Origin of the sequence: Shewanella sp. KX20019, from assembly GCF_016757755.1 — a bacterium.
GTDB lineage: Bacteria > Pseudomonadota > Gammaproteobacteria > Enterobacterales > Shewanellaceae > Shewanella.
On record NZ_CP068437.1, the window covers coordinates 346,030 to 461,372 of the forward strand.

General features: G+C 44.4%; 96 protein-coding genes and 3 pseudogenes (2 of these 99 only partly in view). 51 read left to right on the forward strand and 48 right to left on the reverse strand.

The annotated features are described in order from the left end of the window. Positions 1-124: the beginning of an AraC family transcriptional regulator gene (locus JK628_RS01545; protein ID WP_237524110.1), read on the reverse strand. 899 nt of this gene lie to the left of the window's left edge; 124 of the gene's 1,023 nt are visible here — the first part of the coding sequence; it begins with the start codon at positions 122-124; its stop codon lies beyond the left edge, outside the window. A 146-nt stretch (positions 125-270) separates the two neighbouring features. Here JK628_RS01545 and JK628_RS01550 point away from each other — a divergent pair, with 146 nt between their 5' ends. Both JK628_RS01550 and JK628_RS01555 read left to right on the forward strand, forming a co-directional pair. Next, on the forward strand, positions 271-603 hold the full coding sequence (locus JK628_RS01550) for an MFS transporter (RefSeq protein WP_202287539.1): 333 nt from the start codon (positions 271-273) through the stop codon (positions 601-603). 1 nt (position 604) lies between these two features. Further along, positions 605-1,828, forward strand: a complete 1,224-nt coding sequence (locus tag JK628_RS01555) for an HlyD family secretion protein (protein ID WP_202287540.1) — start codon at positions 605-607, stop codon at positions 1,826-1,828. Positions 1,829-1,925: 97 nt separating this feature from the next. On the opposite strand, the gene JK628_RS01560 is transcribed toward JK628_RS01555, so the two are convergent. After that, complete coding sequence (locus JK628_RS01560) at positions 1,926-3,119, reverse strand: GGDEF domain-containing protein (protein ID WP_202287541.1); 1,194 nt, start codon at positions 3,117-3,119, stop codon at positions 1,926-1,928. A 244-nt stretch (positions 3,120-3,363) separates the two neighbouring features. On the opposite strand from JK628_RS01560, the gene JK628_RS01565 reads away from it, so the two are divergent. Further along, positions 3,364-4,146, forward strand: a complete 783-nt coding sequence (locus JK628_RS01565) for a VOC family protein (protein ID WP_202287542.1) — start codon at positions 3,364-3,366, stop codon at positions 4,144-4,146. A 76-nt stretch (positions 4,147-4,222) separates the two neighbouring features. Here the strand turns inward: JK628_RS01565 and JK628_RS01570 are convergent, their stop codons facing one another. From JK628_RS01570 to JK628_RS01595, 6 genes are all read right to left on the reverse strand, one after another. Further along, on the reverse strand, positions 4,223-7,375 hold the full coding sequence (locus tag JK628_RS01570) for an efflux RND transporter permease subunit (RefSeq protein WP_202287543.1): 3,153 nt from the start codon (positions 7,373-7,375) through the stop codon (positions 4,223-4,225). A gap of 13 nt (positions 7,376-7,388) precedes the next feature. Continuing rightward, positions 7,389-9,173 (reverse strand): efflux RND transporter periplasmic adaptor subunit, encoded by a 1,785-nt coding sequence (locus tag JK628_RS01575; RefSeq protein WP_202287544.1) that lies wholly within the window; start codon positions 9,171-9,173, stop codon positions 7,389-7,391. A gap of 24 nt (positions 9,174-9,197) precedes the next feature. Next, a complete protein-coding gene (locus JK628_RS01580; RefSeq protein ID WP_202287545.1) occupies positions 9,198-9,740 on the reverse strand; it encodes a heavy metal-binding domain-containing protein in 543 nt (180 codons plus the stop codon). A gap of 126 nt (positions 9,741-9,866) precedes the next feature. Beyond that, a complete protein-coding gene (locus tag JK628_RS01585) occupies positions 9,867-10,283 on the reverse strand; it encodes a hypothetical protein (protein WP_202287546.1) in 417 nt (138 codons plus the stop codon). Between the two features lie 113 nt (positions 10,284-10,396). Continuing rightward, the gene (locus JK628_RS01590) at positions 10,397-10,813 is read right to left on the reverse strand and encodes a DUF2057 family protein (protein ID WP_202287547.1); all 417 of its coding nucleotides are present in this window, start codon (positions 10,811-10,813) and stop codon (positions 10,397-10,399) included. A gap of 104 nt (positions 10,814-10,917) precedes the next feature. Beyond that, entirely contained in the window at positions 10,918-11,343 is a 426-nt protein-coding gene (locus JK628_RS01595; RefSeq protein ID WP_202287548.1) for a hypothetical protein, read from the reverse strand. 383 nt (positions 11,344-11,726) lie between these two features. Here JK628_RS01595 and JK628_RS01600 point away from each other — a divergent pair, with 383 nt between their 5' ends. Continuing rightward, positions 11,727-12,320, forward strand: a complete 594-nt coding sequence (locus JK628_RS01600) for a NapC/NirT family cytochrome c (protein WP_202289672.1) — start codon at positions 11,727-11,729, stop codon at positions 12,318-12,320. Between the two features lie 310 nt (positions 12,321-12,630). On the opposite strand, the pseudogene JK628_RS01605 reads toward JK628_RS01600, so the two are convergent. Both JK628_RS01605 and rsmD read right to left on the reverse strand, forming a co-directional pair. Beyond that, positions 12,631-12,908 (reverse strand): annotated as a pseudogene (locus tag JK628_RS01605) (DUF1145 domain-containing protein). Continuing rightward, positions 12,909-13,524, reverse strand: a pseudogene (gene rsmD, locus JK628_RS01610) (16S rRNA (guanine(966)-N(2))-methyltransferase RsmD). Between the two features lie 353 nt (positions 13,525-13,877). On the opposite strand from rsmD, the gene JK628_RS23505 reads away from it, so the two are divergent. The 7 genes and pseudogenes from JK628_RS23505 to rpoH all read left to right on the forward strand — a co-directional run bounded on the left by JK628_RS23505 (position 13,878) and on the right by rpoH (position 18,206). Continuing rightward, positions 13,878-14,048 carry a hypothetical protein gene (locus tag JK628_RS23505; RefSeq protein ID WP_202287549.1) on the forward strand — a complete coding sequence of 57 codons (171 nt, stop codon included), beginning with the start codon at positions 13,878-13,880 and terminating at the stop codon, positions 14,046-14,048. After that, positions 14,015-14,305, forward strand: coding sequence for a hypothetical protein (locus JK628_RS23510; protein ID WP_337249439.1), 291 nt, complete (start codon positions 14,015-14,017; stop codon positions 14,303-14,305). Before JK628_RS23505 ends, JK628_RS23510 begins: the two co-directional genes overlap by 34 nt. Positions 14,306-14,376: 71 nt before the next feature. Beyond that, the gene (locus JK628_RS23515) at positions 14,377-14,835 is read left to right on the forward strand and encodes a signal recognition particle receptor subunit alpha (RefSeq protein ID WP_337249440.1); all 459 of its coding nucleotides are present in this window, start codon (positions 14,377-14,379) and stop codon (positions 14,833-14,835) included. Further along, positions 14,810-15,431: pseudogene (gene ftsY / locus JK628_RS23520) on the forward strand (signal recognition particle-docking protein FtsY). The gene JK628_RS23515 and the pseudogene ftsY overlap by 26 nt, the downstream one beginning before the upstream one ends. A gap of 43 nt (positions 15,432-15,474) precedes the next feature. Next, a complete protein-coding gene (gene ftsE, locus JK628_RS01625; protein WP_202287550.1) occupies positions 15,475-16,167 on the forward strand; it encodes a cell division ATP-binding protein FtsE in 693 nt (230 codons plus the stop codon). A gap of 8 nt (positions 16,168-16,175) precedes the next feature. Next, the gene (gene ftsX / locus JK628_RS01630; protein WP_202289674.1) at positions 16,176-17,141 is read left to right on the forward strand and encodes a permease-like cell division protein FtsX; all 966 of its coding nucleotides are present in this window, start codon (positions 16,176-16,178) and stop codon (positions 17,139-17,141) included. A 207-nt stretch (positions 17,142-17,348) separates the two neighbouring features. Next, entirely contained in the window at positions 17,349-18,206 is an 858-nt protein-coding gene (gene rpoH / locus JK628_RS01635; RefSeq protein WP_202287551.1) for an RNA polymerase sigma factor RpoH, read from the forward strand. A gap of 14 nt (positions 18,207-18,220) precedes the next feature. Here the strand turns inward: rpoH and JK628_RS01640 are convergent, their stop codons facing one another. The 6 genes from JK628_RS01640 to JK628_RS01665 form a co-directional block, all read right to left on the reverse strand. Further along, positions 18,221-18,502 carry a hypothetical protein gene (locus tag JK628_RS01640; protein WP_202287552.1) on the reverse strand — a complete coding sequence of 94 codons (282 nt, stop codon included), beginning with the start codon at positions 18,500-18,502 and terminating at the stop codon, positions 18,221-18,223. Between the two features lie 558 nt (positions 18,503-19,060). Next, entirely contained in the window at positions 19,061-20,539 is a 1,479-nt protein-coding gene (gene menE, locus JK628_RS01645) for an o-succinylbenzoate--CoA ligase (RefSeq protein WP_202287553.1), read from the reverse strand. A 6-nt stretch (positions 20,540-20,545) separates the two neighbouring features. Beyond that, on the reverse strand, positions 20,546-21,589 hold the full coding sequence (gene menC, locus JK628_RS01650; protein WP_202287554.1) for an o-succinylbenzoate synthase: 1,044 nt from the start codon (positions 21,587-21,589) through the stop codon (positions 20,546-20,548). Beyond that, a complete protein-coding gene (menH, locus tag JK628_RS01655; protein ID WP_202287555.1) occupies positions 21,589-22,398 on the reverse strand; it encodes a 2-succinyl-6-hydroxy-2,4-cyclohexadiene-1-carboxylate synthase in 810 nt (269 codons plus the stop codon). Before menH ends, menC begins: the two co-directional genes overlap by 1 nt. Beyond that, positions 22,398-24,107, reverse strand: coding sequence for a 2-succinyl-5-enolpyruvyl-6-hydroxy-3-cyclohexene-1-carboxylic-acid synthase (gene menD, locus JK628_RS01660; protein WP_202287556.1), 1,710 nt, complete (start codon positions 24,105-24,107; stop codon positions 22,398-22,400). Before menD ends, menH begins: the two co-directional genes overlap by 1 nt. A gap of 112 nt (positions 24,108-24,219) precedes the next feature. Next, positions 24,220-24,651: an Lrp/AsnC family transcriptional regulator gene (locus JK628_RS01665; protein ID WP_202287557.1), complete on the reverse strand. Its 432-nt coding sequence runs from the start codon at positions 24,649-24,651 to the stop codon at positions 24,220-24,222. Between the two features lie 144 nt (positions 24,652-24,795). Between JK628_RS01665 and yjeH the strand changes: the two genes are divergently transcribed. Continuing rightward, the gene (gene yjeH / locus JK628_RS01670; RefSeq protein ID WP_202287558.1) at positions 24,796-26,049 is read left to right on the forward strand and encodes an L-methionine/branched-chain amino acid transporter; all 1,254 of its coding nucleotides are present in this window, start codon (positions 24,796-24,798) and stop codon (positions 26,047-26,049) included. A gap of 29 nt (positions 26,050-26,078) precedes the next feature. Here the strand turns inward: yjeH and JK628_RS01675 are convergent, their stop codons facing one another. Both JK628_RS01675 and JK628_RS01680 read right to left on the reverse strand, forming a co-directional pair. Next, positions 26,079-26,528, reverse strand: coding sequence for a tellurite resistance TerB family protein (locus JK628_RS01675; RefSeq protein WP_202287559.1), 450 nt, complete (start codon positions 26,526-26,528; stop codon positions 26,079-26,081). 369 nt (positions 26,529-26,897) lie between these two features. Then, positions 26,898-27,434, reverse strand: coding sequence for a DUF2780 domain-containing protein (locus tag JK628_RS01680; RefSeq protein WP_202287560.1), 537 nt, complete (start codon positions 27,432-27,434; stop codon positions 26,898-26,900). A 185-nt stretch (positions 27,435-27,619) separates the two neighbouring features. Here JK628_RS01680 and JK628_RS01685 point away from each other — a divergent pair, with 185 nt between their 5' ends. From JK628_RS01685 to JK628_RS01695, 3 genes are all read left to right on the forward strand, one after another. Further along, entirely contained in the window at positions 27,620-28,348 is a 729-nt protein-coding gene (locus JK628_RS01685) for a hypothetical protein (protein WP_202287561.1), read from the forward strand. A 103-nt stretch (positions 28,349-28,451) separates the two neighbouring features. Continuing rightward, positions 28,452-29,861, forward strand: a complete 1,410-nt coding sequence (locus tag JK628_RS01690; protein ID WP_202287562.1) for a DUF4145 domain-containing protein — start codon at positions 28,452-28,454, stop codon at positions 29,859-29,861. Between the two features lie 338 nt (positions 29,862-30,199). Further along, positions 30,200-31,483 carry a hypothetical protein gene (locus JK628_RS01695; RefSeq protein ID WP_237524111.1) on the forward strand — a complete coding sequence of 428 codons (1,284 nt, stop codon included), beginning with the start codon at positions 30,200-30,202 and terminating at the stop codon, positions 31,481-31,483. On the opposite strand, the gene JK628_RS01700 is transcribed toward JK628_RS01695, so the two are convergent. Together JK628_RS01700 and JK628_RS01705 are read right to left on the reverse strand one after the other, a co-directional pair. Next, on the reverse strand, positions 31,473-31,805 hold the full coding sequence (locus tag JK628_RS01700; RefSeq protein ID WP_202287563.1) for a hypothetical protein: 333 nt from the start codon (positions 31,803-31,805) through the stop codon (positions 31,473-31,475). The two genes, JK628_RS01695 and JK628_RS01700, sit on opposite strands and share 11 nt — an antisense overlap. Before the next feature lie 118 nt (positions 31,806-31,923). Continuing rightward, positions 31,924-32,919 carry a LysR substrate-binding domain-containing protein gene (locus JK628_RS01705; RefSeq protein ID WP_202287564.1) on the reverse strand — a complete coding sequence of 332 codons (996 nt, stop codon included), beginning with the start codon at positions 32,917-32,919 and terminating at the stop codon, positions 31,924-31,926. A gap of 101 nt (positions 32,920-33,020) precedes the next feature. Here JK628_RS01705 and JK628_RS01710 point away from each other — a divergent pair, with 101 nt between their 5' ends. Continuing rightward, positions 33,021-34,223, forward strand: coding sequence for a multidrug effflux MFS transporter (locus JK628_RS01710; RefSeq protein WP_202287565.1), 1,203 nt, complete (start codon positions 33,021-33,023; stop codon positions 34,221-34,223). A 151-nt stretch (positions 34,224-34,374) separates the two neighbouring features. Then, entirely contained in the window at positions 34,375-34,977 is a 603-nt protein-coding gene (locus JK628_RS01715) for a tRNA-uridine aminocarboxypropyltransferase (RefSeq protein ID WP_202289677.1), read from the forward strand. A gap of 203 nt (positions 34,978-35,180) precedes the next feature. Here the strand turns inward: JK628_RS01715 and JK628_RS01720 are convergent, their stop codons facing one another. Beyond that, positions 35,181-37,292, reverse strand: a complete 2,112-nt coding sequence (locus tag JK628_RS01720; RefSeq protein WP_202289678.1) for an EAL domain-containing protein — start codon at positions 37,290-37,292, stop codon at positions 35,181-35,183. Between the two features lie 380 nt (positions 37,293-37,672). Here JK628_RS01720 and JK628_RS01725 point away from each other — a divergent pair, with 380 nt between their 5' ends. The 3 genes from JK628_RS01725 to JK628_RS01735 all read left to right on the forward strand — a co-directional run bounded on the left by JK628_RS01725 (position 37,673) and on the right by JK628_RS01735 (position 39,981). Further along, positions 37,673-38,032, forward strand: coding sequence for a hypothetical protein (locus tag JK628_RS01725; protein ID WP_237524112.1), 360 nt, complete (start codon positions 37,673-37,675; stop codon positions 38,030-38,032). A gap of 257 nt (positions 38,033-38,289) precedes the next feature. After that, complete coding sequence (locus tag JK628_RS01730) at positions 38,290-38,934, forward strand: class I SAM-dependent methyltransferase (protein ID WP_202287566.1); 645 nt, start codon at positions 38,290-38,292, stop codon at positions 38,932-38,934. A 69-nt stretch (positions 38,935-39,003) separates the two neighbouring features. Then, a complete protein-coding gene (locus JK628_RS01735; RefSeq protein ID WP_202287567.1) occupies positions 39,004-39,981 on the forward strand; it encodes a hypothetical protein in 978 nt (325 codons plus the stop codon). Positions 39,982-40,016: 35 nt separating this feature from the next. Here JK628_RS01735 and JK628_RS01740 read toward each other — a convergent pair whose 3' ends face one another. Continuing rightward, a complete protein-coding gene (locus JK628_RS01740) occupies positions 40,017-40,700 on the reverse strand; it encodes a PilZ domain-containing protein (protein ID WP_202287568.1) in 684 nt (227 codons plus the stop codon). A 368-nt stretch (positions 40,701-41,068) separates the two neighbouring features. Here JK628_RS01740 and JK628_RS01745 point away from each other — a divergent pair, with 368 nt between their 5' ends. Further along, positions 41,069-42,400 carry a M16 family metallopeptidase gene (locus JK628_RS01745; protein ID WP_202287569.1) on the forward strand — a complete coding sequence of 444 codons (1,332 nt, stop codon included), beginning with the start codon at positions 41,069-41,071 and terminating at the stop codon, positions 42,398-42,400. Positions 42,401-42,477: 77 nt separating this feature from the next. Continuing rightward, positions 42,478-43,875, forward strand: coding sequence for a M16 family metallopeptidase (locus tag JK628_RS01750; RefSeq protein WP_443020004.1), 1,398 nt, complete (start codon positions 42,478-42,480; stop codon positions 43,873-43,875). Positions 43,876-44,006: 131 nt separating this feature from the next. On the opposite strand, the gene mutT is transcribed toward JK628_RS01750, so the two are convergent. From mutT to pilB, 7 genes are all read right to left on the reverse strand, one after another. Beyond that, complete coding sequence (gene mutT, locus JK628_RS01755; protein ID WP_202287571.1) at positions 44,007-44,402, reverse strand: 8-oxo-dGTP diphosphatase MutT; 396 nt, start codon at positions 44,400-44,402, stop codon at positions 44,007-44,009. Further along, a complete protein-coding gene (yacG, locus tag JK628_RS01760) occupies positions 44,399-44,638 on the reverse strand; it encodes a DNA gyrase inhibitor YacG (RefSeq protein ID WP_202287572.1) in 240 nt (79 codons plus the stop codon). Before yacG ends, mutT begins: the two co-directional genes overlap by 4 nt. Before the next feature lie 48 nt (positions 44,639-44,686). After that, positions 44,687-45,421, reverse strand: a complete 735-nt coding sequence (zapD, locus tag JK628_RS01765; RefSeq protein ID WP_202287573.1) for a cell division protein ZapD — start codon at positions 45,419-45,421, stop codon at positions 44,687-44,689. An 8-nt stretch (positions 45,422-45,429) separates the two neighbouring features. Next, positions 45,430-46,035, reverse strand: coding sequence for a dephospho-CoA kinase (coaE, locus tag JK628_RS01770; protein WP_202287574.1), 606 nt, complete (start codon positions 46,033-46,035; stop codon positions 45,430-45,432). 597 nt (positions 46,036-46,632) lie between these two features. Then, a complete protein-coding gene (locus JK628_RS01775) occupies positions 46,633-47,544 on the reverse strand; it encodes a prepilin peptidase (protein ID WP_202287575.1) in 912 nt (303 codons plus the stop codon). A 77-nt stretch (positions 47,545-47,621) separates the two neighbouring features. Continuing rightward, complete coding sequence (locus JK628_RS01780; RefSeq protein WP_202287576.1) at positions 47,622-48,893, reverse strand: type II secretion system F family protein; 1,272 nt, start codon at positions 48,891-48,893, stop codon at positions 47,622-47,624. An 80-nt stretch (positions 48,894-48,973) separates the two neighbouring features. Then, complete coding sequence (gene pilB, locus JK628_RS01785; RefSeq protein WP_202287577.1) at positions 48,974-50,683, reverse strand: type IV-A pilus assembly ATPase PilB; 1,710 nt, start codon at positions 50,681-50,683, stop codon at positions 48,974-48,976. 394 nt (positions 50,684-51,077) lie between these two features. On the opposite strand from pilB, the gene JK628_RS01790 reads away from it, so the two are divergent. Next, entirely contained in the window at positions 51,078-52,436 is a 1,359-nt protein-coding gene (locus tag JK628_RS01790; protein WP_202287578.1) for an O-antigen ligase family protein, read from the forward strand. Between the two features lie 443 nt (positions 52,437-52,879). Here JK628_RS01790 and JK628_RS23410 read toward each other — a convergent pair whose 3' ends face one another. Beyond that, complete coding sequence (locus tag JK628_RS23410; protein ID WP_443019983.1) at positions 52,880-53,251, reverse strand: prepilin-type N-terminal cleavage/methylation domain-containing protein; 372 nt, start codon at positions 53,249-53,251, stop codon at positions 52,880-52,882. Between the two features lie 1,560 nt (positions 53,252-54,811). Next, complete coding sequence (gene nadC, locus JK628_RS01800; protein WP_202287579.1) at positions 54,812-55,696, reverse strand: carboxylating nicotinate-nucleotide diphosphorylase; 885 nt, start codon at positions 55,694-55,696, stop codon at positions 54,812-54,814. A gap of 218 nt (positions 55,697-55,914) precedes the next feature. On the opposite strand from nadC, the gene ampD reads away from it, so the two are divergent. From ampD to JK628_RS01850, 10 genes are all read left to right on the forward strand, one after another. After that, positions 55,915-56,457 (forward strand): 1,6-anhydro-N-acetylmuramyl-L-alanine amidase AmpD, encoded by a 543-nt coding sequence (ampD, locus tag JK628_RS01805; protein WP_202287580.1) that lies wholly within the window; start codon positions 55,915-55,917, stop codon positions 56,455-56,457. A 36-nt stretch (positions 56,458-56,493) separates the two neighbouring features. Beyond that, a complete protein-coding gene (ampE, locus tag JK628_RS01810; protein ID WP_202287581.1) occupies positions 56,494-57,345 on the forward strand; it encodes a beta-lactamase regulator AmpE in 852 nt (283 codons plus the stop codon). 273 nt (positions 57,346-57,618) lie between these two features. Beyond that, positions 57,619-58,371, forward strand: a complete 753-nt coding sequence (gene pdhR, locus JK628_RS01815; RefSeq protein ID WP_202287582.1) for a pyruvate dehydrogenase complex transcriptional repressor PdhR — start codon at positions 57,619-57,621, stop codon at positions 58,369-58,371. Positions 58,372-58,437: 66 nt separating this feature from the next. Then, positions 58,438-61,101 carry a pyruvate dehydrogenase (acetyl-transferring), homodimeric type gene (aceE, locus tag JK628_RS01820; protein WP_202287583.1) on the forward strand — a complete coding sequence of 888 codons (2,664 nt, stop codon included), beginning with the start codon at positions 58,438-58,440 and terminating at the stop codon, positions 61,099-61,101. 12 nt (positions 61,102-61,113) lie between these two features. Continuing rightward, positions 61,114-62,775: a dihydrolipoyllysine-residue acetyltransferase gene (gene aceF, locus JK628_RS01825; RefSeq protein WP_202287584.1), complete on the forward strand. Its 1,662-nt coding sequence runs from the start codon at positions 61,114-61,116 to the stop codon at positions 62,773-62,775. Positions 62,776-62,934: 159 nt separating this feature from the next. Further along, on the forward strand, positions 62,935-64,365 hold the full coding sequence (gene lpdA, locus JK628_RS01830) for a dihydrolipoyl dehydrogenase (RefSeq protein WP_202287585.1): 1,431 nt from the start codon (positions 62,935-62,937) through the stop codon (positions 64,363-64,365). 142 nt (positions 64,366-64,507) lie between these two features. After that, complete coding sequence (locus tag JK628_RS01835; RefSeq protein ID WP_202287586.1) at positions 64,508-68,980, forward strand: EAL domain-containing protein; 4,473 nt, start codon at positions 64,508-64,510, stop codon at positions 68,978-68,980. Positions 68,981-69,054: 74 nt separating this feature from the next. Next, entirely contained in the window at positions 69,055-71,271 is a 2,217-nt protein-coding gene (locus JK628_RS01840; RefSeq protein WP_202287587.1) for a patatin-like phospholipase family protein, read from the forward strand. Between the two features lie 484 nt (positions 71,272-71,755). Then, positions 71,756-73,813 carry a M13 family metallopeptidase gene (locus JK628_RS01845; RefSeq protein ID WP_202287588.1) on the forward strand — a complete coding sequence of 686 codons (2,058 nt, stop codon included), beginning with the start codon at positions 71,756-71,758 and terminating at the stop codon, positions 73,811-73,813. Positions 73,814-74,639: 826 nt separating this feature from the next. Then, positions 74,640-76,499: a winged helix-turn-helix domain-containing protein gene (locus JK628_RS01850; protein ID WP_202287589.1), complete on the forward strand. Its 1,860-nt coding sequence runs from the start codon at positions 74,640-74,642 to the stop codon at positions 76,497-76,499. Between the two features lie 43 nt (positions 76,500-76,542). Here the strand turns inward: JK628_RS01850 and JK628_RS01855 are convergent, their stop codons facing one another. Continuing rightward, on the reverse strand, positions 76,543-78,198 hold the full coding sequence (locus JK628_RS01855) for an SUMF1/EgtB/PvdO family nonheme iron enzyme (protein WP_202287590.1): 1,656 nt from the start codon (positions 78,196-78,198) through the stop codon (positions 76,543-76,545). Positions 78,199-78,967: 769 nt separating this feature from the next. Continuing rightward, positions 78,968-79,639 carry a hexitol phosphatase HxpB gene (gene hxpB / locus JK628_RS01860; protein WP_202287591.1) on the reverse strand — a complete coding sequence of 224 codons (672 nt, stop codon included), beginning with the start codon at positions 79,637-79,639 and terminating at the stop codon, positions 78,968-78,970. Positions 79,640-80,040: 401 nt separating this feature from the next. Here hxpB and acnB point away from each other — a divergent pair, with 401 nt between their 5' ends. Continuing rightward, positions 80,041-82,638, forward strand: coding sequence for a bifunctional aconitate hydratase 2/2-methylisocitrate dehydratase (gene acnB / locus JK628_RS01865; protein WP_202287592.1), 2,598 nt, complete (start codon positions 80,041-80,043; stop codon positions 82,636-82,638). 164 nt (positions 82,639-82,802) lie between these two features. Here the strand turns inward: acnB and rsd are convergent, their stop codons facing one another. Beyond that, positions 82,803-83,270, reverse strand: a complete 468-nt coding sequence (gene rsd / locus JK628_RS01870) for a sigma D regulator (RefSeq protein WP_202287593.1) — start codon at positions 83,268-83,270, stop codon at positions 82,803-82,805. A gap of 525 nt (positions 83,271-83,795) precedes the next feature. Here rsd and hemE point away from each other — a divergent pair. Next, positions 83,796-84,860 (forward strand): uroporphyrinogen decarboxylase, encoded by a 1,065-nt coding sequence (gene hemE, locus JK628_RS01875; protein WP_202287594.1) that lies wholly within the window; start codon positions 83,796-83,798, stop codon positions 84,858-84,860. 268 nt (positions 84,861-85,128) lie between these two features. On the opposite strand, the gene JK628_RS01880 is transcribed toward hemE, so the two are convergent. The 4 genes from JK628_RS01880 to JK628_RS01895 all read right to left on the reverse strand — a co-directional run bounded on the left by JK628_RS01880 (position 85,129) and on the right by JK628_RS01895 (position 89,011). After that, complete coding sequence (locus JK628_RS01880; protein WP_202287595.1) at positions 85,129-86,646, reverse strand: sensor histidine kinase; 1,518 nt, start codon at positions 86,644-86,646, stop codon at positions 85,129-85,131. Between the two features lie 93 nt (positions 86,647-86,739). Further along, positions 86,740-87,477 carry a response regulator transcription factor gene (locus JK628_RS01885; RefSeq protein ID WP_202287596.1) on the reverse strand — a complete coding sequence of 246 codons (738 nt, stop codon included), beginning with the start codon at positions 87,475-87,477 and terminating at the stop codon, positions 86,740-86,742. Positions 87,478-87,567: 90 nt separating this feature from the next. Continuing rightward, the gene (locus tag JK628_RS01890; RefSeq protein ID WP_202287597.1) at positions 87,568-88,299 is read right to left on the reverse strand and encodes a spondin domain-containing protein; all 732 of its coding nucleotides are present in this window, start codon (positions 88,297-88,299) and stop codon (positions 87,568-87,570) included. Between the two features lie 10 nt (positions 88,300-88,309). Continuing rightward, positions 88,310-89,011: a spondin domain-containing protein gene (locus tag JK628_RS01895; RefSeq protein ID WP_202287598.1), complete on the reverse strand. Its 702-nt coding sequence runs from the start codon at positions 89,009-89,011 to the stop codon at positions 88,310-88,312. A 307-nt stretch (positions 89,012-89,318) separates the two neighbouring features. Here JK628_RS01895 and JK628_RS01900 point away from each other — a divergent pair, with 307 nt between their 5' ends. Together JK628_RS01900 and JK628_RS01905 are read left to right on the forward strand one after the other, a co-directional pair. Beyond that, positions 89,319-91,883 (forward strand): putative bifunctional diguanylate cyclase/phosphodiesterase, encoded by a 2,565-nt coding sequence (locus JK628_RS01900; protein WP_202287599.1) that lies wholly within the window; start codon positions 89,319-89,321, stop codon positions 91,881-91,883. Positions 91,884-91,947: 64 nt separating this feature from the next. Then, on the forward strand, positions 91,948-92,751 hold the full coding sequence (locus tag JK628_RS01905) for an SDR family oxidoreductase (RefSeq protein WP_202287600.1): 804 nt from the start codon (positions 91,948-91,950) through the stop codon (positions 92,749-92,751). Positions 92,752-92,934: 183 nt separating this feature from the next. Here JK628_RS01905 and purD read toward each other — a convergent pair whose 3' ends face one another. Together purD and purH are read right to left on the reverse strand one after the other, a co-directional pair. Then, complete coding sequence (purD, locus tag JK628_RS01910; RefSeq protein ID WP_202287601.1) at positions 92,935-94,230, reverse strand: phosphoribosylamine--glycine ligase; 1,296 nt, start codon at positions 94,228-94,230, stop codon at positions 92,935-92,937. Positions 94,231-94,429: 199 nt separating this feature from the next. Further along, the gene (gene purH, locus JK628_RS01915) at positions 94,430-96,019 is read right to left on the reverse strand and encodes a bifunctional phosphoribosylaminoimidazolecarboxamide formyltransferase/IMP cyclohydrolase (RefSeq protein WP_202287602.1); all 1,590 of its coding nucleotides are present in this window, start codon (positions 96,017-96,019) and stop codon (positions 94,430-94,432) included. A 321-nt stretch (positions 96,020-96,340) separates the two neighbouring features. Between purH and zntR the strand changes: the two genes are divergently transcribed. The 4 genes from zntR to JK628_RS01935 all read left to right on the forward strand — a co-directional run bounded on the left by zntR (position 96,341) and on the right by JK628_RS01935 (position 99,416). Beyond that, positions 96,341-96,856: a Zn(2+)-responsive transcriptional regulator gene (gene zntR / locus JK628_RS01920; protein ID WP_202289681.1), complete on the forward strand. Its 516-nt coding sequence runs from the start codon at positions 96,341-96,343 to the stop codon at positions 96,854-96,856. Between the two features lie 2 nt (positions 96,857-96,858). Beyond that, the gene (locus tag JK628_RS01925) at positions 96,859-98,181 is read left to right on the forward strand and encodes an SO_0444 family Cu/Zn efflux transporter (RefSeq protein WP_202287603.1); all 1,323 of its coding nucleotides are present in this window, start codon (positions 96,859-96,861) and stop codon (positions 98,179-98,181) included. A 154-nt stretch (positions 98,182-98,335) separates the two neighbouring features. After that, positions 98,336-98,992, forward strand: coding sequence for a thiol:disulfide interchange protein DsbA/DsbL (locus tag JK628_RS01930; protein ID WP_202287604.1), 657 nt, complete (start codon positions 98,336-98,338; stop codon positions 98,990-98,992). 16 nt (positions 98,993-99,008) lie between these two features. Next, positions 99,009-99,416, forward strand: a complete 408-nt coding sequence (locus tag JK628_RS01935; RefSeq protein ID WP_237524113.1) for a thiol-disulfide oxidoreductase DCC family protein — start codon at positions 99,009-99,011, stop codon at positions 99,414-99,416. A gap of 72 nt (positions 99,417-99,488) precedes the next feature. Here the strand turns inward: JK628_RS01935 and JK628_RS01940 are convergent, their stop codons facing one another. Together JK628_RS01940 and JK628_RS01945 are read right to left on the reverse strand one after the other, a co-directional pair. Further along, positions 99,489-100,223, reverse strand: coding sequence for a YebC/PmpR family DNA-binding transcriptional regulator (locus JK628_RS01940; protein ID WP_202287605.1), 735 nt, complete (start codon positions 100,221-100,223; stop codon positions 99,489-99,491). Between the two features lie 135 nt (positions 100,224-100,358). After that, entirely contained in the window at positions 100,359-100,886 is a 528-nt protein-coding gene (locus JK628_RS01945; protein WP_202287606.1) for a carboxymuconolactone decarboxylase family protein, read from the reverse strand. Positions 100,887-101,428: 542 nt separating this feature from the next. Between JK628_RS01945 and JK628_RS01950 the strand changes: the two genes are divergently transcribed. Then, a complete protein-coding gene (locus JK628_RS01950; RefSeq protein ID WP_202287607.1) occupies positions 101,429-101,659 on the forward strand; it encodes a VOC family protein in 231 nt (76 codons plus the stop codon). Positions 101,660-101,679: 20 nt separating this feature from the next. On the opposite strand, the gene JK628_RS01955 is transcribed toward JK628_RS01950, so the two are convergent. Beyond that, the gene (locus JK628_RS01955) at positions 101,680-102,591 is read right to left on the reverse strand and encodes a LysR family transcriptional regulator (RefSeq protein ID WP_202287608.1); all 912 of its coding nucleotides are present in this window, start codon (positions 102,589-102,591) and stop codon (positions 101,680-101,682) included. Positions 102,592-102,711: 120 nt separating this feature from the next. Between JK628_RS01955 and JK628_RS01960 the strand changes: the two genes are divergently transcribed. Next, the gene (locus JK628_RS01960; protein ID WP_202287609.1) at positions 102,712-103,077 is read left to right on the forward strand and encodes a nuclear transport factor 2 family protein; all 366 of its coding nucleotides are present in this window, start codon (positions 102,712-102,714) and stop codon (positions 103,075-103,077) included. Positions 103,078-103,402: 325 nt separating this feature from the next. After that, positions 103,403-105,238 carry a multiheme c-type cytochrome gene (locus JK628_RS01965; protein WP_202287610.1) on the forward strand — a complete coding sequence of 612 codons (1,836 nt, stop codon included), beginning with the start codon at positions 103,403-103,405 and terminating at the stop codon, positions 105,236-105,238. Positions 105,239-105,320: 82 nt separating this feature from the next. On the opposite strand, the gene JK628_RS01970 is transcribed toward JK628_RS01965, so the two are convergent. Further along, on the reverse strand, positions 105,321-106,256 hold the full coding sequence (locus JK628_RS01970; RefSeq protein WP_202287611.1) for a LysR family transcriptional regulator: 936 nt from the start codon (positions 106,254-106,256) through the stop codon (positions 105,321-105,323). 126 nt (positions 106,257-106,382) lie between these two features. Here JK628_RS01970 and JK628_RS01975 point away from each other — a divergent pair, with 126 nt between their 5' ends. The 4 genes from JK628_RS01975 to JK628_RS01990 all read left to right on the forward strand — a co-directional run bounded on the left by JK628_RS01975 (position 106,383) and on the right by JK628_RS01990 (position 110,629). Next, positions 106,383-107,456: an HlyD family secretion protein gene (locus JK628_RS01975; protein WP_202287612.1), complete on the forward strand. Its 1,074-nt coding sequence runs from the start codon at positions 106,383-106,385 to the stop codon at positions 107,454-107,456. Next, entirely contained in the window at positions 107,456-109,042 is a 1,587-nt protein-coding gene (locus JK628_RS01980; RefSeq protein ID WP_202287613.1) for a DHA2 family efflux MFS transporter permease subunit, read from the forward strand. Before JK628_RS01975 ends, JK628_RS01980 begins: the two co-directional genes overlap by 1 nt. 90 nt (positions 109,043-109,132) lie before the next feature. Further along, complete coding sequence (locus tag JK628_RS01985; RefSeq protein ID WP_202287614.1) at positions 109,133-109,588, forward strand: GNAT family N-acetyltransferase; 456 nt, start codon at positions 109,133-109,135, stop codon at positions 109,586-109,588. A 156-nt stretch (positions 109,589-109,744) separates the two neighbouring features. After that, the gene (locus JK628_RS01990) at positions 109,745-110,629 is read left to right on the forward strand and encodes a radical SAM protein (RefSeq protein ID WP_202287615.1); all 885 of its coding nucleotides are present in this window, start codon (positions 109,745-109,747) and stop codon (positions 110,627-110,629) included. Positions 110,630-110,690: 61 nt separating this feature from the next. On the opposite strand, the gene JK628_RS01995 is transcribed toward JK628_RS01990, so the two are convergent. Beyond that, positions 110,691-111,527, reverse strand: coding sequence for a mechanosensitive ion channel family protein (locus JK628_RS01995; protein WP_202287616.1), 837 nt, complete (start codon positions 111,525-111,527; stop codon positions 110,691-110,693). Between the two features lie 211 nt (positions 111,528-111,738). Between JK628_RS01995 and JK628_RS02000 the strand changes: the two genes are divergently transcribed. Continuing rightward, entirely contained in the window at positions 111,739-112,197 is a 459-nt protein-coding gene (locus tag JK628_RS02000) for a hypothetical protein (RefSeq protein ID WP_202287617.1), read from the forward strand. A gap of 39 nt (positions 112,198-112,236) precedes the next feature. On the opposite strand, the gene JK628_RS02005 is transcribed toward JK628_RS02000, so the two are convergent. Then, on the reverse strand, positions 112,237-112,452 hold the full coding sequence (locus JK628_RS02005) for a YdcH family protein (protein WP_202287618.1): 216 nt from the start codon (positions 112,450-112,452) through the stop codon (positions 112,237-112,239). A gap of 376 nt (positions 112,453-112,828) precedes the next feature. Between JK628_RS02005 and udp the strand changes: the two genes are divergently transcribed. Then, positions 112,829-113,587: a uridine phosphorylase gene (gene udp, locus JK628_RS02010; protein ID WP_202287619.1), complete on the forward strand. Its 759-nt coding sequence runs from the start codon at positions 112,829-112,831 to the stop codon at positions 113,585-113,587. 96 nt (positions 113,588-113,683) lie between these two features. Here udp and JK628_RS02015 read toward each other — a convergent pair whose 3' ends face one another. Next, on the reverse strand, positions 113,684-114,436 hold the full coding sequence (locus tag JK628_RS02015) for an ion channel protein Tsx (RefSeq protein WP_202287620.1): 753 nt from the start codon (positions 114,434-114,436) through the stop codon (positions 113,684-113,686). 149 nt (positions 114,437-114,585) lie between these two features. Then, positions 114,586-114,645 (reverse strand): hypothetical protein, encoded by a 60-nt coding sequence (locus JK628_RS23530; protein WP_428847785.1) that lies wholly within the window; start codon positions 114,643-114,645, stop codon positions 114,586-114,588. A gap of 230 nt (positions 114,646-114,875) precedes the next feature. On the opposite strand from JK628_RS23530, the gene JK628_RS02020 reads away from it, so the two are divergent. After that, positions 114,876-115,343, forward strand: partial view of an NfeD family protein gene (locus JK628_RS02020; RefSeq protein ID WP_202287621.1) — the 5' portion only. It continues 9 nt past the right edge of the window; the window shows 468 of its 477 coding nt (coding positions 1-468); it begins with the start codon at positions 114,876-114,878; its stop codon lies beyond the right edge, outside the window.

The window sequence follows — 115,343 nt, forward strand, 5'->3', positions numbered from 1 at the left end:
GTGCCATCTGCTCTTCAAATAGTGCCGCAGGGATCGACAAGTCATTTAAACCAATTCCATAGTGAGCCTTAACACCCCTAAAAACCGCTGCAATATAGCTAGAGCGAATAAATGCAGTATCCATTGTGATGGTCACTTTTATGCTGTTTTTTGATACCTTATTGAATCATAAATAGGTGTTTAATGATATACAGAGGTATTCTAGCTTGTTCTAATTTATAGAAAGGGCAATATAGCTCTTTGAATCAATGGTTTTTAAGGTCTAGTTTTATGAGTTTATTCAGTATGCCGTTTGTCGATACCGGCGTAGATAGCGCCTTACATGGCGTTGCAGGTGTTGTGATGGTGCTGACGATTGCCGCAGCCGCTTTTGGCTTCTGGAAGATCCATGAAATGCCCATTAACCAAGCGCATAAAAAACAGCACCAACAGATAGGACTCATTACCGCACTCACCTGGATAGGTTTTGTCTGGCATTGGGTGTGGGTTCTTGCCGTGATTGTTGCATTTGTTGATAGCGAAAAAGCATTGCGTCGTGTGCGAGATATATGGCGAGAAAAAGAAACGGCTGACTCTCAGCTTGCTGTGAAAGAGGAGCTGTAACATGCTTGAAGGTTTAGCTGTATGGGCACTGCTTATTTACCTACTACGTTTAGTGGGTATGCCGTGGAACATCTATAGTAAGAGTTTTGCCTATTTAGGCGGTACTGGCTGGTTAATGTTTGTTTGGGTTGGCCTGCTTAATTACACCCCAATGGACATGTCTGGCGGTTCTTTAGTGCAATCTCCTCATATTCAATTACGTCCCGCTAACACGCAAATCAAAGGCAAGGTAGACAATATATATGTCTCCCCTAATCAAGAGGTGACAGCAGGGCAGCTGATTTACGATCTTGATGATGAGCCTTTTCAGATAGAGTTAAATAAGGCGTTGGTTGCCAAGCAAAGCACAGTGGTTGGTTTGTCGTTGGCCAATGAAGATGTCAAGTTGGCGATAAAGCAGCATGAGATCGCCATTGCAGATGTGAGTATTGCAGAGAACCAATTGCATGGGGCATCGAAAGACCTCAACTGGAAACAAAAGACACTCGCCCGCTATGTGGAGCAGAATAGGGTAGTACCCGACACGGTGACTAAAAGCCTGTTAGATGAACAACAAACGGCGGTAGATTTAGCGATAGCGCAACAGAGTAGCTATCGTACACAAGTTGAAAAATCGACTAGTGCAGAGCAAGCGGCGTTACTCAACATTGATAAATCCAAATTGGCAGTTAAAAGCCGCCAAGCTGATCTGAATAGTGAGATTGAAAATGTTGCCCAGGCGCAGTGGAAGTTGGATAACACCAAGGTGTACGCACCTGCTGATGGTTATGTGACAAACTTCATTCTGCGTGAAGGACAGTATGTTGGTGCGATAGCCAGAATGCAGATGTACACCACTGAAAAGTACGTGTTAATGCGTGTCAATCATCAAGCTATTCGCAATGTTAAAGTGGGTCAGCTGGCGGAGTTTTCAACGGCAGTCTACCCAGGTAAAGTCTTTAGCGCGGAGGTCGAGGGCATTGTTGAAGCGACGGGTGAATCACAAGGCCGACTGCTCGCACTTGACGATAACGTCCGCCAAACTACGGGGAAAAATGTTACTAATAAGCACCATTTTGTCAGGCTAAAATTGCTCGAAACTGGAGATTATGACATTCCTGTTGGTGCGGTAGGTTTAGCGTGGATAAGTGGTACCAAACCGATTGCATTTTTACAATTCTTGGACGTTATTCGCGGCATAGTGATCCGCATGAAATCGCAGATTTACTACTTCTATTCGATCTGATTTAAGCGATATTGCCATGTTAGCAGTTACTGCTAGCATGGCGTATATACCCATCCTACTTAATCCTGCATCTTCAGGTAGGATGGAAATAAACGGATTATGCATGAACTCGATTACGACCATTCTTTTTGGCAATGTATAGCGCCTTATCTGCCAGTTTAATGGTTTGATCGAATGTAGATTCACCATGATGTTCAGCGACACCTATTGAGATGGTGACGTTAACGGTCTTACTCTTGTTAGCGGCACTATCTTTTCGATTTGACTTGCTGCTTGTTTTTCGCTGCTCGTGTCTAAGTACAATGTTGTAATGAGATACTTCGCTCCTAAGATTTTCCAACAGGGGCAGTATTGATTCAGCATCTTTATTTGGGAATACGATTGTGAACTCCTCACCGCCATAGCGGTATACCTTGCCGCCTCCTTTAACCAGACTTAGCTTGCCCGCGACTAACCGTAATACTTGATCACCAACATCATGGCCATAGGTGTCATTGAATTTCTTAAAGTGATCAATATCGACCATCGCCACACTGTAATGACTATTTAAAGATAACGCCATGGTATTGAGTGCTCGTCGCGAAGAGAGCCCTGTTAAATCATCTCGATAAGCCAAATGATATGATTGGGTCAAAATAGCAAATAAATAAGTAACGGCGAGCATTGATATTAACAGTGCTAGTGGTAGTTCACCTGGTTGGTAGTAATTGAAAAGCCAAATAAAGAGTGTGACAGCAATGGTTGAGTCGATACCACTGGCTCGCCAGATAGCATAAATACAGGTAACAGCACTGGCTATGCCAACTGGAACATATATCGGCGTGAGTAAACTGATGGATGCAAGCTGTTGGTTATCTGTCAGCAGACTGGCCTTGGTTATTAACATCGTCCACGTAAAGCCGATGATAAAACACAATATGATACTGGCTAATGTTTTTGCTGTATGAACTGACAATAACGCCCTATCCTTGCTAATCGCAAGGAAGGTTATCAGTAAAGTACCCGATAGAAATATTGGTTCCGCTAGGTCTCGGGGCTGCAGATGCTCGAGAATGAGCCCCTGCTCATACACTATGTATACCAGCAGTAGTGTTGCTAGAAAACTGAGTCGACTGCAGTTAAACTGCAGTGCCAAAATAGCTGAAATTGGCAGCAAGTAAAAAGGAAGTTTACGAACTACTGGCATCCAATCGCGCCATATATCTATAAAATACTGGCTTGCCACAATGAAGACTATAGTCATCAGTGCTGGGATGAAAAGGTAATAAAAACTACGAGATATTACAGCCACAATCCCCCCCTCTTAATGATAATAGAAAATAAATATAATCGTCCATAGTGTCCAAGTATACATAAGTTGTAGTGATGACAATTCTAATACTCTATATATTAGCGGCAATTTGAAAGAAAACTGTAATTTACAGGCAAAGTGAAATTGCCAGTTGCCGACAACCATTTAGGTCCCCCGGTTGGACATGGACTCAATATGGGTCTTAACTCAACTCATTAGGAATCTTTGATGAGTGGAACGGATTATGAAAGTGAATCAATATTTGCAAGGACAGCCTTGTTGGGTTGAGTTGGCATCGCGAGACATCACCGTCAGCAAGCCTTTTTATCGCGGTTTGTTTGGTTGGGGTATTGTTGACCTGCCAGTTCCACAAGGTACCTATAGTATGTTCAACCTTGAAGGTGATGACTTAGGTGCTATGTACCAGTTGCCTGATGAGATGGTCAAAGCGGGTGATTTAAGCCGCTGGTTGATCTACTTTGCAGTAGATAATCTTGATAATACACTGGTTGATGTGAGAGGTGCTGGCGGCACGATTGTGCTCGGGCCTCACGATGTCGGAGAGTCTGGTCGAATGGCAACTATTTTGGATCCTGAAGGTGCAAAATTCGCCCTTTGGCAGGCAAAAGATCATATTGGTGCACATCGTGCGGCTGAAGCCAATACGCTATGCTGGGTTGAATTGGCTTGTCGACAGACTGAAGCGGCTAAGTCTTTTTATAGCAAAGTGCTAGGTTGGGGGTCTCAGGCATCTAACATGGAAAATATGGAATACACAGAGTGGCAAGTGGGTACACAAGATATTGGTGGGATGCTGAAAATGACATCAGAGTGGGGTGATATGCCTGCGCATTGGATGAGTTATTTCACCGTCGACGATTGTAATGCAAAGGCAAAGCAGGTGGTTGAACTTGGTGGTGCGATTTGTGTTCCCCCTACCGATATCGCCAATGTTGGTCGTTTCTCGGTGGTCAATGATCCTAATGGTGCGGTGTTCTCTATCATTGAATTAAGAATGGGTACTTAGTTGCGCAGATTAGATGTGTAAATCAAAAAAGCACTGCATTTAGCAGTGCTTTTTAATGTTGAAATACACAAAAGTACTACATGTTTTTTGGGGTATTTCTATCTAGATTTCTACCATATATGAGTAGGTAAATCGCAGGGATAACAAATAGTGACAGCAAGGGGGCGGTTACCATACCGCCAACCATAGGTGCCGCGATTTTCTGCATCACTTCATTACCGGTACCAGTGCCCCACATTATCGGTAATAAGCCGAAGAATATAGTAGCCACAGTCATCGCTTTAGGACGAATACGCATCACTGCACCGTGGATGAGTGCTTCACATAAATCGCTGCGTTGATTGTATAGTCCTGCCTCTTTGCGATCTTTGATGCTGTTATTCAAATAGACTTGCATCACTACACCAAACTCAGCTGCAACACCAGCAAGCGCTATCATGCCGACTGATACCGCGACCGAGAAGTTAAAATCCAAAAAGTACAACAGCCATGCACTACCCACAAGCGAAAATGGCAGACTGAGCATAATCACCGACGCTTGTATAAAGGAGCTAAAAGTCATCATCAGTAGCATGAAAATAACCGCTAACATCAGTGGTACTACTAACTGCATTTTGGCTTCGACTCGCTGCATATACTCATACTGACCGGCAAAACTGTAGCTATAGCGTGGCGGTAGCTGGATCTGTTCATCAAGCGCCGCCCTTGCCGTAGTGATATATTCACCAATAGAGATATCCTTTAGATCAACAAACACCCAGCTGATTAGGCGACCATTTTCGCTGGCCAGCATTGGCGCGCCGTCGCTAACAGTGATACTGGCTAAATTACTTAGGGGTAAGTACTTTCCGGTTTTTGTGAGTACCGGTAGGTCTTTGAGCTTTTCAAGACTATCGCGAAGCTCGCGCGGATAACGAATATTGATTGGATAGCGTTCTTGGCCTTGAATCGATTGGCCAACTTGCATACCACCAATTGCCATTCTTACCACATCTTGGATATCTTTCAGCGTCATACCATAGCGAGCTGCATTTTTAAGATCCGGCTCAATATCGATATAACGGCCGCCACTGGTCCGCTGGGCAAATGCCGATGCGGTGCCAGGGAGCTTGCTTACCACAGCTTCAATCTCAGTACCAATTCGCTGTAGCTCATCGATATCGGCACCTGATATTTTGATACCAACAGGCGTTCTCACACCGGTAGAAAGCATATCAATACGAGTTTTGATAGGCTGTACCCAGGCATTGGTCATGCCGGGCACTTTGACGGTTTTCTGCAGTTCGCTAATAATCCCTTCCAGTGTCATACCCTCACGCCATGTCTCTGGTGGATTGAGCATGATGGTGGTTTCCAGCATGGTCAGTGGCGCGGGATCGGTCGCGGTTATCGCGCGGCCAACTTTACCAAATACCCGCTTCACTTCGGGCACTGTTTTAATCAAGCGATCTGTCTGCTGTAAGATCTCGGCCGCCTTACCGGCACTGACACTAGGCAAGGTAGTGGGCATGTAGAGCAGATCGCCCTCTTCAAGTTCAGGCATAAATTCGCTGCCCATCTTAGTCATAGGGTATACCGCACTGCCAAGGGCGATTATCGCTAACAAAATAGTCACTTTAGGAAAGCGTAGTACCAAACGTAGCAAGGGCTCGTAAATTGCGATCAATACTCGGCTGATGGGGTTCTTACGCTCGTCAGGGATTTTTCCACGAACAAAGTAACCCATCAGTACTGGGATCAAGGTAATCGCTAATATTGCACTGGCAGCCATGGCGAAGGTTTTAGTAAAGGCTAAGGGGTGGAATAAACGTCCCTCTTGCGCCTCTAGTGCAAATACCGGCACAAAGCTCAAGGTGATGATTAGCAAACTGAAAAATAGTGCAGGTCCAACTTCAACTGAAGCTTTGCGGACTAGTTCCCAGTGAGCATCGCCTGTGGGCGCAGCTCCGTTATTTTTTTCGCGATAGTGTTCCAGATGTTTATGGGTGTTTTCGACCATTACAATGGCGGCATCCACCACGGCACCAATCGCAATGGCGATCCCCCCAAGACTCATGATGTTGGCATTAACACCAATAATATTCATCACGATAAAGCTGATTAATATAGAGATCGGCAGAGAGATGATAGCGACTAAAGTAGAGCGGGCATGCAGCAAGAATATGAGGCAAATAATGCCGACAACCAGCATCTCTTCGAGCACTTTATGCATAAGGTTATCAACCGAATTGAGGATAAGCTGAGAGCGATCGTAAGTGATCACTAACTCAACCCCATCGGGTAAACCATTTTCAATCTCTTTCAGCTTCTGCTTCACATTGTTGATGGTTGCTAACGCGTTTTCGCCGTAACGCATCACCACAATACCGCCAACCACTTCGCCTTCACCATCTAGTTCGGCTATACCACGGCGCGCGGCGGGGCCAGTACGTAGCTGGGCAACATCTTTCATTAGCACCGGAATGCCAGATTCAGACACTATGCCTAGCGGGATCTCTTCAAAGTCATCCAAGGTCTGGCGGTAGCCCGATGAAGTGATCATGTACTCCGCTTCAGCCATCTCAATAACGGAGCCGCCAGTTGAGCTGTTGGAATTGTCTAAGGCATTTTTAACCGTCATCAAATCGATTTGATAAAGGGCCAGTTTATGCGGGTCGACAATGATTTGGTACGACTGCTCCATACCACCAATAGTGGCAATCTCCGATACCCCTTCAACGCTTTGTAGCTCAAGTTTTAAGAACCAATCTTGCAGCGAGCGCAATTGAGCCAGATCATGCTGACCTTTACGATCGACCAAGGCATATTGAAAAACCCAACCTACACCTGAGGCATCAGGCCCTAATGTTGGCGTTACGCTGGCGGGCAGCTGCCCTTGAGTTTGCGACAGGTACTCTAATACTCGTGAGCGCGCCCAATAGATATCGGTGCCATCTTCAAAAATAATGTAGACGTATGAGTCACCAAACATTGAAAAACCGCGGACGGTCTTTGCACCAGGTACGGCCAGCATAGCGGTCGATAGCGGGTAGGTTATTTGATCTTCTACCAGTTGCGGTGCTTGCCCAGGATAAGAGGTCTTGACAATCACCTGCACATCCGACAGATCGGGTAGTGCATCCAGTGGGGTTATGCGCATCGCTTGGTAGCCGATTAAGGCGATGATAGCAGTGAGCACTAACACCATCACTCGTTGCTTAATCGCGGCGCTAATAATTCTTTCTAACATAGTCGACCTCCGATTAATGGTTTGCGTGTGGATCGGCAGTGACGCTACTATTGCTGCCACTTAAACGCTGTAAGCTGCCTTGAATACTGGCCTCTGAATCTAACAAGAACTGGCCAGATACAATCACTTTATCGCCGGCATTTAGCCCCTCAATGATTTCAGCTTTGCCTTGGGAGATAATGCCTACTTTTACACTGACAGAAGCAAAGCGGTTGTCATCACGTTGCACCACTACTCGGTTTTCTCGGCCAGTAAGAATGAGCGCTTCGGTTGGAATCGACAACACGTTTTTCTTCGGCTCACCAAAGAGTGTTACATCAACCAAGGTACCTGGTTTGAGTAATTTCTCAGTGTTCGCCAGTTTGATTCTGACTCGCATCGCGCGTGAAACGGGGTCTAGCTCTGGGTAGATGTAATCGATAGTAGATTGCAGGTCAAACAAGCCTTGTGAGGCGGATGTCACTTCCACGGGGCGACCTTGCTCAAGCCAACTTTGCTCGTTTTCAAATACGTCGGCAATCACCCACACATTGCTTAAGTCAACAATTTCAAACAGGGTATTGCCTGGTTGAACATACATGCCATGACGAACCGACAATTGACTGACAAAACCATCTTGCTCGGCATAATAGGGAACGCGATAAACGGTTTCCCCAGTGCGCTCTAAGTGCTTGATCGTGCTTGAGCTTACGCCCAGTAGCTCGAGTCGTAAGCGGGCCTTGCGAAGTAGATCATTGCCACGACGACTATCTTGTTTAAGGTAATCGATAGCTTGCATGTAATCATCTTGGGCATTAATTAGTTCAGGAGAGTACAACTCATAAAGTAGCTGCCCTTTTTTCACCTGTTGACCCACAGTATGCACCATTAACGTCTCTAGCCAGCCGCTAACGCGGGTGTGTGCGTGGCCTATAGCGTTTTCGTTGTATTGTACCGTGCCAATGGTTTTTACCTGCTTCGACAACGTTCCTTTTGTTACTTGCTCGCTACGCATGCCGAGAGCTTGCTGCATACCGCCGGATACGCCGACAACCACCTCTTCACTGACGCCACCGACTGTGACTTTTTCTAAGTTCATGCCACATATTGGGCAAGTACCGGGAGCATCTGACACCACATGCGGATGCATAGGACAGACATATTTAATATTGCTATCACCACTTGATTGAGCGGCGGGCATTAACATGGGTTTTGGCTGGCTTAGCAGTTGTTCTGCTTTAGTTTGTGGTTCTGAACTCATGTCCATTTTATTCGCATGGTCGTGGCTAGCATGTTCATCAGGGACGGTTTCTTCCTCCTCTTCCTTGACGAGGAACATATTACATTTCGGGCAGCGACCAGGTTCATGGCTGGTGACTTCAGGATGCATCGGGCAGTAGTAATCTTTGCTTACTGACGCGAGCTCATCTGTCTTTTCTGATTCATTAGATACTTCATCTTTGACGAGAAACATCTTGCATATAGAGCAACTACCAGGCTCATGGCTAGTCTCTTCTGGATGCATCGGGCAGTAGTAATCTTGGCTTACTGACGCGAGCTCATCTGTCTTTGCTGATTCATTAGATACTTCATCTTTAACGAGAAACATCTTGCATATAGAGCAACGACCCGGCTCATGGCTGGTCTCTTCTGGATGCATCGGGCAGTAATAGTCAGCACTGTGTTGCTGACTATGGGCTGCTGATGGCGTTTGTGCTAAAGCTTGGCTATAGCTAAACATTGGTGTAGCGGCAATTACTAAACTGCTCAATGCACACACTACATTTTTACGAAACTGTGTTGATTTAAATAAACTCATAATGCCTTATCTCCACCCTAGCTATTAGTGATGCATGTGACTTTTTTTATCGGCGTTTTCGCTATTAGCGATCGGCGTTAAGTCCATGCCACATTTAGGGCAGCTATCACCCTCTTTCCCCGTAATAGCTGGATTCATTGGACACGCATGGGTATCGGCTGTCATCTTATGATGGTTAGCTTTACCTTTGTGAGGACATGAGTCACAGCTTTTTGATTCGGCTTTAATGGCTTGCAGTTCCATGCCACATTTAGGGCAGCTATCACCCTCTTTACCGGTAATTGCAGGGTTCATTGGACATGCGTGAGTGTCGGCAGTCATCTTATGATGTGCTTTATCCCCCTTGTTTGGGCAAGAGTCGCAGTTATGTCCAGTGGCTTTTGCTGCTTCCAAGTTCATACCACATTTAGGGCAAGAGTCACCCTCAACGCCGGTGACTTCTGGATGCATAGGGCAAGCGTAGCTTTGGCTCTGCTCTGCGCCGCTATCATGCGCATGAGCAGATACAGCAGGTGCCCAGGTTAAAAATAAAAAGGTGGTGAGTACCATACTAATAAAGGTTTTCATAACTTAACTCCATCAAAGAGATGGCCGAATGCTGTAAGTGCTAGCGCACAGAACAATTAACGGCTTAAATAATTGCTTAATAAGAATAAATAACGTTTTAAATATTTAGAGACAGGGCGTCTCGGATTACGCTATTGGAGGTCTTAAATCTTGTGGCAATAAGATAGAGTGGAAATGAGGCATTGGAGTGGCCGTTGCAATATCGGAGGTGCTGTTGCCAGGCCATGACAAAACACTAAACAGGGTTCCTGTTACTGAAATAACCAAGCAATGGTTACAATCACTCTGGCATGATCCTTTGCCGTTGCAGCAAGTCTTAGAGTTGCCGGGAAGCATTTGCGTATTCTCATCCGAATTGCAGCAATGAGTGTCGCTATCCATCTGCTCTTGGTGGCATTCAGCCCCATCTTGCATGCTCATCATTGGCATCTCATCAGCCATCGCATTCGGTACCATCAATGATCCATTAGATAGCAGTAGCTGACTCAACAAAGCGAGTAGCGTAAAGGCTATTAATGTATGACGGCGAAGTATGCTAAACATGATGGTTCCAAGTGATAAGCTTCAATGAGTCTAACACAGCACTTAAGTTATACATTGATAAAGTTCACAAATTAACTCTATCAATGTATTAGTTCGTAACGAAAGCTCGAGTGTTAGTTTTTCAATAGTAGCTTGGCCATCAGTTGACTATGAGTCATCAATGCGACCTGTTTCTCGCTACCGCTAGCATCGGTTAACTTAATATAAGGAGAGTCGATAAATTGGTAGGCATCCTCTTCAGATAGAATGCTCGGGGTGACAGCCTTATAGTTTTCAGCCGTTTTTAGATCGATATAGAGATATAGCGGTTCAGATCGAACCCAGTTTGAGTCGTCAGCATTGGATTCAAAAAGATCGCGATACTGCAGCTCAATCAAATTTTGGCCGTTATCTAATTGCAGGTATCGACCGTCTACACTGTTTAAGCCATTAACTCCGAGTACCTCAAGTGACTCTGGGAATGAAACTGAGGCTGCCATGCTGGTAAAGCTGGCAAGTGAAAGTGCGATAACGCTGATAAATTTTTTCATAATAAACTCCAAATAGAACCGGTAACCATGGGCCAGATGCCGATGGAAAAAATACATAACTGCAAATTGCGCTGAGCGCGAGTGATTTGAGGTTAAGCTTGGAGTTAAATTGGCGGTGGGTTTATTGACGCTTGTTCCGCTGTTTGAGGAGACCAAAATGCGGTTTGTAGGCTCTGTCCTGCCTGTTGGGCTGTGAGGTTGAGTTGAACCTGTTCCATAATTGCTGGGGTTGAAATGCAGTGTGATACACAATCTCCCGCCCCTAATATTTCACACAATGCATCACAATCTACCATGCTGGTGTTGATGCTTGGCATGCTACTACCGCAATTGCTTGTCTCTTGGTTAGAGCCGCCCATTGAACTGATTAGCAACCGCTCTAACGGTAGCGAAGCCTGTTCGATTTGCTGAGCATGTAGAGAAACTTTTGAACTGGCATGCAAAAATTTAGGCATAGCCATCGCTGGTGAAAGCAAAAATTGCCCGACCAGTGAGATGAGTAATGCTAAATATGCGATGCGCTTGCACATGTTCAACGAGTCCAAATAATGATGATGTAACCAGATAGACCTAGCGACTAGCTAATTAGTTTCAGACAATAAATATTTTTTTAATATTTATTGATGTTTAAGTTAACTATTACATATAAAAGAATTTCAAAAATGGCTCTAATATATCGAAATATCAAGCTGATAAGCGCTAATCCTTGCAGTAAACAAGGCTTTAGGCTAACTTTAGTAAAAGCGCATATATAATGAGCAACTTTTGATTCGGATGAGAGAGTTAGAGCTATGTCTCATTTTGCACTTTTAGTCCCAGATTAATCAGTAGGATATGGTTTATACTAAACCGCATAAATAGAGATGAAGTTAAACTTACATCGATATAAAAATTAAATATTTGGAGATGAGTGATGAACTGGCGAGCACTTTTTAAACCGAGCGCAAAATTTTCGATTCTGGCATTGTTGGTCGTCGGTATCGTAGTCGGTGTAGTTGGTTATTTTGCTACACAGCAAACTTTACATGCAACAAGTACAGATAACTTCTGTATGAGCTGTCATAGCAATCATTCATTGAAAGATGAAGTTATGGCTTCTGCTCACGGTGCAGGACGCGCAGGTGTTACTGTTCAGTGTCAGGATTGTCACTTACCGCACAATCCTGTTAAGTACTTAGTGAAGAAAATCATTGTATCTAAAGACCTATATGGTTTTCTGACTATCGACGGTTTCAATACCCAAGCATGGTTAGATGAAAACCGTAAAGAGCAAGCTGATCACGCACTTAAGTATTTCAAAAATAACGATTCAGCGAACTGTCAGCACTGTCATACTCGTATTTACGAGAACCAGCCTGAAGCGATGAAGAAGATGGCGAAGAGAATGCACGCTAACAACTTTAAGAAAGCTGACGACAAGCGCAAGACTTGCGTAGATTGTCACAAAGGCGTTGCTCACGTTTACGTTAAAATAACTGTAAACAGTAGCAAGCGTTATGAATGTTAGTTAGATGAGCTAACATTCAAACCTTAGAGCCCCATGATAGTGATATCTCGGGGCTTTTTTGTGTCTGCTTTTTGGGTGAAAGCTGAAAGGCTGAGACGGTACGAGCTAAGAAGGAAGGTTAAAAGCAGGTTCTAGGAAAAGCTAAGAAAGATCCTAGAAAAGCCGTGTAGAGCCGAGACGGTAATGGCGGGTAGAGCAGAGGCGGTGAAGCCGGGTAGAGCTAAGACGATAGAGCCGCTAGCGAAGCGATCCTCTTAGCCTTTCTCGTCTAAGCCCTTGTCATCTTGTTATATTTCGGCTGTTAACCGCTTTAGCTTTTTTGCTTAGCTAAAACTTGCTGACGATATTGCAACAAGCTAAATACGCCGAAAATAAATACTTGTAGATAATCGCTCCTCTTTAAGGAGATTAGGCTCTTAAACAAGGTGTGGAAGATTATCGTTTGGAAGCAGTGCATAAACAGAGTCACTGCCAAAAGGATATTCAGAATAACGGCAATATTACCGTCAAAGGGAGCTAATAGATTATAAACATCATCAACCATGCAAAGCCCGTCGCCAACTTACCTAATAGTAATATCAGTTTCATTTAAACGCGCTCCTCAGACTCTTGGGTATCATCATGTGCTAACGGATTGTACTGATATAAACGATAGATCACTTGGCCTGCTTTCTTCTCTTTAAGTTGAGTCCAACTCGCGGGTACATCCAGTACTGCTAGTTCCGATTCCGTTTCAACATAGATAAGTGCATCAGGTAACACGCATTGCTGCTGATCTAGCAGTTGGATGCTTTCTCTGTCAGTGACTTTCTAAAAGGTGGGTCAATAAATACAATATCAAAGCCTTTATCGGGCGTTGTTGCCAGTAGCTTCAAGCTGTCGCCTTTGATCACATCGGCATTATCACATTTTAATGTCGCTAAGTTTGTCACTAGCTGTTTTGCCGCCTGCGGTTGTAACTCAAATACTCTGGCATATGCAGCATAACGTGATAACGACTCTAAACTCAGTGCACCACTGCCGGCAAAACAATCCAGCACTCTAGCGCCACGCAAATCATCTGCGATCCAATTAAACAAGGTTTCACGAACGCCGGTCAGTTGTGGGGCGCAAAACCTTCCAGATCATGGATAGGCATCTTGCGTGATCGCCACTGGCCAGAAATAATCCTTACTTGGCCGCTTGAGGGTCTTTTTTTGACCATGATGTCCTCGTGATTTTTGCCTTATGGCAGAAAGTGGTAGACTATAGCGTCTGATTTAAGGTCCGTTATTTTATATCAAAGCACAACTAAATGGTATAAAAAGCCGTCGCGTAGATGCGGTCGGTTACATTTTTTGCTGTTTAAATCAGCGTAATTTTCGCGGTGTTTTGATATAACGTCCTCCACCCTACGCATTTATGTACAGCTATTTGAGCATCGGTAAAACACATGGCAAAGAAAGGTTTTTTTTTCCTGGTTCCGCAAAGATAAGTCTACAGAACAACCACAGGAAGCAGAGGCAGAATTAAACGTTTCGGCTCAAGCTGAAATTGAGCAAGTTGACGCTGAACAAATTGAAGCTGATAACCGTTGCAGAAAAGCACGTTGAATCAGAAAAGCTTGCAGCAGAGCAGGAAGAAGCTGCAAGAGTTGCAGCCGAGCAGGCAGAAGCTGCAAGAGTAGCAGCCGAGGCAGGCAGAAGCTGCAAGAGTTGCAGCCGAGCAGGCAGAAGCTGCAAAGAGTAGCAGCCGAGCAGGCAGAAGCTGCAAGAGTAGCAGCCGAGCAGGCAGAAGCTGCAAGAGTAGCAGCCGAGCAGGCAGAAGCTGCAAGAGTAGCAGCCGAACAGGCAGAAGCTGAAAGAGTTGCAGCAGAGCGGGCAGCAGCTGAAAGAGTTGCAGCAGAGCAGGCTGAAGCTGAAAGAGTTGCAGCAGAGCAGGCAGCAGCTGAAAGAGTTGCAGCAGAGCGGGCAGCAGCTGAAAGAGTTGCAAGCAGAGCAGGCTGAAGCTGAGAGAGTTGCAGCGGAGCAGGCGGAAGCTGAAAGAGTTGCAGCGGAGCAGGCAGAAGCTGAAAGAGTTGCAGCGGAAACAGGCAGAAGCTGAAAGAGTTGCAGTGGAGCAGGCAGAAGCTGAAAGAGTTGCAGCCGAGCAGCTTGAACATCAACCAGAGCCGCAAGCGAAACCAGTAAAAGAGGGCTTATTTGCCCGGCTAAAACGCGGTTTAAAGCGCACCAGCGAAAGCATAGGTAGTGGCTTTGTTGGGATGTTCACTGGTAAGAAGATTGATGATGATCTTTTTGAAGAGCTAGAAGAGCAACTATTGATTGCCGATGTGGGTGTTGAAACCACCACCCGTTTAATTAAGAGTTTAACCGAGCAAGCCAGTCGCAAACAGCTTAAAGATGGTGAAGCACTGTATGAGCTGATGCGTGATGAGATGCAAAAAAATACTAGAGCCAGTATCAATTCCTCTAGTGCCAGAAAATACAGATGGCCCGTTTGTTATTTTAATGGTGGGAGTGAATGGTGTAGGTAAAACAACCACTATTGGTAAATTGGCTAAGCAGTATCAAGCTGAAGGCAAGACAGTCATGCTCGCTGCGGGTGATACTTTCCGCGCTGCAGCCGTTGAACAGTTGCAGGTTTGGGGTCAACGTAACGACATTCCTGTCATTGCCCAAACACACGGGAGCTGACAGTGCTTCAGTATTATTTGATGCACTGCAAGCCGCCAGAGCACGTAATGTTGACGTACTAATAGCCGATACTGCGGGCCGCTTACAAAACAAAGCGCACTTGATGGACGAGTTGAAAAAAGTGGTTCGAGTGATGAAAAAGCAGGATCAAGCCGCGCCGCATGAGGTGATGCTCACTCTAGATGCAAGCACTGGTCAGAATGCGATTAGTCAAGCGCAGCTGTTTCAAGAGGCCGTTGGCGTAACAGGTATCACCATTAGTAAATTAGATGGCACTGCAAAAGGTGGTGTTATTTTTGCCATAGCTGACAAATTTGGTATTCCAATTCGTCACATCGGAGTCGGTGAACAGATTGACGATCTTCGTACTTTTGATGCGAAAGACTTTATTGAGGCACTATTTAGTCAATCAAGAGACGACACTGACGCAAAATAGCGTTAGATTATATAGCGATATCGACGACTAAGAAATCTAATAAATGATTCGATTTGAGCAAGTCAGTAAAGTTTATTCCGGCGGTCAAAAAGCCTTGTCGGATGTGAACTTTCATTTAAAGCGTGGCGAAATGGCGTTTCTAACCGGTCACTCAGGTGCGGGTAAGAGCACCTTGCTCAAGTTGATCACGGTGATCGAGCGTGCCAATGGCGGTAAAGTGTCCATTAATGGCCATGATATTGCCAAGCTGCGGCGCTCTCAAGTGCCTTACTTGCGTCGTGATATCGGTATGATTTTTCAAAACCATCACTTATTAATGGAAAAAAGCGTGTTTGACAATGTTGCGCTACCGTTAATTATCGAAGGATTTTCTCACGGTGAGATCCGTAAGCGGGTTGCTGGTGCACTCGATATGGTGGGGCTTTATGGTAAAGAGCGACATAGTCCGATCATGCTTTCTGGCGGTGAGCAGCAACGTGTAGGCATTGCCCGCGCGATTGTGAACAAACCGCCACTATTACTTGCCGATGAACCTACAGGTAACTTAGACCCTAAATTATCGATGGATATACTGCGCTTATTTGAAACCTTTAATGATTCAGGTACCACAGTGCTGATCGCAACACATGATTTGGGTCTTATTGCACGGATGAAATATCGTACATTAACGCTTAAGCAGGGTCGTGTGCTTGGCGCTCAAGAGTTAGACCAAACAGACACCTTAAGTGGGTACTGAGGATTATGATGAATAAGCAGTCTCAGTTAACTCGCAGTAAATTGCCGATTTCAGGCCAAATCGTAATGTTTTTTATTCGCCACATTCAACACGCAATGGCGAGCTTGGGTGAATTATGGCGTAACCCCATTTCATCATTAATGACAATGGCGGTACTTGGGGTCAGCCTCAGTTTACCTGCAGCGTTGCAAGTGCTGGTTAAAAATGCCGAAACCATTACTCAATCGTGGAACAGTGCCGCCGAAATATCGCTCTTTGTTGATGAGGGACGTAGCGAAAAAAGTATTCAGAGTTTAATCGCTCGCCTAAAGGTATATCCCGAGGTGGCAGAGATACATTATATCAATCGCGATCAAGCCTTAGAGGAGTTTCAACGACTTTCCGGCTTCGGCGAGGCGTTATCCTATTTAGACGCGAATCCACTTCCAGCCGTCGTGATGGTGACGCCTAGCTTAAAATACTCTAGCCCTACTGGCGCTAGAGAGTTACTGAGAAAACTTGAGCAGGAAGCTGAAGTGAGTTTTGGCCGACTTGATATTGAATGGTTAGAACGCCTGCAAGCTGTGGTTCGTTTACTTGAACGCACTGTATTGGCAATTGCAGCGCTACTGGTGTTAGCGGTTGTACTTGTTATTGGTAACACGATTCGTCTAGCGATTATGAATCGACGCACCGAAATTGAGGTGATGAAGCTTGTTGGTGCCACAGAAGCCTTTATACAAAGGCCCTTTCTTTATACCGGTATTTGGTTCGGGATCATTGGTGGCATATTGGCCTGGGTTATTATTAATTTACTGGTGTGGTATTTAGACTCTGCACTGGCTGAACTGCTTGGTTTATATGGCAGCGAACTGCATATGGAGTCTCTGACATTAGCAGAGCTTGGGCAGCTGGTTTTATTAGCTTCCTTTCTAGGTTGGCTTGGTTCATACCTCTCGGTACGCCAGCACCTACGGGCTATTGAACCTTCTTAGAGATAGAAGTACTGGATTGGCAAAGATGAACTATCCTTCATTTGCGTTGTCTTTATGTAGGTGTAAAAATTCAACTGTACATATTAGACAACGCCGATGGTTGACATATTCTGTCAATTAGTCGATAGTTCTCAGTCCATCTCAATAGAGGTGTGATTTTCAGGTTTAGTTAGACCGTAGTATTGGTAATAAGTAGTAGGAGCGTGAATGACAGATCAAACGCAAACAATGGCCCTTATGGTTCCTCAAAGTAGTGGAAGCCTCGAGTCTTATGTTCACTCTGCACATAGAATTTCTATGTTGGATGCAGAGGAAGAGCATGAGCTAGCGAAGCGTCTGCAGGAAACTGGTGACCTACAAGCTGCGAAAAAACTGATTATGTCGCACTTGCGCTTCGTGGTACATGTTGCAAAAGGCTACTCTGGATACGGTTTACCCCAAGCCGACTTGATTCAAGAGGGCAATATTGGCTTGATGAAAGCCGTAAAGCGTTTTGACCCCGATGTGGGTGTTCGCTTGGTATCATTTGCCGTGCATTGGATCAAAGCCGAAATTCATGAATATGTGCTTAAAAACTGGCGCATAGTTAAGGTTGCAACTACAAAAGCACAACGTAAGTTGTTCTTTAATCTTCGTAAAACTAAAAAGCGTCTTGGCTGGTTTAGTGATAATGAAGTGGGTATGGTTGCCGAGAGCCTAGGAGTCTCAAAAGCGGACGTGACCGAAATGGAGTCACGGATGGCTGCTCAAGATCCGGCGTTCGATTTAGCCAGCGATAACGACGATGAAAAAGATTATGCGCCTATGCATTACCTTGAAGATCATTCATCTGATTTGGCTAGCCAAGTTGAAAATGACAACTGGGAACAAAACAACCAAGACCGCCTGCTTTCAGCTATCAAGACACTTGATGAGCGTAGTCAGCACATTCTTCAGGCTCGTTGGTTAAATGAAGACAAAACCACGCTACAAGAGTTAGCGAGCACTTATCAAGTATCGGCAGAACGCATCCGACAACTTGAAAAGAACGCGATGAACAAACTAAAAGGACGAATGGAAGCTTAAGGCTTTTGTTGGTACTAATTAAAACCTGCTACGGCAGGTTTTTTTATGTCTGGAACATTTATGCCTAAAGCCCATGGATGGATAGCTTTCGGCTTTATGTCTGGAACATTTATGCCTAAAGCCCATGGATGGATAGCTTTCGGCTTTATGTCTGGAATATATTCCAGACATTGTTTTTTGAAATCAAGCTGCGCTTGATAAAGGTCGTGGCGCTTCGCTCCACATTGGTAATGCATCAAGCTGTGCTTGACCAGAGTCGTGGGATTCCATCCCACACCCGGCCAAGAAGGGGTCAACAGCAACCCCCTCTTGGATCACCCCTGCCGCCCCAGACGAAGTTGTCTCCCTCGTACTTATGGATAAATCACTAACGCTTCCGATGGGGCATCCTGCCCCGCGAAGGCTAACCCGACATCCCTGTCGAACTTACGTGATTTATTCCAACGTACTTCGGCTACTTCGATGGGGAATAGGTGTTTTTTGTTCGTTTAGGTATGGAATCTAACTGTTGAGTTCCTATTCTTAAACTCAAATTCCTAATGGATGCGCTTTTTGAAACCCAGTGTAGATACGGCTTAGGCCTTTGATGGCATGGATGCCATCGTAGAGCCCACAGGGCCAATTCTGTTCCATACAGAATTTGGCATTTCCTCCGTCCCTGGAGGTCAGGTGTGCTTGCGGCGAGCCTTAGTTGCGTCTGCACATACGCCAGCTGCAAGCAATTGGAACCACTGTGGCTGAGGGGGTTCTTCTCTGCTGAAGATACGGCAGATAAAAGTAGTGAGCAGGAAACTCACGAGGTATATCAAGCGGAGTTTGATTGGAATGTCACAAGTTGATTGTAATTCAACTCACTATTTCGCTAGAAGAACCGCTGCAATGATCTGTTTCCGTACGACTTTAATGCCTACATTGGCGACATCTGGCCATGGGTAATAACACCTTGGCCGCTTGAAACGGGCTATTTTGTCGGCGAGAAATACAGTTAACTCTGCTTCGGTCGGCATCTTGTCAGCGTGCTTATTCAATTTGCTCTTATCAAGCTTGAGAGTAGCGACGGGCAGGTGACCAAATTTTGCATCGGCTTGAGCGAAGACGATGGCGTCATCAATCAATGGATGTAGCTTTAACGCGGTTTCTACCTCTTCTGGCTGCAGGTTTTCCCCACCGCAAACAAACATGTTATCTAAACGGCCGTCAATGCAGAGGTTATCGTTTTTATCCCAATGCCCTAAGTCAGTACTTGGAAACCAGCCTTTTGTCTCTAATGAACTTCCTAGAGGCTTGTAAAGGCCATCGAGGCTAAGATAGCCGAGAAACAGACATTCGCCTCTTAGCCATATCTCCCCGTCGACTATTTTTAGCTCTCGCTGAGGTAACAGTTGGCCGCTTGAGCGATCTGTGCGGGCAATGCCGGTGGTGATCTGTGAGCTCATCTCAGTCATGCCATAACTGGTGAAGGCGTTAATATTGAGGTTGCTGAGTTGGTCCAATAGACTGGCTGAAATTGCGCCACCACCGAGTAGCATCGCTTTGACTTGGCTTAAGCAGTCAATGTCAGCTTTAAGCAACTGTTGTAGCTGCGCGCTGACTAAAGACAAGTGGCTGACTCTGTCTCTGGTTAACTGCTCTGCAAGAGCTATCGACTTGTCTTCAAATACCACACCCGCGCCAGCTAGTGCGCAGCGATTGAGGATAGCGAGTCCACCAATATGAAATAGTGGCAGCGACAGTAACCAGCTATCTTCTGCTGAGATGTCAATCAGCGTTTTAGAGCCTTTGGCGCTGGCAATATGGTTATGCAAGCTATGTACGGCCGCTTTAGGCAAGCCTGTACTGCCAGAGGTTAGAATGGCATTTACCGCGTGTTGCGAATTGATCTCTGGCGCTGGTTGCTGGCTTTGTTGCTTGAAATTCAGCACTAATAACTGAGTGCTATCTGTACCGAGTGTCAGTAGGGCGGTTTCTAGCCTAGGTAGTCGTGCTTGTGTGCTGGTGGGCAACCAAAAGTAGCGGTATTGATGAGCTTGGATAAGCTCAATAATTTGTACCTGTGCAAAGCGCGGAGAGATAGGGCAAAACAGCAAACCACTGTCGACACAGGCCCAATAAAGCGTGAGTAACTCAGGGCTATTATTAGCAACACAAGCAAGCCTATCACCGTGCTTTAATCCTGCTTGCTTAAGCTGTTCCCCGATTGCGATGACTTGCTGACTGAGCTGTTGGTAGCTGACAGTTTTGCCGTTAACGGTATAGGCGGTGGAGTCAGGTCGCTGCGCGGCAACCTGATGAATGGGGGGCAGTTTAACAGTGTCGGCAGGAGTATTCGGCATAAAGAGCTAACCTAGTTCAAGCAGCTGTTGTAGATCATCTATTTGCAGGCATTTTGCTTTACCTGTGCTTTGCAGTAGATCTTGGCTAAAAGCGCTTAGGGTATCGATACCAGGGATCTCACCTGGGGTCACAATGTCGGCCAAACGGCTAAGATCACTTATGCCTAGACTGGCTTCTAAGCTTGAACTCAATATTGAGCGCACCCCATGTTCATCGGCCAAATGCTGTAGGGACTGCAATTTGTCTAAACTACCCAGTAGCATAGGTTTGATGATAATGGCACACAGCCCTGCTTGCATCTCAAACTGATAGTGTGGGTCATTGAGTGACTCGTCTAATGCCCAAGGCGCTGCAATCGCTTGATAAAATGTTGGGTTATCGACAGCTTGTTTGCAAGGCTCCTCAATATACTCAATAGCATGCAAAGGGATACAAGCGATGAATTCGATGGCTTGTTGTAGCTCAAAGCCACGGTTTGCATCGAGCCTAAGTTTTAAATCCGGGCGTATGGCTAAGATCTGATGGATAAGTTTGATCTCATCCTCAAGTGATGTTTGTGCCACTTTTACTTTTACTGCATGTATATTCTCAGGTAGCGCCGCCACACGCTCGGCAACTACAGTTAACGGCTCATCTTGATTGCGGTAAATAAGCGGAATTGTACGAGCTTTAAGGCTGTGGCCATCGAGCTTCCCGCTAAGTTTGGCATGCAGTAAACTTAAGCCAAAAGCGACTGCGTTTTGCTCGGTCTTATCGGCAAGGTCAAGTAGCTTATCTGCTGGTTGTAGATGCAGCTGCGTCAGGTACTCACTGAGTTGCTTACTTGTTTGTGAAAGTGAATGCTGACTAAAACCGGTCAGTGGATTGCCATCAATATCAATACCCGACAGTGGTGCAATTTCAACTTGCTCCGTGCGCTCATGACTCCCTGAACTCATTGTCGCTGTAAGCACTAAACCGTGGCGTTGGTCGATGCGTTGCTTACCTACGGGTAATAATCTATCGAGATCAATACTGTATTGATGAAGGCTAAGTTTAGTGAGGATCATTACGTGGGCCCATTGGATGATTTTAGATTATATGAGGCTTGCTCAAGCAGCAGCATTACTTGTTTACTAAACGCTGCGGGGGCGGCGCTATGAACATTGTGGCCACTGGCTGCCATAGGGTGAATAGTGATTGGATATTGTTGCTGCCAGCGCTTCGCGAGTGCGAGAAATTTTTGGTCATCACTTCCGGCAATAAAATAACATGGGGCAGAGATTATCTGTGGCGTGTCCCAAAGATCGGCTTGCTCTGCAAGTGATGTGGCTTGATAGCAGTTACCCAGTGCTGAGGCTTGATTAGCACTGCGCTGCTGGATCATTGCTTGGCGTTGTTTAGTTGTAAGATCGGTAAATACGGCTTGTTGGTACCAAAGCGTTAAAAAGTCCTCAATATCGAGGCTATTTAGTTTAGCTGCCCACTGTGCATCACTGGTTTTTCTCGCTGCTCTGTCATCCTCAGACTTAAGGCCTGGGTGGCACGACTCCAGCATTAAGCTGAGAATATTTTCAGGTGCATGCCGCGCAAGATGAAGTGCTATCCTGCCACCGAGCGAATAACCGATCAAGTGGTACTGCTTAATCTTGAGCTGTAAAAGTGTTTGTTGGATAAGCGAGGTGCAGGCATCAAAACCAGGTACAGGTAAGCTATTGTTTAGACTTTCGCCATGACCCGGAAGATCGATGCTAACGCAATAATATTGCTTAGCTAGCACCTCTATAACCGCTGTCCAATCCTCTTTACTGCCCAAAAAACCGTGCAACAGTACAATAACGGGTGCAGCGGGGTCGCCTTGGCATTGAGTTGCCAGCATCAGCCCTGTTTCACCCAGGTGGCGATATGGGCAATTTGATCACTGGCTTGGTTTTGTGACACGCTCACTTCGATAACTGAAGGCCCTGCGTAGGTCATGGCATATTCGTAAGACTCGATAAAGTCATCGAGGTCATCGACTTGGTTGTAGGCTAAGCCGAACATGGCTGCACCAAAGCCAAATTCAAGACCATGGGATAAGCGATAGTAATCGCTGCGTAATTGTTCGTTAGGCACTGGCAGCAGGTTAAATATATTACCGCCATCATTATTAAGGATCACTATGATAAATGGACTGGTGACGCTGCGTGCAATCGCTAGTGAATTGAGATCATGTAGCTGTGAAATATCACCAATAACCAGTGTCGTTGGTTTTTTTTCCGCAATGGCAACGCCGCATGCCGTTGCGAGTAGCCCATCAATCCCCGAGGCGCCGCGATTGGTATAGACGGCTGCGTGCTCAGCAGTGATCGGAGCGAACATATCGAATAGTCTGACGGGCAGACTATTACCAATAAATAGCTGATGTTCACTGGTTTGGCGTTTGGCTATTGCGCGTATCGCCTGTGCTTCGCCGAATTCAGCATGATCGATTTGTTGTTGGTATAGGGTTTCTAGCGCTTCATTATGCTGCACTAAGGGTAATGCCCACTGTGCTTGAGATGAACGTGGCCAAGGCAACTGGCTAAAGGTGTTCGCCTGCGCAATCCATACCTGCTTAGCTTTATGATTTGGGTCTAGCCTTTGATGTTGTGGCAGAACTTGCCAGTAGTCCTTCCAGCTATGTTCACTTAAATAGCTCATCAAACGTTTTGATAAAATACGACCGCCAAAAACGATCACTTTTTCAGCTTGTGCTAGCAGCACCTGAGATTTTGGTTGTAGTAACAGTTGGTCGATATTACCGATGGCAGCGCTACTTTGTCGAAGTTGTGATTGGGCATCGGTAACGATAGGCCAACCGAGCTTTATCGATAGCGCGATCAGCTGTTCTGGTTGATGCTCTGGTGCCAATGTTGCTGCCACGATGATGCCTTTTCCATGGACAAACCTGGCCAGTGCGTCATGGGTCGGTAGCTGTGAAGCTGTTGGCGCTGCGTATTGGATATAGGGTGTATTCCCTTGTTGCCATTGAGTCACTGGCTTTAAGTAATCACTAAAATCGGCTTGAGGTGCTGTTGGGTAGAGTGGTTCGCGGTACATACAGTTAATATGCACTGGCTGTGTTTGATTGCTGACCGCATCATCGATAGCGCTTAATAGCGCAGCCGGGCTAATACTTATCTCTGGCGTGGGTAAACTGAGTGGCTTGGCGTATTGAGCGAAAATGGCTGGCTGAGTAATCGCTTGGTTAGCGCCGCAGTCGATAAGCTCTGGCGGGCGATCACCTGAAAGGACTATCAGTGGAACCTGCGTTAGCCAAGCTTCGATTACCGCTGGATATAGATTCGCAACTGCGGTGCCTGAGGTCGTGATAATAGCCACCGGAGCGCCACTGGCCTTGGCTAAGCCTAGCGCCATAAAGCCTAAACCTCTTTCATCAAAGTGTAGATGTTGGCTCAGATTTTTTTGTTTCGCAGCCGCTAAGGTTAACGGCGTTGAGCGCGATCCCGGTGCCATACAGACATGTTTGACCCCTAGACGAGCAAGCTCCTCTAAGATTAACGTTCCCCAAAGCAAGTTTAATTCAGCCGTATGTTCAGTTTGCATAAATAATTACCATCCCAATGATAATGTTAGTTTAACTTGCTTTAGCGCAAAGGAATATGATCGGCTCCGGTTTTCTTAAACCTGTAAGCTAACGTTAAACGGCTAATGAAGATTATCGACCTTGATTGTCTATCCATTCACTCATCACTACATGGGTTTTAATTTTAGTAATATCGGGCAGAGCGTCGATAAACTCGCGGATCTCATGTAGGCGTTTCATCGACGCGGCATTAACATATACCAATAGATCCATATCGCCAGTGATGCCTTTACAAGTGACTATTTCCGGGATGGTGTGGAATATCTTGACGATATCGGCACAGTAAGCGCATTTATGACGGATCTCAAAGTAAGCTGAGACTCCCTCTGTTTGCGATGCACTCAATATCACTTGGTATCCACGAATAGTGCCTGATGCCTCCATCTTTTTTATTCGCTCAGTGACAGCCGAGCGTGATAGATTCACCTCTGCAGCAATATCCGAGATACTGCGGCGGGCATCTGTTCTTAGAGCGCTTAAAATAGCATTATCAAACTTGTCCATGTTCAATTCCAACATTATGACTGAAGTTAATTAAAATACCGGCAAAATGACGGTATGTTTGGTGAGGTTGACGGCAAATAAGCGCAGAATGCTACTGAGTCTAAAACTATAATAGAACCATTACAAACTAGAGTTTATAAGACAATGAATCAAAATAAAGGCACGATTGGACGCTGGCAAGGTGCCGGGCTAATGGCCACCACTTTGTTGGGCACTGGGGTGTTTATCCTGCCGCAAATGACTATAGTAACCGCTGGACAAGGGGCATTAATCGCTTGGTTGGTGTTAACGCTGGCCATTATTCCAGTCACACTCGTGTTTGGACGATTAGCTAGCCTATTGCCTCACGCGGCAGGTCCTGCTTATTTTGTCGAACAAGCCTATGGCCGTACAGCCGGCAGAACCATAGGCTTGATGTTTCTACTGGTTGTGCCCATTGGCGCACCCGCCGCCATCTTGATGACCTTTCAATTCGTTAACGCTTTAGTGCCATTAAGCGGTTGGGCGCAGGTAGGAACTGAATTGTTACTGTTAGGCGTGCTGCTTTTGCTCAATTCACGTGGTATTCAAGTTTCAGCAAAGCTGCAGTTTGCTCTAACCTTAGCAATAGTCTCCGTGGTGGTGGCACTCTTTGGCGGTGTTGGATTGAGCCTGTCTGAGCTTGAGTCTTTTGCCCATCAAGACACGCCCGATATAAGCTTAATCATGGCGGCAGTCGGTATCGCATTTTGGAGCTTTCTGGGGATAGAGGCGATGACGCATCTTGCCAATGATTTTCGTCAGCCTAAGCAGGACATGATCCCCGCAATGCTAATTGGTACCGTATTAGTTGGTGTGGTTTATTTAGCTTGTACCTTATTACTGTTGATGGTTCCGAGCGATACACCAGTGGCCATGGTTGGTGTGTTTGACAGCTTATTAGGTGGTTATGGGGCGCCTGTTATCGGCATACTAGGGATCGTTAGTGGTTTAGCAACCGTCAACGTTTATACCGCGAGTGTGTCGAGATTAATCTGGAGCTTTAGCCGTGATGGCGTGCTGCCAAAATACTTTAGCCAATTGAATCAACATCAGTCACCCGCTCGAGCAGCAACCGCAGTACTTTTTGCGATGGCATTAGTGATCATAATCACCTACGCAACTGGTCAGCAACTAGAAGATCTTATTGCCTGGAGTAACGGGGTATTTGTGATTATCTATTTAGCCGCCATGTTTGCGGCGGCTAAGTTACTCAGCAAGCGATACTTGCCGCTGGTGATCCTTAGTTGTGCCTTATGCGCAGTTATAGGTTTTGCTTTAGGCTGGAATATGGCCTACGCCATATTGCTGATGCTAATTTTGTTTCCAATATTATGGGCACAGAAAAGCCACTTAAGCCGAAGACAAGCGCTAGTTTGAGTCAATTGCCAGCAGCGTATTGCAGATTTTTATTGAGTTTCTATTGCTAAGTTGCGCATCTGGATCAGTTCGCTATGCCGCAGATATAGCAGTTCAGAGGTGCGACGGATTAGCTGATCTTCATATTGGCACAGATGTCCATCAACATAAGCTAAGCGCCACATTGCCAGGATTAGCTGTTGTTTTTGCTCAATATCAAAGTGGTCATTAATGGCTTGAGTAAACTCATATAGCGAGGTGGAATTATTTTGCGACACAGTAGCATCTGCGATTAATGCATTCACATCGTCGACTGACAAGCCTAAGCTGGTGGTGAGAAGCTCAGGTAGGATCTTCGCTTCTTCATCTGACATGCTCTCATCGGCCATGACGACTTCCAATAGCAAGCTGGCCGCGGCAAGGTTAAGTTGCTGCGCCTGCTCTTCAGCTGAAAGCGTTCGACTGGGAGCTTCAAAAAATTGTTTTAGCTTAGCAAGCATGCAAATTCCTTAATGTATAGATATAAAACTTAGAGCGTCAATCTTAAGGAGAGTTCCATCTTGGTTGTGTTGGATGATCTATACCCATCTTACCTGAAGATGCAGGATTCAGTGGAAATTTAATGGGCTTTAATCAAGACATTGATTGCCACTAATGGTCGTTCCCTTAATAAAATCAATAACACGGAGTAAAGCCCATTAAAACCCATCGCAGAAGGCGTTGTGCAAGCCCACTTCGTTGTTGCACTAACTTAAAAGGGAATAACCATTTCTTCGTTAATGCGCCTAGAATTGAACTCGCACAACGCCTCTGAAACGAGCACCTTCAAGTAGGATGGGTATATAGCAACCAAGATGGGTATAGCAGTCTTACAATATGGCGCCGAGTCCTTGCATAAGTAGGTCTGCGCTACCAGATGTGCCATTAGAGTCGAGGTAGCCCTTGACGATGTCAATCATAGGAGCCGCCAAATCTTTGGAAATTCCAAGCTTTTCAAAAGCGTCGTAAACCATCGCACCACCCTGCAGCGAATCACCGAATCCACCCGCTTTAGATAACAAGCCTGACATTCCTGAGTCACTATCCATCTCAGGTACCGCACTTAGCAAGCCATCAATACCGGGAATCGAGTCTGAAATAGAGCTAAAGTCACTGCTGCCCAGTGAAGATTGCGCTAATGACAGCAAACTGCCTAAGCCGCCCTCTGCCTGCCCCTGGCTTAAGCCTAATTGCGACATGACACTGCCGACCAAATCATCTGATTGTGCTGGCGTTGAAATCGCTTTTGCTGCTTTTGTAGCAGGATCTATTGAAGTTGCTTCTGCTAATAGGTCGAGCCCGTGGGCGTTAACTTGAGTTGAGAATATGCTTAATAGCGTCAGAATACCTGCAGTCAATAATTTCATCGGAGCCATCCTTTTAAGTTAAATCTGTTGCATTTTTTACTAGTTTAACGGGTTTAACAATTTGTTTGCAGTTTTTTTACTTTTAACAAATAGCGAATACGTGATTTCAACTGTGCATTAATTACTAAACTTGGGTATCCTTAGCCCTAATTCGTGTTATTCAATTTCATTTTTTGGAAAACCCTATGTCATTATCAGCCATCTTGACTCAAGCATTTAATTTTTTTCGTAATAATATTAGCCAGTTAGCAGCTTTAACTGTTCCAGTGTTGTTTATCCAGGTCGGTATTCAACTGTGGTTGAGTTTAGAGATAAGCACTGCTGATCTTGAAAACCCCCAGTTTGGCACCGTTCATATGGTGGCGATGATGACGTTGTTGTTAGTATTTTCGTTTTTAATTGCCGCATTAACACTATTTTTAGAGATCCGCTCACAAGGGCACAGTCCTAGTAACGGTATGATATTAAAAACCAGCTTGAACTTTGTTCCCGCTTTACTGTTGGCTGGAGTATTTTCAGGTCTTGCTGTGCTGGCACCGTTCTTCGTGCTTCTGGCGATCAATCCAATGTTAGGCATTATTGGCTTGGTGATTAGTATTTACCTTTTTGCTCGACTGGCCTTTGTTAACTTCATGGTGGTGGTTGAGCGATTGACACCGATGGAAGCCATTAAGCGTAGCTTTACCTTTAGCGGGCCGATAGCGCTGAAAACAATAACGGTATTATTACTTTATATTCCAATCTCTTTAGTGGGCAGCGTATTGGCCATGGGCACACAGCTTGGTGGCGTACCATTACAATTGATTGGTGAAGTCATTGTGGCATTTTTTGGCTTATTCGTTAACGTGGTACTGTTTCGTTTATATATGGTTTCGCGTGAAGACTCAGATGCTCCTGGCAACCTAGAGCAGTAATCCTCAACAAACATCGATAATAATGGCGAATGTTTTTCAGGATATTCGCCGTTATCCTAGCTAAGTCAACGTTACGCATGTAGTTACGGCGTGGGAGCATATCTTGTTAAACGATATTGAATTCGTTAATCAGTTTTCAGTTGAACTGGGGCAGGATTATCGCAAGGCTAAGAGCTTTGTAACCGATGTGCCAACACAAGCTTTACTTCATGTTAGAAGCTTTAGCCATAAGCTAACCAGCTTACTGGCTGAAGAACAGGCTATCCATTTCGAGAGTCCCAATCTTTACGATCGTATTGAGCAGCTAAACCAACGCAGACTTATCGATGTAAAAACCACCCGAGCCCTGCATAAGCTACGTGCCGATGGTAATCGTGGTGCCCACCCAGAAAAGTATCACCTGACTCCTGAACAATTGCAGCAGTTAAGCCAACGTGCAATTAAAAATCTACTGCAGCTGGTGGATTCACTGTTTAGTCTGGTGACAAATGACAACAAGCCTGAATATTACTTTGAAGAGTTTGATGCCTTAGCGGGCAGGGACTTGTGCTATCGCGCGGTGATGGAGCGGGATGCTGAATCGCAATATCTTGTCGGTATGTCGCTTAAGACACGAGCATTGATGCAAAGAGAGCAGGAACAAGCACTGCAAGAGAGTCGCGAAGACAGGGTCAAAGACCGCTCTACAGCATCATTCAAGCAAGCGAGTTATTGGTTTTCTCAAGCCGCAGATGATGATGTGAATGCACTCTATGAGCACGGTGTATCATTAATCCATGGTTACAGCGGCGAGTTTGATGTTATAGCGGGTGAACAGGCCATCGCAAAGGCAGCTGCCGAAGGTGTTGCCAATGCCATGGCGTTGTTAGGTTACTTTTATTTAGTGGGTAGTCAGCATTTTGCAGCGGATGTTCAACTTGCAGAGCGTTATTTGAGTCAAGCGGCAAAGCTCGAGCAATCAGAAGCGATGGCAAATCTCGGTGTGCTTTATTATCAGCAGTCTGATCTGAAAACAGCTTATAAGTATATTAGTCGCGCGGCGAAAGCCGGCTTTCCCCATGCACAATACCATCTAGCGTTAATGTTAGCTCGTGGTGAAGGTTGTGATGCCGATGCAGTAAAAAGCGAGCATTGGTTGGCTGAGGCCGCTGAACAAGGCCAAGTCGATGCGATGTTCTCTAGAGCCCAGTCGATGCTTCATGATGACAATGCATTGGGAGAAGATTACTCGCAGGCAGAAAGCTATTTACGTGAAGTCATTAAATACGGCCACAGTGTGCCTGCAATGATCGAGCTAAGCATTGCACTTGCTGACGGCATGCTAGGTCGTATTGATGTTGTTGCTGCAGCTTCTTTGTTAAAACTTGCCCGAGAACACGCTAACGACGAAGAGCTGGCAGTTATCGAACCGTTATGGGCTTCACTTGAGCAGCAAGTGCTCTCTGTTATTAAAATGACAAATTCGGCGAAAGAAAAAGAAGCGTTAGCGAAAGCGGCTGAGTTACTTAGCTGAGATGAACAAATCTTTATATTGATTGGTATAACTTGTACTCATTCTCGCGCCATTAGCGTTGATAATACACTCACTATTAGTGAATATTAATTCTTTTCATCTTCCCAAAATTATACCAATGAACTAAGATGCGTGAACCAAATGGTGAGTGTGCTCATTGGTTATAAACAGAGTGCCATAAGCACTTAGCGGTTGATTGCCCTTATCTTTGCTACCACCTCAGTCTTTCTGACTGTAAACTGTTTGTTCCACAAGTATGTGAGCTACCCTTACGTCTACTGTTGTATACATTATGCAATGCGTGTAGATTGGCGGCAATTAAAATGCTGGAGCGCTACATGTCTTATTCTGCCACCAATGAAGCAAAATCCATTCTTGCTACTCGTACTTATTCAATAGCGAGTAATCAGCAACTGAATGATTTTGCAGAACGCTATACTCGATTAGCGCTTGCTATTGGCCAGCATGATGAGCATTACGTCGATGCCTACTTTGGTCCTAGGACATGGCAAGAGGAAGCATATTGGCAGCCTATTGCAGAACTTAGGTTGCAGTACGAAGAGGGGAGCCAAGTACTGGCAGCATTTGGCCAGAATAATCTTGATACAGAGCTTCGTGGTCGATATTGTTTCCTTGAAAAGCAGTGGCTATCGATAGGGGCGTATTTAGACCTATTAGAGGGTGAAAATATCAGTTTTGATGAAGAAGCCCGGCGGTTATACGACACCGCTGTTCCTGAGTTTTCATTAGCAGAATTACAAAGTATTCATCAAGAACTCAATAGTTTATTACCAGGTGACGGGACATTACAGCATCGCTTTACTGAGTTTAAATTATCCTATATCGTGCCTAAAGATAAAGCGCCTGCGGTATTTAATGCAGCAGTTAATAAGGCGCGTGAGTTAACGAAAAAGCAGTTCACCATACCTGATCATGAAAGTTGTGAAATTGAGTATGTTAATGACAAAGTTTGGACCGCATATAACTGGTACAAGGGTAATTACCACAGCTTAATTCAACTCAATCAAGATCAACCATTAACGATTGAACGCTATTTGGAGTTGGCTACTCACGAAGGTTATCCCGGCCACCACGTGTTTAACGCACTGCAAGAACAGTTATTGGTAAAAGAAAAAGGCTGGTTGGAATACTCGATCTACCCCCTATACAGTCCAATCTCATACCTCGCTGAAGGTAGTGCTAATTATGCCTTACAGCTATTGATGACCCCAGATGAGATAATATCATTTGAACGTGACGTATTAATGCCGCTGGCAGGGCTTGATGCAGATCTGGTGTTATTTCACAAGGTTTTTGGTTGTATTAAGCGGCTTGGATACTTTGAGAATCATGTCAGTAAATTATTAACTGATAAACAAATAGATCTTAAAGAGGCCGCTCGGCTGCTGGTAGATGACGGGCTCTATACTCCCTCAAGAGCTGAACAGCGGGCGCGTTTTTTTGATCAAAATCGCTCGTACATTATTAACTATAGCGTCGGTGAAGATGCTGTTGCAGCGTGGGTGGAGAGTGCTACTGATGATAAAGCGCTGCAGTGGGAGCGATTTGAGGCCCTATTATCAAGACCTCGTAGCGCATCTGCAATGAAAGTTACTCGTTAGGGTTGTGCTCAAAGGTGCGGCCTGCGACTGTTGATTGAGCCGTGTTGTCTCGGAAGACACCCTCTTGATAAACATTGTCAGTCTGATTTTTCTGGAATGCTTGTCCTGCTTGTTGCTTCTTGAAACGCGCGAGCTGACGTTTAAGGAAGATGCGGCCAAATAAGCTTAATGCAATAAATGTGATGGCACCGAAAAGCAGCAGAAATGGTAGCGCGACTAGGGCTAAGGTCATAAAGGCCAAACCGATAATGAATGCTAACCAGCCACGAGAGCCAGAAAATCGATTTTGCATTGGGTTGCTTTGAAACTGGTTGTAAATCATATGTTCTCCAAAATTTCTTAATCGTTAGCTTACACTAAAAAGATGAATATTGACTGAACGGGTAAGTTAACTCATTGCATATTGCCGATTATCTAAGCAGATATCACGTTAATAAAGGTTAATCTTTATTAGCTTTTATAAATTGTTTGATACCCGGTGAATCGAAAGCTGTTGAAACACTTTGGCAAATAATGTTCTTTACCCACTGATGCCCTGGGTCATCATCGTTTCTTTGGTGCCAAAGTAATACATATGCAAGGGGCATAAACTCAAACGGCAGAGTGAGCTCTGTTAGCGGATATAGTTTCTTCGCATGTTGTGCAAAGCTTGCAGGCAGGGTGAAAATCAAATCGCTGTGGGCGCAAATACTCGCAGCGCCATAAAAGTCAGGTACTGTGGTACTGATACGACGGTGATGCCCTAAATCTGCTAGATGATAATCTAGTGCCCACCAATCATTTCCTTCGCAGCGTACCTGTACATGGGACATCTCAAGATAGATATTTAGATCCCAATGACCTGCTGCTATCGTAGCGAGTAAAGGATGGTCTTGCCTGACTAAGCAAACCTGTTCATCGGTAAAGAGCGTCTGATGAGCAATTCCTTCGGGCAGTTGATCAATCTGAAAGGCGGATTGTGGGTGAAGATCGCGACCTGAAATACCGAAATCAATCTGACCTTGTTGAATAGCAAGGGTCGAGTTCTCAGTCCATACATAGCTGTCTAGCTTAAGGTTTGGCGCCTTGGTTAGCAGCGGGCTGATAAAATAGGGGATGAGTGTTTCATAGGCACTCTCTACCATGGCAAATGAAAACTGCCGCGTACTGCTGCCGGGTTCAAAACTAGGGGGTAAAGTTAGTTGGTATAAACTCTGTAAACTTTGAGGCAGTAATTTTCCAAGCTGTACGGCGTGAGCGGTAGGCTTTAAACCGTGAGCAGTGCGTAAAAAAAGTGGATCGCCTAAGGTATCCCGTAAGCGATTAAGGCTCTTGCTCAATGCCGATTGACTGACATGTAACCGGTTTGCCGCGCGGGTAACGCTACGTTCCTCTAATAGTATTTGAAGGATAACAAGCAGGTTTAAGTCAATACGTGCCAAATTCTCTAGTTTCACTAGATATTCCTCAGTGGAAATTCATTATGGAAATAATATCATTTCTGTTCATACCATAGTTTGATTAATATAGTCGTGTTTACAATATTTTGAGAAAGAAGATGCGCCGTAATTTATTACCTATTTTAATGTCGATGGTTGTACTCAGCCCTTTGGCTATCGATATCTACTTACCTTCAATGCCAGCGATGGCGGCAGAATTTGCTGTTTCGGCTAGTGAAATACAATCAACCTTAGTGTTGTTTCTTTTTGCTATGGGTACTGGACAACTACTGATCGGGCCGTTAGCCGACCGTTTTGGAAGACGACCTGTCGCATTGGGCGGTATTATTCTTTATATCGCCAGCAGCATGCTGGCAGCCGTCGCCGTTGAATTCCACTGGTTGCAGTTTGCCCGTGTATTACAGGGGTTAGCGGCTTGCTCGACCTCTATTGTAGTCTTTAGCGCGGTGCGTGACTGTTTCTCGCCCAAAGAGAGCGCACGGTATTATAGTTACCTAAATGGCATGATTTGCGTCATTCCTGCACTGGCTCCGACATTAGGTGGTTTACTGGCGCTGCAATTTGGTTGGCGTTCAACCTTTGTTTTTATGACTCTGTACGCCATATTAATCCTAATTTTTGTTGGCTATCGTCTACCGGAAACGCGCCCTAAAAATACCGTCAGCTCAGGGCCGTTATATCGTTGGGCTCGCTATAAGCCGGTCGTTTTAGAGACACACTTTCTGTTTTATGCTTTTGCCTGTATGGCGGGAATGGCAGCGATCTTAAGCTATGTGTCGTATGCGCCTGTGTGGTTGATTGACCGCTTGGGTGTCTCTGAATTGATGTTTAGTGGATTGTTTGGCTTGAATGCAGCAGTTAACATCGTCGCGTGTTTTATAGCGCCTTTGGTGATGAAAAAGCTAGGTAACCGTCCAACGGTGATTGTTGCGCTGTTGTTTATGCTTGTGTCGGCAGTGACTCAAGTATTACTGCAGGTCGTTGGTCCACAAACAGGCTTAGCGGCAGCGTTTAGCTTTATGTTACCAATGATGTTGCTCTGTATTGGCTTTGCGTTACTGCTTGGTCCTGCAACCAGTATGGCGTTATCGGCATTTGGTGAGAGAGCGGGTACTGCAACTGCAATGTTGGGCTTTATTCAAATGAGCGGTGCGTCACTGCTGACAGCGCTAGTGCAACAAACAAGTTTGCCGGCACCATACGCAGTTGCATTAGTGATGGGCGGGTTGGCGATTATCTTGCTAGCTATGATGGCGATGTCTCGCTTTGATCATTGGCACCAAGAGCAACATGCTTATTAAAATTAGAATGAAATGACCATAGCCTAAAGCGACGGTTAACCATATAACACCCTTTAACCTGTATGAATTAACCGTTCATGCAGGTTTTTTTTGCCAATAAATTTAGTAAACTTGGTACTATCAAGTTTGTCTCATGAATAGGTTTTTACTTTTGTCTCGTGCTAACTGTCCTTCGTGCCACTATCCATTAAAAGCGTGTTTGTGTTCCAGCATCAAACAGATGCAGGTGAAAACTGAGCTGATCATTTTGCAAGACCCCACTGAAGTGGGTCACGCTAAGAATAGTGTTCGGCTGTTAGAGTTAGTCATTCCACAAACTAAAGTGGTAGTGGGTGAAACTGCTGCGGACTTTTCTCAGCTGCGTGAGCAGCTGGAGTTGACCGATAAACCGATATTCTTAGTGTATCCATCAACCGCAAGCCGCTCAGTAAGTGATATCGTGATCGATACTGATGTGATTCTATTATTACTCGATGGTACTTGGCGTAAGGCCTATAAGTTATTGCAACTTAATCCGTGGTTACTGAATTTCCCCGCTTTGCATCTTGATTTAGATGGCGCTTCTAATTACACCATACGTAAAGCGAGCCGCAGCGATAGTTTGTCGACATTGGAAGCGAGTGCAATGATGCTAAAAGTGATAGAGCCGCAACAAGATGTGACGCCACTTACCGATGCATTAGCGGCTTTAGTTGAGCTGAGATTGGCGTCGATGCCGGTTGATGTGCGTGCTAGATACCTAGAAAAAAAATAGACGTCGGATTTGTGATTTATATCGGCTATACATCGATAAAACATTATTGAAGTCACGCTAATTCAATAATAGATAGGGTTTAATAGAGATGTCATCTAAATTAGCTGACGTAAGAGGCTGCCTCATTCACGGCTTTTGCAGGGGAGCGAACTGGATTTATTCAGGTGATTGATGCAGCCATCTTTCAGTACAATATTGCTTGTTTAGGCTTTTTTCAGAAGACTTAACGATTCAGAGGCAAAAACTTCGGCAGTTGCCGGCCAGCCAAAGTAATAACCTTGACCATATCCTTTACCCATCTTCAGTAATAGTTCCTTTTGAGCTTTGGTTTCGATCCCTTCTGCGATATAGCTAATGTTTAACGTATGAGCCAGTTGCACCATAGCTTTACATAACTCCTTACCTTGTGGCTCATGCAGTCGTTGCGCAAAGCCTGAATCGATTTTCAAACAATCGATCGGTAGGGAGCCTAATCGGCTTAGCGAGCATAGACCTGCACCAAAATCATCAATGGCGATACCAATATTAAGTTGCTTTAGCTCGCCTAGTACTGCCGACATCTGTGTTGGTTTGCGGATCAAGGCTGACTCTTCAATTTCAATAATCAGCTTGTCTGCGGGTAACTGGGTTTGCTGTAAAACCTTGGTTAACATCGACACAAAATCCGGGTGTTCTAGCTGCGACGTTGAAATGTTTACTGTAATTTTCAACTGGTCGTTGTACAACCCATGCCATTGGGTCATTTGCGCGCAAGCTTGTTTAATAGCCCATAAACCAACACTTACCATCGAGCCGGTTTCTTCTAGTAATGGGATAAACTCTTGGGCATCTAAGATATCACCATTACTGCGTTTCCATCGTAATAGCGCTTCAACAGCTATAGTGTTATTGGTTTCTAAATCGACTATTTTTTGGTATACCAAACTGAACTGATTGAGACTTTGTGCATGCCTTAAGTCATTGAGTATAACTAGCTTTTTCTCTGCGGCTTCTCTTATTGCAGCGTTGTAAAATCGAATGTGATTCGGGCTTTTCTTAGCGGAATACATGGCGGTATCAGCCATGCTGAGTAACTGATTTGCTTCATAGCTTTGCTGCGGAAACAAGGATATGCCAATACTGGTGCTTAAATAAAACTTCTGCCCATCGATCTCAAAAGGGGCATCAAACAGGGAAAGTACTAGATCTGAAAAAGCTTCAATCTCTTGTTTGTTCTTGCACTTTGGCAGCACTAAGGTGAACTCATCGCCGCCGAGACGGGCGATCTCTGCGTCGTCCAGGCAGCAGGTCTCTAATCTAGCTGCGACCAGTTGTAAGACTTTATCCCCAGTGGCATGGCCGAAACTGTCATTAATATTTTTAAAGCCATTGAGATCCAAAAACATCAAGGCACCAATCAGCGAGTTGTGCTGCCTGATATTATCAATGGCCTTATTAAGAATTTTTATAAGGTGAAAGCGGTTGGGCAGGCCAGTGAGTTTATCGTACATGGCTTGCTGGGTAAGCTTGGCTTCCAGTCGCTTTTTTTCACTGATATCGCTGAATAAATTTACGAAATACACACTGTTATCGGCATAGATGCGCCGGCAACTTTGCCAGGCTGGGAATTTTGAGCCGTCAGAACGGTACTTACACACCTCACCTTGCCAGTTATCTTTATTTCTTAATGGGTTCGGATCAATGTCATCGTTAAGCATCGCTTCAAGGTTTAGTTCGCTGGGTGTTTTGGTCAACATGTGTTCAGCGCTATAGCCACAAATACGGCACATGGCCTTGTTAACAGCCAAGATATGATTGTTTTCATCAGTGATATATACAGCTTCTGCACTGTCTTCTAAGGTGATCGACATCAACTCTTTCGGAAGACACTCGAAGCCATTAGTTGATTGTGGCCGACGCTTTCCACGTCGGTCCATAGCCATGAATTGGACCAATACAACGTCATTGCCATCGAGATTGAACGGATAAAGAGTGACCTTTGTCGGTAGCTCAGTACCTTGCTGACTTAAGTGTAACCAGTTAAAGGCAACGATATTTCCATGGCTGGCTTCACGCAGCTGTTGTTGGCCATACTCGATGCTATTCCGCCCTGAAGACTGGATCCTTGGGGAAAAATCATAGGGAGTAGCGTTGATGAATTTTTGTTCGATAGTTTCGAAGTAGCTTAGCGCGGCTTGGTTTGCAGCAATAAAGCGGTAACCTTGTACAATTGCCAGAGCGGGCGGAGATTCTGCGCTATCGAATTGAATAAGCTGCTCGGAAAGAGAGGGGCTGGCAGATTTTAGCCGAGAGTATAACTCTGACCATTTTTGCATACTCATTTGTTCCGCTCCCTCATAACATTATTCAAATAGCAGCTATAGATTGAAAAGTGAATAAATCTAGAGTTTTAGCAACTCCTTTCCATTAGCGTCAAAAATACCTTTATTTGACGCTTTGTACAAACTTGTTGTCACTAAACTTTATATTTAGTGACATTACGGGAGGTTAATCTAATTTTTGAAGCAGTTTGTAGTTGAAAATGAAGGATAAAATTGCGTGTTAATGAATTTGTTTCGTTCTGGCATAATGCACAAACAAAAAGCAATCAACGAACCATGCAGTTGTTATATACCCATCCCACTAAATCCTGCATCTTCAGGTAAGATGGAGATAGTGTGGTTTATTGACCGACACAGATAGAAGGAATTGTTCGATGATGGCACTGAAATCACCTTATATAGTATGGATAGGCGCAGTTTTGCTGTGTTGCCTTAGTCGTCATATCATGGCCAGTGATGAGGCTTCACTGGCTGAAAAAGGAGAGTCAGCAAAGACGCGCTCTTTAACAATAGAGCAAGAGCAGTTAAAGAAAGCCCGTGAAGCGTCTAGTTTGCATACTGAGCAAGAGGAAAAACGATTGTCTAAGGCTGAGCCAAGGGATTGGGAAAGTGAGCAGCGAGAAAAGGCACAGCAGCAATTTAAAGCACGAGAATCAAGAGAAGACAAGTATCTGCGTGAGGCAAAAGAAGCGGCAAAGAAACAGCGGAAAATCCCTAAACCTGAGTTGGATTAGCTCATTTGAGTCTATACCCATCCAACCTGAATATGCAGGATTCAGTGGGAGTTTAATGGGCTTTACTCTGTGTTATTGATTTTACTAAGGGAACAACCATTAGTGGTAATCAATGCCTTGATTAAAACCCATCGCCGAAGGCGTTGTGCAAGCCCACTTCGTTGTTGCACTCACTTAAAAGGGAATAACCATTTCTACATTAATGCGCCTAGAATTGAACTGGCACAACGCCTCTGAAACGAGCATCTTCAAGTAGGATGGGTATATGTCCTTTGTGTCAACAGTCGACTTTGACCGCTTTTCATCAGGATCAAGTTCGGGCGTATCGGCGCTGTGAACACTGTTGCTTGGTTTCTGTGGCCGCTTCGTTTCAGTTGAACCTAGCTGACGAAAAAGCGATCTACGATCTGCATCAGAATGATCCGAGTGATCACCACTATCGGCAATTTCTTTCTCGGGCAATTAGTCCGCTGTTCGAGCGGATAGAACGTTATGCTGAAGGGCTGGACTTTGGCTGTGGCCCCGGGCCAACTATTAGCGTAATGGCCGCGGAGTCTGGGATCAGAGTCGATAATTATGATCTGTACTATTTTAATGCTCCTGAGTTGCTCCGGCGTCAGTATGATTTTATCACCATGACTGAAGTGATAGAGCATGTGGCAGATGCGCTGGGATTATTGCAAACACTAGACTCTTTGCTTAAGCCGGGAGCTATTTTAGTGGTGATGACTAAGCGTGTAATTAGTGAAACCGCATTTTCAACATGGCACTATAAGCGAGATTTAACCCATATCAATTTTTACTCGACAGAAACATTTGAGTGGATCGCGGCCAAGTTTAATTGGACGCTTGAGGTGATGAGTGAGGACGTGGTATTTTTTACAAAACATATGCATCACTGAATCTAACCCATTAATTAAAGGTTTAAATTCAAACAATTTATAAATCATTAGTTTAACGGAATAATCAATATGATAAACAGAATGCCGCTTGCTATTTGTTATGCAGTACTGGTATTTGGGCTGCTAGTAAATGGCCTAGTGCAGGCAAAGACACCCTATTCAATCGCATTTCTCGATAAAACCGAAGCCGCCTTAGTGTTGACTCAAAACGACGATTTTATCCAGCGTGTGAGTCAGTTTGATATCGACGCGAGAATGAAACAGGCCGATGCACAGTCTAAAAGTGATTACCTTTCGTTTGTTGCCAAACAGACAATGGACTGGAGTGAGCAAGAGCAATTAACGCTTACCAAGGCGTTTGATAGTATCAGCGCTAAGCTCATTGAGTTGAATATCAGCTTGCCCGAGCCTATTCAGTTTATTAAGACGACTGGGCTAGAAGAGGGTGGAGCGGCCTATACTCGTGGGCAAGCGATTATTCTACAGGCTCGCCAACTTGGCAATGAAGAGGGACTTCCTCGGCTGTTGGCCCATGAACTATTACATGTCTACTCTCGATTTAACCCTAAGGTTAAGCGGCAGTTGTATCAGGCCATTGGTTACCATTACATCGGCGATATTGATTTTCCAAGCCAGCTTGCGCAACGTAAGCTGACTAATCCTGATGCACCTATAAATGACTTTGCTATACGGGTTAACTATCAAGATAAACTAGTGTGGGTAGTCCCTATTCTGTTTGCTGATGTTGAACGATATGATATTGAAAGAGGTGGTGAATTCTTTGATTATTTGATGTTTGAATTTGTCATTGTTGGGCGTGAAACAAAAGCGAGTAAAAGTGCTTATGATGCCGCTGCGGCTGAAATCATCGCGGTGCCAGAGTTAAAAGGCTTCTTTGAGCAGGTGGGTCGTAACACCAACTATATTATCCACCCAGAAGAGATTGTGGCTGATAACTTTGCTTTATTGGTTACCGGAGAGATCGCATTAAAATCACCCAAAATCTTGTTCAAGATTGAACAGGTCTTTAAGCAAACTAATCAGTAATTAATCGTCAGCAATCAGTAACCACAAAATGCTGGTTACTGATTTTTAGGGTTTAGATGATGCAAGATAATCTTTTGCAGCATATTTTCAGTTTCATCGTGTTCCGCTTCCAAAATTAATCCATATTGAAATTGCTCTGATGGGCTTTCTGCATCTTGTTGGTTTTTCACCGTAACCAAGGTCTCGATTGTTTCGTTTTGCTCATCGAGGTTAACCTGTAATAGGTATTGGCTGTCGAGTTTAAAGCCCTCTATCTTCTCACCAACAAACGCGCCGCCCTTGATTGATATATCACGTAGATCGCCATGAGAAATGACCTCACCGCTGGTGGTGCAAACAAGACTCGCGGCAACGTTAATCGGGATCCTAGCGTGCTGCCTAAGTGCAACGGTTTGTAGCGCTTGGGGGTAATCAATGATTATCCAGCTACCAACCACACTGACGATTTTCTGGATACGACTTCTAAAGGCTAGAATGTTGGCGTCATGCTCATCGCTATTGACTACGCGCATGATAATGCTTTGACGTTCTCGAATAAATGGAGCCGCAGCTTGCCAGGCTTTATCGTTGCCGTGAGCCAAAATTATCGAACGACCACAATCAACACCAATCAATTTACTGCGCAACCGAATCGCTTGTGTCGGCGTAAGGATCTGCAGATGAACCTCGGTGTTACAGGTTAAATTATCAAGTGTATTGAAATCATTTTCTGTTGGCATAGTCAGACTTATCGTGGCAAGAGTCATTGTTTGAAGCTAACACAAAATATTGCTTTTGGTCAGGTTTAAGTGGGGCTCTTTGTTAAGCGAGTGGCCACGATGTTGAAAAACAGAGTCACAGTTATTATCGAAATACAGGGTTAATCTAGCAGCGCTTAAACCATACCATCGCATCAATCTAATCAAATGGATTAGCCATTATCGTTAACAAACGTTGCCAATTATTTACCATGCGTTACAAATAATTGGCCTGGTTATTTGATTTTCGTGACGATTTGCTTTGTTATGTCAGCTGAATAAGTCCAAATGGTTAGTATAAACTGATATTTATATGACCAAGACATAAGTGCTCAAACAAGGAGCGAATAATGAAGCGCTATACCAAGGCATTGTTGCTATCAGCGAGTATGCTATTTACAGCATCAGCAGTTCAGGCAACAGAAGCCAAAGATATTCAAAGTTTCACGCTGGAAAACGGCATGAAAATAATGGTGTTAGAAGACAGTTCAATCCCTAATGCCAACATGTACCTCTTTTGGAAAGTGGGTTCTCGAAATGAGGTCCCTGGCATTACCGGTATCTCGCATTTCTTCGAGCATATGATGTTCAATGGCTCTAAAAAATATGGTCCGAAAATGTTTGACCGCACCATGGAGGCTGCTGGCGGGGCCAACAATGCTTACACTAGCGAGAATTTAACAGTTTATACCGATTGGTTCCCTGCTAATGCGCTTGAAACCATCTTTGATCTGGAAGCGGATCGTATCGAAAATCTCGATATTAGTGCCGAAATGGTTGAAAGCGAGCGCGGCGTGGTAGCCTCTGAGCGATTAACCGGACTAGAAAACTCTAACTGGCGTAATCTGCAAGAGGAGCTAAAAGGGGCTGCATTTAGAGCTCATCCTTACAGCTGGTCAGTGATTGGCCATGAATCTGATATTGCCGCTTGGACATTAGATGATTTAGTTCAGTACCATAAAACCTATTATGCGCCGAATAATGCGGTGGTTGTTATTGCTGGGGACGTGAAGCTGGCTGAGGTTAGACGTCTTGCCAATCAATATCTAGCCCCTATTCCAGCTCAAGCGCCACCAAAAGAGGTTAAGACAGTTGAGCCGCTACAAAAGGGTGAGCGTCGGGTATTTGTGCAGAAAGCATCGGTGAGTACACCTAATGTGATGTTGGGCTATCACGTGCCAGCGACTTCAAATGCGGATTACTATGCGCTAGACCTGTTGTCCTCTATTTTAACCACAGGTAATAGCTCGCGCATGTATCAAGCTTTAGTCGACAAGCAGGTTGCGATTGAAGTTGAAACCTATATGCCAATGTCTTTTGATGCCAACCTCTTTTATGTCATGGGCGTTGCCAACCCTGGGGTGACGGCGACCGAACTTGAAAAAGGCATGATTGCTGAGATCAACCGCGTTGCGCGTGAAGGTGTCACCGAAAATGAGCTTGCTAAGGTTAAAAACATTAAGTTAATGGGCTTCTATCAAGCGATGGAAACCATTAATGGCAAGGCTAACACAATAGGAACGTATGAACTGTTCTTTGGTAGCGTTGATAAGCTCTTCAACGCACCTCAAGCCTATAACAAGGTAACCCCTGCTGATATTCAACGTGTAGCGCAAACTTACCTTAAACGTTCGAATAGAACCGTTGCTGTGCTGGCTGCTGTTGAGGAGACTGACAAATGAAAACACTAATTACAGCCCGAGAGCACACTGCAGCATGGCTGCCAAATATAACTAAAACGAAGCAAGTTGTAAGCGCGATGACCATTGCCAGCGTAATGGCACTGACAGGCTGCGCTGCGACAGACGTGAAACCCAGCACAGTGGATACCGGTAGCTTTAGTGTGCCAGCTTATCAGCAAGTGACGCTTGATAACGGCCTGACTATCTATCTAATGCCGCAAACAGAAGTGCCGCTAATCACCGTTAATGCGACTATCCGTGCCGGTGCAGTAAACGATACTACCTCAGGTGTAGCAGAGATTACTGCCGCCAGTTTGATGCTGGGCGCTGCTGGTAAAACTAAGCTGGAAATAGAGCAAGAGGTCGACTTTTTAGGTGCCAGCCTTTCCAGTGGTGCGGGCAAAGAGGGGAGCTATCTCAGCGCTAACTTTATGGCAAAAGATGCTGATGTCATGTTGCCTTTGATCAGAAGTATTTTGTTATCACCGGACTTTGATGCAACTGAGTTTGATAAGTTACGCCAGAGAGAAATTGCGGGGCTAGGGCAATCTAAAGAGAGTCCTCGTGCCGTTATCAGCCGCTATTACGACAGATTGATTTTTGCGGATCATCCATACGGTAATGCAACATCAGGCAATAGTAGCTCCCTAGCAGAGCTTAATGTGTCGCAGCTACGTGCTTTTCATAAGAGCTACTATCAGCCATCAAATACCGCTATTAGCATCGTGGGTGACTTTGACGCCACGGCAATGAAAGCTAAATTGCAGCAATTATTTGCTAAATGGCAAGATAGCGAGCCTGTTACTCGCTTGGACCTACAGTTGGGCTTGCCAACGCTTGATGCGAGCAATGTGCTGTTAGTCGATAAGGGTGATGCTGTTGAAACTACTTTTCTAGTGGGTGGTATGGGTATAAGCCGCGACAATCCTGATTTTGTTGGTTTAACCGTGGTCAATACCATATTGGGCGGCCGTTTTACCTCATGGTTAAATGACGAGCTAAGGGTCAATGCGGGACTAACCTACGGTGCTCGCTCAGGCTTTAGTGCTTATTCAGCTGCGGGTACCTTTAGGATTAGTACTTTTACTAAGACGGTGACGACTAAAGAAACCATCGATCTAGCGCTGAAGACGTATAACCGCTTATGGGAGCAAGGGCTGGATCAAGCAACGTTAGATTCGGCTAAGGCTTACGTAAAGGGCCAGTTTCCACCTAAGTATGAGACCAGTGGTCAGTTAGCCGGGTTGATGTCTGATATGTATCTTTATGGGTTTGATGACGCATTTATTAATGAGTTTCAAGCCAAGGTCGATGGTTTAACCTTGCAGGAATCAAAGCGTTTAATCGATACCTACTTCCCTAAAGACAACCTACAGTTTGTTATTATCGGAAATGCAGCCAAGATCGCGCCAATTGCGCAGCAATACGGCACGGTGAAACAGGTCGATATTAAAGATGTTGGTTTTGGTGGCTAAGCGATAACTTGACGCTGATTATCTTGAGTTTAAGTGATATACCCATCTTCAAGTAGGGTGGGTTTAGCATTAGATAATCGATCAAAAAGCCGCGATGAATATCGCGGCTTTTTTGGTTTATAGCATTGCTCTTATACAGTCGCTAAGATCTTCTCGACAATCGCTTGATTCGCTGCGGGAAATTCAAATGAGGCTAAATCTGCTTTAGCGACCCACCGTACCATTTGGCCCTCTACGCCATGGGCAACCCCAGAGAAATCTTTCACCCAATGAATATCAAGCAGCACTCTTTTATCACCATAATCATGCTGGATCTTCATCATAGCTGTTGTGCTTGATACGCAGAGGTCGACCTCCTCTTTTAGCTCTCTTATTAGCGCTTGAGAGGTGGTTTCGCCTGATTCCACTTTCCCGCCTGGGAACTCCCATTTCCCGCCTTGGTGCAGATGGACGTGACGCTTAGCCAATAAAATCTCATTGGCTTCGTTTTCAATCACACCTACAGCGACATGGATTTGTTTGCTCACTGCTTATGGTCATCCTTGGTATTGTCGTCACCCATAAAGAAGTGCGCATCATCGTAACCGAGTTGATCTAACATCTCAGGGTCAAACTCAGGCTTAACAGGAATTGCATGCTTTTCTGACGCCCAATCACCGAGATCAATTAGTTTGCAGCGGTCGCTGCAGAAAGGCTTAAATTTAGAATTGTTATCCCAGGTGACTTCTGTTTGGCAGGTCGGGCATTTTACAGTAAGAGACATAATTGGATTAACTAGCGTTGAGAATGAGAGTGAGACGATTTTATCGCTTTAAGGACAGGTTGCCAACTCAAACTGGATCGATTGATCTGAGTGCTTCTGTTTATCAAACTGCACAAAATGGATCGCATAACGATTCTTATGACCGCTAATGGTCGGGTAGCAACCCTGTTCGGCTGTTATTTTAACTCTAATGAGCGATAGTGCTTGCTCACTGTTACCCTGATAAAACCCAGCAACGGCTTTATGCTCGGTATACTCAGTTGCCTGTCTGGTTAAGTCGAGCAGTAAGTTAATCGGCGATAAAAGGCTGGCAAACTGGCTCATCCACTCTTGATATTCCGCTTGACGAACTTCCCACGGTTTAGCGAGCCAAAAATGCAGTTGCGGTAGATCGAAATTACAGCTGGCGCCGGGCATTTTAAATCGCTGTCTCAGTGCGGCAAGAAAGCGGTCCTGTTTTAACTGTACCCCAGGGCGGTCTGATACTTGTAAAATCTTTCGTGCAACGCTGAGTTTGGCAATATAAGTTTCGACTTCCTGATTATTAATTGTCGGCAGGGATTGCCATTTGGAGAGTGCAAAAAGCTGTCTGTCTATGTCTTTAAGCACTTCACCACGGTAATCGCAGCGCTCGGTGAGTTCACACAGTGAAAATAGGGGGTAGAAACAGCGGTGCTGGTGGTCGTGATCTAAGTTGGCCTGTAATTGCTCAGCCAAATACTCTAGCCTTAAGTAGCTACGTATTTTTTCATTAAGTGGTTGTTCATAGATCAAATCAGTCATGGCGTTATTTAAGCACTACTGGATAATTTTAAATAAAGTGTGTTTAGTGCGCTTACCTTGCACTTTAACGCCGATATCTCTCCTTGATTGTCTATGACATCATCAGCTTTTGACAGTTTCTCGGCTCTACTGGCCTGACTGCCTATTATATTTTTTACCTGCTCGGCAGAAACCCTATCTCTGTGTATTGTTCTCTGCTGTTGTAACTCCGGTGAAATATCCACCAAAAGTGTACGTTGCACTAACCTATCTAACCCGTTCTCAAATAGCAAGGGCGCAACCATAATTACATAATTTGATTGCGCTTCTTTACAGTTTTTCAGCATAGTCTGCCGAATCAACGGATGTAATAAGTTATTTATCCATAAGCGTTGTTCATCGTTATTAAAAATCAGCTCTCTTAACGCTGCGCGATCTAAATTGCCATCATCGAGCAAGACACTGTTACCAAAATGGTTGACGATGGCATTGAGTCCGTGTGAATCCTTACTAACCACTTCACGCGCCACGATATCGGCATCGACTAAGGTGATACCAAGATCGGCAAAAAGGTTAGCAACCGTCGTTTTTCCGCTGCCGATCCCTCCGGTGAGTCCTACGATATAATCAGCCATATTGCCTTATTTATACTAATTGATTCTGAAAGCAGAGAAGGTCCTAGCTACTAGGACGTTCGCCAGCTCACTACTAGGACGGACTACGTCCTGCTAGGAAATCAACAGAAAACACCATTTGGCTTTTGATGTTGATTTTATGCTTTGCTAGAGCCTATCTGAAAGCAGAGAAGGTTCTAGGTACTAGGACGTTCGCCAGCTCACTACTAGGACGGACTAGGTCCTGCTAGGAAATCAACAGCAAACACCCTTTGGCTTTTGATGTTGATTTTATGCTTTGCTAGCACCTTCTTTTAAAGTAGGTCGGCATTTATGCCGTCGCTTTTCTCTTTTCTCGTTTTCACCGTAAGCGAAGCGTTCCGTAGTGACGAAGGCCGTTCGCCAGCTCACTGTTAGGACGGACTAGGTCCTGCTAGGAGATCAACAGCAAACACCATTTAGCTTTTGATGTTGATTTTATGCTTTGCTAGAACCTAGAACCTAGAACCTAGAACCTAGAACCTTGAACCTAGAGCCTAGAACCTAGAACCTCTAATACTCGAGCCTAGAACCGCTAACATCCGAGCCTAGTACATCTAATACTAGAACCTAGAAGCGTTATAACGTCGAAATATACCACTGGCTAATCGAATCGCCCCATATCATGGCAATCCAACCTGCGGCAGCAATGTATGGCCCAAAGGGGATCGGGTTACCTTGGTTAAGCTTTTTAAAGGCGATCAATGTCAGGCCAACAACTGCACCGACTAATGACGACAGTAGTATCACTATGGGCAATACCTGCCAGCCAAACCAGGCGCCAAAAACTGCCAACAGCTTAAAATCACCATAGCCCATCCCTTCCTTGCCAGTGACCAGCTTAAACGCCCAGAACACACTCCAGAGGCTTAAGTATCCGGCGGCGGCGCCGACAATGGCATCAGACATAGACACAAAGGCGTCGCTTAAGTTTAAGACTAGCCCTAACCACAGCAGCGGGAGGGTGATTTGATCGGGCAGTAGCATCTCATCGAGATCAATACCCGTCAGTACCACAAGGCCAAAGGTCAGTATTGTGCTAAATATAAACTCGGGCGTTGGGCCGAAATGCCAAGCGAGAAAGGCCACTAAGCAGCCGGTGATCAACTCTACCATCGGGTAGCGTGCCGAAATGGGATTATCACAGGCAGCGCATTTTCCCTTTAACATTAACCAACCGAATATCGGTAGATTATGCATCGGCTTAATATTGCTTTTACACTTCGGGCAGGCGGAACCAGGCACCACTAGGTTGTACTTCTTAGGAAAAGCATCGATAGGGGCGTTAAGAGCGGTTTCGTTCTGTTCAAATACAGGCTTTTTATATTCAGCCAGATAGTGGTTGCACTCTTGCTGCCAATCTCGCTTCATCATCACAGGTAAACGGTGGATCACCACGTTTAAGAAGCTGCCGATAACGGCGGAAAATACAAAGCTAAGCGATACAAATAACCAAAGATTCTGGTTAAAAATAGTAATTAATTCAGTCATTATTTTTTCTTTATTTTGGTATTAACAAAAGTTCTTTATCTAGATTTTAGTGATAACGGTAATTGAGGTAAAGCAGTCTAACCACCGACAACATTACCGAGCTGGAATATCGGCAGGTACATGGCAACAATTAAGCCACCAACCACAGTACCAATCACCACCATCATAATCGGTTCAATCAGGCTTGATAAGCCATCGACGGCATCATCGACCTGCATCTCGTAGATATTGGCCACCTTGTTGAGCATATTATCAAGTGAGCCAGACTCCTCACCAATCATCACCATCTGGATCATCATGTCGGGGAACAGCCCAGTGGTGCGCATCGCCACGTTCATCTGCATGCCGGACATCACCTCGGTACGAATATCGAGCACCGCCTTTTTGTATACCGCATTACCGGAGGCGCCTGCTGCAGATTCCAAACCATCGATTAACGGTACGCCAGCAGCGAAGGTTGTAGCAAGAGTGCGGGCAAACTTGGCCATGGCGCCCTTATGTAATATCTCTCCGACGATAGGTATTTTTAATACTAAAGCATCAATTTTGTCGCGAAATAGTTGTGAGTTACGGTGAACACGCCTAAAGCCCCATAGCGCAGCAATAATGGCAATCACAAACAGGTACCAGGAGGCTTGCAGCCAACGGGACAAATTAACCACTACTTGAGTGAAAGCCGGCAGTTCTGCACCAAAACCTTGAAATATCGTTTCAAACTGTGGTACCACAAACAGTAGTAGCAGTGCGGTGACAATTATCGCCACTATAACCACTGAGGCAGGGTAGAACATCGCCTTCTTTATTTTTGACTTTAACGCTTCAGACTTCTCGCGATAAGTGGCGATGCGGTCAAATACCGCGTCCAGTGAACCAGAGTGTTCGCCGGCGGCGACCAGATCGACATACAGATCATCAAAATAGAGTCGGTGTGGCCGCAGTGAATCAGACAGTGGAATGCCCGATTGCACATCATTGACAATAGTGGATAACAGTTCGCGCATCTTGGGCTTTTCATGGCCTTTACCGAGCAGTTCAAGGGTGGTCACAATTGGCACACCGGCTGCAAGCATTGTGGCTATTTGGCGGGTAACCATGGCGATATCCATGGGTTTGATTTTCTTCTCTGAACTGAACAGCGGCGCCGATTTTTTCCGCACCGATTTGGGGATAACGCCCTGAGCTTTCAGTTGGGCGCGAATTTCAGCGCTAGAGACGCCGCGCAGCTCACCACTGGTGCGGCGGCCATCACGGCTAACCCCTGCCCAGGAGTAAGTGACTACTTTAGGTTGGCTTTTTTGGTTTTTCTTTCTATCTCGAGCTTGTTTTGACAGTCTGGTTGCAGTCGCCATTGGCACCCTTGCTATTTAGTGTTGTTATTATTTGCTCTTGTGGCTCACTTTTTGGTGGTTCACTCTTCAAACTGGAGAGTTTAGAAACTAGTGACGCGGTTAACCTCTGCAATACTGGTGACCCCTTGGATCACCTTTAACAGCCCAGAATCTCGCAAGTCACGCATCCCCTGTGATTTAGCTTGCTTGAGAATTTGCAGTGAATTACCGCCCTCCATGATGGTGCGGGCAATCTCGTCAGACATCTTCATCACCTCGTAAATACCGACACGGCCCTTATAGCCGCCAGAGCATTGCTCACAGCCGACAGGCTTATAGGAGGTGATCCCTTGCTCGAGCTGCAGCTGGCTAAAGCCTAGTTTAAGCAACTCATCATTGGGGATGACTTCAGGAGTTTTACAGGCTTGGCACAGTCGTCTCGACAGACGCTGGGCAATAATTAAGTTGACCGAGCTGGCAATATTATAGCCGGCGACGCCCATGTTGATAAGGCGGGTTAGGGTCTCTGCGGCGGAGTTAGTATGCAGGGTCGATAATACCAGGTGACCTGTTTGCGCCGCCTTAATGGCAATTTCAGCGGTCTCTAAGTCACGAATCTCACCGACCATCACCACATCGGGATCTTGACGTAAAAATGAGCGTAGTGCCGAGGCAAAGGTCAGTCCGGCCTTTAAATTAATGTGTACCTGGTTAACGCCTTCAAGGTTTATCTCAACCGGATCCTCGACGGTGGAGATATTGCGCTCGGCGGTATTAAGAATATTTAGTCCGGTATACAGGGAGACGGTCTTACCTGAACCCGTAGGTCCGGTAACTAGGATCATCCCTTGGGGTTTTTTGAGCATCTCTTCGTACATCAGTCTTTGATCATCTTCATAACCGAGCTTTTCAATGCCGAGTTGCGCCGAAGAGGAGTCCAAGATACGCATTACAATTTTCTCACCCCAAATGGTGGGTAGGGTACTAACACGAAAATCGATCGACTTAGTGCGGGACATCTTCATCTTGATGCGACCATCTTGCGGGACTCTTCTCTCCGCTATGTCAAGCTTTGACATCACCTTCAATCGAGCGGAGATGCGCCCCGACAGATTCACCGGCGGCTCAGAGACCTCCTGTAATATGCCGTCGATACGAAAACGGATGCGGTAACGCTTCTCATAGGGCTCAAAATGCAGATCCGATGCACCTTTACGAATAGCATCGGTGAGAATTTTATTGATATAGATAACGATTGGTGCGTCATCTTTACCATTTCCTGTCTGCTCTTCATCGCGTTTATCGGTATCGGTCACCTCGATGCCCGCAAGCGCTTCCTCATCGATAGCGCTCAGGTCTAACGCGGTAATATCCTCTTCGAGCACCTTCTCAAGGGCTTGAATCAGCTTGTCATCTTCAACTAAAACCGCTTCGGCGTGCAAGCCTGCACTGAACTGAAAATCCTCCAGCGCTGCAATGTTAGTAGGGTCGGAAGTGGCAATATAGAGGCGGTTACCGCGCTTAAACAGCGGCAAACATTTATGTTTCTCTATCAGCTTCTTATTGAGGAACTCATCGGGGATGGCGGCAATGTCAAACTCATCGAGATCCAGTAGCGGGGTGCCATACTCTTCGTAGCAAAGCTCGGCTACTTCACGAGCTGATAATAGTTTGATCGTAATTAAGGTGCGCACTAAAGATTGCTTGTGTTTACGGGACTGCGCTATTGCGTCCGCCAACTGTTCTTCGCTCAGCAGTCCTTTGCGAATAAAAAGTGTCGATAATCCCAAATGTAGGCCTGTTGATGGCATAGGCTTTTCCGTTGCACACAAGTACAAAAATCATAACGGTTTTTAAGCGTTTTGTCATTGTAGTTGTGAGTAAAAATTGATAATGAAAAAGACAAAATAATGTCGAATGACAACTTTAAATAATACTGTTTAAAACAGTGGTTTACGTGGGTTTTTATGCCGCCTACCGAACCTCCATTAATCTTAGAGTGTCAATTGCCATAAAATTGACATCAACTTTTTGTTTAAGCCAATAAAATCACGAGTTTTGAGTTGAGAGGTAGCATGCAAAACGAGGTTCTCTTAATCGTTGTAGAGCTAAAGTCCAGAAATCATAAGGATGTGTTCATGTTAGTTGTTACTATAGCTAAAACATATGTTTCTGAATGAAAATTGGAGTGTTTGGAGCCGTGAGATGTTATTGAAAACTTATGCTTGGGGAGTCGTTGCGACGTTCGCAATCCTATTCTTGTTGGGGACTGTATTTTCATTCAACCTTATCCCCATTGTTAGTATTGATAATGGATATGACTTTAAACGACTTATAGTAGTTGGTTTTATTGCTATATCATCACTTGGCTTACTTGCAGTAAGAGGTGTTGAGCTGGTTAAAGTATCCACATTGACCAAAATCCTTTTTAGTGGATTTACGTGTTTGGCTGCCTATTCCGCATTAGCGAGTAAACACCCTTATTGGGGAATGGTTGAAATTGCCAATATTGGCTTGCTGGTCGTAGCATTTTATGTGCTTTCGGCGTGCATGAGGGCTATTGAACAAGATAAGTTGCACTGTGGTGTTTACGCTTTTAGCTTGTTGTTCTCTGTGTTGACGTTTTGTAAGTATATTCTGTTTCTTTTGTTCTCCTATTTTGATGCGCAAAGCTTTAATATTCACGGATTATTATCGGGTTACGTTAATGTTAGATTTTTTAATCAACTGCAAGTGATGCTGGTACCGTTGCTATTTCTGCCGTTTTTTTGCCAAGGTTTAACTAAATTTGGACGGGTATCAATCGTTGTTATTGCGCTGCACTGGACCGTACTATTACAGACAGAAGCTCGGGGAGGAATACTCTCTCTCATTCTTGCATTGAGTGTGATGCTATATTTCTTATCCCCAGATACTCGCAAAAAAATGGTTTTTACCATGCTCAAATCAATGTTGATCGGAATGTCTCTATGGTTAGTATTTATCATTCTTATTCCATATTGGCTAATGGAGGGTTCAAACTTTCAAATTAGAACGGGCAGCTCTGGACGTATCGATCTTTGGCTCTATGTCCTTAAATCAATTCCTGAACAACCTTGGCTTGGGTTTGGTCCAATGAGCTTTACTTGGGCGGAGGGAAGACCATTACCAAACGCTCACCCACATAATTCTGTCATGCAACTGCTTTATGAGTACGGCGTTGTTGCATGTATTGCTGTAACAGCATGGGTGCTTAGCTGTGTGTATCGATGCTTAGCTGGTATACAAGAGGCTATAAATGATCATTCTGTTCCGGTTACCTATGCAGTGTTGGCTGGTCTCATCTATTCATTGATCAGTGGTGTCCTAGTTATGCCAATGGCACAATTTTTATTGGTGTTTTTGCTGGCGATACAGGTGCAATTTTGCACAAATAGTTTGCGTAAGATTGGATTAGAGGGGCGGGTGTTGCTGTTTGCTGCGCTAACAATAATCATCTATTTACTATTGAGTTCCTATCAGAACGAAGAACTACTACCGGCATTGTTCCCTAGATTGTGGCTCAATGGCTTAATTGGCGATTAGTTATATTCTTGGTGGACATAAATAATTTGGACTGTAATTTTGAATAAACTAGAACTTTTCAGTAAGTGACTTAGTTATTGTATGCTGGCCTAAACCCAGTTGAAGTTAAATTGGTCATGATTTAAGCTGCTTAAATCATTTATTTTGCTATCCTTTGGTGGGCGAGAGGCTGGCGCTAGATTTACGTGAGCTAAGTTAAGGTTTTAAGCATGTTGCTATAAAGATGCTGCTTGAGTTACTGCCTCAAGTTATAGGAAGATATGTATAAGTCATTAAAGCCTAATTTCTGGAATCAATTCGCTATTCGATTAAAGGCTAGAACAAAAAAAACCAATGAGTATCAGCTTTTTTGGTTCTAGTCACTTTAGAGTAATCGTGCATTATTCATTTTTAGCCTAGCCGAATGGCTTTGCTGTTTTTAAATGCTCTTATACTTTTTAATCTTAACTACCAGCGCTACAAGTAGTTGTGCTCCAGTTACAAGTAATTGTAGTCGTCGATTCATCCTGAGCTGAAGTTGTGGTTGTACCAGTTAGACCTGCAAGGTTAGCAGGCTTACCGAGTGCACCTGTACAGGCGCTAGGGGCATGCGTTGGTATATCAGCTAATTCGCCTATAACAGCCGCAGCAGCAGCTTTAGTATATCCAGAGGCTTCACTTAAGCAGGAGTTGATTTTGCTCTTGTTGATATACTCTTTGTAAGCAGGCAGTGCAATTGCTGCCAAAATACCGATAATCGCTACTACAATCATCAATTCAATTAGGGTGAAACCCTTAGCGTTGTTCATTTTTGCTCTGTTCATCATCTTGTTCATGTCTATCTCCATTAGAAATCATTTAAGTCAGTGCGGTAATGTTTGGTTATTGCAACTGCTTAGTGTAATAGTGCTTCAACCTTGCCTGATGCTCCTGCGCTAGCATGTCGCCATATCCGAAGCTGAAAGCTAATGGGAGAATATATATCGCTAAAACATCTAGCTGAAATATTTTCCTATATAGCCGTTAGCGCGACCTAAGGTATCAGTGTCACTGTTATTATGTAATTCGTAACTCTATATCCAACTATTATTTAGCTTTTACTAAAGCCTTGTTTAGCTCTTGCTTAACTTCTTATTTAACGCTATCTAATTTACAGCGATAAAGCTAGCTTATACTCATTTTTCCAAGTTGTTTGAAAAGTTAATCCCAACGTATCTAGATGATATTTTGGGGCTCTCTTTTGTAAAACTTAAAGCGTTAACTCAATCTACCTTGCTTTGTGCATACTAAACTATTAACTAAAGTCTAAACATTAATCGTGTATTTAGTGTGCATATTTAAACAGCCATGATTCTCATTTTTTGATAAAGCCAACACTAAGTTTAAGCCACATATCTTAAGTTGAGATAAAGCTAGTTTTACTGCATTAAATAGAAAACAAATAACATTAAACCACAAGCTGGCGCCGTTGCCCTCTTGTCTACTGCCAAAGTTAGTACAAAGTTAATGGAATTGGAATAGGCAATGAGCACAAAGTTGTAAGCTAATGGCTAATTCATCTAAAAATAGCGCTTGTTGTACTAAAAAGTTCTAGCGGTATATTGTCAGTTGCAGGGTTATTGACGATTTATGCTAGAACGTCATTTTTAAGGCGCAGTAAACTGCATATTCTGGCCTAGTAGCAGTTAATGCGGTTTAGGGACTGCTTTGCTGCGGCTTTCGCCTGGGGTTTCGATGCGAGTTCACAAAAAATATGTTATTTGCGATCTCTGCTAATCATGGTCTAATTGCAGTGATTAGGCGGTTTTTTATACAGTTACTTGCTTGTGTAGTATTTGCATGCTGTGCAAATAGTGACCTGTTAACTAGCGCTGAGATAATCTAGGCGCAACAGCTGTTTTATACGAAATAGTGCTCTCCACACTAACAATTCAGTAACATCGTCGTGGCGAACTAGTTAGATTTCAATTGGCAATGAACATTCAAATAGCTGTGCCTGTGTTGTTATTCATTGCCACATTTATGGAGTTGTTATATGAATATTCAATGTTATCAGCTTATATAAACTATCTTTATGGCTTATTTATTAGCGCTTTCGAGTTTGATATTGTGCGGATAATTTAATCAGGGTTGGCCTGTTCTATTATTTGGCTTATTAAAATATGCGCTCGATAGCGCTGTGGCAGAGGGTTATTTTGGCGCTATCGTTACTTGCCTAAACTTATTACCCCAAGGGTAACCGTTAAATAAGCAGGTGATTTTAAAGAGTGAATAGTAGGCGGTTAGACAGAGGTTAATAGAGTGGTTAGTAATTGAGCTGGGTTACTTAAAAGAAAAAGATCTCAACGCTTAGTCGCCAAGATCTTAATCAGGTGTGCTATTTACCCAAGTGCAGGCTATTTAAGTCTTAACGATAGATCCAGCGCGCGCACATGTTTGGTCAGTGCACCTACTGATATATAGTCAACGCCAGTTTTAGCAAAGCTAGTAATGGTATCAAGGGTGACATCGCCAGACACCTCTAGTTTGACGCCCATGCCTTTAGCCAAGTATTGCTTATTAAGCTCGACGGCCTCTAGCATCATAGTCACATCGAAGTTATCTAGCATGACGATATCCGATTCAGCCTCTAATGCTTGAGTCAGCTCATCGATGCTTTCGACTTCAACCTCAACTGGCTTATCTGCCTGTAACGCACGAGCGGCGGCAATCGCTAGGGCGATGCTACCACAGGCCATAATGTGATTTTCTTTAATTAAGAAAGCGTCAAACAGCCCGATACGATGGTTTTTACCCCCACCACAAGTGACCGCATATTTTTGTGCAGTTCTGAGTCCGGGAATCGTTTTACGAGTATCTAATAGCTGGGTATGTGTACCCGATAGTCGATCCACGTAATGCTTAGTTAGTGTGGCAACACCTGAAAGCGTTTGAATGAAGTTCATTGCGGTGCGTTCACCGGTTAGAATTGCGCGTGCTGGCCCCTCTAATTCACACAATAACTGATTGGCAACCACGAGATCACCATCGTCAACATGCCAATGGAGGGCAACATTGCCACCCAGCTGGTTAAACACTTGCTCAGCCCACGCTTTACCACAAAATACCCCGTCTTCACGGGTGATTAGCGTCGCTTGAGCAACTCTGTCTGCTGGGATGAGTAGCGCGGTAATATCGGCATCGAAACGTTGTGATGCAGAAAGATCGGAGTAGGCATCTTGATGACCTAAATCTTCGTCAAGTGCGGCTTTGACTGAGAGTCGAATGTCATTTTCAAGCATGTTTGGCTGTCCTTACTGACTTAATGTAGCAGTGGTGGTAAGCATTTTTTAGTGCTAATTATCTTATCATAAAGCCTTAGGCTTAAGCCTAGCATTATTGTTTTATTGTTTTAGAATTGTTCCAGTTTTTATGACGCGAGATGATAAAACAGCAGCTATATTCATGGAGTTAAACCTGATAAAGTGTGAGCAATCTACATCGGTTAATAGGTCTGTTTTTGCCGTTTTCTCTTATTGATGGTTGGTTTACCCAGGCGCGCTTTTGTTTATCGCCTCATTTTAACTCACGACCGCTAAACGAGGTCAGCTTATTAGTGGTACACAATATAAGCTTGCCAGCCGGACATTTTGGTTTGCCCTATATCGACCAGCTTTTTCAGGGCTGTTTGGATCTGAGTGCTGATAGTAGCTTTAATGATTTGCAGGGGCTGCAAGTGTCGGCGCATTTTTTGATTCGACGTGACGGTGAGCTGGTGCAATATGTGTCCTGTGATGACAGGGCTTGGCACGCGGGATTGTCCCAGTATGACGGGCGGTCTGGCTGCAATGATTTTGCTGTAGGGGTCGAACTCGAAGGCACTGATGATATCGACTATACCGACAAGCAGTATGTATGTTTGGGGCAGTTAGCTCGCAAACTCATGGAGTCTTACCCAAGTTTAACGCCGGACAGAATGGTAGGTCACTGTGACATCGCACCAGGGCGAAAAACCGACCCCGGTAACAGTTTTGATTGGCAACGCTTTAAAGAGTTGCTATAGCACTTTACGGCTTAGAAGATCGAGGATGGACAATCTATGGCTTTATTTTCATTACTAATCGCAATTTTTGTAGAACGCATGCGTTTACTGCCAGACGCTTGGCAATTTGATGTGATCTTATCGAAATACCATCAAGCACTGTTTGGCGATAAACAAGTTCGTTCCACCTTAATGATGGCGTTGGCGCTGCTGTTACCGGCACTATCAATTAATATTATCTCTTGGTTTATATCCGGCATGTTCTGGGGGGCTATTAGCTTAGTACTTTGGGTTGGGGTTGCGGTGCTATGCTTTAGCCATAATCAACAGAGACAAGCATTTAAGCGTTACATTCAAGCGGCTTGCCGTGGCGATACTCAGGCGTGTTTTAACTATGCGGCAGAGCTCGATTCGAGCCGATGCCTTGAATCTGTCTGTGAACAAGATCTTGGCGAGCGAGTGGGCCAGAGTGTGGCTTGGATAAACTATCGCTATTACGGCGCGATTGCGTTGTATTTAATCTTGCTAGGTCCGGTCGGTTCAGTGCTGTACTGCACCGTGCGCTTTTATAGTGAACAGAAGCGTAATCGTCAGCTTGATTTACCCTTGGTGGATCCTCTGTTATTTGTGCTTGATTGGATCCCTAGCCGAATTTTCGCATTTGGTTATGTGCTCAGCGGTCACTTTAGACAATCGATCTCAGCTTGGATCAGCCTAGCCTTTAACCCTAAAGCTGATGCCAGAGACATTATTACCAAGGTGGCAATCGAAGCGGAAACACTGCCTGAATCATCTTCGGCACCTATTTGTGTACAATCGACAATTGCACTGTTACAGCTCAGTAAGCGTAATTTTATTCTACTTATTACCGTATTATCGCTGATGACCATTTTTGGCGTCGTGAGTTAGATCCGCTAGACGCTCATCTGTATGAGGAGAGCTCACCAATGGTGGGCTGCTCCTTTTTTCGATTGGTTGCCATATCGATCCACTCAAGATAACCCTGAGCAAAGTACAACTGGGACATTGGTCTGACCCCTTGTTGGTAAAAATCAGCTATGCTCACACATCGCGCACGAATATGATGCAGATCACTTGCTAGACAACTAAAGTGTGATTTGATAAAGTGCGCCCAGTCAATTAAATTGGTAAGACCAATTTACAATAGGAGCTGAGGGCCATATGGCTTATAGCAAAATAAACCAGCCAAAAATATCTGACGTCATCATGGGTCAGTTGGAACAGATGATTCTGGAGGGCAGTATTCAGCCTGGCCAGAAGCTTCCACCTGAGCGTGAATTGGCGCTGCAGTTTGAAGTGTCACGTCCATCACTGCGTGAGGCTATTCAAAAGCTAGAAGCAAAAGGCTTGTTGATGCGCCGCCAAGGTGGCGGTACCTATGTAAAAGAGCAGTTATGGCAAAGTCTTGCCGATCCCATCGTTGAGTTAATGCATTCTGATTCAGAAAGTCAATACGACTTGCTGGAGTTTCGTCACGCCACTGAAGGCATGATGGCTTATTTTGCAGCACTTCGTGGTAACGACGCTGATATGCAAAATATCAAGCGCACCATATTAGAGGTGGATGCGGCAGAAGAAGTAGAAGAGCAAGCGAAGGCGATTGTACGTTTTTATCGTGCTATCGCCGAAGCATCTCATAACGTGGCCATGTTACACCTAGTACTCAGTTTATCCCCTGTGCTGCATAAAAACGTGGCACAGAACTTAGAGCTTTTAAGCCGACGCGAAGAAGCCTCTACAATGGCGAACGATCACAGACTAGCATTGCTCGCTGCCATCGTACGTCGAGACCCAGAAGCAGCTCGCGAAGCTTCCAATGAACACTTAAGTTACATTGAAGAAGTGATGTTGTCTGTAAGGGAAGAAGATAGCCGGTTGCAGCGTAGTCTGCGCCGCTTAAAAAGTGGTAACTAGGCACTAAGCCAAGCACTACTTTATTCATATAATTCATTATTAATGTATATAGGGAAGGACAGCGTCATGTCTGAACATATGCTACACGATTTAGATCCACTAGAAACTCAAGAATGGGTAGATTCACTGCAAGCGGTATTAGAGCAAGAAGGCCCTGAACGCGCGCACTACTTGTTAGAGAAGTTGATTGATAAGGCTCGTCGTAATGGTACTCATCTACCTTATAAAGCGACTACAGCATACTTGAATACAATCCCTTCAGGTCAAGAGCCTCATATGCCTGGCAACCAAGAGATGGAACGCCGTATTCGCGCGATCGTCCGTTGGAATGCCTTGGCTATGGTGCTACGTGGTTCTAAGAAAGATCTAGAGCTAGGTGGTCACATCTCAAGCTTTGCTTCTAGTGCCACCATTTATGACGTTTGTTTTAACCACTTCTTCCGCGGTCCGAATGAGAAAGACGGCGGTGATTTGGTTTACTTCCAAGGCCATATCGCACCAGGTATCTATTCTCGCTCTTTCCTTGAGGGGCGAATCACTGAAGATCAGATGAATAACTTCCGTCAAGAAGTTGATGGGAAGGGTCTACCTTCATACCCACACCCTAAGTTGATGCCTGACTACTGGCAGTTCCCGACGGTTTCTATGGGTCTTGGTCCTATCCAGGCGATCTATCAAGCACGTTTCCTTAAGTATCTTACCGACCGTGGTATTAAAGATTGCTCTGAGCAAACTGTTTACTGTTTCTTAGGTGATGGTGAGTGTGATGAGCCGGAAACACTAGGTGCTATTGGCCTTGCTGCTCGTGAAGAGCTAGATAACTTATGCTTTATCGTTAACTGTAACCTACAGCGCCTCGATGGACCTGTACGTGGTAATGGTAAGATCATTCAAGAGCTTGAAGGCGAATTCCGCGGCGCAGGCTGGGAAGCGGTTAAAGTAATTTGGGGTCGTTATTGGGATCCACTACTTGCTCGTGATACTAGCGGCAAGTTACTGCAGTTGATGGAAGAGACCGTTGATGGTGAATACCAGAACTGTAAAGCTAAAGGTGGTGCTTACACTCGTGAACACTTCTTTGGTAAGTACCCTGAAACTGCCGAAATGGTCGCTAACATGTCAGATGATGACATCTGGCGTCTAAATCGCGGTGGCCATGATCCAGTTAAGATATTTGCTGCACTTCAGCACGCTAAAGACACCAAAGGTCGTCCAACAGTTATTCTAGCTAAAACCGTTAAAGGTTACGGCATGGGTGATGCGGGTGAAGGTAAGAACATCGCCCACAACGTGAAGAAGATGGGTGTTGAGTCACTTAAATACTTCCGCGATCGTTTCAATATCCCAATCAGTGATGATCAGCTAGAAGATATTCCTTTCTATCATCCAGGTGCTGATTCAGAAGAAGTTCAGTATCTAAAAGCGCGCCGCGCAGAGCTACACGGTGCGATGCCTGCACGTCGTGAGAAGTTCTCGCAAGATCTTGAAGTGCCGTCATTGAAGATTTTTGATTCAGTGCTCAAAGGCTCGAATGGTCGTCAGATCTCAAGCACCATGTCATTTGTGCGTATTCTGACCGCTCTGCTTAAAGATAAGAAGATTGGTAAGCAGATCGTACCGATTATCCCAGATGAAGCACGTACCTTTGGTATGGAAGGTCTATTCCGTCAGGTTGGTATTTACGCTCACGAAGGGCAAAAGTATGAGCCACAAGATTCAGACCAAGTGGCTTACTATCGTGAAGATAAGAAGGGCCAGGTACTGCAAGAGGGGATTAACGAGCTAGGTGCTATGTCATCTTGGGTCGCAGCGGCAACCAGTTACTCTGTTAACGATACGCCAATGATCCCCTTCTATATCTACTACTCAATGTTTGGTTTCCAACGTATTGGTGACATGGCTTGGGCTGCAGGTGATATGCGTGCACGTGGCTTTATGGTCGGTGGTACATCGGGTCGTACAACGCTTAACGGCGAAGGTCTACAGCATCAAGATGGTCATAGTCATGTTTTGGCTAACACTATTCCAAACTGTATCTCTTATGATCCAACCTATGGTTATGAAATTGCGGTTGTAGTTCAAGATGGTATTCGCCGTATGTATGGTGAGCAGGAAGATGTTTTCTACTACCTAACAACGATGAACGAGAACTACGAACAGCCAGCTATGCCAGAAGGTAGCGAGGAAGGTATCGTTAAAGGTATCTACAAGCTTGAAACACTACAAGGTAGCGGTAAAGGCTCAGTACAGTTAATGGGTAGTGGTACCATTCTAGAGCAAGTTCGTAAAGCGGCTATCGCACTGTCTAAAGACTTCGGTATTACTACTGATGTATTCAGCGTGACTAGCTTCAATGAGCTAACTCGTGATGGCCAAGCAGCTGAGCGTTACAACATGCTGCACCCAACAGAGACACCAAAAGTACCATACATCAGCGAAGTGTTATCAAAAGATGCACCTGCGATTGTGGCTACTGACTACATGAAGATTTACGGTGAGCAGCTACGTGCTTATATCCCAACGGATTACAAAGTGTTGGGCACAGATGGTTTCGGTCGCAGTGATAGCCGCGAGAACTTACGCCATCACTTTGAAGTTGACGCTAAGTTTATCGTTATCGCTTCACTCAAAGCCCTTGTTGACCGTAACGAACTACCTGTCGATGTGCTCACTAAAGCCATCAAAGACTATGGTATCAACGTTGACAAGATCAACCCACAGTACGCGTAAGAGGGAAACAAAATGGCTGAATTAAAAGAAGTTTTGGTTCCTGATATCGGTGGTGATGAAGTTCAGGTTATCGAAATCTGTGTTGCTGTAGGCGATACGCTGGCAGCAGAAGAGTCAATCATCACGGTTGAAAGCGATAAAGCAACCATGGATATTCCAGCACCTTTCGCTGGCGTGTTAAGCGAGCTTAAAGTGGCTGTAGGCGATACCGTATCAGAAGGTAAGTTGATTGCGATGATGTCTGCCGCAGCAACATCTGCTCCTGCAGTTGAAGCACCGGTTGCTGCTGCGCCAGTTGCCGCACCGACTCCAGCACCCGCTGCAGTTGAAGCTCCTGTTGCCGCTGCAGCGCCTGCTGGCGCAACACAGGTGATAGAGGTAACGGTTCCTGATATTGGTGATGCAAGTGATGTTGAAGTTATCGAAGTCTTAGTGGCTGTTGGTGACAAGATTGATGTTGATACTGGACTCATTACCTTAGAGACGGATAAAGCGACCATGGAGGTGCCTGCACCTTCAGCGGGTATCGTTAAAGAGCTTAAAGTGACCTTGGGTGACAAGGTCTCGATGGGTTCATTAGTGTTGATGCTAGAAGTCGGCAGTGCCTCTCCAGCAGCATCAGTGCCAGCAGTCGAGGCTCCCGTTGCCGCGCCAGCTCCAGCAGCAAGTGCCCCAACTCCTGCTCAGGCAGCAAGCAAGCCGCCTGTTCCGCATCATCCAAGCGCGGGCAATCAGCCTAAGACGGGTGGGGTACATGCCTCTCCTGCTGTTCGCCGTTTAGCACGTGAATTTGGTGCAGATTTGACTCAGGTTAGCGGTTCTGGTCGCAAAGGTCGTATTCTGAAAGAGGACGTTCAAGCGTTCATCAAGTATGAGCTAAGTCGTCCTAAAGCATCGGCAGCAACTGCCGTTGCTGGTGGCGCAGGCGGATTAAACGTGATTGCAGCACCTAAAGTTGATTTCGCTAAGTTTGGCGAAGTTGAAGAGGTGCCGTTAAGTCGCATTCAGAAAATTTCTGGCCCTAATTTGCATCGCAACTGGGTGACCATTCCACATGTGACCCAGTTTGATGAAGCCGATATCACTGAAATGGAAGCATTCCGCAAAGATCAAAACGCGGTTGCTGCGAAGAAGAAAGCGGATTATAAAATCACGCCTTTAGTCTTTATGATGAAAGCGGTTGCTAAGGCGTTAGCTGAATTCCCTGTGTTTAACTCAAGTTTAAGCGCCGATGGCGAGTCACTGATCAAGAAGAAGTACTTCCATATCGGTGTAGCCGTTGACACGCCAAATGGCCTTATGGTGCCAGTGGTTCGTGATGTCGATAAGAAAGGCATTGTTGAACTATCACGTGAGTTAATGGATATCTCTCTGCGTGCTCGTGATGGCAAGCTTAAGTCAGCCGATATGCAAGGCAGCTGTTTTACGATCTCAAGTCTTGGTGGTATTGGTGGTACGGCATTTACGCCTATCGTTAACTATCCTGACGTGGCTATTTTAGGTGTGTCCAAATCTGAAATTAAGCCGAAGTGGAATGGTAAAGAGTTCGAGCCTAAGTTGATGTTGCCACTGTCATTATCTTACGATCATCGTGTTATCGATGGTGCGATGGCTGCGCGATTTAGTGTCACGCTTTCAACCATCCTCAGTGATATTCGCACGCTTATTTTGTAAAGTTGAAGGCTGCTCATGATGAGTAGCCTTTTTTCTGTTACGACTAGGATTGTGATCAGTGTCAAACAAAGGTTAAAATGCGGCCACCTACAAGATTTGGCCCCACTTTATCGTTGAGCCGGTGCTCCCGCCAACGACATAAAAAGAATAGAGGAAGACATGAGTAACGAAATCAAAACTCAGGTAGTTGTACTAGGCGCAGGCCCTGCAGGCTATTCAGCAGCATTCCGTGCAGCTGATTTAGGTCTAGATACTGTCATCGTTGAACGCTTCAGCACATTGGGCGGCGTTTGCTTAAATGTCGGTTGTATCCCATCTAAAGCACTGCTTCATGTTTCTAAAGTGATTGAAGAAGCAAAAGCTGTTGCCGATCACGGTGTTGTTTTTGGTGAGCCAAAGATTGATCTTGAAAAGCTTCGTGGCTTTAAAGAAAAAGTGATTGGTCAGCTTACAGGCGGATTAGGCGGAATGTCTAAAATGCGCAAAGTAGACGTTGTTAATGGTTTAGGTAAGTTCACTAGCCCAAATACAATGGAAGTGACGGCGGAAGATGGCAGCGTTAAAGTGGTTAACTTTGACAATGCGATTATTGCAGCGGGCTCACGTCCTATCAAGTTGCCTTTCATTCCCCATGAAGATCCACGTATCTGGGATTCGACTGACGCGCTTGAGCTTAAAGAAGTCCCTGGTAAGTTGCTTGTTATGGGCGGCGGCATTATCGGTCTTGAAATGGGTACCGTTTACTCATCTCTTGGTAGCGAAATCGATGTGGTTGAGATGTTTGACCAAGTCATTCCTGCTGCAGATAAAGATGTTGTTCGCGTATTCACTAAGCAGATTAAGAAGAAGTTTAACTTAATCTTGCAAACTAAAGTGACCGCTGTTGAAGCGAAAGATGATGGCATCTACGTTACAATGGAAGGTAAGAAAGCACCGGCTGAACCTGTTCGTTATGATGCAGTTCTTGTGGCGATTGGCCGTTCACCAAATGGTAAAGGCTTAGACGCAGAGAAAGCTGGCGTCAATGTTGATGAGCGTGGTTTCATTAACGTTGATAAGCAGATGCGTACCAACGTAGCTAACATCTTCGCAATCGGTGATATCGTTGGCCAACCAATGCTGGCACACAAAGGTGTGCATGAAGGTCATGTTGCTGCTGAAGTTATTTCGGGTCTTAAGCACTTCTTCGATCCTAAAGTTATTCCATCAATCGCCTACACTGACCCAGAAGTCGCGTGGGTTGGCCTTACTGAGAAAGAAGCAAAAGAGCAGGGTGTTGCTTACGAGACTGCGACTTTCCCTTGGGCTGCAAGTGGTCGTGCAATCGCATCTGATGCGAGCGAAGGTATGACTAAGCTTATCTTCGATAAAGAGACTCATCGTGTTATCGGTGGTGCTATTGTTGGTGTTAACGGTGGCGAATTACTCGGTGAAATTGGCCTCGCAATCGAAATGGGTTGTGATGCTGAAGACTTAGCATTAACCATTCATGCGCACCCAACTTTACACGAATCAGTAGGGCTTGCTGCAGAGATGTATGAAGGTTCAATTACTGACTTGCCTAACCCTAAGGCAAAAAAGAAAAAGTAAGCTTTTTCTTATGAATTAAGCGCTCTTATGAGCGCTTTTTTTATGGCTGTAGCCCAGTAAATTTGGAGTTTGTCCAATCAAAGCGTGATTCCGTGTTATCTAAATGATACATTCAAGTAATCTAAAAAATCCTGATATACCAATGAGAATAAGAATCATAAAAAAATGGTTTAGCTTTGTCTTATTATTGATTAGTTGCTCCACGCCAGCACTAGCTAGTGGGGTAGTTCAACGTATTTTTACCGCCAGTGATGGACTCATTAACGGTACTGTACTGGACATAAGTTTCGATGCCCATGGTTTCACCTGGCTTGCTACAGAAGAGGGTCTTTACCGTGTTAGTAGCACCAAAATTAGAAGGCTCGATCAGGTTGGTTTAGACTCGAAGTTGAGTGACAATTTGATTCATTTAGTTTCCCCCTTAAGTAAACGTCATCTGCTTGTTAGTAGCTTCTACGACATCTACCTCTACGATATCTACGCTAATACTTTTACTGCTTTTGGTAGTAGTACTCTATTTCCTGAGTTTGCAGGTCTAGGGATCATCTCGCAAATTGAAGATGACAATGGCAAGCGAATTATACTGACTCGGGAGGGTGAGCTACTACGTTTTGATTATTCCAAAATGACGCTAGAACGGATTAATTTTTTAAGCAGTAATCAAGATTCCCCTTGGCGTGCCTTGTCAGCCATTTCAGACAATCGATTGCTGCTGGCTACAAAGGGGCAGATTGAAGTTAGAGATAAACAGGGCCAGCGGCTTGCAGTACTGCCTTGGATAGAGAGTTACGGTCAGATTAAGCAGGTTTTTAGAGATTCTAACCAGCGGGTTTGGATAAGTTCAAGCAAAGGCTTTTTTGAGCTTATGCAACAAGACTTATCGATCCGTCAGATACCACAGCTGCCCTATTACACGACCCATATTGCTGAGGATAAAAAAGGTTTTCTTTGGCTGGCAACTCGATCCGGTCTCTTTAAATGGTTGCCAGATGCAGCGTCTGGGCAACTCTATGGTAATGAGATAAAGCAAAAGTCGAATATCGATTATATACACGATATCGCGGTTGATGACTCTGGTCTTATATGGATCGGTGGCTCAGGTGATGGGGTTGCCGTATTAGCAGATAAACCCGATTTTCTGCTAGATCAGTTTAGTGAAGCTGTACCCTATCAGCTACCTGATGAGGTCATTTGGTCTATCTACGCGGATGAGGAGGATATGTGGTTAGGCACTGATGCTGGGTTACAGCTCATCGACAGGCAAACGAAGAATCCCTATTTTATAACGCCCAAGAATATTGATCTAAATGACAGTATCTATGGGATTGACCCTCTGGATGAGCAAAACATATTGCTTTCAAGTACGAATGGGCTCTCGGTTGTTAATAAAAACACTTTTCATACGCAAACATTCGGCGAGTGGATGGGGGGGACGGGCACTCTAGAGAATAAAACAGTTTACGACACCTATTTCGATACCCTCATCAAGGGACGTATTTGGTTCGCCACCAATAGAGGGTTATTCTTTTGGGACCCCGGTTTGGCAGAGCCTCAGTATGTCAGTTTGAGTGCTGATAATAGTATCGCCCAGTTACAAATTATCAAATATGTAAGCCGAGATAGTTCGCAGAGATTGTGGCTTGGCGGTGATCGGTTGCTCGGCTATCTCGATGAACAAAATAATTTTCATGCCGTAACTGCTCCGCTAGCACAAGGGTGGGGCAAGACTTCGGTTAATACCATGAAAGAAGTAGAGGCGGATCTTTTTTGGATTGGACTTGAAGACCGTGGCGCCATTGAATACAACGCGCAAACTGGCCATGTTCGCTCTTTGACTGAAGAGTGGAAAATCAGCTGTAATAGTGTGTATTTTATTGAAGAGGTTGGACAGTATCGCCTTATAGGCTGTCCACGCACGATTATCCGTTTCGACACTTTGACAGATGAGATAATTGTTGTTGCCGCTGAAGATGGCTTTATTAGTGATGAGTTAAATGAAGGCGCAGTACTTGCCTCAGCTGACGGGCTCTATGTCGGCACGCCAGATGGTGCCATGCTATTAGATGTTGCTAAGCTTAAAAGCCGCACAGTGAGAGATACTATCTTACTTGAGTCGATGGAGGTCTACTTCGAAGACCGCACCGAAATAAGCTTAGTACCGCAAGACGGCCATCGTATTTTACCGGGCGCGTTGCTGGTGAGTTTTCAACTGGCTCGTAACAACTACCTTGACGAAAAACCGTTACAACTGCAATACCGCTTGCGTCGCGCTACAGATAAAACGGGTGGTAGTTATATCTACCTTGATGGTCAATCCCAGTTAAACATTTCAGGCTTAGATGCGGGTACCCATGTACTTGAAATCATTAGTTTACAGAATGAAGTCTGGTCCGCGAGTCCTTTTTCTTTCGCTTTTAAAGTGGAGATGTACTGGTGGCAAACCCTCTGGTTTAAAGGCCTCTTACTCGTTGTGTTATTACTGCTAGGGCTTGGGGTTATTTTTATCAGACAGCGACAGGTGATGGCTTTCAGAAGGATTAATTTAGCGCTTACAGAGAGTGAGAATAGATTAAAACAGGCATTGAAAGGCAGTAACTCCGAGCTATGGGAGTGGCACCTAGAGACGGATATTTTTAGGCTCGAAAATGGCGGCGGTTTTTTTAGTGATCAAGGTAATCAGGTGTGCCTTAAACTCGGTCAATTTCCTATTCATAGCGAAGATAAAAGCAATGTGCTTAGTGCTTGGAAGGATATGCTTGCAGAGCGCACTGATCGCTTCGAAGTCGAGTATCGCTTCATGCAAAGCGATACTGTATGGAGCTGGGTGCGGGTATTAGGTCGACCGGTTGAGCGTAATAGTGTTAACGGTACCATTGAGCGTGTTGCTGGTATCTATACCGATATAACAGAGCAGCGTCAGCTCAAGGATGATGTTTATTTACTTGCTCAAGCATTTGAAAATACAACAGAGGCGGTACTGATATACGACAGAGACGAACTGATCCAAGTGACCAATAAGGCCGCGCAAGATATTTTGGGCTTTGATGATCGCAGGCTAATTGGTCGGTCTTTTTCAGAAGTATTGCAGGGTAAAAAATCGGGGACTCATATTGCAGACCTGTTGCAACACGGCTTGAGCTGGACCGGTGAGAGTACAGTGGCTTGCGCCAATGAGCAGCAGTGTGCAGTTTGGCTAAATGTATCTTCTATTTTGAATGCTAATGGGGAGGCGACCCACTATGTTGTGGTCTTTTCCGATATTACCGATCGCAAACGTACTGAAGCCGATCTTCGTCGTCTCGCAAATTATGACGTACTCACAGGTTTGCCAAATCGCTCTTCGTTTTCTGGCAAATTATCACAATCAATTTATCAGGCTGAAAAAGAGGGGGGTAATCTCGCCCTACTATTCTTGGATTTAGATCGCTTTAAACACGTCAATGATTCTTATGGTCATAGCATGGGCGACGCTTTGCTTGTTGAAGCGTCAAACCGATTGCAAGCATTTGTCAGTAATGACAATGTGTTGTGCCGTTTTGGTGGTGATGAGTTTGTTATCTTGCTCCGTAGCGATACCGATATTGACAATATTAATCAGCTTTGTGAGCAATTATTGGCGAGCATAGAAAAACCGTTTGATCTTTATGGACGGGAGTTTTATATCTCAACCAGTATCGGCGTCAGTCTGTGGCCTGAAGATGCTAAACAGCCAGAGACACTGATCAAGAATGCCGATTTGGCCATGTATCATGCTAAAGATGAAGGCAAAGGAAACTTTAAGTATTACTCTCAAGAGCGTAATGCTGAGGCACTTTATCATTTACGACTTGAGGCCGATCTACGTAAAGCAATTGAAAGGGATGAGTTTGAGCTTCATTTCCAGCCACAAATAGATATCTTACAGAATGACAAGCTCGTTGGGGTGGAAGCCTTACTACGTTGGAATCACCCGAAAGATGGCTATGTGCGCACCGATATCTTCATTAAAGTTGCCGAAGCATGCGGGCTGATTGTTGAAATTGACCGTTGGGTTATGCGTGAGGCCTGCCGCCATGGTGCGCGTTGGTCGGTAATTTTAGATGAACCGCTTAAAGTCTCGGTCAATATCTCAGCGCTGCATTTTCGTCAGCCGGATTTTATCCAGGGTGTCGAGAAAAGTTTATCTGAAACAGGGATGCCCAATCGCTCACTATCGCTAGAGATCACTGAGGGCGTATTAATGAAAGAGCTTAAAGTGGCAAAGCAACATCTAAAAGAGCTCAAATGTTTAGGGGTGGATGTCGCGATTGATGATTTTGGTACTGGTTATTCCTCCTTGGCCTATTTACGTCATTTTGAAGTGAATAGTTTGAAAATTGATCGCTCCTTTCTTATTGATATTGCAACTAATAAAGCCGATCAGGCCATTGCTAGCAGTATTATTGAGCTCGCAAGAAACTTAAAGTTAGATGTTATCGCTGAAGGAGTTGAGACCCATGAGCAGCTAGAGCAGGTCTTTAGCCGTGGTTGTTATGTCATCCAGGGATACTACTTTGCTAAACCTATGTCATGCATTGACTTAGATGCTTACATGGCGTTACAGACAAAAGTGAGTTTACAGCCCCAAGCAGGGTAACTTATGGCACAGCTTGCACAAGTTAATTAAATACCCTACGTTAAAACATCATTGGAAGAGTTGAATAAGTCATTATGATACATAGAATTATTATTCTTTGTTTGCTAGTTTTTTTTCAAACATTTGTTAGCGCCACAGAACGGCCAAAGATCGGTCTAGTACTGAGTGGGGGGGGCGCAAAAGGCGCGGCGCATATTGGCGTGCTTAAGGTGCTCGAAGAGAAAAATATCCCTATTGATTACATCACTGGTACCAGTATCGGTTCCTATGTTGGGGGCATGTATGCGCTGGGTTATAGCGCTGCCGAAATAGAAGCCATTATGATGAATACCAATTGGGATAAGGGCTATTCAGATACAATTCCGCGTGAACAGCTGAGTTTTAAAGATAAAGAGATCCGTGACAAATATAATATCCCAGTCAGCATCGGCTATAGCGATGAACAAGTCAAAATGCCAGCGGGTTTACTGCGCGGTCAGTCAATGTCGCAATTGCTGCGAAGCTCCACTAACTTGGTGCAGCAGTTTGGTCACTTCGATGAGCTTTCAATCCCTTTTAGAGCGGTTGCAACCAACTTGGCGACCAGCCAAGCGGTGGTTTTAAGTGAGGGCAGCCTTGTCGCTGCAATGCAAGCCTCTGCGTCGGTCCCGGGTGCACTGCAACCTGCAGTCATCAACGGAATGCTATTGGTTGATGGCGGTATCGCTAACAATATGCCGATAGACGTGGTTAAAGAGATGGGAGCAGATATTGTTATTGCGGTCGATATCGGTTCGCCACTTGTCGGTAAAGAGCAACTTAACAGTACTATTGCTGTGCTCAATCAGCTTTCGACCATTCTCACCAATGCCAGCGCAGAGAGGCAAAAAGCGTTATTGTCAGATGAAGATATTCTCATTAGGCCTAATATTGGTGAGTTAAGTACCACTGATTTCAGCATCATGCCTATCGCCTTACCTTTAGGCGAAATTGCTGCTAGAGAGCAATTAGCTAAGCTCGAAAAATATAGCATCTCTAAGCAGGAGTTTAGTGAATACCTTGCCGCCAAGCGCAGTAAAAGCAAGTTATGGCTTAACGAGTTGAATCGACCATTGATTAAAGTCATCTACGACAATGACTCTAAAGTGAGTGAGAAGTTACTTGCCGATAGCCTAAATCTGGATGTTGGTGATCATGTCACCGTCGATTCCCTAGAGGCGGGAATTGCACGGGTCTACTCATTGGATAAATTTGAGCGTGTTGATGCTGAGTTTACCGACACTGCCGATGGGCGAGTGCTCACCGTTACCACTAAAGCTAAATCTTGGGGCCCGAACTATTTCCAATTAGGCTTTAGTTGGGAAGATGATTTTAGCCTCGATTCAGTTATCTCACTGGATGTGGCGTACACCATGACAGACTTGACCGAGAATGGCGGCGAATGGCGCAATGAGATCTCGCTCGGGTTCGACAAATTATTAGGCTCGGAGTTTTATCAACCCTTGTCCAAAGATCAAGATTACTTTAGTCGTGCCCGGGTTGAATATGAGCTTAAAGATTGGGGCTTCTTCGAAGATAACAGTCGTATTCTTGAGCTGCAACAAACAGCTTATCGAGCTGAGGTGGGTATCGGTTGGAATTATACCCAAAACGGTAAACTTGAGGTCGGGTTATTGGGCGAGGTCGGTAGTTTAGAGAACGAATTTTGGCAACTTGGCAAGGTCGATTATGATGGCTACGGTGGCTACTTTAAATTTGCCTATGATGATCTCAATAGTATTAACTTCCCGACTTCGGGTAATCGCTTCACGCTAAATATGTACCTTCGAAAAGAGGGCTATGATCAAGATGTCGTCTCTGAATCCTCTGATGTTTCATTGCAAATTGAAGCCGATTGGCGGGGCGCTGTCGGTGTTGGTAATCATGCATTTGTCGGCATAGCCTCCTTTGCAACCGTTGATAAAGATGGTGCCTTCACGGTCAATGTATCTGAGTTGGGCGGTTTTTTAAACCTTTCTGGTTATCATAAAAATGCTCTATATGGCTCACATAAAGTGTTTGGTGCTTTTGTATATCAATATGATTTAGGGCGCGATGTATTAGGCATGACTGAGTATCCACTCTATCTCGGCACTAGCCTTGAGGCGGGTAACGTCTGGAATCAAAAAGATAACGTTTCACTAAATGATCTCATCTATGCCGGTAGTATTTTCCTTGGTATAGACACTAGCGTTGGGCCTGCAGCATTTGGCTTTGGCGCGTCAGATGATGGTGAGAAAACGGTATTTCTGTTTCTCGGTAAGAACTGGTAACCGAGAAACAGTGGCCGTAGCGCTGGAAATAACAGCATAAAATGTGACAAGTTTGGGCATATACCAATTCCTATAAATAGCTGTTCATTCAGCGGGAATTCAAAGCCCTGTAGCTAAGGGCTGTATTTGCTCCTGCAATACAGACATTCGCCACATCCATGTGGCTAGCGGATGATTGAAGCTAATAGTTATTCTATATCAAGAGTATCTAACGCAGCATACAGCGCTTTTGCCATCGCTTTTAACATCAGCCGCACTACGTGAGCTTCTCAGAACTTTCACTGTGGCGTTGCATTGCCTCAAAAGGGATTAACCATTTCTTTAACGATGCGCCTAACATTGAAGAGCCCTGAGAAAGCTCTGAATTGAACACATATTTAGCGGAATTGGTATTTTTAGTCTAAAACATAGAGAGCTATATGAATTAAACGATTTTTTTACGATATCTAAAAGCAGCTTTTAAAGGATTAAATCGGGGATAAATATGAATAAGGTAAGTCAATTAGCGCTGTGCATTGCATTAACATTAGGTGTTGCAGCCTGTGGTAGTAGTGATAAAGACAGCATTGCTGAAAGTACCACATCTACAGTTGTTTCTGGTGTTGAAAAAGCCAATTTTGATCCTGCTGTTCGTCATCAAGACGATTTTTACTACAGCGTCAATGGTACTTGGTTAGCGAACACACCGATCCCCGCTGATAAATCCAATTATGGCTCATTTTCAGTTCTTTATGAGCAAAGCCAAGAAGCGTTGAAAAAAATTATTGAGGCCGCAGCGGCAAAGCCAAACAAGGTTAAAGGCAGCAGTGAGCAAAAGGTGGGTGACTTCTATGCGAGCTTTATGGATATCGGTACGGTAGAAGGCTTGGGGATCACACCACTAAAAGATCAATTATCAGATATAGCCTTTGCATCGACTCACAACGATATCGCGACCCTAATGGGCCGCTTATTGGTTCATGGTTCAACGGTTCCATTCGGTTTTTACGTCAATAACGATGCTAAAAACTCCAGCCAATATGGGGTTTATCTCTATCAGTCAGGCCTGACTTTGCCAGATAGAGATTATTACCTAAAAGATGATGAGAAATTCGCCGCCAATCGAGCAGCGCTAAACCAATATATCGATGACTTGATGACGAAAGCGGGCTATAGCAATCCAAAGCGTGCCAGTGAAAGCGTAGCGAAAATCGAAAAATTTATTGCCGAAAGTCAATGGAGCCGTGTTGAGTCGCGTGATGCCAATAAAAGTTACAACAAGATGGACCGTCAGCAGCTGCAAGGCTTAGTTGAAGGTTTCGATTTTGTGCAATTTTCTGCGGGTGCCGATATAGACAAGGTGACGGAAGTGATTGTGCGTCAACCATCTTACTTTGACAAGTTTGGTCATCAGTTTAATCAGTTTAGCGTGAGCGAATGGCAGGACTATTTAGCTTTTCATCTTGTCGATGACTACGCTGAGCTACTCAGCAAAGACTTTGTTGATCTTCATTTTGCCTTCCATGGTAATACTTTAATGGGTATTGAAGAGCAGAAGCCGCGTTGGAAGAAAGGTGTTGATGCCGCTGATCAGGTCATTGGTGAGTTGGTAGGCGAAGAGTATGTTAAGGAAAACTTTAAGCCCGAAGCGAAAGCCAAAATGGAAGAGATGATCCAAAACTTGATTAAGGGTTTTGAAGTTAGTATCAATGAACTGGAGTGGATGACACCCGAAACCAAGGTTGCGGCTCAGGAGAAGTTGGCGAAATTCACCTACAAGATTGGCTATCCAGACAAGTGGAAAGATTACACGGCGCTAGATATTGAAGCCAATGACTTGGTGGGTAACTACCAGCGTTATGCCCAATTTGAGTATAAAGCGATGCTTGCTAAATTGGGTAAGCCAATTGACCGTACGGAGTGGCATATGACGCCGCAAACGGTAAATGCTTACTACAGTCCGGTAATGAATGAAATTGTGTTTCCAGCCGCAATCTTGCAGCCGCCATTCTTTAATATGGATGCCGATGATGCGATTAACTATGGCGGTATTGGTGCGGTAATTGGTCATGAAATCAGCCATGGTTTTGATGATCAAGGCGCTAAATATGATGGTGATGGTAATCTGCGTGATTGGTGGTCTGATAAAGATCGTCAAGAGTTCCAAAAGCGTGGTGCCCAGCTATCGGCTCAGTATGCTGGCTATGAAGCGATGCCGGGAAAATTCGTCAATGGTGACTTAACCTTAGGTGAAAACATTGGTGATTTAGGCGGGTTAACCGTCGCTGCACGCTCATATGCGATGACTCTCAACGGTAAGCCTTCGCCGGTCATTGATGGTTTAACGGGTGAGCAGCGTCTGTTTATTGGTTGGTCGCAGGTATGGCGTCGTAACTATCGCGATGAAGAGCTAGGTCGCCGACTGATGACCGACTCACATTCACCAAGTCATTTCCGCGCAATGGGCACGCCGCGTAACATCCCTGCCTTCTATGAAGCATTCGATCTTAAAGAGGGTGACAAGATGTTCCTGACGGAAGATGAGCGAGTGAAAATTTGGTAACGCTAGTTTTGCTAACCTATAACTAAATACTAAAAGCCCATCATTCGATGGGCTTTTTATTATGAGTATTGGCTACTGATTGGGATGAAAGTGGACTTGTCGTCACTGGCTATTGGCCTCAAGTTTAGTAACTTTTGGCGATAGTTGTTTCAATGACCTCTGCCGCATCTGCACTGGGTTAGAAAAGCACAATTGTTTAGCATTTGAGTTTTAAGTTGAACCAAATGCAATTCAACTGCATTGAGCTTTTCCAAGCCGCCGTGAATATATCCTTATAGGCTCTGCTAAATCATCCATGATTTAGAAGCTTGCACCGCCCAATTCAGATGAATAGCTAGTAAGCTCATTGTACTGGTGAGCAGGATGTCCGAATGTCGTTATTGGGCCTATATAAACGAACGACCGTAAGTACAGATACTGCTGAGACACGCCGTGAACACATCCTTGTGGACTCAACGAAAACATACTGTTCTCGAAGGCCTCTTGCGCATCAACATTCGGTTGGAATTCTCAATCATTCAGCACTAGGGTGACTAATTATAAAGTTTACTCTGACCCTACAAGTCTTGATCTAAATGGGTCAGATACCTAGGAATGACTGTTCCAAAAAAACGATCCTCCCGCCTGATAGGCTGAATGCCTAAAAGTGCATGGATACACGAAAAAAGCCGTTGGACATTACGAAGTTTGGTTTTTAGAGAGGCTTTAACGCACTTCTGAAGCGTCAGTTAGGGCATATTTTGTGAGTTATTAGATTAGTAAATGTATGTTAAACAAATAAAGTTTACACTGACCCAAAGATATCTGTTGAGATAAGATTATAAAAATGATTTATAGCTTTGAAGACTACCAATTTAATAGCGTAGAGCTGATTCTATATCGAGGTAACGTCATTATTCCGATAAGAAACAACGAAGCCAAGGTACTTACCTTATTGTTAAATGAAGCTACAAATATTGTTTCAAAAAGTAAAATTTTAAATGTTGTATGGTCAGGGAAAGTTGTATCTGAGCAAGCTGTATTTCAAAATATTAGTAGCTTACGTTCAATATTTGGTGAGCATGCAATCAAAACTTTCTCTGGTAAAGGCTATCAATGGCAATTGTCATTAGATGATGCTCAATCGGCACCGACCTCTTTAGCTAACCAAGTAAATCAATCAAGTACCATGAAAGGGAAACCAGCTACCTATATATTGCTATTTTCTCTGCTGTTGCTGTTTGCATTGTCATTTTTTTACATCGATCCCAGTTTAGATATCCCTCCTAACCATGAGCAGCATGTTGAAATAAAAGTTGTGCCACTTTTGATTGATCCTAGTATTTCAGATGCTGTTGATACAAGTCAAAGTGTCTCAATCCAACTTAAAGAGCTTTTAGCCTCAAGTGAATATATTGAGCTTAGCCTATTAAAAACGGATGTTTCGTTTGAGCAATATATCAACACTCCAAGCAAGTACTTTCAGAGGTTACTCGAATCAGAACAACCAACATTAGTACTAGCAATTGCAGTGAGCGAGGCAAAGCCAAACTACTTTTTGCGTTATCAGCTGCATGGTCCAAATGGTAGTTGGGATGGCGAGTTTCAATCTCTCACCATGGAAGATGCCTTGCAACAGTTAGTCAGCCACTTGGATCGAGTCTCTAACACCTCTTTACTTATTACTCGCAATCATCGTGATGCGAATCATTCAGAGTTAACGATGTTGAATCAACGATTTCCTAAAGATGCAATTATTTTGGAGCGGCTAATTGGTTCATACTTGCAAATGGGAAACTTAAATAAAGCACTTTTACTAGCTGAAGAGCTTAAAGATAATGCTGGTAGTAATCGTTTTTATCAGGCTCGCTCAGAGCTAGCAATCGGTAATATTTTGGCCGAACAAGGCTTATCTGACAGTGCTGAAGTACAGCTAATTACTGCCCAAAAGGCAGCAGAGCAATTAACACATTTTCAATTACAGAGTGATATTGCTAAAGCACTATCGTTGGTTGCGCGTAATCGACTGCATTATGCTGATATTAGAAAATACTTACGCCGCTCAATGTACTTAGCCCGTGTTGCTAAAGATCCGGTTAGGGAGTTATCAGCGTTAAATTATCTCTATATTTTTAGCTATAAACTAGACCATAAGATAGATGCTGCTTTATTGCTAGAAGAAGCCGAACTGATAATTAAGGGCTCCGATTTACCTGAGGAGCATTACGCTCAGATATATTTACATAAAGCAATTAGCGCCGATGACGTTAACGATAAAGAGGTTTTTGTTAGACGTGTGCTCGCACTTTTTAAGCCTAACAGAAAAAGTTGGTTAATTGATTCAGCCCAAATATTGTTAGTTGAGTTGCTTATTGAACAGCAGCGTTGGCAAGAGCTAAATAGGTTATTTACCGAAGCATCTTCATTAACGATTACTGAAAGTTACTTAGTCGCTAAACTTTACTTTGCCCAGCAACGTTGGCTTGAGGCCGCAACCTATGGATCAAAGTCCTTTAAGGATGCAAGTATGGTCGGTGATCGGTTTGCATCGCTCAATGCGGCATTATTACTCTTATCTATTCATGCTGAAACGGGTAACAAACAGGAGCTCGCTCGCTATAGTCAATTTATAGTGGGTGAGTCAACAGAGGCATGGCGCCAACATAATCATCAGAAGCTGTCACAATTGCCGAGTAGGTTATTTTAAGTCAATTTATAAGAGGAGAAAGCTCCTCTACAAATATCAGCAGTTATTGATTAAGAGCAAACCAGTTAAATCTCCAGTTATCTGCTAACGCAGTTACCTTTAGGCTGTGGCTGCCTTTTTGGAGAAATATCGCTTGGCCATTAATTGATTGCCAAATGTTTAGTCCACCAGTATCAGGGACTAAAAATTGGGCTAAGGGTTTGTCATCAATGGACAGGTCAAAACCTTCGTTTTCGCTAGAACTCGAAATTCGATACGTCAAATGATAAAGACCATCTTCTTTTATCTTGACTTGATATTGAGCCCAATTTCCTTTTCGAATAACGCCCCAACCAGTGAGCAGTAAGCCACCATCCTCATCTTCGGTTTTATCGACAAGCATACCAAACATTTGATTATAATCTTCAGCCTGAATGGTACCTGGAATGACGACGACTGTGTCTTCAGTGATTACTGGTTCACTGTATTCGCTAAACCTATCGCTATTCACTGCAGTGACTACGTAACTATGCTTACGGGGCACAGGCTTTAAAACTGTGTAATAATTGGTCTTAATATTTGAGGCTATTTTTCGATACTGGCCACCAAATGCCTGTGTTTGATAAATATCGTAACTTTGAGTGTTGGGATTAATGTTTGAACGCCAATATAGGCTTATTGCGCCACTTGCTTGGTCTCTAGTTAACGCCAAAGCAATAGGTTTTTGTGGATAAGGTTTCAAACTTATACGACGCTGTTTTTCTTTTTGTTGTGCTTGTTGTAAATCTCTTTCAAATAATAGAGTTGCTTGGGATAGTGACTGGTCTTGATTAATGTTTATCTCTTGGGCTAATCGAAAGCCCTCAAGTACACCAGCAAAGTTTTTATCAATTGTTGAGCGTTGGCTTGCTGAAAACTCATACCAATGCCATGAGCCGCCACGTAAAGCATTTTTACTACAATCACCAGATAACCATGCCGTAGCGTTGTTAGGGGCACCATTATAGTTTTTATTCGCGCAGTCTCTGACATATTCTTGCACATTGCCAATTAAATCAAAAACCCCAAAATTATTCGCTTGGTACATGCCAACGATGCTGGCGTAACCTGACAAATCATCGCATGGAATCACACCAATTGTACCCATATAGCTGGCACCAAAATCTTGCTGTGCTTGTTGTTCTGCGCTTCTATCTGCTAAGTTGGCATACTCACAAACTTGTGGATTATCGGGCTTTTCACCATAACGGTATTTACTAAACTGACCTGATTTTGCTACATACTCCCATTCTGCCTCAGAAGGGAGCCGATAATGCTTTCCGGTTTTAGCGGACAACCAATCAGCATAGGCGATAGCTGTTATTACATTGATACAAACAACAGGTTGATAGCTATTGGAGGTTAGAGCATTTTGTTTCCACGAGCCTTTAGTGATTTTCCCAATCCAATTTTCAGTTGGTTGGTGAAAGCATTCCTTTGGATATACATAATTAGTATCAGCGATAAACTTGCTAAACTCCTTTACTGTTACTTCATACTTAGCTAAACGAAATGAGGGGACTGTGACATGGTGTATTGGCTGCTCATTTTTCTTGTCTTTGCTCCCCATTACAAATTCACCTTGTGGAATTGTAACCATGGGAGGCTCAATGTAATCGCTACAGGCCTCACTACTTGTTATGACTAAAGACATTACTAATACTGCACTCTTATAACTCATTTTTAAATCCTTTTAATTATTGTGCCATGGGTTACAAATAAACGATTTATCATGGAGAATTGAAGCAAATGGAGTGATAAGAAGTCTTGATAATTTTCTATAAAAAAGCCGTTATTGAAATATTATTGAAAATATCGTGCTTTAAGAACTTGAAAGTTAGTCGAGTTAACTCAGAGAATATAATTTTACATGCTAATGAATGAGGCCGTTCCGTCACAATCATATTGAACATGTTTTGTGCTCCATCTTCAGCATCTACTCCCTTGGTCGGCCCATAGCGACCATTAGGGGTGGTAGGTCAAATACGACACTGTCGTTTATTAAAAAACACCTATCCCACATCGAAGTTGCTGAAGTACGTTGAAGACTCTTTATAAACCAAAGTCCGTAATGCCCACATAGTCTTTCTCGTGCATTCATGCACGTCAAGACATTCAGGCATCCTGCCTATCAGACATGAACATGTCTTTCGCGGGACTGGCCGCTCACTGGCATCTGACCCATATGGATATGGGAAATGTCTATATGATGTCGGGAACATCATTGAGCATGCCATCACGGCATTCGTAAATCCATTTACATCAGATGTCCCATCGGAAGCGTTAGGCTATTTCGAATAAGTACGAGGAAGACCACTTCGTTTGTGGCGCTGAGGGATTGACTCTTATGAAATCAAGAGCGGGGCGCAAGCGCTTTTCCCTTTGGCTCTGCTCTTTATTGGAAGAATGGGCGAAGCGCCACGATTTTGGTCAAGCGCAGCTTGATAAAACTAACAGCTAATTTTCTGAGCTAGAAAACTAGGCAAAAAAGTAAGATCTTCAAGTTGCTGGTGGGCGATTATCCATCGCGGCTGTTGGGATAAACGCTTTTCTGGAATTGCAATGGTTTGCATATTGGCAGCACGAGCGGCGACCAATCCATTAAAGGAATCCTCAATCGCCAAGCAATTAACAGGAGCTATATTGAGCGCATCAGCGCAATTTAAATAGACCTCAGGATGAGGCTTTCCATAGCTTAAGTGTTCGGCAGATTTAATTGCATCAAAATATGAACCGATTGCTAGTTTGTTTAAAACAGCACTAATGATATCGCTTGATGAGGAGGTCGCAAGGCCAATCTTAAGCCCCATCTCTTGGCAGCTTTCAAGTGCTGAAATTACACCTGTCATCGCCTCACCATTAGCTAGAATGTGACTGACGACTTGATCCACAATAGCTTGCGCTGTTTGGGCGTTATCATAATTAGGCCAAGGAAAGCGGGCATACCAAAATGCTACAACTTGATCGATTCTTAGTCCGGTTGTTTCCACCGTTTCTTCAATGGATATGTTTAAACCTAAGTCTGTCAGCACCTTATGTTCGGCAATCTGCCATAGCGGTTCTGAGTCAATTAAGACTCCATCCATGTCGAAAATAACGGCTTTTAGTTTGGCTGTGGTCATAAGTCTCCATTTATGTTCAATATAACTTTGGTGAATAGTAGTGCTTAATTGTAGCGATTACTCAAATAATACTAGGGTGAATTGGTCATTTAAGCGTGTTAAATATGAGGGTTTATTATTATAATTGCGCGTCGACATTACTTTAACGTATTGAAAATAATAGCTAATTGGTGCTGTTAACACTATGGTCTAGTTTTCTTTTATTAATTAACCGCCTAAAGTATGTTCATCCTGTCACTTGAGCGTGATTTTTCAGTTGTCCAAGTGTGATCTGATTCATACTTTTGCAAAGCTGTAGTATAATACGCCTCGAAATAAGGGTCGAGCCTGCCGAGCTGTCAGTTTCAATGTGAAGACGAGCAGTTTCGTTGTTAGAACGCCAAACAAAGAGGAATGTTGCCGTGCTAGAAGCATATCGTAAACACGTCGCAGAACGTGCTTCAGAGGGCGTAGTCCCTAAGCCATTAGATGCCCAACAAGTGGCACTACTTGTCGAATTGGTAAAGAATCCACCAGCAGGTGAAGAAGCTTTTATTCTTGATCTGATTGAAAACCGTATCCCACCCGGTGTTGACGAAGCTGCATACGTCAAAGCAGGCTTTTTAGATGCCGTCGCCAAAGGCGAAGTATCATCAAGCATTCTGTCATCTGAGCGAGCGGTAGAGCTGCTTGGAACGATGCAAGGCGGTTATAACATTGAGCCACTCATTGCTCAGTTAGATAACGATGCGCAAGCGCCACTTGCTGTTAACGCACTGTCTCACACGCTGCTGATGTTTGATTCTTTCCACGACGTAGTGGAAAAGATGAAAGCGGGTAATGACTACGCTAAACAAGTTGTTCATGCATGGGCAGACGCTAAGTGGTTCCTATCTCGTCCTAAGCTTGCCGAAAAGATTTCTCTGACCGTATTTAAGGTGTCAGGCGAGACCAATACTGATGATTTGTCACCTGCACCCGATGCATGGTCACGTCCTGATATTCCTTTACACGCATTAGCGATGTTAAAGAATGCCCGTGACGGTATTGTTCCTGATGAGGCTGGCACTGTTGGCCCAATCAAAGAGATCGAGTCACTAAAGACCAAGGGTTTCCCATTGGTTTATGTCGGTGATGTTGTTGGTACCGGTTCTTCGCGTAAATCAGCGACTAACTCAGTGCTTTGGTTCATGGGTGATGATATCCCTAACGTGCCTAACAAGCGTGCTGGTGGTTTCTGTTTTGGCGGTAAAATTGCGCCAATCTTCTTCAATACCATGGAAGATGCCGGCGCATTGCCAATTGAGCTAGACGTGAGCAAGATGGAGATGGGTGATGTTATTGATATCTATCCATACCAAGGTGTTGTTAAGCGTCACGATAGCGATGAAGTTATCTCGGAGTTCTCGCTAAAGACCGACGTGTTAATGGATGAAGTTCGAGCCGGTGGCCGTATTCCATTAATCATTGGCCGTGGTCTTACTGACCGTGCTCGTGAAACGCTTGCACTTGAAGCATCGGCTGTATTTGTACGTCCACAAGATGTCGCTGATACAGGTAAGGGCTTTACTCTTGCGCAGAAGATGGTCGGTAAGGCATGTGGTGTGACAGGTATTCGTCCAGGCCAATACTGTGAACCTAAGATGTCATCTGTTGGTTCGCAAGATACCACAGGCCCTATGACACGTGATGAACTTAAAGATCTCGCCTGTCTTGGTTTTAGTGCTGATTTGACGATGCAGTCTTTCTGTCACACAGCAGCTTATCCAAAGCCTATTGATGTGAACACACACCATACATTGCCTGATTTCATCATGAATCGTGGTGGCGTTGCATTACGTCCAGGTGACGGTGTCATTCACTCATGGTTGAACCGTATGTTGTTGCCAGATACTGTTGGTACTGGTGGTGATTCACATACGCGTTTCCCTATTGGTATCTCGTTCCCAGCCGGTTCTGGTCTAGTAGCGTTTGCTGCGGCCACAGGTGTAATGCCACTGGACATGCCAGAATCAATTTTGGTTCGCTTTAAAGGCGAAATGCAACCAGGTATGACATTACGTGACTTGGTACATGCGATTCCGCTTAAAGCTATTGAGATGGGTCTGCTGACTGTTGAGAAGAAAGGTAAGATTAATGCCTTCTCTGGTCGAGTATTGGAGATTGAAGGTCTTGAGCAGCTTAAAGTTGAGCAGGCGTTTGAGCTTTCTGACGCATCAGCTGAGCGTAGTGCTGCAGGTTGTACTATCAAGCTAGGCAAAGAACCGATCATTGAATATCTAAACTCTAACATCGTCATGCTGAAGTGGATGATAGCTGAGGGTTATGGTGACCGTCGTACTATCGAACGCCGTATCACAGCGATGCAAGAGTGGTTAGCTAATCCTGAGCTAATGCAAGCAGACAGCGATGCTGAGTATGCAGAAATTATCGAAATCGATTTGAATGACATCAAAGAACCTATTCTTTGTGCACCAAACGATCCAGATGATGCAGTGTTACTTTCATCGGTAGTTGATACCAAGATTGACGAAGTTTTCGTTGGTTCTTGTATGACTAATATCGGCCACTTCCGTGCAACCGGTAAGATGCTAGATAAGTTTGCTACCACTTTGCCTACACGTTTGTGGATTGCACCGCCAACTAAGATGGATCGCGATCAGCTTACTGAAGAGGGCTATTATGCTATCTTCGGCCGTGTCGGTGCGCGTATTGAGATCCCTGGCTGTTCACTGTGTATGGGTAACCAAGCCCGTGTTGCTGAAGGTGCTACAGTAGTGTCTACCTCTACCCGTAACTTCCCTAACCGTCTTGGTACGGGTGCTAACGTATACTTAGCATCTGCTGAGCTTGCGGCGGTTGCAGCGTTACTCGGTCGTCTACCATCGCCTGATGAGTACCAGACATACGCTAAAGAGTTAGATGCAACTGCAGCTGACACTTATCGTTATCTTAGCTTTGATAAAATTGCATCGTACACAGAAAAAGCAGGCGAAGTTATCTTCCAGTCTGCTGTCTAATATGTAATAGATTCAAATTGATGTGCTAAAAAGGCCAGCTAATTAGCTGGCCTTTTTTATGTCTTCTTTGCGGGCTATAGATAATAACTCACACTAGGGTAAAAGCCTCGGGGATATAGGCTGTTCTAGCTCAATAGCGAAAATTTCAAATACTTATCAACTAATTAAGAGTGCTTAGTATGCAGCACTTCTAGTAGCTTATCTTCAAGTGCAAAGCGTGTTTCCATGGCATGCCCTAGTGATGACAAATCTTTATCTAGCTGGAATAGCACTTTTTCATCTTCGGCTTCAGTGTACTTGTCGTTAAAGTCGAGCGCTGTGTCTGTTGTCTCACTAATCTGTGGCACCAATTGCTGAGCAAGTTCCTGGCTTGAACTACCATTTTTCTCACAAGCGGTGACAACTTGATCGTAAATTTCGAAATGGCCTTCAGATACGTAATCCATCAATTGATCACAAAACGCTTTCACTGAATCGAATGCAGGTAAGGAGTTCTCTGAAACTTCATAGGGAGGAATACCAGCGATTTGGCAGTAGTTAACAAGCAGTTTACGGCGGTTGTTTAGCCATTGATCTATAAGAGTATTTGAACCACCCCATTTTTGTTCGGCTTTTTCTAACTTTCTTAGCATGATCTTCCCCGTTAAGAATCTATCCTTAACATCTAATGTAGGGGAGAAGTACTGTATTGATCAACCACTTTTCGACGATTTAGGTGGAATTAGTGAATGGACATACCAGCTAGCAGGTAAGGAGGGGAGCTAAAAAGAAAAAAGCCCAGCGATAGAATCCTATCGCTGGGCGAGTAATGTTTTTGCAGGCTCGATGCGACGAGCTTCTTGATTGTTCTTGCTAGCGCAGACTTTTTATACCAAAGCTGACCACTAGGTGCAACTTTTTTCTGTCACATTGAGAGTTGTACAGCTTGTGTTAAGCCCTATTGTGGGTCTGTGTCGCACTTTTACTTGATATGAGAACTAGCGTTAACGGCTTAGAAATAATGCAGTTAGGCAGATAATAATGTTAACTACATCCTAGTTGCGGCTATTTGTCGGGTTACTGGTCACATAATTTCACCGATAGAGGTTACTTTATTAACGTAAATGCTAAACTACTGACCCAAGCGGATATCAATATAAGTTTAGGAATCAAGCCAAATGGCAGAATTAAAGAATGATCGTTATTTACGTGCTTTATTAAAACAGCCTGTCGACAGAACTCCTGTCTGGATGATGCGTCAAGCTGGTCGTTATCTTCCAGAGTACAAAGCAACCCGCGCTCAAGCCGGTGATTTCATGTCGCTTTGTAAAGACCAAGACTTGGCTTGTGAAGTGACTTTACAACCACTACGTCGTTATGACCTAGATGCTGCTATTTTATTCTCTGATATTCTTACTGTTCCAGATGCTATGGGACTCGGTCTGTATTTTGAAACTGGCGAAGGCCCACGTTTCCAGCGTCCTACAGATACTATCGACTCAATCAAAAAGCTATGTATCCCAGATCCAGAAGATGAACTTGGCTATGTGATGCGTGCAGTTAGCACTATTCGTCGTGAACTTAAAGGCGAAGTGCCGTTAATCGGTTTCTCTGGTTCACCTTGGACGCTAGCGACTTATATGGTTGAAGGCGGTTCAAGCAAGACATTCGAAAAGATCAAAAAGATGGCTTACGAAGAGCCAGCAACATTGCACATGCTGTTAGATAAGTTAGCTGATTCAGTTATCTTGTATCTGAACGCTCAAGTTGCTAACGGTGCACAGTCACTAATGATTTTCGATTCTTGGGGTGGCGCGCTTTCTCACCATGCATACCGTGAATTCTCACTGCGTTACATGCAAAAAATCGTTGATGGTCTAACGCGTCATGCAGACGGTCGTCAGGTTCCTGTTACCTTGTTCACTAAAGGTGGCGGACTATGGCTTGAGTCTATGGCTGAAACTGGCTGTGATGCATTAGGGCTAGATTGGACTGTTGATATCGGTGATGCACGTCGCCGCGTAGGGCATAAAGTTGCGCTACAAGGCAACATGGACCCATCTGTACTTTACGCTTCTCCTGAGCGTATTCATCAAGAAGTAGAGCAGATTCTATCTTCTTACGGTGAAGGTACTGGCCACGTATTTAACTTGGGCCACGGTATTCATCAGCATGTTAACCCAGAGCATGCCGGTTCATTTATCAACTCAGTAAATGAGTTATCAGGTAAATACCATAAGTAACCTACTACTTTCGTAGTTTGCTTTAAAAGGCTCAGTTTACTGGGCCTTTTTTGTGGCTGCTATCTGAGAATATGCAGTATTAATATTGTAGTTGGACTCAGTCTATAAGCATCGCATGACCAACATCCCGGCGCTTCGCCCATTCCGTTGTAAAGAGTTAAACAAGAAGGGCTGCTAGTCCTATCCTCTTCGCATCCACCATGAGAAGTAGCCTTCCTCCTACTTATTCGAAATAGCTTAACGCCTCCTATGGGGAGTGGGTGCTTTTCTAACCCAGTGCTGTTTTCGTTGTGATTTGCTCGATACTAGTTACTTCTGCCGGCTCAGTTACTACTAACTCAATCCTAAAGTCACAGCCTTTTCCTGGCTGACTTTCAATTTCAATATCACATTCTAAGATCCCCAGTAATTGCCTCACAATTGCCAGCCCGACTCCAAGTTGTGGCAGTGCAGTTTGTGTCGCTATCATTGCTAGCGGCTTGTGAGTCATCTGTTTCAGCGCCGCCAATTCATGTTTGTGCATGCCGGAGCCATTATCACTGACTCGTAGCCATATTTTGTTGGCTGACTTATCCCAGATGGTTTTAATGCTAATCTTGCCACGCTCTGGGGTGTAACGTATGGCGTTATCAACGAGATTATTGAGGACTCGTAGCAATAGTTGTCGATCGGTGCGAACGGTTAGCTTATGGCTGTCTGTAAAGCTCAGCATAACTTTTTTACTGTTGGCTCGTGGCGCAAACGTTAGTTGCAGCTCTTCCAGTAAATCAGCCAGATAGATCTCATTCCAACTTGGGGTTACTTGGCCGTTTTCAAGCGCCTCCAGCTCAAGCATTTGACCTAACAGTTGCTGCAGATGCTGACTAGCATTAGCAGCAACTTCAATTAAGTCACTACTGCGTTCACTGGGGGGGAGCAATAACCAAGTATCGATATAACCCTGTAGTGAGGTAAGTGGGGTCTTTAAGTCGTGTGATAGATGCAACATAAATTCATGCCGCTCCTCTTGTTGTCGGTTAATCGCTTGATGTTGCTGACTTAAGGCTTGCAGTAGTGTGTTGATATGCTCGCTGAGCTGGTTGATCTCACTGCTACCGCTATATCGGCCTGGTAACATCACTCCTGAGTCTAACTTTTGAGCGGCGACTAAGCCTAAGTCATTTTCGAGTCTGCTCAAGGGGGCCGTAAATAGCTTGAGTAACAAGACGAATAGAATAAATGCGAAGCCAACTGTGATGAGAATGGCGGCCGTCCAAAATTGTGGTGCTTGATGTTCACTGACAATAGACTGCCAAGTATCAAAGTCCTCGCCACCAATGATGACGTAGAGATAGCCAGTTTGCAGCCCACTTTCGTCGAGTAGTTTTGCGGCCGAGAAGATTTTATCTTTGCTGATAGAACGGGGGTCTGTGCCCAATATCGGCAAATTAGCCCCCTGAATAAAGCGCTCGATAGTGTCGGTGTCGACGCTGTTTTGTTTTATCTTCTCTTCGTTTGCATCGTAAGCGATGAGCGTACCTTGTCTGTCTAGGGTATAGATTTCAAAGCTTGGACCTAGCAGCATAAAATCATGGAAAGCTTCTTTGAGGGCTGCATCAGAGGTGATGCCTTTTGAGAGCAGCGGGTTAATATGTGCCATATGTTCAGCTAGCTCACGATGTAAAGATTGCTGGATCTGGTTGCGGCTAAAGTCCTGACTGAATTGTAGCCACTGCCATAGCGCAATCAAGAGAATAAAAATCACCAAGGTTGCCGCCAGTAAAATACGACTAAACAAACTCTTCATTAGGCTATCTCCTGCGTCAGCCGCTAGATTTGTGGTTAGCTACTTAACGCTACTTAACGCTACTTAACGCTACTTAACGCTACTTAACGCTACTTAAGAAGCGACTTGATTGGCGGGAGGCGTAAATTTGTAGCCGACTCCCCAGACAGTTTTGACCAAGTCAGTCGAGCAAGAACTGCGAGCCAACTTGTTGCGCAAGCGATTAATATGGCTATTAACCGTATGCTCGTATCCTGAGTAGGAATATCCCCAAACTGCCTCTAAAAGTTGCATGCGACTGAAAACCTGTTTTGGGTGTTGAGCAAGATAAAGTAATAGATCAAACTCTCTTACCGTTAAGTTTAAGCTCTCATTAAAGGCGATAACTTCACGAGTATTACAGTTGATGGAGATGCCGTTGAACTCTAATGATTCCTCTTGATGCTCTCTTTGTTTGCCTCGCCTGAGCAGTGCTTTGACGCGGGCCCTTAGCTCTAATACGCTAAAGGGCTTTACAAGATAGTCGTCGGCGCCAGACTCTAAGCCTAAGACAACATCTGCCTCTGAATCTTTTGCGGTCAATAACATACAGGGCAACTCATTACCTGCTTCGCGGATCTGTTGGCACAGGGTGATGCCATCGCCGTCGGGTAACATTCTGTCCAGTAAAATCAGATCTATCTGCTTGGCAGCTATCACTTGGCTAGCTTGCTGCAAAGTGGTGCAGTGGGTGACAGTATGATTCATGCTCTTTAGATTCAACATCAGCAGTTTTGCTAAGTCTTGCTCATCTTCAACCAACAATATTTTCTTGCTTGAAACAGAGGTGAAAGTGGCATTCGATCCGTTCATGACTAGCTCCCAAAAGCGGTCCCTTTTCAACAAGACCTACCTTTAAGAGCTTTTCTTTCGATAATTTTTTAATCAATTAAATACTGGTGATTATTGAGTACGAGTGATCTTAATTGACATTACGGGATTATCGAAGCGATGAGAAGCGGAGAGTACCGAATTAGCCAGTCCATCATCAGCGCTTATTACACCCGGATGACCATGGACTTTATCGTTATCATCTCGGTCAGTATGAAAGCCTTCACCACCATCCGCAGGCCCTGGAATTGTGCCTTTTGCTTCAGAGTTTGCTTCTGTACCAGCATCGTAAGCAATCACACGTAGCGTGCTTGTGTCACCAACGGCTAAAGTTGCTAAGTTAAAACCTGTAGTGCCAGTAAAGGCGTCATTGGTGTTGACTAACATAGTTACCACAGACAAATTGGCAGCATCGGCTTGTGCAAGGCTCAGTGAGATAGTTTCTGCTCCACCAGGCACCAGTATCCCTTCACCGCTAACGAGCTCATTCACTCCATTTTCGTCCGTCAAATCACTACTGTCTCCAGATTCAGCGAGTACTTCTAAGGCGACACTGGCTGCCATACCCGTGCTCCAAAGTTTGCTATCTGATGTATGGGCCACAACCGCGATAGGAGACATAGGCTGATTAGCGGTAAGGTTAGTGACGGTGACGTTGTAATCCTGCATCACCGGCGAGACCACTGGTGGCACAACTGGCGCTGGGGAATCATTATCATTATCTGAGCAACCCGCTAACCCGATAGTCGCAAAGGCAACTAATGCCATCGCACTACGTTTAAAATTATCTATTAGATAGTTCATGGTTTATCTCCTATTTCACGACCACAGTCACTCGAGCAACAGGGTTTAACCAGCGATGAACACGGCTGTCTAAATCACTTGCGCCAGCACTTAGATCTGTATCACCTAACACCCCTGGATGAATATGCACTTTATCGTTGTTACTGTTATCCATGATGCCCGTCGCGTTCATACCGCCATCGCCGCCAGGTGCAGCAGGGATCCCTGGGGTACCCACCATTCCGCCACCATTAATGATCTCGTCATTGGCTTCAGTGCCAGCATCATAAGCATTGAGGGTAAAGGTGTATGTACCGGTTTCGGTTGGGATCTTCCATGCATCTAAACCAACAAAGGCATCGTTAGTCGGCAGTACCATTGCAGTGATTGATAAGTGGGTCATATCGCCGCTGTCGAGCATAATGCTTTCAACCTTGGCACTCGGTGCTAATAGTCCCATCGCAGGGTTCGCCGCTGTTACACCGCCTGCGCCTGTTACTGCAGCATCTAGATCGGCAATGTCGCCACCTTCGGCCATTTTTTGTAGCGCGGGAGTTGCCATCTCACCAGCTTGAAATAGATGACTGTCCATATCATGGGCGGCAATGAGAATAGGAGTGAAGTAATTACCGTGGGTAAGGTTTGTAACACTGATTTCAAGCTCTGCAGCAGCTGCAGGTAGGCTCGCTAAACTTCCGAGTATGAGGGCTTTCGCTACTTGATTAACATTCATGATATATCTCCGTTGTCTGAATAGTTAAAGCATGACAAACGGATATCACCTGAATATCGCCAAAATATCACAAAAGTATAACAACGGGTGTTGGGTCACGTTATGACCATGTTTTCAGAGGTTTATATTCATAATGCAAGATAAATCAATATGACAAATTTTAAAAAAGGCATACTTCTGTTGGTTTTATCAGCGAGTGAATTGAGGCTTGCTATTATCTAGCCGGTAAATACGTTATTTTGCGTGCAAAATCAGGACCGTAGTCAGCATTGCTGGTGGTTTGTAACCTAATATAAGCCGAGTAAAGATGTATATTGGCAACAAAATAATAGTTTTTATTGTTGGGATTTGTACTCCTATTATTATCGCTGCAAGTATTTGTGCGAACCTTTGGTTTGATAGTGAGATTGTTTCATTGCGTGGTTATGCAGTAAGCAAAGAACTTGAGAACATTGAGGATATGCTGAGTAGAGAGTTACAGCTGCTGGAAGTGGTCGCCACTATTTATGCTGCACCTGTATCATCTACAGCGCTTGATGATGTCAGCCAAACCAGTGCACTTCTTAATGGCGTAAGTGTGTTTTTCTGGGACAATGGTCTGGTTACCCCGCTGTTAACACAGGACAAGCAACTCGCACAGAGACTTCCTGAGTTACCCAAACATCTATTTCATAACCGTGAGCTGATCTCTGGTGCCTATTTTGATGTGCAGCATGACACAGCCTATTTTATCAGTGCAAAGCCATTCTCAACCGATAAAGCGTCGATTGCCGTTAGAGTGATTCAAGATAATGGCCTTGCACAGTTAGGATTACCGGGCTTTGTAGAGCAGGCGGGAGTGGAGCCTGGCAATGCCAATCGTGATGTTTTGGTTAGTGGTCAAACGATACAAGCCGCTCTAGATCTCCCCGCTTTTAATGCAAAGCTACCCGTATATATTAATTTGGTATTTTCCAACGGCTTCTTTTCTAGATTAACGTCGCAATATACTTGGATGGCGGGAGGGATGCTTTGTTTGGTCATGTTACTGCAACTGGTGACCTATTTATGGTTAAAGCTCGGCTTCGTTAAACCTTTTCATACTCTGACTGAGCAGTTAATCAGCATTAACCCAATGGCAAAAAGCTACCGACCTATTACCGCTGAAGGTAGCGTTGAACTGAGTATTTTAACTCGGCGAATAAATGGTTTGCTGGCACGAATTTATCGGCAAGAGATGCGTTCTAAAATTACCTTGGAGTCCATTGCTGAAGCCGTGATCTTGACTGATATCAACGCTAAAGTTATCTATATCAATCCATGCGCTGAGCGGTTACTCAAGGTAAAAAGTGCTAAAGCATTGGGCGAAAGCCCTCAGACTCTGCTACGAGCGGGTGACAGCTTTAACAGTGAACTGAATGAGTTTATGCAAAGTGGTGCTTCCTTGCCTGAGTTTACTCAGATTGCGCTGACTCTCGATGTGCAAAAGATAATGGAGCGCAGCGTGAATAACTTGAGAAACCATAACGGCCAGGTGGTCGGAGTGGTGATTGTGCTGCGAGATATAACTCAGGAGGCCAAACTTAAACAACAACTGCAGCGGCGAGCCAACTTTGATCAAGTGACCGGCTTGCTCAATCGCAGTGCCTTTGAAGAGCAACTGAAAACATTGGCAGCTGATGCTAGTTCTGTCGCAGTTGTGTACTTAGACTTAGAGCAGTTTAAGTTGATCAACGATTCTTGCGGGCATAACGCTGGCGATAAAATGCTTTGCATGGTTGCCAACGCCATCGAGTCCAGTATCTCTAGCGAGCACCTGCTGGCGCGACTGGGCGGCGATGAGTTCGGCTTAGCCATTAAAGACACTTCGGCACTGAATGTGGCCAGGTTACTTAAAAATATTATCAATAATGTCTCAATGCAGGTTATGCATCATCAACAAGAGCATTATCGAGTCGGGGTGAGTGTGGGGGTTTCTTATAGTCGCCATCAGCAGAAAGATGTACTGGAAATGCTCAAAGATGCCGATATTGCTTGCTTAGCAGCAAAGCGTAAAGGGTGTAATCAGATTCATTTTTATGATGATCGCGATCAAGAGCTTTGCTATCAACGTAACGCCCCTAAATGGGCGGTACGCATTGCTCAAGCTATCGAGCATAACGAGCTTGTTTTGTACTATCAAAAGATTGAACGGCTGAGTGCGCAACATCATCGCAAGCGATTGGAGGTATTATTACGGATCCAAGAACCTTGCGGACGCATATTACCACCGGCACAGTTTATCGCCGCAGCAGAGCGCTTTAAGTTGATGACAGAGGTTGATAAAGAGGTCATAAGAAAAACATTCTTGTGGTTGTCGTTGCGCGAAGAACTTTGGCAAGACCATAGTTTGTCGATCAACCTTTCAGGCAATAGCTTGGGGGCTGAAGGCATGGTGAGTTACATTTTGCAGCAACAAGCGCGGTTTAATATCCCGAGTTGTTGTATCTGTTTTGAAATAACTGAGACTAGTGCGATTCAAAACCATAGCCGCGCGATGGATATGTTACTGCAACTGCGCAAGCAGGGATTCTCATTCGCACTGGATGATTTCGGCAGTGGCTTTGCTTCTTACGGTTATTTAAAAGAGATGCCAGTTGATTACGTTAAAATCGACGGCTGCTTTGTTAAATCTTTAACGACCAATGCTAAAGATTATGCCATCGTAAAGTCTATTCACGATGTATGCCGAGTGATGGGGATTGAGACTGTAGCAGAGTTTGTTGAAAATCAAGATATTATGGAGCAACTCAAACATATCGGGGTCAACTATGCTCAGGGGTATGCTATCGGTAGACCACAAGCACTTGAAGATTACCAGCCAATTGCAAGGTTGCAACAACGCTCAGCTTAAAGATATTTGCGGTTTGATAGGATATATGTGAGTTTGGATCCACCTTAATAAATGCAGACCAAATATGAGCAACTTCAAAGATAAAGTTATCATTGTTACTGGCGCTTCAGAAGGCATTGGTCGTGCGGTAGCTCTCGCGCTGGCGCCCTTAGGATGTCAGTTAGTGATTAGTGCCCGTAATCAGCAGCGGCTAAGCTCCTTAGCGTCGGAAATAACGGCCTTAGGCCTGCCTCCTTTAGTCTTTGCGGCAGACTTAGCGCAGTCGCCACAATGCCAAGGTTTAATTGCAGCATGCATAACACGCTTTGGTCGTTTAGACATTTTAATTAATAATGCTGGAATGACGATGTGGTCGCGCTTCGATGAGCTCAGTGACTTAAGCGTATTATCGAAAATAATGCAGCTAAATTACCTTGCTCCAGCCTACCTTAGCCATGCTGCCATCCCACATTTAAAAAAGACGCAAGGACAGATTGTTGCGGTAGCTTCCATTACCGGGATGACTGGTGTACCTACGCGCAGCGGTTATGCCGCCTCTAAACATGCGGTGATAGGTTTCTTTGATTCACTGCGTATTGAGCTTAGCGATGATAATGTGGCTGTGACGGTGATATGCCCAGATTTTGTCGTTAGCCAAACTCATAAACGCGCTTTAGATGCTCAAGGTAAGCCGTTAGGCGACACGCCAATGCAGGAGTCTAAAATTATGACTGCTGACCAATGTGCACAGTTAATGTTACCCGCAATAGCACAGCGGAAACGACTGTTGATAACCTCCTTTAGAGGTCGGATTGGGCGCTTCTTTAAGATAATAGCCCCAGGCCTGATCGACAAAATAGCTCGTAAAGCAATTTCCTCAGGCCGTTAGCAGCCCATTATAGTTACTTGTTCAAATATTTAACGATAGCCGATGCAGCATCTTTAGTTGGCTTACTGTCCGATGCTTCCATAGCGATTGCTGGTGTATGGCCAGTCATAATCTCAGCGATATGTAGCCACATATAATAAAGCCCAGTGAAAACTGGGCTTTATTATTTCGAGGTCTTTCGCGTTAGCTGTTTTCTCTCGCAATAGCTCGGTAAGCGATATCGGTGCGGAAATACACATCATCCCAATGGATGGCGTCAACCAGTTGGTAAGCTGATGCTTGCGCTTCCGTCACGGTATTACCCAGTGCTGTAGCGCATAGCACACGGCCACCATTGGTCACTACCTTGCCGTCTTTCATGCTAGTGCCAGCGTGGAATACTTTAGCATCGCCGTTGCCTAGACTTAAACCGTCAATCACATCATGCTTGCGGTAAGCTTCTGGATAACCACCGGCGGCTAATACGACGCCAACAGCTGCACGAGAGTCAAACTCTGCAGTCACTTGATCAAGTTCGCCGCGGGTAGAGGCTAAGCAAAGCTCTACCAGATCTGATTTCAGACGCATCATGATAGGTTGAGTTTCAGGGTCGCCAAAACGACAGTTGTACTCAAGGACTTTCGCGCTGCCATCTGGTGAGATCATCAGACCGGCATAAAGGAAGCCAGTGTAAACATTGCCTTCAGCTGCCATGCCATCAACCGTTGGACGGATAACGTTAGCAATCGTCCAATCGTGAACCGCTTGAGTCACAACAGGTGCGGGTGAATACGCCCCCATACCGCCAGTGTTTGGACCGTGATCGCCATTATCACGTGCTTTATGATCTTGGCTGGTGGCCATTGCAAGAATGTTCTTGCCATCAACCATCACGATAAAGCTGGCTTCTTCGCCATTGAGAAACTCTTCAACCACGACGCGAGAACCCGCCTCGCCAAATAGATTTCCTGCAAGCATATCTTCAATTGCAGCATCGGCTTCGCTTTGGTCTTGCGCAATAATCACGCCTTTACCTGCCGCTAAGCCGTCGGCTTTAATCACGATAGGAAAACCAGTGGTGGTCGTCATTTCAGCAACATAAGCCTTAGCTGGAGCTATCTCGGTAAAGTTAGCGTAAGCAGCCGTAGGAATGTTATGACGTGCCAAAAAGTCTTTAGTAAACGCTTTAGATGACTCTAACTGCGCCGCGCCTTGAGTTGGGCCAAATATTGGCAGACCTGCTTCATTGAAAGCGTCAACAACCCCTATTGCTAGCGGAACTTCTGGACCAACAATAGTGATGGCTACTTTTTTCTCGGTAGCAAAAGCAACGAGTGCAGAGATATCTTCAACATTGATTGCCACGTTCTCTAATTTTGGCTCTAATGTTGTGCCTGCATTACCAGGAGCTACAAATACGGTTTCAACTTGTGCAGATTGCGCCGCTTTCCATGCCAATGCATGTTCGCGACCGCCGCCGCCAATAACTAATACTTTCATATTTTTACCTTTTATAGCGACACCATTTTCCCTATCTCTGCATCAAGCATGCTCGCGTATTGGCATATTCTTACCAACAAAAGTGCGCGTGCTTTCTTTGACCTAGAAAAAATGGCTTGCTCTAAACGTTAAAAGCTAAATTTAATTGCAATTCTAGAACCTAGAACCTAGAACCTAGAGCCTAGAACCTACTCATAAATTAATGACGGAAGTGACGCATGCCAGTAAAGACCATTGCCATGCCGTGCTCATCTGCCGCTGCAATGATCTCTTGGTCACGAATAGAGCCACCAGGTTGGATGATACAGCTAATACCAGCTTCTGCAGCAGCATCAATGCCGTCACGGAATGGGAAGAATGCATCAGATGCCATCACTGAATCTTGAACTGCTAAGCCTTCATCAGCGGCTTTAATGCCGGCGACTTTAGCGCTATATACGCGGCTCATTTGACCTGCACCGACACCAATGGTCATGCTGTTCTTGGCATATACGATGGCATTTGATTTAACAAATTTGGCCACTTTCCAGCAGAACATCAGATCTTTCATTTCGCTAGCCGTAGGTTGACGCTTAGAAACCACTTTCACGTCATCTAAACCAACCATGCCTTGATCGCGGTCTTGTAGCAATAAGCCACCGTTGACACGTTTGTAATCAAGGCTCTTAGTCTTGCTAGCCCATTGGCCACATTCAAGTACGCGTACGTTAACTTTAGCGGCAACAATGTCGCGTGCAGCTTGGCTAACTGATGGGGCTATGATCACTTCAACAAACTGGCGCTCAACAATAGCAGCAGCTGTCGCAGCATCTAACTCGCCGTTAAAGGCGATGATGCCACCAAAGGCTGATGTAGGATCCGTTTGGAATGCGCGGTTATAAGCTTCTAGCAGGTTTTCACCAATCGCTACACCACAAGGGTTAGCATGCTTAACGATGACACATGCTGGCTCATCAAACTCTTTCACACACTCAAGTGCTGAGTCCGTATCGGCGATATTGTTATAAGACAATGCTTTGCCTTGTAACTGAACAGCAGTTGCAACCGACGCTTCATCTAAGTTTGTATCAACATAGAAAGCGGCTGTTTGATGGCTGTTTTCGCCATAACGCAGGTCTTGCTTCTTAACGAGTTGAGTATTGTATGTACGAGGGAACTTAGAATCTTCGTGGCACTCATCTTTACTGTGTGCTGGTACTTTAGTACCGAAGTAATTCGCGATCATGCCATCGTATGCTGCTGTATGCTCAAAAGCGGCAATAGCAAGATCAAAACGAGTTTCTAGTGTTGTGCTACCTTCGTTTGCTTGCATCTCTGCAATCACGCGGCCGTAGTCGCTAGCATTAACAACGATGGTAGTATCTTTGTGGTTTTTAGCGGTTGAGCGAACCATAGTCGGGCCGCCGATATCGATATTCTCGACAGCGTCAGCTAAGGTGCAACCCTCTTTTGCGACGGTTTCAGCAAATGGATATAAGTTAACCGCAACCAAATCGATAGGGTTGATGTTGTTTTGCTCCATAACGAGCTCATCAATACCACGACGCGCCAAAATGCCACCATGCACTTTAGGGTGCAAAGTCTTTACACGACCATCCATTATTTCTGGGTGACCAGTGTAATCTGATACTTCAATGACAGGCACACCATTATCTGCCAACAGGCGGGCGGTGCCGCCAGTAGATAGTAGCTCAACACCTTGAGCATGCAGCGCTTGTGCAAACTCTAAGATTCCGGTTTTATCTGAAACGCTTAACAGCGCGCGACGAATAGGTCTGGCATTATTCATTGTAGGTACAGGGTCCAGTAGTTATTTTAAGGATCTTTCGGAAAACAGAACAGTGTTAGGTTTACTAACCTCTACACTGCTTTCCAAAAGTCCCTCAATACTCTCCCGTCACGGCGCGCATATTTTAACGCAGTTTTATCCTTGACGGTGTTTTTTTCTGCGCGATTTCACAATACGGTAAACAGAACAAGCATAGAACGATTTTTTTGTTCAGAATAAGCCTTGACCTTGGATACAACTCTAAGGTTTATACTTTGGCTATTGAGTAACATTGTACTGATGACATTTGGCAATGCATTTGGTTTATGGAAGGGGGAAGTGATGTATCGAATTGGTGAGCTGGCACAATTGTGTGAGGTCAAAACGGATACGTTAAGGTTCTACGAGAAACATGGATTGCTATCGCCTTCATCAAGAACAGATTCGGGCTATCGTATCTATACCGAAAGTGATGCTGAGCGCTTACGCTTTATCTTGCGTGCTAAAGCGGTTGGTTTTACCCTTGCAGAAATTGTAGAACTGCTTTCGATTGAGTTAGACAAGTCCAACTGGGCCTGTGCAGACGTTAAAGGGCTGGTGGATGACAAGTTAGCCAATGTAGAAGCTAAAATCGCGGAATTAAACCACTTTCAGCTCTCTTTACAGCGGCTTTCTCAAGCTTGTTGCGGCGGGCCTGAAAGTGCAGAGCACTGCTCCATTTTAGAAGCATTAGAATCAAGTACTGAAAACATTCGCTGTGAAGGTGATTCACATGAGCACGGTCACACTCATGACAATGCGCAGTTTACCAAAACATGCCAAGACAAGTCAGCAGCTAAAAATTCACAAGAGAAGTAGTTATGTTATTAAACAATTTTATCGACCTTTTTCTAGATTCGGCTCCCTGGCTTTTATTGGGTCTATTATTGGCGGGCATGCTGAAGATGTTCGTGCCTATGGTTTGGATGCAAAAACAGCTCGGTGGCCATGGTTTTAAAACCGTCGTTAAAGCGGCCGTACTCGGTGCGCCTTTGCCTTTATGTTCCTGCGGTGTAATTCCTGCGGCGGTCGGTTTGCGTCGTAGCGGTGCATCAAAGGCTGCGACCACGTCCTTTTTAGTCTCGACACCAGAAACTGGGGTTGACTCAGTGACTGTATCCTATGTGTTGCTTGGTCCGTTTATGGCGATTGTTAGGCCAATTGCGGCAGTCACTAGCGCGATCGTAGCAGGACTGTTAGTTGGACGTGATGACGATGATGGCAAGCCTGTGGCGGCACAAGCTAAGCCTGCAGAGAGTTCATCATGTTGCAGTAGCAAGACCACAGAGCCTAAAGCGGCTGTTAGCTCATGCTGTGCAAGCGAGAAGAAAGCAAGAGTAAGTATGAAGCCTGTTGCTGATAGCAGCGTTATGGCCATGCCGGTGAATGCTGCACCTTTGGATCTAGAACAAACGACAGAAGCTAAGCAATCTAGCTGCTGTAGCAGTAAAAAAACCGCAGCAATCAAAAAAGAAGCCGCATCATGTTGCAGCTCAAAGTCACCAGACTCTGCTGAAGCTGAAAGTTGCTGCGAGTCGACAAAAGATATTGCGACTGAATTAAAAGGCACTTCGGTTATTAGCCGTATCGGTAAAGGCCTACATTTCGCGGCAACCGATTTAGTGCGCGATACCACAGTGTGGTTATTAGTCGGCTTGTTCTTTGCCGCCTTGGTACAGACTTATGTGCCTGGTGATTTTATGGCGAAGTGGGGGGATGGCATTTTAGCTATGCTAGTTATGGTGCTTATCTCTGTGCCTATGTATATCTGCGCCACGGCCTCAACACCTATCGCCGCAGGCTTACTGTTGGCTGGTGTTTCACCCGGCGCAGTACTGGTCTTTATGTTAGCAGGCCCAGCCACCAACATTGCCACCTTAGGCGTGGTTACAAAAGAGCTTGGTAAACGCGCGTTATTTGGCTACTTGGGCGGTGTATTGGGCGTAGCTTTGGTCTCAGGTATTATCGTCAATTATTTGGTCGAAACCTTTGGTTTTGTGGTTATGCCGCAGATTGGCGAGCAGCATAACTTGTTGCCAGCGGCCATTGTTTACACTTCAGGTATCGTGCTGGCGATACTGATGTCAAAAGTCTTTTTAGACATGCTTCCCAAGAACTGGTGGCGTCGAGATTGCTGCTCATAAGTCTTATTAGCAGCACAAGAAGGCACTCATTGAGTGCCTTTTTTTATGCTTATTTAGAAAGTAACAGACTATAACTGTATGGTAGAACTTAAATTAATAGACAATGACTGTACCTATCTTCAAGTCGGGTGGGTAAATATCGTAAGGATACATAATGAATAAACTACTCACGCTGTTGCTATTGGCCTTTATTGCTGTCGGTTGTGGTGACAATAACGCTGTTGATAGCAGTTCCGGTTACATTGAAGGGGTAAATTACCGGGTGCTGGCAACACCAATTGTGGCCGATAGCGGCCAGATCGAGGTGATGGAGTTCTTCTGGTATGGCTGCCCGCATTGCGAGACATTTGAACAGCCATTACATCAATGGCAAAAGACAATGCCTGAGGGCGCACTGCTAGTTCAATCTCCAGCGATATGGAATGAACCGATGAAGCTGCACGCCAAAGTCTTTTTTATTGTGCAAAATATGGCAAATCGTGAGCAGGTTCATGCTGCGCTATTCTCTGAAATCATGGAGTTACGCGAGGTAAGAGATCTTAATATTCAAACCGAAGCGCTGGCTAGCTTTTTAAAGGATTACGGCCTTAGTGATGCAGACTTTAAGCAGCAACTGTTGTCGGCTGAAATAGAGCAAAAGTTACAACGTGCAATAGAGCTTATGTCTCAATCTAAGATAGAGGGAACCCCATCAATCTTAGTTAATGGCCGTTATTTAGTACTTAATAAGTCGGCAAAAACGGTTGAGCAGATAATGGATATTACCAGCTTCCTGGTAGATAAAGAGAAAGCTCGTATGGCAGCGCAGTAGCGTTAGGAATATTTCGGTGCAAGCACAGCCTGATATAATCATATTCGATGGTGTTTGTAATTTATGCCACGGTGCAGTTAATTTCGTGCTTGAACACGATAGTGCTGCACGCTTTGCGTTTGCGCCGCTGCAGTCTAATACTGGCAAAAAATATTTGTCTAAATACGGTGTAACTGAAGTGGCTTTAGATAGCGTGATACTGATAAAGGCCGATCAATGTTATTTAAGAAGTGATGCTGCCATCGAAATCGCCAAGTCACTTGATGCGCCTTGGCGGTTGTTACGTTTTAGCCGTTTTCTGCCGAGAATAATACGTGATGGACTTTATAATGCGCTGGCAAAACGTCGTTATTCATTATTTGGCACTAGAGCCGTCTGCTTATTGCCGAGTGCGGAAGTCAATAAACGGTTTATTGGAGATTAATAATAAAACTCCAATAAAAAAGGCACTCAATGAGTGCCTTTTTTATGTATTCTACACCTTACTAGAGGCAAATTATGCTTCTTCTGGTAACTCGGCATTGTGGTAAATGTTTTGCACATCATCACAATCTTCAAGCGCTGCATAGAACTGCTCAAACTGTTCAATCTCTTCAGCATCGGTGATTTTGGTCATGGTCTGTGGTACGAAAGTAATCTCTTCCATAACATAATCAGTATCAGCAGGCAGTTCAGCTGTTAATGCGGTTTTAACTTTAAAGAATTCAGTGTGCGGTGCGTAAACGCTGATCATGCCGTCATCCAGTTCAACGTCAGTAACATCAACGTCAGCCATAATGAGCATTTCAAGAATAGCATCTTCATCGTCGCCCGCAAACACGAATACAGCTTGATGATCGAACATGTGGCCTGCAGTACCTGGGCCACCTAGTTTGGCATGGTTCTTAACGAATGCTTGACGCACTTGAGTAAAGGTACGCTTACCGTTATCGGTTAGGCAATCTGCAATGACCATACAACCACCAGGACCAAAACCCTCGTAACGTGCAGATTCATAATCTTCACCGCCACCGCCACGAGCCTTCTCAATCGCACGCTCAATAACGTGAGCTGGAACTTGATCTTTTTTAGCCTTGGAGATCATTTGGCGTAACGCTAAGTTACCTTCAGGATCGAAACCACCATTTTTAGCACAAACGTAGAGCTCTTTTCCGTATCTAGAATAGATTTTTGTTTTCTGCCCAGCGGTTTTCGCCATGGATTCTTTCTTGTTTTGGTATGCTCTGCCCATCTTGATTCTTCTCACTAAGCTTTAAAAATTGCCAGCAATGTTAGCAGCTTTATTTACACAAATCAGTCGTAGGCCTTTAAAAATACTAAACAGGACCCATAAATCTGTTTGATTGGTCGTCGGCTTAGGCTTGCTTTAGCCTTGAAACAGTACTTGGTTGTTGAAATGCACCTGACGAGCAGCCATCACCGCTGCTGTTATTCTCATCGCTTGATCAATTGCGGCGTCACTTTGTCCCAGCGTCTTTAAGCTCATAGTATGACTTTTAAAACAGGCATAGCCACCATTAATCATTGACACCGCTATGCATGCATAGTGGTAATCGACTTCATTTTCGACGGCAATATCCGCAAAAGATCTAAACTTTAGAGATTCTAAATTGCCCCCCGCATGGACATCAACAAACTGTCTGCTGAAAAAATAAGGGTTGGTCACCGACATACGGCTAATGGCGTATTGTATTTCACGTTTGGCTTCGGGGCTTAAGTCGCCCACGATGAATTGCACTTGTTTAACGACATCCCAGTCTCTACACGCCAGTGCAGCAGCCCATGCGGCAGTTTTTATAGATGATGAGGCGAGATGGTTTTCACTGATTAATACCGATTTAAGCAGTAGACGTTGATCTTCTGACTCATCGGGAAATTGAACAAAAGTAGACATAGCGATCTTCCAATAGTGAGATAAGTCTTTGAATGATTTTAGTTCACTAGCAAATATGTTGCATGAGCAGATTATGCGCTTTTGCGTGCTATCTTTAATCAAGCGAAATATAGAGGGAACTGCAATGTCTACAGCTAAAAAAGGGCCATCAATAGGCGCTGTTGAGTGGTGTGATTTAACAGTACAAGATGCATCGAGGGTAAAAGATTTTTATTGTGATGTTATACCCGTTCTACTTCAAAGTGCATGTTTCAGAGCAGCCTGAGCGAATTCAATTCTAGGCGTATTGTTGTAATAATGGTGGTTCCCTTATAAGACAATTCAACACCGAAGTGGAGTCGCTCGGGCGCTCCCGTAGGGTGGGTTTAAAAGTGATTTATACTGCGTTATCGACCTTGGTAATAGGCCTGCTATTGCACAGCAGTCTCAGCCTTGTCTAAAACACTTTTAATTCCCACTGAATTCTGCATCTTGAGGTAGAAAGGGTATAGGCTGGGAGTCGGCGCAGGTCTCTATGGGGTTATGATGATTTCAATATCACCTTGCCTAACGGTGGTGAAACGGTCACAGGTATCTGTCACGCTCGCGGTGGTAATAGCGATTTACCGCCGCAGTGGTTGATGTATGTCCGCGTCGCTAATGTTGCTGACAGTGCTAAGAGATGTGTCGCCTTAGGAGGGGAAGTGATTGAAGGTCCCCGCGTCATGGCGGGTTGCCAATTTTGTGTAATTAAAGACCCCGAAGGCGCCGTACTAGCCCTGCTATCTGATTAGTACCTGTTATCTGGCGAGTATTAGTCCAACACAAAATGCGCCATAACCGCTTCAATAGTGTGTGTGACGAGTAACGGCGGTTGCCTACCAAAATCATGCACGGCGTACACCGTATTTATTGGACATTGGTAATTGGGCAACAACATGGTTAATTGCCCTTGTCGCTCTGCTTGTTTAAATATAAATTCAGGCAGTAGTGAGACTCCTAAACCGGCTTTGGCTAACGCACAAACAGCTGAGGAGTTGTCGGTAAATCGATTAGCCATAAAGTCGAGCTGTTTCAACGCCACGGCACTGCTGAGCTTCTTATCAATTAATGGTGCTACTTGATGACTTATTGCGCCTTTCTGCCAAGAGTTAGTGATGTAATCTAATGATTGCCACTGCTGCGCATCAATGTTCGTTTGATGCCGTAGGATATAGCTTGGGCTGGCACATATGACATCTCTGAAATGACCAATTTGACGCTGGATTAAATTACTGGATGGCAGTTTACCCACTCGGATCACTAGATCAACATCATCACTGAGCAGATCAACACGTTGATCTGCAACTGTAATGGTAGGACGCACCAGTGGATTCTCATTACATAGCTGGCTAATTGCAGGCGCGATAATTGAGCCAATTAATGCATGGGGCGCACTAATCCTGATTGCTCCTGCAAGTATTCCACCAGTATCACGGGCTTCACGCCAAGCAACTTGGGATATGTCTGCCATCTGTTTACAGCGTTTATAGAAGTCAGCTCCGGCGGGCGTGAGTTGTTGTTTACGTGTGGTGCGATGCAGCAGCTGTACGCCAATGGCGACTTCGAGGCTTTTCAAATGATGGCTAACAACGGACTTAGAGAGTACTAGATTATCGGCAGCCGCGCTAATCGAGCCAGCATCCACTATCTGTTTGAATATCGCCATATGGCGCAAATGATCCATAGCCCCTCTCTATTGTTCTGTTTAGTCGAACAGTGATTGCAATATTACCTAGGTTATCAACGCAAATGTTCACTGTAAACTGAGGCTAACTATTTATGATAAAGATCTGGGAGCGACATTATGTCAGCCACATTATTAAACGCAGTTAAGCTAGCAAGTGAAGCATGGAAAAATGGTTTTAATAGCCAAGATGCAAAGCAGTGCGCTGCTCAATACGAGGCTAATGCAATTATGAATGCACGGCCTTTCGGTGAGTTTGTTGGCAGAGAAGCGATTGAAGCTTTTTGGCAAAACCTGATCAATGAAGGTTTCAGTAGTGTTGAGTATATTGAGCCACAATTTAGTGTCGTTGATGACAGCAGCGTATTATTAACCTCTTCTTGGAAGATGAATAAGGCCCATGGCGTTATTCATAAAGAGTTGTGGGTACTGCAAGATGATGGTTCTGCAAAACTGTCAGATGATGACTTTGAGGTATTAGGTTAAAGACTTTTGGCGATCAACAAAGCCGGCAATGTGTGTCGGTTTTTTTTGTATAGCGACTGCTAATCTAGTTAGCTTTACCGAACTGGGTACGGTATTTTAATTTTATTATTTACTGATGCGTGTTGCTCTAACTTATTGAGATTAATCGTAATATTAAAATAACATTAAATGAATCCCGTATATAAATTGCTCTTTTTATTTTTGTGATGGGTGATGAAAAGGCTTTATGTTAATGGGGAATAATTCACAAATTGAATGTTAAAACATCATTACTGTATCTACGGGGGAGTAAAGATCACACCTAAATAATGATTTTGGAGTGATGATGAAGCGCTTTAACAAATGTGGGGTCGCCTTAATTGTAGCGGCAGCTTTTAGTTTAACAGCTTGTAGTGATGGCAAAGATGGTAACGACGGTGAAGATGGCACCAGTCCATTGCCACCCGTTGTAGAGGTATCTGCAGCGACTAATGTAGAAATGATAGCGCACACCCTCGAAGAGGGAGCAATCAAATTTGAGTTTGAAATTACTAACGAAGAAGGGTTACTGATTTCAGGCTTGAAAAATGTCAGCGCCGAAATGGCGGCATTGACAGAAAAAGGTATTGCTCGTAGTCGCCCTGATTACGAAGGCACCATAGTAGGTGGCAGTGCGAACCAAGCAACAGATGGTGCTAACTTAACTATGACAGACAATGGCCGCTATGAGTTTTACGCGCCAATGCCAGCTATTGATGCTAGTAGTGAAGGGATCATTCGTATCGCCGTGGGTGGTGGTGACAATATTGCTAAGTCTCGCTATATCGTTGTTGATAAAACCGAAGGGCTGCACACAAGCTCAACGGCAACCTGCCAAGGTTGTCACGTAGATTACGCCGCGTCTAACTTAAAGCACCCTAGCTACACTGCAATTAATACCGATGGTGAAACTGATCTCGTCGCAGGTTGCATGGTTTGTCATGGCAATGTGGTACGGGATGATGGCGGTTATGCTCGTAATTCAATGCAAAAGATTGGTCACATCAATCATCAAAAGTTTGAAAAAGATTTCGAACCCGCTAATTGCTATACCTGTCATGCAGAACCTGTAACTAAAGTAAATAGTATGGCTACTTGTACCGATTGTCATGACGCTGCAGGTGTCGGTTCAACGGCTGTGGCGATGACGTATAGTGGCTTTAGTGAGTCTGATGATGTGCGCTTATTTCATAAGAAAGTGATGGAAAAGGCGCAAGTTAGAGATGAGCATTCATCAACTGTTTCGGCACCTTACATGAGTGCTGACGGTGGCTATTGTACTGATATAGCGCTGTTTAAAGGGGAAGAGCAACTTAATCTTGAAACCTTGCTAGCAGACGGTACCCTATCTTATTTAGGTGCTTATCTACATGGGTATGATAATGCCTCGATTGTTGGTCGTGCAGCCAGAACCAGTACAACAACTTTTGATGCCAATGGCACCGCTGCAGTCTGTTTTGCCACCCTTGATGCTACATTCCCTGAGCTAATGGCGAGTTCTCGTGTCACCTTTAACTTCGGTGCTGATGCAAGTTATGAGGGAGTTACGCTTCATGGCTATTCTGACATGATGTCTGGTGAGTTGTATGAGCGTCGCCACAGCGTTACTGTTGAAAGCTGCAGTACATGCCATAACAATGAGACTAACTACCATAAAAACGGCAGTTATAGTGATGGCGGCTTAGGTTGTGTTGCTTGCCATAACAACGGTCAAGATCGCAGCTCTAAGAACTCTGCAGCGGGCTTTGGCCCGATGGTACACAGCATGCATTGGGGTATAGGTAGTTCAGCTGTCACTGGTGAACCTAACTCGGCGACCAAGCTAAACGCTGAGAACTGTGTTGCTTGTCATGCTGAAGGCATTGATCTAAATGCTGTACCAAACCAATACATGCTATCGAAAGCCTTTAATGGTGGGACGAATGGTGTAGCAACGAGTCCAATTACGGCAAACTGTTTTGCTTGTCACAATGACGATAGTGCCTTGAATCATATGAAGTCTAACGGTGGTGAACTTAATATTCCAGTCGATGTTACTGGTGATTGGTATAGCCAAGGAACGTCAGAATCTTGTGCGACCTGTCATGCTGAAGGTCGTTCATACGGTATTGAAAACTACCATGTATTTGAGCGTAAGGAGTAAAAAAGTAAGGGTTAGTATCTCCCTGCAACGAGCTAACCCATGACTTTTTTAGGGCTCTTTATTTAAGAGCCTTTTTTCATCTCTATGATCCCGGTCGTTGAATATAGTCTGGGACCTCAATGATTGAATCTTGCCAATTTTCAAATAAATTCCGATATAAAAATTCAGTAAATACGCGGTATTTTCTCGGCAAGTAAACCCGTTGGGGCATGCTCATGGTGATGACGCTTTGTTTCATGGGGTAATCGTTGAGAACAGCGACCAATGAACCGTTCTTTATCGCTTCACTTCCTATTACCATGGGCACAGTTGCAATACCTAAGCCTTCAATGGCAGCTTCACGTACCAAGGTAATGTTGTTGGTCTCGAGTCTTGATTTCGGTTCAACGGTTAGCCATTTTTCACCATTGAATAGGGACCAGCTGTTATCAACATAGGGCGTTGAAAGCAGGATGCACTGATGTTGGCTGAGATCCTCTGGTATCTGCGGTGTACCATTTTTCTTAAGGTAATCAGGGCTGGCCATCAGAACTTTAGGCGTGTTTAGCAAGACATAGGTTTGCAGTGCCTCATTCGGTTTCTCAGTGATCTGAAATAAAATATCAATACCTTCGGCTATCACATCGACTTTACGATTTGTTAGTTCGGCTTCAATAGTTATATGCGGATAAGCGCTGAGAAATTTGGCTAGCACTCGGCCAAAGTACAGCTGGCCTAATTCGATAGGGCAAATAATTTTCAGATGGCCGGTAATCGTCTGCTGACTGGCACTGAGCTGATCTTCGGCATTTTGTAAGTCAGCAAGAATACGGTTTACTCTGTGATAGTAGTTTGCCCCCGCCTCAGTCAGTTTTAGCGCTCTTGTGGTTCTAAATAATAGTTGTACTCCGTTGTCAGCTTCGAGCTCGGCAATTTTCCGGCTCACAGTTGCTTTAGTGAGCCCTAAGACCTTGGCAGCTTTGGTGAAACTGCCTTGCTCAACCACTTGAGCAAACATTTGCACTCTATTTAAATCCATTTGTTTAAACTCATCATTGTTACAGCTGTGGAACAGTAGGTAATATTTTAACTATCTAATAAATATGTTGTGACAGTAGTAAAATGTGTCTCATTAATCAAGGATCCAATGATTGGGGAGTCAACTATGTCCAAAACTAAAATGCTTATCGTCATTCCACTGCTGCTCCTGAGCGTATTTTCTGGTGGCTATTACTGGTGGAATCACGTGCGTAATTTTGAATCAACAGATAATGCCTACGTTGAAGCCGACATCTCTAATATTAGCGTTAAAGTACCAGGCTATGTCACGGCTACTTTTGTGACAGACAATCAGCATGTTGAGAAAGGCCAGCTACTAGCACAGCTAGAAGATAATCAATACCAGGCTAAAGTGGCACAAAATGATGCCATGCTCGCCAGTGCCAAGGCTGATCTACAAACCTTAGCGGCGCAAGTTGATCTACAGCGAGCACTGATCACTCAAGCGATGGCTGGCGTTGCTGCTGCTGAGGCGGAAAGACTGCGTTCATCACAGCAGCTTAACCGAGCCACTCAGTTAAGAGCTAAAAATTACAGCTCACAAGATACCGTTGATGAAGCGCAGGCGGGTTACCAGTCAGCTGAGGCGCATTTAGATGAAGCCGCTGCTGCTTTGGTCGCCAAAAAACGTGAGCTTGCAGTATTTAATTCGCAGTTGATTGAAGCGGATTCCAGTGTTGAGCAGGCTAAAGCTGGCTTGGCGCTAGCAAAAATTCAGCTGGCAGATACCCAAATAACGGCGCCTTTTAGTGGTGTTATTGGTAAGCGTGGTGCCCTACAAGGGCAATATGTTCAACCAGGGCAAGCCATCTATAGCTTGGTGCCCGACAACGCAGTGTGGATCACTGCCAACTTCAAGGAAACACAGATAGCACATATGGTGCCAGGCCAAAGTGTGTCGGTTGAGCTAGATGCATTTTCGGATGAGTCATTCATCGGTGTTATCGATAGTTTAGCGCCAGCGTCTGGGGCGAAATTTAGTCTGTTACCCGCCGAAAACGCGACCGGCAATTTTACCAAAATCGTGCAGCGCATTCCGGTACGAATTCGCCTTGAAGGCGCAACATCTGCAGATATACAACAGGTTAGAATTGTCCCTGGGCTGAGTGCATTCGTTAAAGTCGATACATCAGGTGAAGTACTCCCTACGGCTGTAGCCCTAAACAAGGCTAATCAATAATGTCCACTTTGGATGCGACTCAACTGGGCGTAAATACTAACGTTGAGCAGGTAGAACGTGGCAGTCGTCGTGCTTGGATAGCGGTATTTGGCGGACTTATTGGCGCGTTTATGGCCATTTTGGATATTCAAATCACCAATGCGTCGATGAAGGAGATCCAAGGTGGCTTAGGCGCAACACTAGAGGAGGGCTCATGGATTGCGACAGCCTATTTAGTCGCAGAGATGATAGCTATCCCACTTTCTGGCTGGCTCAGTAAAGGCCTCGATATCAGACGTTATATGCTGTGGAATAGTGCGATATTTATTGTTGCTTCTCTACTGTGTTCAATCGCGTGGAATTTAGAATCGATGATTGCCTTCAGGGCGATGCAGGGGTTCTTTGGAGGTGCGCTGATCCCTATGGCGTTCAGACTGATCCTTGAATACCTCCCCGATGATAAGCGTGCCGTGGGCATGGCATTGTTCGGTGTGACCGCGACATTTGCACCTTCAATTGGCCCGACACTCGGAGGTTGGTTAACTGCGGAGTTTAGCTGGCATTATCTTTTCTACATCAATGTGCCGCCAGGGTTGCTTGTGATGTCAATGCTGGCTTACGGTTTAGTCAAAAAGCCGATTAATTGGCCTGAACTAAAAAACGTTGATGTTAGTAGTATTATCACTATGGCACTCGGCATGGGGTGTTTAGAAGTGGTGCTAGAAGAGGGCAACCGTAAAGACTGGTTTGGATCAGACTTTATCCGTAATCTCGCGATCATATCTGCGATTAACATTGTCATTTTTGTCTATCTTCAGCTTAAAAAGACTAATCCTTTGGTAAACCTAAGATTGCTGGCACAGCGGGATTTTGCCCTGTCGACCGTGGCTTACTTTCTGCTGGGATTAGCACTGTTTTCATCTATCTATATGGTGCCGCTGTATCTGTCGCAAGTACAAGATTATAACTCGATGGAGATTGGCGAGGTACTAATGTGGATGGGATTTCCTCAGTTACTTATTTTACCCTTTATGCCTAAATTGATGCAGCGCTTTGATAACCGTTACCTTGCTGGATTTGGCTTTTTCATGTTTGGCGTTAGTTATTACATGAACTGCCACATGACGGCGGATTTTGCTGGTCCACAAATGATTGCGTCTATGGTGGTCAGGGCGATTGGTCAGCCGTTTATTATGGTGCCAATCGGTATGTTGGCGACTGCACATATACGTAAAGAGGAGAACGCCTCTGCCTCAACTGTGCTTAATGTGATGCGTAATCTGGGTGGCGCTGTCGGTATTGCGTTAGTGGCGACCCTAACTGATAACTTGAGCCGCAGCCATTTAGCTCATATTAAGGAGACATTACCCGCGGTAAGTTCGATGGCAAATGATTATTTGACGGCATCGGCAAATATGCTGCAAGCAGCAGGATCTGACCCGATAACAGCAAGTTTGCAAGCATCATCATTACTGGGGAACACTATGGCTAAACAAGCGTCGATTCAAGCTTACAACGATGTGTTTTTTATCATGTCAGGCTTGTTGATGGTGGCTGTTGTCGCTGTGCTTTCGATTCGTAAACCGGTGACAGTGGCAACGAACTAAGCGATATAATTTGTAGGATAAGATTCGCCTGTATTTGTCTATTTGAAGTGCTAGACTGCTGCTCTGACTCGTTGTTATGGAGAGATACTTTTGTTGTGGAAATCGCTAGCTTTTTCAGAGCTCACACTTGATGAGTTATATGAGTTACTCAAGTTAAGAGTAGATGTGTTTGTGGTCGAGCAAAACTGTCCCTATCCAGAGCTTGATAATAAGGATCGACAAAGCCAAACCCAGCACTTATTAGGAGTTGACGAGCAAGGCACTATTCAAGCTTACGCGCGAGTGCTTGCACCTGGCGTCAGTTATCCCGATGCGAGTATTGGCAGAGTGATAGTGTCTGAGGCTGCAAGAGGTGGTGGAGTTGCTCATACCTTAATGCAAAAAGCGATCTCGATTTCAGTAAGAAAATGGCCTAAGCATAATATTCAGTTAGGCGGGCAGGAACATCTAAAAGGTTTTTATCAGAAACTGGGTTTTGAGCCGGTATCTGAAATGTATTTAGAAGATGGGATCCCTCACCTTGATATGTTGCTAACCCTGAAATAAATAGAAAAAATGTCAGCTCATAATGTGAGTGTTTAGCAGTTAGTGTGGGTTGCGAAGTTTAGCACTAAGGCAAATTTTATAACGATTAAAGATAGTTTTTCTGCGGTGAAAGTGTTCAACTTTATCTAGTCATCATGTAATCAACAAAGGTGTGCAGTGCTAAATTATATTGAACCTGTTTTTCGTCCCCCCTCGGAGTGGAAATCATTAATCCTGCAAGTGACCAATGGTTGCAGCTGGAATCAATGCAGTTTTTGCGATATGTACACTGCCAGCCAGAAACGTTTTCGAGCGCAAAAAATAGATAAAGTAGAGCAAGACATTATTAATGTGTCTGGCTCAAAGGCGCATATTTCACGGGTGTTTTTAGCCGATGGAGATGCGATGACCTTGCCCTTTGCAAGACTAGAGCAGATCTGTCTGTTGATAAACAAATATCTGCCAGCAGTGACTCGGATCAGCAGTTATTGTCTTCCTCGAAATATTAATAATAAAACACCTGAACAATTACAACGGCTAAAAGAGCTGGGCTTGAGTCTGCTCTATATCGGTTGTGAAAGTGGTGATGATGAGGTCTTGCGACGAATTAACAAGGGTGAAACATATGCCTCTTCATTGGACGCTTTACACAAGATTAAAGCAGCGGGTATAAAGTCGTCGGTGATGATCCTAAATGGCTTAGGTGGAGTTTCACTCTCGGTACAACACGCTCAGCAATCTGCCAAATTGATGAATGAGGCACAGCCAGATTTTCTGTCAACTTTAGTGGTGACTTTACCGCTAGGAACTGAGCGAATGGACGCGGCATTTGACGGCTGTTTTCAGATGCCAAATCAATTGCAGTTATTTGAAGAGATGCAGGTGCTACTCAGTCATTTGCAGCTAAATAAAACCATTTTTCGCTCAGATCATGCATCCAATTACCTGGTGTTGAAAGGTGTTCTTGGCAAAGATAAGCAGGTGTTGTTAAGTCAAGTTGAGGCCGCCATGAATACCCCTGAACGTATTCAATTAAGGCAAGAGTGGCAGAGAGGACTCTAGTTTATATTATAGAAGGAAGATAGGCTGGGCCCATAAAAATTATAGGCCCTAATTGAAGCGATTAATGCTCTTGAATATGGATCTCTTTCACTGGGCATGGGATCTCTATTTCTGCGAGTCTTAGTGCCTTCATTATACTGGAGTTTGTCTGGTATTTATCTTGGAAGTAACTCTCGGTTGCGACCCAGTAGCGGATGCCAATTTCAATGCCGATGCTATTAAAGTCATTTATGCCGACTTGGGCATGTTCTGTATTGCTGACGTGAGGACTATCCGCCAACACTTTCGATAGTATTGCGACCACGGCGTCGGGATCAGAGTTATAACTAATGTTTAGTTCGGTTTCGACCAGTTTATTGGCAAATGAATTATGCAATACTTCGCCAACAATATGCTTATTTGGCACATTTATCTGCTCGCCGTCCTCATTGGTTAATACAGTCATGCCTAAATGGATATCTTTGACTAAGCCACTTACCCCTTGCACTTCTATGGTGTTACCGACAATGAAGGGACGTGTCACAATAATGGTAATACCCGCTGCATAGTTGGCCAACATACCCTGCAGTGCTAAACCAGCACCCAAGGATGCAGCACCTATTGCGGCAACCATAGGGGTGACACTAATACCTAGTTTTCCTAGTGCAATTACGCCAACCAATAAGATCACTAAAATACGCACAAAATTACTGGTGAAATTACTAAGGGTAATATCTAACTCATGCTTTTCGAAAAGGCGGGTGACGAGGTTAGATGCTTTTGCGGCAAGCCATAAGCCGATGAGAAATATCAGCACAGCCCCTAAAATACTAAAACTATACTGCACGATAAACTCTGTGATCATAGTATAGGCATTTTGTAGTTGAGCTATCTCTTGATCTAAACCTTGCTCGTTCATTCTTTGGTCCTTTAAGACAACATTCTCTCTTTGCAGCTTACTGAAATTAAACTGTTTTGTAACTTGGTATTTACGCTGAAAATATTATGTTTTCAACTTTTACACGGCTAGGTAACGATCCGTGAAGGCGATCATGATTTACTGTGAACTTCCTGTGATATCGACAAGAATAGGTTATTCTCAAAGCTAATTCTAATTAACGAGATCAACAATGAAAGCGATTATTCTGATTCTATGCAGTTTGCTTATCACGCCAGCGTGGGCCAATACGTACGTTGTTGGCGACCAGATGGAAACGTTGAAGCTTCAAGATCAATATGAAGCTGATTATGCGATTGATAGTAGCATCAAACAGGTGCTATTTAGTCGCAGCATGGATGGTGGCACTATCATTCAAACTGCATTAGACGAGCAACCTGAGTTGTATAATGAGGGTGATTTGGCTTATGTTGCTGATGTCAGTGGTATGCCTTCTATTATTGCGCGTTTTGTGGCAATCCCACAGTTTAAGAAATTTACCTATCGTGTGGCACTCGATCGAGATGGTGAGATCACCAAAGCGCTTCCCACTAAAGAAGATCAAGCGACACTAATTCAAATTAGCGACAACAAAATTAATAAAATCAGCTATTTTTACTCAGCAGAGTCATTGTTAGAGGCGTTGAAGTAAATCCATTTAAAAAGGCGCGATAAGCGCCTTTTTTAGTTTTTAAGCAGAATGTCCCTTCAAAATATCGTATATCTCCTCTTTTAAATGCAACTTCTGTAGTTTTAGCTCGTGCACTTCTGGGGTGTAATCGCTAGCGCTATGTTGTTCCAGGCTTTTAATCTCCTCATCGAGTTGATTGTGCTTGTTAAACTTTTTCTGAAAATGAGCATCTGAAGTCTTTAGTGTACTGATCAATTCTCTATATTCTGGAAACATGCAGGCTGTCCTTTTGCTGATATTTTCATCGATTCAATTTTAAACTAGCGCGTTTACTTCAACTGAATTGTGAGGTGGATCGTATTCTGCCACTTTGCTTTTAGGGCTTGAGCTTAAAAATTTCTAATCTACTGTTTTTAATGTACTTACTAACGGGGGCTGTCTGTGAAAGTTTGTTAATTGATATCAGCTGGCACTCTGCAGTGCAGCTGCTATATTTTTACCACTCTATGGTTATTGTTTTGGTAACTAGATTACGACAATTCATTTACTCTTGGCGATAAAAGTGTGATCAGGTTAACCTTATCGCAGTCGATACTAGGTTAAAGTCGATTTATTAAGAATTTTAAAATCAAAATTGAAAGGGGTTTTCACAATGTCTGATGTATTTCATTTAGGCCTAACCAAAGAGATGCTGGATGGTGCCAGCTTGGCGATCGTGCCTGGTGATCCGGAGCGCGTTAAACGCATCGCAGAGTTAATGGATAATGCAACATTTCTAGCCAGCCACCGCGAGTACACTAGTTATCTAGCATACATAGATGGCAAGCCTGTTGTTGTTTGTTCTACTGGGATTGGTGGTCCGTCAACCTCTATTGCAGTTGAAGAACTAGCTCAGTTGGGTGTGCGTACCTTCTTACGTGTTGGTACTACAGGTGCAATTCAGCCACAGGTCAATGTTGGTGATGTTATTGTTACTCAAGCATCTGTTCGTTTAGATGGTGCTAGCTTGCATTTTGCACCGATGGAATATCCTGCTGTTGCAAACTTTGAATGTACAACAGCGATGGTAGAAGCTAGCCGTGATGCAGGCCTAGAGCCTCATATTGGTATCACAGCGTCATCAGATACCTTCTACCCAGGACAAGAGCGCTACGATACGGTTTCAGGCCGCATTACGCGTCAGTTCAAAGGGTCGATGCAAGAGTGGCAAGATCTTGGTGTGTTGAACTACGAAATGGAGTCTTCGACTCTGTTTACTATGTGTGCTTCGCAAGGTTGGCGCGCAGCCTGTGTTGCAGGTGTTATTGTTAACCGCACACAACAAGAGATCCCTGATGAAGTTACCATGAAGAAAACAGAAGTTAGTGCTGTTTCTATCGTTGTAGCTGCCGCCAAAAAATTGTTGGCATAATAGCAAGTTATTCCCTATAAGAGGGGTCTATTAGGGAATGAAAAAAGGCGCTTAATGCGCCTTTTTTAATACTCTAAGTTGCAGCTAGTGCACTACTTAGAAATGGTATTTAGCAATCACAGAGTAGGTGTTCTGATCGATACCATCGACGCCATACTTGTTTTTCCAGTAATCATATTCGATACCCACAAACAGCTTATTTTTCTTATGCTCACCGAAAATAACCGCACCCAAATCATACTTTAGCTGTGGGTTGAAGTGGAAGTTTGCCTCATATGCATCTTCATCGGTAGCAAATACCCAATCAAAGAAACCATCGAATACGATGTTAGAGTCACCGACTGGAAAGTCCATTCTAAATGCTGGAGTTAGCTGCCAACCATCACTAATATTATCGCTACCAGTAGCATGTCTGCGGTAAGTGTTGAGTTGGAAATAACTAAAGTAAGGAACGTTAAGATCCATACCTACACCATATAAAAAACTCTTTACTGGGCCTTCACCCTCTTCGAAGGTGAATGCAAGAGATAGATCGGTAATCGGCCCCATAGCCACTTTCTCACCTAAGATCTTGCTCGCACTCAAACGCGTCGATATCTCACCATAGGTGGTGCTGTCTTTGCCAGCATTTGAGCCATTAAAGTAGATCACATCTTGGAAAGCAAACCAGTCACCATATTTCCAGTCACCGGCAGTCTCAAAGGTAAATGTTGTTTGTGACTCGGATGGTGCTAAATCATAATTATCACCGTAAAGTGCGGTAACACTCGCATCCCACCAGTTAATCATGTTGTCAGCCATAGCTGTTGGAGTCACTAATAGCGCTAGGCATAGCCAATTCTTATTCATCTCAAAACCTTTTTAGTGCAGCTTACGCTGCTTATATGTATGCAATATTTACACTCTATGGTGTATTCCATCATTGCTTTGTTGATAGGGGTAAAAGCTAAAACGGGCATTATTTAGTCGTTTCAATGGCGAGGAATATAGGCTGAAAGTTAGTAATATTCAAAGAGTTTGTTGCGCTTTCTTGCGCTAGATTTTAAATATTTTATTATGCAACATCATGGTATTTAGAGTTAATAGGGGCGATGGTGTTTCGCTACCACCCTGCGGTCATTAATAACATGTATTTATTCAAATGTTTACTGTTACACTCGACGCCAAGCGCGGACTTTGTAATAGCCTATATTGAAGCAAATCGTTAACGATGATGACATATTATGTCGCTATAAAAACAGACAACTGATATAGTCGGTATCAGCACTCTTTCATTTCAGGGGGAAATATGGAGTTATCAAATCCTATCTTGATCTGGGCCTGCATAGGCTTATTTTTAATGTTAGCGGAGATTATTTTACCTGGGGGTATCGTTATTCTCCTTGGTGCTGCTTGTTTAGTTGTTGCAGGAGGATTAGCGACTGGCTTGGTTGAGGGGATCGTACAAAGTCTCACACTTTGGTTCATCACTTCTATGGTGTTAATGCTGCTGTTTAGACAAGTCACGCAAAAGCTTGTTGGTGGGGATTCACACGTCGATAGTACAGATGAAGAGCTCGAACTCTATAATCAAACTGCTTTAGTCAAACAAACCATAGGGCCCGCGCAAAAAACCGGCCGTATTGAATTTCAAGGAAGTGAATGGCCCGCATTGGGAGATGGCAGTGAAATTACTGAGGGGTCTCAAGTTCGGGTGATCTGTCGAGACAACATAGCGTTAGTCGTCGAACCGTTAGTAGAGGAAGTTGAAGATTTA

Bases quoted from the DNA above. Each gene is read 5' to 3' on its own strand.
- JK628_RS01550 (WP_202287539.1), top strand. From the start codon at position 271: ATGAGTTTATTCAGTATGCCGTTTGTCGATACCGGCGTAGATAGCGCC.
- JK628_RS01555 (WP_202287540.1), top strand. From the start codon at position 605: ATGCTTGAAGGTTTAGCTGTATGGGCACTGCTTATTTACCTACTACGT.
- JK628_RS01565 (WP_202287542.1), top strand. From the start codon at position 3,364: ATGAAAGTGAATCAATATTTGCAAGGACAGCCTTGTTGGGTTGAGTTG.
- JK628_RS01570 (WP_202287543.1), bottom strand. From the start codon at position 7,375: ATGTTAGAAAGAATTATTAGCGCCGCGATTAAGCAACGAGTGATGGTG.
- JK628_RS01575 (WP_202287544.1), bottom strand. From the start codon at position 9,173: ATGAGTTTATTTAAATCAACACAGTTTCGTAAAAATGTAGTGTGTGCA.
- JK628_RS01580 (WP_202287545.1), bottom strand. From the start codon at position 9,740: ATGAAAACCTTTATTAGTATGGTACTCACCACCTTTTTATTTTTAACC.
- JK628_RS01585 (WP_202287546.1), bottom strand. From the start codon at position 10,283: ATGTTTAGCATACTTCGCCGTCATACATTAATAGCCTTTACGCTACTC.
- JK628_RS01590 (WP_202287547.1), bottom strand. From the start codon at position 10,813: ATGAAAAAATTTATCAGCGTTATCGCACTTTCACTTGCCAGCTTTACC.
- JK628_RS01595 (WP_202287548.1), bottom strand. From the start codon at position 11,343: ATGTGCAAGCGCATCGCATATTTAGCATTACTCATCTCACTGGTCGGG.
- JK628_RS01600 (WP_202289672.1), top strand. From the start codon at position 11,727: ATGAACTGGCGAGCACTTTTTAAACCGAGCGCAAAATTTTCGATTCTG.
- ftsE (WP_202287550.1), top strand. From the start codon at position 15,475: ATGATTCGATTTGAGCAAGTCAGTAAAGTTTATTCCGGCGGTCAAAAA.
- ftsX (WP_202289674.1), top strand. From the start codon at position 16,176: ATGAATAAGCAGTCTCAGTTAACTCGCAGTAAATTGCCGATTTCAGGC.
- rpoH (WP_202287551.1), top strand. From the start codon at position 17,349: ATGACAGATCAAACGCAAACAATGGCCCTTATGGTTCCTCAAAGTAGT.
- menE (WP_202287553.1), bottom strand. From the start codon at position 20,539: ATGCCGAATACTCCTGCCGACACTGTTAAACTGCCCCCCATTCATCAG.
- menC (WP_202287554.1), bottom strand. From the start codon at position 21,589: ATGATCCTCACTAAACTTAGCCTTCATCAATACAGTATTGATCTCGAT.
- menH (WP_202287555.1), bottom strand. From the start codon at position 22,398: ATGCTGGCAACTCAATGCCAAGGCGACCCCGCTGCACCCGTTATTGTA.
- menD (WP_202287556.1), bottom strand. From the start codon at position 24,107: ATGCAAACTGAACATACGGCTGAATTAAACTTGCTTTGGGGAACGTTA.
- JK628_RS01665 (WP_202287557.1), bottom strand. From the start codon at position 24,651: ATGGACAAGTTTGATAATGCTATTTTAAGCGCTCTAAGAACAGATGCC.
- yjeH (WP_202287558.1), top strand. From the start codon at position 24,796: ATGAATCAAAATAAAGGCACGATTGGACGCTGGCAAGGTGCCGGGCTA.
- JK628_RS01675 (WP_202287559.1), bottom strand. From the start codon at position 26,528: ATGCTTGCTAAGCTAAAACAATTTTTTGAAGCTCCCAGTCGAACGCTT.
- JK628_RS01680 (WP_202287560.1), bottom strand. From the start codon at position 27,434: ATGAAATTATTGACTGCAGGTATTCTGACGCTATTAAGCATATTCTCA.
- JK628_RS01685 (WP_202287561.1), top strand. From the start codon at position 27,620: ATGTCATTATCAGCCATCTTGACTCAAGCATTTAATTTTTTTCGTAAT.
- JK628_RS01695 (WP_237524111.1), top strand. From the start codon at position 30,200: ATGTCTTATTCTGCCACCAATGAAGCAAAATCCATTCTTGCTACTCGT.
- JK628_RS01700 (WP_202287563.1), bottom strand. From the start codon at position 31,805: ATGATTTACAACCAGTTTCAAAGCAACCCAATGCAAAATCGATTTTCT.
- JK628_RS01710 (WP_202287565.1), top strand. From the start codon at position 33,021: ATGCGCCGTAATTTATTACCTATTTTAATGTCGATGGTTGTACTCAGC.
- JK628_RS01720 (WP_202289678.1), bottom strand. From the start codon at position 37,292: ATGCAAAAATGGTCAGAGTTATACTCTCGGCTAAAATCTGCCAGCCCC.
- JK628_RS01725 (WP_237524112.1), top strand. From the start codon at position 37,673: ATGATGGCACTGAAATCACCTTATATAGTATGGATAGGCGCAGTTTTG.
- JK628_RS01730 (WP_202287566.1), top strand. From the start codon at position 38,290: ATGGGTATATGTCCTTTGTGTCAACAGTCGACTTTGACCGCTTTTCAT.
- JK628_RS01735 (WP_202287567.1), top strand. From the start codon at position 39,004: ATGATAAACAGAATGCCGCTTGCTATTTGTTATGCAGTACTGGTATTT.
- JK628_RS01740 (WP_202287568.1), bottom strand. From the start codon at position 40,700: ATGCCAACAGAAAATGATTTCAATACACTTGATAATTTAACCTGTAAC.
- JK628_RS01745 (WP_202287569.1), top strand. From the start codon at position 41,069: ATGAAGCGCTATACCAAGGCATTGTTGCTATCAGCGAGTATGCTATTT.
- JK628_RS01750 (WP_443020004.1), top strand. From the start codon at position 42,478: ATGACCATTGCCAGCGTAATGGCACTGACAGGCTGCGCTGCGACAGAC.
- yacG (WP_202287572.1), bottom strand. From the start codon at position 44,638: ATGTCTCTTACTGTAAAATGCCCGACCTGCCAAACAGAAGTCACCTGG.
- zapD (WP_202287573.1), bottom strand. From the start codon at position 45,421: ATGACTGATTTGATCTATGAACAACCACTTAATGAAAAAATACGTAGC.
- coaE (WP_202287574.1), bottom strand. From the start codon at position 46,035: ATGGCTGATTATATCGTAGGACTCACCGGAGGGATCGGCAGCGGAAAA.
- JK628_RS01775 (WP_202287575.1), bottom strand. From the start codon at position 47,544: ATGACTGAATTAATTACTATTTTTAACCAGAATCTTTGGTTATTTGTA.
- JK628_RS01780 (WP_202287576.1), bottom strand. From the start codon at position 48,893: ATGGCGACTGCAACCAGACTGTCAAAACAAGCTCGAGATAGAAAGAAA.
- pilB (WP_202287577.1), bottom strand. From the start codon at position 50,683: ATGCCATCAACAGGCCTACATTTGGGATTATCGACACTTTTTATTCGC.
- JK628_RS01790 (WP_202287578.1), top strand. From the start codon at position 51,078: ATGTTATTGAAAACTTATGCTTGGGGAGTCGTTGCGACGTTCGCAATC.
- JK628_RS23410 (WP_443019983.1), bottom strand. From the start codon at position 53,251: ATGAACAAGATGATGAACAGAGCAAAAATGAACAACGCTAAGGGTTTC.
- nadC (WP_202287579.1), bottom strand. From the start codon at position 55,696: ATGCTTGAAAATGACATTCGACTCTCAGTCAAAGCCGCACTTGACGAA.
- ampE (WP_202287581.1), top strand. From the start codon at position 56,494: ATGGCTTTATTTTCATTACTAATCGCAATTTTTGTAGAACGCATGCGT.
- pdhR (WP_202287582.1), top strand. From the start codon at position 57,619: ATGGCTTATAGCAAAATAAACCAGCCAAAAATATCTGACGTCATCATG.
- aceE (WP_202287583.1), top strand. From the start codon at position 58,438: ATGTCTGAACATATGCTACACGATTTAGATCCACTAGAAACTCAAGAA.
- aceF (WP_202287584.1), top strand. From the start codon at position 61,114: ATGGCTGAATTAAAAGAAGTTTTGGTTCCTGATATCGGTGGTGATGAA.
- lpdA (WP_202287585.1), top strand. From the start codon at position 62,935: ATGAGTAACGAAATCAAAACTCAGGTAGTTGTACTAGGCGCAGGCCCT.
- JK628_RS01835 (WP_202287586.1), top strand. From the start codon at position 64,508: ATGAGAATAAGAATCATAAAAAAATGGTTTAGCTTTGTCTTATTATTG.
- JK628_RS01840 (WP_202287587.1), top strand. From the start codon at position 69,055: ATGATACATAGAATTATTATTCTTTGTTTGCTAGTTTTTTTTCAAACA.
- JK628_RS01845 (WP_202287588.1), top strand. From the start codon at position 71,756: ATGAATAAGGTAAGTCAATTAGCGCTGTGCATTGCATTAACATTAGGT.
- JK628_RS01850 (WP_202287589.1), top strand. From the start codon at position 74,640: ATGATTTATAGCTTTGAAGACTACCAATTTAATAGCGTAGAGCTGATT.
- JK628_RS01855 (WP_202287590.1), bottom strand. From the start codon at position 78,198: ATGAGTTATAAGAGTGCAGTATTAGTAATGTCTTTAGTCATAACAAGT.
- hxpB (WP_202287591.1), bottom strand. From the start codon at position 79,639: ATGACCACAGCCAAACTAAAAGCCGTTATTTTCGACATGGATGGAGTC.
- rsd (WP_202287593.1), bottom strand. From the start codon at position 83,270: ATGCTAAGAAAGTTAGAAAAAGCCGAACAAAAATGGGGTGGTTCAAAT.
- hemE (WP_202287594.1), top strand. From the start codon at position 83,796: ATGGCAGAATTAAAGAATGATCGTTATTTACGTGCTTTATTAAAACAG.
- JK628_RS01880 (WP_202287595.1), bottom strand. From the start codon at position 86,646: ATGAAGAGTTTGTTTAGTCGTATTTTACTGGCGGCAACCTTGGTGATT.
- JK628_RS01885 (WP_202287596.1), bottom strand. From the start codon at position 87,477: ATGAACGGATCGAATGCCACTTTCACCTCTGTTTCAAGCAAGAAAATA.
- JK628_RS01890 (WP_202287597.1), bottom strand. From the start codon at position 88,299: ATGAACTATCTAATAGATAATTTTAAACGTAGTGCGATGGCATTAGTT.
- JK628_RS01895 (WP_202287598.1), bottom strand. From the start codon at position 89,011: ATGAATGTTAATCAAGTAGCGAAAGCCCTCATACTCGGAAGTTTAGCG.
- JK628_RS01900 (WP_202287599.1), top strand. From the start codon at position 89,319: ATGTATATTGGCAACAAAATAATAGTTTTTATTGTTGGGATTTGTACT.
- JK628_RS01905 (WP_202287600.1), top strand. From the start codon at position 91,948: ATGAGCAACTTCAAAGATAAAGTTATCATTGTTACTGGCGCTTCAGAA.
- purD (WP_202287601.1), bottom strand. From the start codon at position 94,230: ATGAAAGTATTAGTTATTGGCGGCGGCGGTCGCGAACATGCATTGGCA.
- purH (WP_202287602.1), bottom strand. From the start codon at position 96,019: ATGAATAATGCCAGACCTATTCGTCGCGCGCTGTTAAGCGTTTCAGAT.
- zntR (WP_202289681.1), top strand. From the start codon at position 96,341: ATGTATCGAATTGGTGAGCTGGCACAATTGTGTGAGGTCAAAACGGAT.
- JK628_RS01925 (WP_202287603.1), top strand. From the start codon at position 96,859: ATGTTATTAAACAATTTTATCGACCTTTTTCTAGATTCGGCTCCCTGG.
- JK628_RS01930 (WP_202287604.1), top strand. From the start codon at position 98,336: ATGAATAAACTACTCACGCTGTTGCTATTGGCCTTTATTGCTGTCGGT.
- JK628_RS01940 (WP_202287605.1), bottom strand. From the start codon at position 100,223: ATGGGCAGAGCATACCAAAACAAGAAAGAATCCATGGCGAAAACCGCT.
- JK628_RS01945 (WP_202287606.1), bottom strand. From the start codon at position 100,886: ATGTCTACTTTTGTTCAATTTCCCGATGAGTCAGAAGATCAACGTCTA.
- JK628_RS01955 (WP_202287608.1), bottom strand. From the start codon at position 102,591: ATGGATCATTTGCGCCATATGGCGATATTCAAACAGATAGTGGATGCT.
- JK628_RS01960 (WP_202287609.1), top strand. From the start codon at position 102,712: ATGTCAGCCACATTATTAAACGCAGTTAAGCTAGCAAGTGAAGCATGG.
- JK628_RS01965 (WP_202287610.1), top strand. From the start codon at position 103,403: ATGAAGCGCTTTAACAAATGTGGGGTCGCCTTAATTGTAGCGGCAGCT.
- JK628_RS01970 (WP_202287611.1), bottom strand. From the start codon at position 106,256: ATGGATTTAAATAGAGTGCAAATGTTTGCTCAAGTGGTTGAGCAAGGC.
- JK628_RS01975 (WP_202287612.1), top strand. From the start codon at position 106,383: ATGTCCAAAACTAAAATGCTTATCGTCATTCCACTGCTGCTCCTGAGC.
- JK628_RS01980 (WP_202287613.1), top strand. From the start codon at position 107,456: ATGTCCACTTTGGATGCGACTCAACTGGGCGTAAATACTAACGTTGAG.
- JK628_RS01995 (WP_202287616.1), bottom strand. From the start codon at position 111,527: ATGAACGAGCAAGGTTTAGATCAAGAGATAGCTCAACTACAAAATGCC.
- JK628_RS02000 (WP_202287617.1), top strand. From the start codon at position 111,739: ATGAAAGCGATTATTCTGATTCTATGCAGTTTGCTTATCACGCCAGCG.
- JK628_RS02005 (WP_202287618.1), bottom strand. From the start codon at position 112,452: ATGTTTCCAGAATATAGAGAATTGATCAGTACACTAAAGACTTCAGAT.
- udp (WP_202287619.1), top strand. From the start codon at position 112,829: ATGTCTGATGTATTTCATTTAGGCCTAACCAAAGAGATGCTGGATGGT.
- JK628_RS02015 (WP_202287620.1), bottom strand. From the start codon at position 114,436: ATGAATAAGAATTGGCTATGCCTAGCGCTATTAGTGACTCCAACAGCT.